At 54.6% G+C, this 115343-nt stretch carries 99 protein-coding genes and 1 pseudogene (2 of these 100 cut by a window edge); 49 read left to right on the top strand and 51 right to left on the bottom strand.

The window, feature by feature from the left end; translation table 11 throughout:
• Together ACT3RR_RS10565 and ACT3RR_RS10560 are read left to right on the top strand one after the other, a co-directional pair.
• A protein-coding gene (locus ACT3RR_RS10565) for an ABC transporter substrate-binding protein (RefSeq protein ID WP_496200270.1) crosses the window boundary here: on the top strand, positions 1-236 show its 3' end. The gene continues 880 nt to the left of window position 1, outside the view; the window shows 236 of its 1116 coding nt (coding positions 881-1116); the start codon falls outside the window, past its left edge; its stop codon occupies positions 234-236.
• 23 nt (positions 237-259) lie between these two features.
• Entirely contained in the window at positions 260-586 is a 327-nt protein-coding gene (locus ACT3RR_RS10560; RefSeq protein WP_496200269.1) for a hypothetical protein, read from the top strand.
• A 1-nt stretch (position 587) separates the two neighbouring features.
• Here the strand turns inward: ACT3RR_RS10560 and ACT3RR_RS10555 are convergent, their stop codons facing one another.
• Both ACT3RR_RS10555 and ACT3RR_RS10550 read right to left on the bottom strand, forming a co-directional pair.
• Positions 588-2660: a TonB-dependent siderophore receptor gene (locus tag ACT3RR_RS10555; protein ID WP_496200366.1), complete on the bottom strand. Its 2073-nt coding sequence runs from the start codon at positions 2658-2660 to the stop codon at positions 588-590.
• A gap of 582 nt (positions 2661-3242) precedes the next feature.
• Positions 3243-3626, bottom strand: a complete 384-nt coding sequence (locus ACT3RR_RS10550; protein WP_353502023.1) for a YebF family protein — start codon at positions 3624-3626, stop codon at positions 3243-3245.
• A 293-nt stretch (positions 3627-3919) separates the two neighbouring features.
• Here ACT3RR_RS10550 and ACT3RR_RS10545 point away from each other — a divergent pair, with 293 nt between their 5' ends.
• From ACT3RR_RS10545 to ACT3RR_RS10525, 5 genes are all read left to right on the top strand, one after another.
• Positions 3920-4798: an NAD(P)-dependent oxidoreductase gene (locus ACT3RR_RS10545; RefSeq protein WP_496200365.1), complete on the top strand. Its 879-nt coding sequence runs from the start codon at positions 3920-3922 to the stop codon at positions 4796-4798.
• 294 nt (positions 4799-5092) lie between these two features.
• Positions 5093-6106, top strand: coding sequence for an isopenicillin N synthase family dioxygenase (locus tag ACT3RR_RS10540; RefSeq protein ID WP_496200268.1), 1014 nt, complete (start codon positions 5093-5095; stop codon positions 6104-6106).
• A 61-nt stretch (positions 6107-6167) separates the two neighbouring features.
• Positions 6168-6998 (top strand): MetQ/NlpA family ABC transporter substrate-binding protein, encoded by an 831-nt coding sequence (locus ACT3RR_RS10535; RefSeq protein WP_353502025.1) that lies wholly within the window; start codon positions 6168-6170, stop codon positions 6996-6998.
• Entirely contained in the window at positions 6995-7984 is a 990-nt protein-coding gene (locus ACT3RR_RS10530; RefSeq protein ID WP_485900469.1) for a methionine ABC transporter ATP-binding protein, read from the top strand. Before ACT3RR_RS10535 ends, ACT3RR_RS10530 begins: the two co-directional genes overlap by 4 nt.
• Before the next feature lie 8 nt (positions 7985-7992).
• Complete coding sequence (locus ACT3RR_RS10525; RefSeq protein WP_496200364.1) at positions 7993-8652, top strand: methionine ABC transporter permease; 660 nt, start codon at positions 7993-7995, stop codon at positions 8650-8652.
• Here ACT3RR_RS10525 and ACT3RR_RS10520 read toward each other — a convergent pair.
• The 3 genes from ACT3RR_RS10520 to ACT3RR_RS10510 all read right to left on the bottom strand — a co-directional run bounded on the left by ACT3RR_RS10520 (position 8649) and on the right by ACT3RR_RS10510 (position 11999).
• The gene (locus ACT3RR_RS10520) at positions 8649-9698 is read right to left on the bottom strand and encodes an HlyD family secretion protein (RefSeq protein WP_396130709.1); all 1050 of its coding nucleotides are present in this window, start codon (positions 9696-9698) and stop codon (positions 8649-8651) included. The two genes, ACT3RR_RS10525 and ACT3RR_RS10520, sit on opposite strands and share 4 nt — an antisense overlap.
• A 5-nt stretch (positions 9699-9703) precedes the next feature.
• Positions 9704-11341 (bottom strand): MFS transporter, encoded by a 1638-nt coding sequence (locus ACT3RR_RS10515; protein ID WP_485900471.1) that lies wholly within the window; start codon positions 11339-11341, stop codon positions 9704-9706.
• 202 nt (positions 11342-11543) lie between these two features.
• Positions 11544-11999, bottom strand: a complete 456-nt coding sequence (locus ACT3RR_RS10510) for a MarR family winged helix-turn-helix transcriptional regulator (protein WP_353502028.1) — start codon at positions 11997-11999, stop codon at positions 11544-11546.
• Between the two features lie 151 nt (positions 12000-12150).
• On the opposite strand from ACT3RR_RS10510, the gene ACT3RR_RS10505 reads away from it, so the two are divergent.
• Entirely contained in the window at positions 12151-12807 is a 657-nt protein-coding gene (locus tag ACT3RR_RS10505; protein WP_353502029.1) for an SDR family oxidoreductase, read from the top strand.
• Between the two features lie 135 nt (positions 12808-12942).
• Here the strand turns inward: ACT3RR_RS10505 and ACT3RR_RS10500 are convergent, their stop codons facing one another.
• Both ACT3RR_RS10500 and ACT3RR_RS10495 read right to left on the bottom strand, forming a co-directional pair.
• The gene (locus tag ACT3RR_RS10500; protein WP_496200267.1) at positions 12943-13149 is read right to left on the bottom strand and encodes a hypothetical protein; all 207 of its coding nucleotides are present in this window, start codon (positions 13147-13149) and stop codon (positions 12943-12945) included.
• Between the two features lie 239 nt (positions 13150-13388).
• A complete protein-coding gene (locus ACT3RR_RS10495; RefSeq protein ID WP_496200266.1) occupies positions 13389-14009 on the bottom strand; it encodes a hypothetical protein in 621 nt (206 codons plus the stop codon).
• Positions 14010-14225: 216 nt separating this feature from the next.
• Here ACT3RR_RS10495 and ACT3RR_RS10490 point away from each other — a divergent pair, with 216 nt between their 5' ends.
• On the top strand, positions 14226-14921 hold the full coding sequence (locus tag ACT3RR_RS10490) for a GntR family transcriptional regulator (protein ID WP_353502032.1): 696 nt from the start codon (positions 14226-14228) through the stop codon (positions 14919-14921).
• A gap of 93 nt (positions 14922-15014) precedes the next feature.
• On the opposite strand, the gene ACT3RR_RS10485 is transcribed toward ACT3RR_RS10490, so the two are convergent.
• Positions 15015-15908 (bottom strand): LysR substrate-binding domain-containing protein, encoded by an 894-nt coding sequence (locus ACT3RR_RS10485; RefSeq protein WP_496200265.1) that lies wholly within the window; start codon positions 15906-15908, stop codon positions 15015-15017.
• A 159-nt stretch (positions 15909-16067) separates the two neighbouring features.
• Between ACT3RR_RS10485 and ACT3RR_RS10480 the strand changes: the two genes are divergently transcribed.
• Both ACT3RR_RS10480 and ACT3RR_RS10475 read left to right on the top strand, forming a co-directional pair.
• The gene (locus ACT3RR_RS10480) at positions 16068-16913 is read left to right on the top strand and encodes an SDR family NAD(P)-dependent oxidoreductase (protein WP_496200264.1); all 846 of its coding nucleotides are present in this window, start codon (positions 16068-16070) and stop codon (positions 16911-16913) included.
• Between the two features lies 1 nt (position 16914).
• The gene (locus ACT3RR_RS10475) at positions 16915-17820 is read left to right on the top strand and encodes an SMP-30/gluconolactonase/LRE family protein (protein ID WP_496200263.1); all 906 of its coding nucleotides are present in this window, start codon (positions 16915-16917) and stop codon (positions 17818-17820) included.
• Between the two features lie 56 nt (positions 17821-17876).
• Here ACT3RR_RS10475 and ACT3RR_RS10470 read toward each other — a convergent pair whose 3' ends face one another.
• From ACT3RR_RS10470 to ACT3RR_RS10450, 5 genes are all read right to left on the bottom strand, one after another.
• Entirely contained in the window at positions 17877-18965 is a 1089-nt protein-coding gene (locus ACT3RR_RS10470) for an ABC transporter ATP-binding protein (protein WP_496200262.1), read from the bottom strand.
• 3 nt (positions 18966-18968) lie between these two features.
• A complete protein-coding gene (locus ACT3RR_RS10465) occupies positions 18969-19934 on the bottom strand; it encodes a carbohydrate kinase family protein (protein WP_496200363.1) in 966 nt (321 codons plus the stop codon).
• Positions 19935-19963: 29 nt separating this feature from the next.
• Positions 19964-20803, bottom strand: coding sequence for a carbohydrate ABC transporter permease (locus tag ACT3RR_RS10460; RefSeq protein ID WP_496200261.1), 840 nt, complete (start codon positions 20801-20803; stop codon positions 19964-19966).
• Positions 20800-21702, bottom strand: a complete 903-nt coding sequence (locus tag ACT3RR_RS10455) for a carbohydrate ABC transporter permease (protein ID WP_353502039.1) — start codon at positions 21700-21702, stop codon at positions 20800-20802. The genes ACT3RR_RS10460 and ACT3RR_RS10455 overlap by 4 nt, the downstream gene beginning before the upstream one ends.
• A 74-nt stretch (positions 21703-21776) precedes the next feature.
• Positions 21777-23021 carry an extracellular solute-binding protein gene (locus tag ACT3RR_RS10450; protein WP_154147722.1) on the bottom strand — a complete coding sequence of 415 codons (1245 nt, stop codon included), beginning with the start codon at positions 23019-23021 and terminating at the stop codon, positions 21777-21779.
• A 352-nt stretch (positions 23022-23373) separates the two neighbouring features.
• On the opposite strand from ACT3RR_RS10450, the gene ACT3RR_RS10445 reads away from it, so the two are divergent.
• Positions 23374-24546 (top strand): ROK family transcriptional regulator, encoded by a 1173-nt coding sequence (locus ACT3RR_RS10445; RefSeq protein ID WP_496200260.1) that lies wholly within the window; start codon positions 23374-23376, stop codon positions 24544-24546.
• Positions 24547-24970: 424 nt separating this feature from the next.
• Here the strand turns inward: ACT3RR_RS10445 and ACT3RR_RS10440 are convergent, their stop codons facing one another.
• The 9 genes and pseudogenes from ACT3RR_RS10440 to bcsE form a co-directional block, all read right to left on the bottom strand.
• Positions 24971-25276, bottom strand: coding sequence for a helix-turn-helix domain-containing protein (locus ACT3RR_RS10440; protein ID WP_353502042.1), 306 nt, complete (start codon positions 25274-25276; stop codon positions 24971-24973).
• A 1-nt stretch (position 25277) separates the two neighbouring features.
• Positions 25278-25433: pseudogene (locus ACT3RR_RS10435) on the bottom strand (type II toxin-antitoxin system RelE/ParE family toxin); the annotation flags it as partial.
• Between the two features lie 12 nt (positions 25434-25445).
• The gene (locus ACT3RR_RS10430) at positions 25446-25601 is read right to left on the bottom strand and encodes a hypothetical protein (protein WP_353502043.1); all 156 of its coding nucleotides are present in this window, start codon (positions 25599-25601) and stop codon (positions 25446-25448) included.
• Between the two features lie 230 nt (positions 25602-25831).
• Entirely contained in the window at positions 25832-27487 is a 1656-nt protein-coding gene (locus ACT3RR_RS10425) for an ABC transporter permease (protein ID WP_496200259.1), read from the bottom strand.
• A gap of 72 nt (positions 27488-27559) precedes the next feature.
• On the bottom strand, positions 27560-28534 hold the full coding sequence (locus ACT3RR_RS10420) for an ABC transporter substrate-binding protein (RefSeq protein ID WP_353503970.1): 975 nt from the start codon (positions 28532-28534) through the stop codon (positions 27560-27562).
• A gap of 20 nt (positions 28535-28554) precedes the next feature.
• Complete coding sequence (locus tag ACT3RR_RS10415) at positions 28555-29304, bottom strand: ABC transporter ATP-binding protein (RefSeq protein ID WP_353502045.1); 750 nt, start codon at positions 29302-29304, stop codon at positions 28555-28557.
• Between the two features lie 801 nt (positions 29305-30105).
• Positions 30106-31764, bottom strand: a complete 1659-nt coding sequence (bcsG, locus tag ACT3RR_RS10410) for a cellulose biosynthesis protein BcsG (protein WP_496200258.1) — start codon at positions 31762-31764, stop codon at positions 30106-30108.
• Entirely contained in the window at positions 31761-31985 is a 225-nt protein-coding gene (gene bcsF / locus ACT3RR_RS10405) for a cellulose biosynthesis protein BcsF (protein ID WP_485900493.1), read from the bottom strand. The genes bcsG and bcsF overlap by 4 nt, the downstream gene beginning before the upstream one ends.
• A 2-nt stretch (positions 31986-31987) precedes the next feature.
• A complete protein-coding gene (gene bcsE, locus ACT3RR_RS10400) occupies positions 31988-33592 on the bottom strand; it encodes a cellulose biosynthesis protein BcsE (RefSeq protein ID WP_353502048.1) in 1605 nt (534 codons plus the stop codon).
• A gap of 260 nt (positions 33593-33852) precedes the next feature.
• On the opposite strand from bcsE, the gene bcsR reads away from it, so the two are divergent.
• The 5 genes from bcsR to ACT3RR_RS10375 are packed head-to-tail and all read left to right on the top strand — an operon-like array spanning position 33853 to position 43035.
• On the top strand, positions 33853-34071 hold the full coding sequence (gene bcsR, locus ACT3RR_RS10395) for a cellulose biosynthesis protein BcsR (protein ID WP_353502049.1): 219 nt from the start codon (positions 33853-33855) through the stop codon (positions 34069-34071).
• A gap of 4 nt (positions 34072-34075) precedes the next feature.
• On the top strand, positions 34076-34792 hold the full coding sequence (bcsQ, locus tag ACT3RR_RS10390; RefSeq protein ID WP_353502050.1) for a cellulose biosynthesis protein BcsQ: 717 nt from the start codon (positions 34076-34078) through the stop codon (positions 34790-34792).
• Positions 34792-37407: a UDP-forming cellulose synthase catalytic subunit gene (gene bcsA, locus ACT3RR_RS10385; RefSeq protein WP_496200257.1), complete on the top strand. Its 2616-nt coding sequence runs from the start codon at positions 34792-34794 to the stop codon at positions 37405-37407. The genes bcsQ and bcsA overlap by 1 nt, the downstream gene beginning before the upstream one ends.
• The gene (gene bcsB / locus ACT3RR_RS10380) at positions 37404-39710 is read left to right on the top strand and encodes a cellulose biosynthesis cyclic di-GMP-binding regulatory protein BcsB (protein WP_496200256.1); all 2307 of its coding nucleotides are present in this window, start codon (positions 37404-37406) and stop codon (positions 39708-39710) included. The genes bcsA and bcsB overlap by 4 nt, the downstream gene beginning before the upstream one ends.
• Positions 39658-43035, top strand: a complete 3378-nt coding sequence (locus ACT3RR_RS10375) for a cellulose synthase subunit BcsC-related outer membrane protein (protein ID WP_496200255.1) — start codon at positions 39658-39660, stop codon at positions 43033-43035. Before bcsB ends, ACT3RR_RS10375 begins: the two co-directional genes overlap by 53 nt.
• A 39-nt stretch (positions 43036-43074) precedes the next feature.
• On the opposite strand, the gene ACT3RR_RS10370 is transcribed toward ACT3RR_RS10375, so the two are convergent.
• Positions 43075-44049 (bottom strand): GlxA family transcriptional regulator, encoded by a 975-nt coding sequence (locus ACT3RR_RS10370; protein ID WP_496200254.1) that lies wholly within the window; start codon positions 44047-44049, stop codon positions 43075-43077.
• 143 nt (positions 44050-44192) lie between these two features.
• On the opposite strand from ACT3RR_RS10370, the gene ACT3RR_RS10365 reads away from it, so the two are divergent.
• Positions 44193-44834, top strand: coding sequence for an HD domain-containing protein (locus ACT3RR_RS10365; RefSeq protein ID WP_496200253.1), 642 nt, complete (start codon positions 44193-44195; stop codon positions 44832-44834).
• A 47-nt stretch (positions 44835-44881) separates the two neighbouring features.
• Here the strand turns inward: ACT3RR_RS10365 and ACT3RR_RS10360 are convergent, their stop codons facing one another.
• Positions 44882-45886 carry a nitrilase family protein gene (locus ACT3RR_RS10360; protein ID WP_485900506.1) on the bottom strand — a complete coding sequence of 335 codons (1005 nt, stop codon included), beginning with the start codon at positions 45884-45886 and terminating at the stop codon, positions 44882-44884.
• 108 nt (positions 45887-45994) lie between these two features.
• On the opposite strand from ACT3RR_RS10360, the gene ACT3RR_RS10355 reads away from it, so the two are divergent.
• Complete coding sequence (locus ACT3RR_RS10355) at positions 45995-46867, top strand: LysR family transcriptional regulator (RefSeq protein WP_496200252.1); 873 nt, start codon at positions 45995-45997, stop codon at positions 46865-46867.
• A 3-nt stretch (positions 46868-46870) separates the two neighbouring features.
• On the opposite strand, the gene yqfB is transcribed toward ACT3RR_RS10355, so the two are convergent.
• Entirely contained in the window at positions 46871-47179 is a 309-nt protein-coding gene (yqfB, locus tag ACT3RR_RS10350) for a N(4)-acetylcytidine aminohydrolase (RefSeq protein ID WP_353502057.1), read from the bottom strand.
• A 141-nt stretch (positions 47180-47320) separates the two neighbouring features.
• Positions 47321-48157 (bottom strand): oxidoreductase, encoded by an 837-nt coding sequence (locus ACT3RR_RS10345; RefSeq protein ID WP_496200251.1) that lies wholly within the window; start codon positions 48155-48157, stop codon positions 47321-47323.
• A gap of 181 nt (positions 48158-48338) precedes the next feature.
• Between ACT3RR_RS10345 and ACT3RR_RS10340 the strand changes: the two genes are divergently transcribed.
• From ACT3RR_RS10340 to ACT3RR_RS10330, 3 genes are all read left to right on the top strand, one after another.
• Entirely contained in the window at positions 48339-49292 is a 954-nt protein-coding gene (locus tag ACT3RR_RS10340; protein ID WP_353502059.1) for an AraC family transcriptional regulator, read from the top strand.
• A 16-nt stretch (positions 49293-49308) separates the two neighbouring features.
• Positions 49309-49689 (top strand): nuclear transport factor 2 family protein, encoded by a 381-nt coding sequence (locus tag ACT3RR_RS10335; RefSeq protein ID WP_496200250.1) that lies wholly within the window; start codon positions 49309-49311, stop codon positions 49687-49689.
• A gap of 600 nt (positions 49690-50289) precedes the next feature.
• Positions 50290-53649, top strand: a complete 3360-nt coding sequence (locus ACT3RR_RS10330; RefSeq protein ID WP_496200249.1) for an autotransporter domain-containing protein — start codon at positions 50290-50292, stop codon at positions 53647-53649.
• 456 nt (positions 53650-54105) lie between these two features.
• On the opposite strand, the gene ACT3RR_RS10325 is transcribed toward ACT3RR_RS10330, so the two are convergent.
• Positions 54106-54633, bottom strand: coding sequence for a hypothetical protein (locus ACT3RR_RS10325; RefSeq protein WP_485900519.1), 528 nt, complete (start codon positions 54631-54633; stop codon positions 54106-54108).
• Between the two features lie 285 nt (positions 54634-54918).
• Here ACT3RR_RS10325 and ACT3RR_RS10320 point away from each other — a divergent pair, with 285 nt between their 5' ends.
• Positions 54919-55716 carry an SDR family NAD(P)-dependent oxidoreductase gene (locus ACT3RR_RS10320; RefSeq protein ID WP_496200248.1) on the top strand — a complete coding sequence of 266 codons (798 nt, stop codon included), beginning with the start codon at positions 54919-54921 and terminating at the stop codon, positions 55714-55716.
• Positions 55717-55735: 19 nt separating this feature from the next.
• Here the strand turns inward: ACT3RR_RS10320 and ACT3RR_RS10315 are convergent, their stop codons facing one another.
• Complete coding sequence (locus tag ACT3RR_RS10315) at positions 55736-56722, bottom strand: GlxA family transcriptional regulator (RefSeq protein ID WP_496200247.1); 987 nt, start codon at positions 56720-56722, stop codon at positions 55736-55738.
• Positions 56723-56793: 71 nt separating this feature from the next.
• Positions 56794-57138 (bottom strand): antibiotic biosynthesis monooxygenase family protein, encoded by a 345-nt coding sequence (locus ACT3RR_RS10310; RefSeq protein ID WP_485900525.1) that lies wholly within the window; start codon positions 57136-57138, stop codon positions 56794-56796.
• 76 nt (positions 57139-57214) lie between these two features.
• Between ACT3RR_RS10310 and ACT3RR_RS10305 the strand changes: the two genes are divergently transcribed.
• From ACT3RR_RS10305 to ydfG, 3 genes are all read left to right on the top strand, one after another.
• The gene (locus tag ACT3RR_RS10305; protein WP_496200246.1) at positions 57215-57901 is read left to right on the top strand and encodes an ArsR/SmtB family transcription factor; all 687 of its coding nucleotides are present in this window, start codon (positions 57215-57217) and stop codon (positions 57899-57901) included.
• A gap of 128 nt (positions 57902-58029) precedes the next feature.
• The gene (locus tag ACT3RR_RS10300; protein ID WP_496200245.1) at positions 58030-59466 is read left to right on the top strand and encodes an MFS transporter; all 1437 of its coding nucleotides are present in this window, start codon (positions 58030-58032) and stop codon (positions 59464-59466) included.
• 93 nt (positions 59467-59559) lie between these two features.
• Complete coding sequence (gene ydfG, locus ACT3RR_RS10295; RefSeq protein WP_034790494.1) at positions 59560-60309, top strand: bifunctional NADP-dependent 3-hydroxy acid dehydrogenase/3-hydroxypropionate dehydrogenase YdfG; 750 nt, start codon at positions 59560-59562, stop codon at positions 60307-60309.
• Positions 60310-60379: 70 nt separating this feature from the next.
• Here ydfG and ACT3RR_RS10290 read toward each other — a convergent pair whose 3' ends face one another.
• Positions 60380-60706: a YnfA family protein gene (locus tag ACT3RR_RS10290; RefSeq protein ID WP_396130684.1), complete on the bottom strand. Its 327-nt coding sequence runs from the start codon at positions 60704-60706 to the stop codon at positions 60380-60382.
• 129 nt (positions 60707-60835) lie between these two features.
• Between ACT3RR_RS10290 and ACT3RR_RS10285 the strand changes: the two genes are divergently transcribed.
• Together ACT3RR_RS10285 and ACT3RR_RS10280 are read left to right on the top strand one after the other, a co-directional pair.
• A complete protein-coding gene (locus ACT3RR_RS10285; protein WP_496200244.1) occupies positions 60836-61207 on the top strand; it encodes a DUF1283 family protein in 372 nt (123 codons plus the stop codon).
• A 105-nt stretch (positions 61208-61312) separates the two neighbouring features.
• Positions 61313-61603 (top strand): DUF1161 domain-containing protein, encoded by a 291-nt coding sequence (locus tag ACT3RR_RS10280; RefSeq protein ID WP_034790501.1) that lies wholly within the window; start codon positions 61313-61315, stop codon positions 61601-61603.
• 144 nt (positions 61604-61747) lie between these two features.
• Here ACT3RR_RS10280 and cbl read toward each other — a convergent pair whose 3' ends face one another.
• Positions 61748-62707 (bottom strand): HTH-type transcriptional regulator Cbl, encoded by a 960-nt coding sequence (cbl, locus tag ACT3RR_RS10275; RefSeq protein ID WP_396130682.1) that lies wholly within the window; start codon positions 62705-62707, stop codon positions 61748-61750.
• Positions 62708-62880: 173 nt separating this feature from the next.
• Positions 62881-63825: a 2-hydroxyacid dehydrogenase gene (locus ACT3RR_RS10270; protein WP_496200243.1), complete on the bottom strand. Its 945-nt coding sequence runs from the start codon at positions 63823-63825 to the stop codon at positions 62881-62883.
• Positions 63826-64072: 247 nt separating this feature from the next.
• Between ACT3RR_RS10270 and glgX the strand changes: the two genes are divergently transcribed.
• Positions 64073-66361 (top strand): glycogen debranching protein GlgX, encoded by a 2289-nt coding sequence (glgX, locus tag ACT3RR_RS10265; protein ID WP_496200242.1) that lies wholly within the window; start codon positions 64073-64075, stop codon positions 66359-66361.
• Between the two features lie 29 nt (positions 66362-66390).
• On the opposite strand, the gene ACT3RR_RS10260 is transcribed toward glgX, so the two are convergent.
• The gene (locus tag ACT3RR_RS10260) at positions 66391-67038 is read right to left on the bottom strand and encodes an FMN-dependent NADH-azoreductase (protein WP_496200241.1); all 648 of its coding nucleotides are present in this window, start codon (positions 67036-67038) and stop codon (positions 66391-66393) included.
• Between the two features lie 106 nt (positions 67039-67144).
• On the opposite strand from ACT3RR_RS10260, the gene ACT3RR_RS10255 reads away from it, so the two are divergent.
• Entirely contained in the window at positions 67145-68044 is a 900-nt protein-coding gene (locus ACT3RR_RS10255) for a LysR substrate-binding domain-containing protein (protein ID WP_353502075.1), read from the top strand.
• 24 nt (positions 68045-68068) lie between these two features.
• Here the strand turns inward: ACT3RR_RS10255 and apbE are convergent, their stop codons facing one another.
• The gene (apbE, locus tag ACT3RR_RS10250) at positions 68069-69133 is read right to left on the bottom strand and encodes an FAD:protein FMN transferase ApbE (RefSeq protein WP_496200240.1); all 1065 of its coding nucleotides are present in this window, start codon (positions 69131-69133) and stop codon (positions 68069-68071) included.
• An 86-nt stretch (positions 69134-69219) separates the two neighbouring features.
• Positions 69220-69789, bottom strand: a complete 570-nt coding sequence (smrA, locus tag ACT3RR_RS10245; protein ID WP_496200239.1) for a DNA endonuclease SmrA — start codon at positions 69787-69789, stop codon at positions 69220-69222.
• A gap of 228 nt (positions 69790-70017) precedes the next feature.
• Between smrA and ACT3RR_RS10240 the strand changes: the two genes are divergently transcribed.
• Positions 70018-70815: a mannosyl-3-phosphoglycerate phosphatase-related protein gene (locus ACT3RR_RS10240; protein WP_496200238.1), complete on the top strand. Its 798-nt coding sequence runs from the start codon at positions 70018-70020 to the stop codon at positions 70813-70815.
• Positions 70816-70848: 33 nt separating this feature from the next.
• Complete coding sequence (locus tag ACT3RR_RS10235) at positions 70849-72069, top strand: glycosyltransferase family protein (RefSeq protein ID WP_353502079.1); 1221 nt, start codon at positions 70849-70851, stop codon at positions 72067-72069.
• A 70-nt stretch (positions 72070-72139) separates the two neighbouring features.
• Here the strand turns inward: ACT3RR_RS10235 and ACT3RR_RS10230 are convergent, their stop codons facing one another.
• Positions 72140-73168, bottom strand: coding sequence for a TerC/Alx family metal homeostasis membrane protein (locus tag ACT3RR_RS10230; RefSeq protein WP_353502080.1), 1029 nt, complete (start codon positions 73166-73168; stop codon positions 72140-72142).
• Between the two features lie 163 nt (positions 73169-73331).
• Here ACT3RR_RS10230 and ogt point away from each other — a divergent pair, with 163 nt between their 5' ends.
• The 3 genes from ogt to uspE all read left to right on the top strand — a co-directional run bounded on the left by ogt (position 73332) and on the right by uspE (position 76000).
• A complete protein-coding gene (gene ogt / locus ACT3RR_RS10225) occupies positions 73332-73916 on the top strand; it encodes a methylated-DNA--[protein]-cysteine S-methyltransferase (RefSeq protein WP_485900542.1) in 585 nt (194 codons plus the stop codon).
• 199 nt (positions 73917-74115) lie between these two features.
• Positions 74116-74871, top strand: coding sequence for a fumarate/nitrate reduction transcriptional regulator Fnr (fnr, locus tag ACT3RR_RS10220; RefSeq protein ID WP_353502081.1), 756 nt, complete (start codon positions 74116-74118; stop codon positions 74869-74871).
• Between the two features lie 169 nt (positions 74872-75040).
• On the top strand, positions 75041-76000 hold the full coding sequence (gene uspE, locus ACT3RR_RS10215; RefSeq protein ID WP_353502082.1) for a universal stress protein UspE: 960 nt from the start codon (positions 75041-75043) through the stop codon (positions 75998-76000).
• An 82-nt stretch (positions 76001-76082) separates the two neighbouring features.
• On the opposite strand, the gene pntB is transcribed toward uspE, so the two are convergent.
• Both pntB and pntA read right to left on the bottom strand, forming a co-directional pair.
• Positions 76083-77474 carry a Re/Si-specific NAD(P)(+) transhydrogenase subunit beta gene (gene pntB, locus ACT3RR_RS10210; protein WP_496200237.1) on the bottom strand — a complete coding sequence of 464 codons (1392 nt, stop codon included), beginning with the start codon at positions 77472-77474 and terminating at the stop codon, positions 76083-76085.
• A gap of 10 nt (positions 77475-77484) precedes the next feature.
• Positions 77485-79014 carry a Re/Si-specific NAD(P)(+) transhydrogenase subunit alpha gene (gene pntA / locus ACT3RR_RS10205; RefSeq protein WP_496200236.1) on the bottom strand — a complete coding sequence of 510 codons (1530 nt, stop codon included), beginning with the start codon at positions 79012-79014 and terminating at the stop codon, positions 77485-77487.
• Between the two features lie 535 nt (positions 79015-79549).
• Here pntA and ydgH point away from each other — a divergent pair.
• Entirely contained in the window at positions 79550-80515 is a 966-nt protein-coding gene (gene ydgH / locus ACT3RR_RS10200; protein ID WP_353502085.1) for a DUF1471 family protein YdgH, read from the top strand.
• 107 nt (positions 80516-80622) lie between these two features.
• Here ydgH and ACT3RR_RS10195 read toward each other — a convergent pair whose 3' ends face one another.
• Positions 80623-81042, bottom strand: coding sequence for a hypothetical protein (locus ACT3RR_RS10195; RefSeq protein WP_353502086.1), 420 nt, complete (start codon positions 81040-81042; stop codon positions 80623-80625).
• Positions 81043-81368: 326 nt separating this feature from the next.
• Here ACT3RR_RS10195 and rstA point away from each other — a divergent pair, with 326 nt between their 5' ends.
• The 5 genes from rstA (at position 81369) to ACT3RR_RS10170 (ending at position 87005) form a co-directional block, all read left to right on the top strand.
• On the top strand, positions 81369-82103 hold the full coding sequence (gene rstA / locus ACT3RR_RS10190; RefSeq protein WP_486030876.1) for a two-component system response regulator RstA: 735 nt from the start codon (positions 81369-81371) through the stop codon (positions 82101-82103).
• On the top strand, positions 82100-83407 hold the full coding sequence (rstB, locus tag ACT3RR_RS10185; protein WP_396130670.1) for a two-component system sensor histidine kinase RstB: 1308 nt from the start codon (positions 82100-82102) through the stop codon (positions 83405-83407). Before rstA ends, rstB begins: the two co-directional genes overlap by 4 nt.
• 24 nt (positions 83408-83431) lie before the next feature.
• Positions 83432-84913 carry a carboxypeptidase M32 gene (locus ACT3RR_RS10180; RefSeq protein ID WP_496200235.1) on the top strand — a complete coding sequence of 494 codons (1482 nt, stop codon included), beginning with the start codon at positions 83432-83434 and terminating at the stop codon, positions 84911-84913.
• Between the two features lie 490 nt (positions 84914-85403).
• The gene (gene asr / locus ACT3RR_RS10175; protein ID WP_034790559.1) at positions 85404-85835 is read left to right on the top strand and encodes an acid resistance repetitive basic protein Asr; all 432 of its coding nucleotides are present in this window, start codon (positions 85404-85406) and stop codon (positions 85833-85835) included.
• A 300-nt stretch (positions 85836-86135) separates the two neighbouring features.
• On the top strand, positions 86136-87005 hold the full coding sequence (locus ACT3RR_RS10170; protein ID WP_486030872.1) for a trypsin-like serine peptidase: 870 nt from the start codon (positions 86136-86138) through the stop codon (positions 87003-87005).
• Between the two features lie 73 nt (positions 87006-87078).
• On the opposite strand, the gene ACT3RR_RS10165 is transcribed toward ACT3RR_RS10170, so the two are convergent.
• Positions 87079-87411 (bottom strand): gamma-glutamylcyclotransferase family protein, encoded by a 333-nt coding sequence (locus ACT3RR_RS10165; protein ID WP_034790563.1) that lies wholly within the window; start codon positions 87409-87411, stop codon positions 87079-87081.
• 13 nt (positions 87412-87424) lie between these two features.
• Complete coding sequence (gene hrpA, locus ACT3RR_RS10160; protein ID WP_496200234.1) at positions 87425-91321, bottom strand: ATP-dependent RNA helicase HrpA; 3897 nt, start codon at positions 91319-91321, stop codon at positions 87425-87427.
• 296 nt (positions 91322-91617) lie between these two features.
• On the opposite strand from hrpA, the gene ACT3RR_RS10155 reads away from it, so the two are divergent.
• The gene (locus tag ACT3RR_RS10155; RefSeq protein WP_485900554.1) at positions 91618-92235 is read left to right on the top strand and encodes an FMN-dependent NADH-azoreductase; all 618 of its coding nucleotides are present in this window, start codon (positions 91618-91620) and stop codon (positions 92233-92235) included.
• A 127-nt stretch (positions 92236-92362) separates the two neighbouring features.
• Here the strand turns inward: ACT3RR_RS10155 and ACT3RR_RS10150 are convergent, their stop codons facing one another.
• Genes ACT3RR_RS10150 through ACT3RR_RS10140 form a run of 3 tightly spaced genes read right to left on the bottom strand, consistent with a single transcriptional unit; the run spans position 92363 to position 95667 of the window.
• Positions 92363-92704 (bottom strand): YdbL family protein, encoded by a 342-nt coding sequence (locus tag ACT3RR_RS10150; protein ID WP_496200362.1) that lies wholly within the window; start codon positions 92702-92704, stop codon positions 92363-92365.
• Between the two features lie 57 nt (positions 92705-92761).
• Positions 92762-92971, bottom strand: coding sequence for a YnbE family lipoprotein (locus tag ACT3RR_RS10145; RefSeq protein WP_396130667.1), 210 nt, complete (start codon positions 92969-92971; stop codon positions 92762-92764).
• Positions 92968-95667 (bottom strand): YdbH family protein, encoded by a 2700-nt coding sequence (locus ACT3RR_RS10140; protein ID WP_496200233.1) that lies wholly within the window; start codon positions 95665-95667, stop codon positions 92968-92970. Before ACT3RR_RS10140 ends, ACT3RR_RS10145 begins: the two co-directional genes overlap by 4 nt.
• Positions 95668-95740: 73 nt before the next feature.
• Between ACT3RR_RS10140 and ACT3RR_RS10135 the strand changes: the two genes are divergently transcribed.
• Entirely contained in the window at positions 95741-96727 is a 987-nt protein-coding gene (locus ACT3RR_RS10135) for a 2-hydroxyacid dehydrogenase (protein WP_396130665.1), read from the top strand.
• A 690-nt stretch (positions 96728-97417) separates the two neighbouring features.
• Here the strand turns inward: ACT3RR_RS10135 and ACT3RR_RS10130 are convergent.
• Entirely contained in the window at positions 97418-97702 is a 285-nt protein-coding gene (locus ACT3RR_RS10130; protein ID WP_185690033.1) for a putative hemolysin, read from the bottom strand.
• A gap of 236 nt (positions 97703-97938) precedes the next feature.
• On the opposite strand from ACT3RR_RS10130, the gene ACT3RR_RS10125 reads away from it, so the two are divergent.
• Together ACT3RR_RS10125 and nifJ are read left to right on the top strand one after the other, a co-directional pair.
• Positions 97939-98598 carry an MgtC/SapB family protein gene (locus ACT3RR_RS10125; protein ID WP_496200232.1) on the top strand — a complete coding sequence of 220 codons (660 nt, stop codon included), beginning with the start codon at positions 97939-97941 and terminating at the stop codon, positions 98596-98598.
• A 235-nt stretch (positions 98599-98833) separates the two neighbouring features.
• On the top strand, positions 98834-102367 hold the full coding sequence (gene nifJ, locus ACT3RR_RS10120; RefSeq protein WP_496200231.1) for a pyruvate:ferredoxin (flavodoxin) oxidoreductase: 3534 nt from the start codon (positions 98834-98836) through the stop codon (positions 102365-102367).
• Positions 102368-102778: 411 nt separating this feature from the next.
• On the opposite strand, the gene ACT3RR_RS10115 is transcribed toward nifJ, so the two are convergent.
• The 4 genes from ACT3RR_RS10115 to ACT3RR_RS10100 form a co-directional block, all read right to left on the bottom strand.
• Complete coding sequence (locus tag ACT3RR_RS10115; protein WP_496200230.1) at positions 102779-103480, bottom strand: FadR/GntR family transcriptional regulator; 702 nt, start codon at positions 103478-103480, stop codon at positions 102779-102781.
• Between the two features lie 100 nt (positions 103481-103580).
• On the bottom strand, positions 103581-104357 hold the full coding sequence (locus tag ACT3RR_RS10110; protein ID WP_485900567.1) for an SDR family NAD(P)-dependent oxidoreductase: 777 nt from the start codon (positions 104355-104357) through the stop codon (positions 103581-103583).
• Between the two features lie 45 nt (positions 104358-104402).
• Complete coding sequence (locus ACT3RR_RS10105) at positions 104403-106517, bottom strand: heparinase II/III domain-containing protein (protein WP_496200229.1); 2115 nt, start codon at positions 106515-106517, stop codon at positions 104403-104405.
• Between the two features lie 3 nt (positions 106518-106520).
• The gene (locus ACT3RR_RS10100; protein ID WP_496200228.1) at positions 106521-107861 is read right to left on the bottom strand and encodes an alginate lyase family protein; all 1341 of its coding nucleotides are present in this window, start codon (positions 107859-107861) and stop codon (positions 106521-106523) included.
• A gap of 283 nt (positions 107862-108144) precedes the next feature.
• On the opposite strand from ACT3RR_RS10100, the gene ACT3RR_RS10095 reads away from it, so the two are divergent.
• The 4 genes from ACT3RR_RS10095 to ACT3RR_RS10080 all read left to right on the top strand — a co-directional run bounded on the left by ACT3RR_RS10095 (position 108145) and on the right by ACT3RR_RS10080 (position 114568).
• Positions 108145-109929, top strand: a complete 1785-nt coding sequence (locus tag ACT3RR_RS10095; protein ID WP_496200227.1) for a sodium:solute symporter family transporter — start codon at positions 108145-108147, stop codon at positions 109927-109929.
• A 217-nt stretch (positions 109930-110146) separates the two neighbouring features.
• Positions 110147-110377: a hypothetical protein gene (locus ACT3RR_RS10090; protein WP_353502103.1), complete on the top strand. Its 231-nt coding sequence runs from the start codon at positions 110147-110149 to the stop codon at positions 110375-110377.
• A gap of 310 nt (positions 110378-110687) precedes the next feature.
• Positions 110688-112838, top strand: coding sequence for a replication endonuclease (locus ACT3RR_RS10085; RefSeq protein ID WP_496200226.1), 2151 nt, complete (start codon positions 110688-110690; stop codon positions 112836-112838).
• Between the two features lie 272 nt (positions 112839-113110).
• Positions 113111-114568 carry a hypothetical protein gene (locus ACT3RR_RS10080; protein WP_496200225.1) on the top strand — a complete coding sequence of 486 codons (1458 nt, stop codon included), beginning with the start codon at positions 113111-113113 and terminating at the stop codon, positions 114566-114568.
• A gap of 163 nt (positions 114569-114731) precedes the next feature.
• On the opposite strand, the gene ACT3RR_RS10075 is transcribed toward ACT3RR_RS10080, so the two are convergent.
• Positions 114732-115232: a hypothetical protein gene (locus ACT3RR_RS10075; RefSeq protein ID WP_496200224.1), complete on the bottom strand. Its 501-nt coding sequence runs from the start codon at positions 115230-115232 to the stop codon at positions 114732-114734.
• A gap of 92 nt (positions 115233-115324) precedes the next feature.
• On the bottom strand, positions 115325-115343 hold the end of the coding sequence (locus ACT3RR_RS10070) for an ogr/Delta-like zinc finger family protein (protein WP_496200223.1). Its footprint extends 248 nt past the window's final position; 19 of the gene's 267 nt are visible here — the last part of the coding sequence; its start codon lies off the right edge, out of view; it ends in the stop codon at positions 115325-115327.

The raw sequence follows: 115343 nt of genomic DNA, 5'->3' as shown, positions 1-115343 counted from the left end.
ACCAGCAGCCGCTGCTTGCCAATTTACAAGCAGTCAAAAATGGCCGCGCTTACAGCGTCTGGCATAATTTCTACCTTAGCCCTTATCATATGGTCGATGTGGAAGTGTTCGCCAAAACGCTCTATCCGCAACTGTTTGCTGACATAGACCCACAAAAAACCGTCAAAGCGATCTATGATCAGTTCTTGCCGATCCCGTTTAGCGGCACTTACTGGAGCCAGCTTCCGGCTAAGTAGAAGTTAATTTACAAGGAGTTACTATGAAGTCTTTATCATTGGTGCTGTTGACTGGCGCACTTTTACTCTCAACTCAGGCTTTGGCCTCAAGCTCGGATGCCTGGGCGCAGCATGACGCCGATGTCAAAGCCGCCTGCATCAAAGCCAGCGGGTTGAAGAATGTGAAACCCTTGGGAGATATCGTGCTTTTTGAGGACAACGTCGGTTCGGCGCTGTTGTTGGAAGGAACTATTCCGAGCAAAAACAATAAGGTGCAGCGTGAGCGAAAACTTTGCCTTTACGAGCGCACTGGCGAACATAAAGTGCATATCACCAACGCTGACACCTTAATTGCGACTAAAAAGAAATAACTTAGAAATCGACCACGGCGGACAGCACCAGGTTACGCGGTTCGCCCTCGATAACCCGTAAATTCCCCGCGCTGGACGTGTAATATTCCTTATTAAACAGGTTATTAACGTTCAGCTTAAGTTGAGTATGTTTACCCAACAGCGGGGTATCCCAAGCGACAAACGCATCCGCCACGGTATAAGACGGCATGGTGAAGCTGTTTTCCGGGTCACCCGCGCGGCTACCCACGTAGCGCGCACCACCGCCCACGCGAACATCCCCTTGTAACGGCACCCAGCGCAGGGTGTGACTCAAATACAGGCCGCCCATTTGCGTCGGCGCGTTAACCAGACGATTGCCGACGTTCGCCGAGTTGATATCTTCGGTGATCTCCGTTTTGTCATAGCTGTAGTTGGCGCTCAAGTTCCAGTCTTTTGCCACTTCGCCATTCACTTCCAGCTCCACGCCGCTAGAACGCGCTTTCGGAATGCTACGCGTCACGCCGTTGATAAACACTGACATATCTTTTTCATCAATACGGTACAGCGCCAGCGTAGCGTCAACCCGAGGTGACACCTGCCATTTGGTGCCGACTTCATAGGTCGTGCCAGTTTCCGGCTGAGCGACATTGCCGTCATCGTCGGTGTCGGTCGACGGAGTGAAGGAGCGGCTGTAGCTGCCGTAGAAGGATAAATCGTCGGTCAGCTTATACACCAGCCCCAGCTGCGGCAGGAATTTGTTATCGCTGTTATCCAGCGTTTCGGTCGGATTGATAAAGCCGCTGGAGGCTTTCTGGTTGTAATGCTGATAGCGCCCGCCGAGCACGCCGATCCACTGGTCTGTCAGATGGATACTGTCTTTGACGTAGACCGATTTGTTAAACAAAGTGTTGCGCAGGTTGCTCTGCGCGTCGCTGTAGGTGCTGGCGTTGGTGATAGGTTCAACGCCATACGCCGGGTCGTACATGTTCAGCGGATTATTGCCTTTGCCGCGATAGGAGTACTGTTTGTAGGTTTCGTCCTTCTCGTAATCCACCCCGAACAGCACGTCATGGGTCATGCCGAAAATTTCCGGGGTGCCAATCCAGTCCCACGCGGTGTAATCCGTTTGATGGTTGAAGCCCCGGTTGGCGTCGGCGCGGCGCGACACAATGCCGGTATCCACATTGACGGCGGTGGCGCGAACTTCGTTACTGTCGTAGCGGCGCTGCATCCAGCCGTAGGTTAGGCGCGTTTTCCAGTCGGAATTCAGCTCATATTCCCACGTAGTGTTCAGCCGTTTGTTGGTGCCCCAGGCGTGGTTAGCGAGTTCATCCAGACGGCGCTCATAGGGGATATCCAGCGGCTTGCCGTTAATAAAGGCGGTGCCACGGTCATAAGGGATATCATATTTGTACTGCTGATAGCTGATATTGAAACTGGCTTTTTCGCCATACCAGCTTAGGGAAGGGGCCAGCAGGCTATGCTGGTCTTTGCCGAAGTTTCGCCAGTAGTCTTCCGACTGGCGCTCGGCAATCATGCGGAAAGCAAAGCCGTTGCCCAACGGGCCAGTGACATCAATCCCGCCCGTTCCTCCCCCAAATCCACCGGTGCTGCCGCTGAGGCGAGTGTTCCAGTCATATTGTGGCTTTTTGCTCACCACGTTAATGATCCCGCCGGGATTCTGGATGCCATAGAGCAGGGAGGCTGAGCCTTTCAGCACTTCGACATGGTCCGTGGTAGCGTTAAATCCCAGCCCCTGATTGCTGCGCAGGCCGTCGAGGAAGATTGAACCGTCGCTGTTGGTACCAAATCCACGTTTAACAAACCCGTCTTCAATTCCCCCCAACGTGTTGCCCTGCGCCACGCCGCTGACGAATTTCATCGCCTCGTCCAGCGAAGTGATTTGGTAATCATTAATCATCGACGGCGTGACGACGCTTACCGATTGCGGGATGTCGTTAATCGGCGTTTTGCTTTTGCCAGCAACAGAAGCCTCGCTGGTACTGTAGTTCGTGGAGTAGGCCGGGTTATCGGCGGTGACGGTAAGGGTATCCTCTTTTGGCGCAGCGCTGTCAGTCGCCGCCAGCAGTGGAGAGCAGTGCAATACAGCCAGCGCTAGTACGGATTTTTTAAACCCGCTTGTAGCGAAGTGGTTCTTTTTATGAGTAGACACGTGATTTTCCCTGAAATGCAAATGATAACGGTTTGCATTCTAATTAACATTTGTGTGATGTGCATCAGGAAAATGTTGTGAAGAGGCGTGTTGACGGGGGGCTTGGGGTTGCGACCCTTAAGGTCAAAACCGTGCGCTGCCGCCACACCGGCCTTAAGGTCAAAACCGTGGGCTCGCCGCCCACACTGGCCCAAAGGGTTTTGAACGAAACCCTTTGGAATCCTGCGTTTTTTTGCTGTTGGAAGATCGAGGCTGCGCAGGGGTGGAATGGACGTGTTTCAGTGGCCGCGGTGATCGTCGCGAAGTGCCTAAGCGGCGACATTCCTTATTGATAAGGAGGGCGGTGGAGAACAGGAGTAGCTGAAACACGTCCGCCCAACCAGCGAAGCGCGCAGTGAAAGAGCCTGGGGGTCCAGGGGGCGGTGGCGATAAGCCGCCCCCTGGTCGGTGTGGGCCGACGCCCACGGTTTTGAATTTAAAGATTTATAGATTTAAACGCGGGATTGGGCTGCAAGCCCAAACTCAATCTACGCTCTCGTACTTAATGTAATGATTCGTGCAGTTAAAATGCCCCACATACTTCAGCTCGCCGCTCGCGCCTTTAGCCGTGAAGGGAACCCGATAAGTGCCTTTCTCATCCTTCACATTATCGCTGACAAACGACAGAACAGGTACGGCGGTGCCGATATAGTCTTTATCGTTGCCCCAGTTCGGGATGCGGTTTTGCATAAAATCGCGGGTTACGCTGTCAATGGCGTTCTGCGCGGTGATGTCTTTACAGGCTTCTGGCGTGGTGCGCTGCATCCACATTGGGTACAGGTATACCGTGCCGAGCATCACCACCATGATAATAAACACGGCTGAAATCATGCCGATTAACACCACTTTGCTTTTATTTCCTACCACGTTCTCTCCTGAGCAGTCTGTGCATAGATATCATGCGATTTATAGACTACGTTGATAATCCGATGTAAATCATAACGTCACAACCGGGCATGTTACGATAGAACGCCCAGTGCTGGGACCCTTTTTTGTTGCCAAGATTGTCTCGCCGGGCAGGGAATAACCTCACCCAAGACGTTATTTGACGCATTCCGTTACAGAACCTGTGAGCTTTGGGCTACGGGTCAGTGCTAGCATTTTTTTCATTGCGATCACCACCAGCGTGATCCCGTTTCACATTATCAGGAGAAAGAATGATGAGTCAGAAACCCTCTGTAGCCGTACTGGGGCTGGGCGCGATGGGCCACGCGTTTGCGGCTAACCTGCTGAAAAATGGCTTTGAAACTCACGTTTGGAACCGTACCGCCTCGCGCGGCGAAGCGCTGGTGAAGGCCGGGGCCAAGCAGGGCAAAACCGTGCGCGAAACCGTCGAGGGTGTGGATGTAGTTATCGCCATGCTGGCCGATGGCCCAACCACCCAGTCAGTGTTTTCTGGTGATGACGGCCTGCTGGCAGGCTTGAAGCAGGGCGGCATTATTGCCCAAATGGGTACCATTGGCGTGGAGGCGAATGAAGCTCTGATGGCGCTGGTTAAACAGCAGCGCCCTGACACGGTGTTCTTCGATGCGCCGGTATCTGGCACCAAAACCCCGGCGGAAAACGCGCAAATCGTGGTGCTTGCCAGTGGCGACCGCGAAGCAGGCCCAGCGATTGAACCCGTGTTTGCGGCAATTTCTAAAGGGGTGAAATGGCTGGGCGAAGCGGGGCGCGCCTCCAAAATGAAACTGGTGGTTAACGCCTGGCTTATCTCCATGATGGAAGGCATCGCCGAGAGCGCCCAGCTGGCCGACGAGTTTGGTTTTACCACCGATGACCTGTGGAACGTGCTGGAAGGCGGCCCGCTGGCGGCACCTTATATTAAAATGAAAATGGACATGTTCAAAAGCGGTGATTATACCCCGCAGATGCATCTCACTTGGGCATTAAAAGATATTCATCTGGCGCTGAAAGCCGGTGAAAAATTGCAATTGCCGCTGATGAAAAGCATTAGTCAAACATGGCAAAACGCGGTGGATGCCGGATATGGCGAGCAAGACCTCAGCGTGGTTTACCGTTATTTAGGCGATAAGAAATAATATTGATTAATTATTGAGTTATAAAACTCGCCGCCCCCTCGACTTAAATAGAAGAGGGGGCATTCCCCTTTAGCAATTAAATGCAAAACCTCTCCCGCCGTCTGGCTTAAGTTAAATTTTTCATACCGCTAAAAATAAAATACCACGTAGATTCAGAGAGATAACCACCATTCACTTTCGGTTGGGTGGTGATTTATCATGCAATAAATTCAGGTCATAACTTAGACTTTTTAAATATTAGAGCCAGCAACATCGCCGGTGTTAGCGTTATTACAACCCGCTATATCGGAGAGAATGATGAGCACTATTCCATTAATTGATTTTTCCCAATTCGACGAATCTGGGGGATCTCGCGAAAAATTCCTCGCTCAGTTGCGCCACGCCGCGCGCGATATTGGCTTCTTTTATTTAAAAGGCCACTGCATCGATAAACAGTTATTAAGCGACGTCCAGCAAGCTGCGCGCGACTTCTTTGCCCTGCCGGAAGAGCAAAAACTGGCCGTCGGCATGATCAACTCCCCGCATTTTCGCGGCTATAACCGTGCGGCGTCGGAGATCACTCGCGGCCAGCCTGACTGGCGTGAACAGTTTGACTTGGGGGCCGAACGTCCCGCGCTGAGCATAGATGCCAAGACGCCGGGTTGGGCCAGATTGCAGGGGCCGAATCAGTGGCCGGCATCCTTGCCGGAGCTGCGTCCGCTGCTGCTGCGCTGGCAAAAAGAGATGACCCAGATGTCGCTGCGTCTGCTGCGCGCCTTCGCGCTAGCGCTGCACCTGCCGGAGAAAACCTTCGATCCGCTGTACGGTGAGAAGCCTAACGAACATATCAAACTGATCCGTTATCCGGGCCATACCGAAGGCCAAAGCGGACAGGGCGTCGGCGCGCACAAAGACTCCGGCTTCCTCAGCTTTCTGCTGCAAGACCACCAGCGCGGACTTCAGGTGGAAGTGGAAGAAGGCCAGTGGGTAGATGCCTTGCCGATTGAAGATACGCTGGTTGTAAATATTGGCGAACTGCTGGAGCTGGCCACCAACGGCTACCTGCGCGCGACGGTGCACCGCGTGGTTTCTCCGCCGTCTGGGCAAGATCGCCTGTCATTAGCCTTCTTCCTCGGCGCGCAGCTCGACGCCGTGGTGCCGTTGTTCCCACTGCCGGCTGACTTAGCCAAGGATGCGCGCGGCCCGGCCAGCGATCCGCTGAATCCGCTGTTTCGTGACGTCGGTTTCAACTATCTCAAGGGGCGTCTGCGTTCGCATCCTGACGTGGCGAAGCGTTTTTATGCTGACATTTTGGCGGCCACTGCCTGATTTTTGCTTTCAAACGGATCGAAATTTTCTACACACCATCAATAACAATAAGGGTCACAACATGCTCAAAACTCTGGTTATTAAAACATTGGTCACACGTATTTCTGCGGCAGCATTATTGGTCGCGTCAGTTTCTGCCTTTGCCGCTGAGCCACTGCGCGTGGCGGCGGACCCGATTCCGCACGCTGAAATCCTGGCATATGTGAAAAAAATCGATCCGAGTCTGGATCTGAAAATCATCGAAATCACCAACGGGGTGAACTCCAACGAGCTGCTGGCCCACGGCGATGTCGATGCCAACTATTTCCAGCACGTGCCTTATTTGCATTCGCAAGAGCAGGCGCTGGGAGTGAAGTTTGCCGTGGCCGCCACCGTGCACATTGAGCCGTTGGGGATTTATTCCAGCAAATACAAGAGCTTCAAGGATGTGCCGGACAACGCTAAGGTCGCCGTGCCGAATAACGTGACTAACCTCAGCCGCGCGCTCTATTTACTGCGCGATCAGGGTCTGATCACTCTGAAACCGGGCTTTAACGATCCGGCGAAAGATCAGGCCACGCCAAAAGACATCGCCGATAACCCGAAGCACCTAAAAATCCTCGAAATCGAGTCACCGCAAATCCCGCGCTCGCTGGATGATGTCGACCTGGCGGTGATTAACGGTAACTACGCCCTTGAAGCGGGCCTCAGCCCGGCGAAAGATGCGCTGGGGCTGGAGAAAGCCCAAGGCAACCCTTACGCCAACATTCTGGTGACCACCGAGAAACTGGCTTCTGACCCGCGTATCAAGCAGTTGGCGAAAGATCTCGAATCGCCAGAGGTGGCGAAGTTTATCGCTGATAAGTACAACGGTTCAGTGATCCCAGTGGCGGCGGCAGGCGATAAATCATGATAGTCGCCGAACATCTGACCAAACAGTACCCCGGACAGGGCGTCGCCGCGCTACAGGACGTCTCCCTGACCATCAACGACGGGGCAGTGTTCGGCATTATTGGCCGCAGCGGCGCGGGGAAAAGCACCCTGATCCGTTGCCTGAATTTACTTGAGCGGCCCGATTCGGGCCGTATTCTTGTGGATGGCCATGACCTGACTACCCTGAATGACGCCGATCTGCGCCGCCAGCGCCAGCGTATTGGCATGATTTTCCAGAACTTCAATCTGCTGCACGCCCGTAACGTCAGCGACAACGTGGCGGTGCCGCTGCAAATCGCCGGCGTGGGTCGCGCTGAACGCAAAAAGCGCGTGGCGGAATTGCTCGATTTAGTCGGACTTAGCGACAAAGCGCAGGCTTTCCCGTCACAGCTCTCCGGCGGTCAGAAGCAGCGCGTGGGCATCGCCCGCGCCTTGGCGGCACGGCCAAACTATTTGTTGTCCGATGAAGCAACCAGCGCATTGGACCCGGAAACCACGGACTCCATCCTCGCGCTGCTGCGCAGCATCAATAAGCAGCTCGGGCTGACCATTGTGATGATCACCCACGAGCTGAATGTGGTGAAATCCATCTGCGACCACGCCGCGCTGCTTTCAGGAGGAAAAGTGCTGGAGTCGGGTGCCATTTCTCAACTGCTGGCTGACCCGCAATCGCTACTCGGCAAGGCGCTGATGCCGGACTGCGGGCTGCCCGAAGCCGCGCCAAATCCGCTGTTGCCGGTCGCCGAACTCACTTTCTATGACACCCTGCTGGCGTCGCCGGTGCTCAGCTCGCTGGCCCAGCAGCACGGCGTTGGTGTGACCCTGTTTGGCGGCGGCGTGGAGTCGATCGCCGGGCAGAGAGTCGGGCGTTTGCGCGTCGGCTTCCAGCCACCCAGTGGCGGGGTGGATTTGAGTGAAGTGATGCTGTTCCTCAACCAACGTGGAGTAAAAGCCGAATGGGTGTAAGAAACAGCATGGCGTGGGATGAGCTCTACGATCTGGTGCTCAACGCCACCGGAGAAACGCTGTATATGGTGGCGCTGGCGACCATTTTTACCCTGCTGGTTGGCCTGCCGCTGGGCGTGCTGCTGTTTATCACCCGCCGCCAGGGGTTGACGCCGTCGCCAAAACTCAGCGCGGTGCTGGGCACCATCGTCAATATTGGCCGTTCGCTGCCGTTTGTGGTGCTGCTGATTGCCCTTATCCCGCTAACGCGCTGGGTGGTGGGCACGACGCTGGGCAGTACGGCGGCGGTAGTGCCTATTACTCTTGGCGCTATTCCGTTCTTTGCGCGCATTGTCGAAAATGCCTTGGATGAAGTGGATAAAGGCCGGATTGAAGCCATTCAGGCGATGGGCGGCGGGCTGCGTTATGTGATTTTCACCGTGCTATTGCCCGAGGCGCTCCCCGCGCTGCTGGCGGGGGTGACGCTGACTATCGTGATGCTGATTGGTTTCTCATCTATGGCCGGAGTGATCGGCGGCGGCGGGCTAGGGGACTTAGCCATTCGCTACGGCTACCAGCGTTTTAACAATCAGGTGATGGTCGCCACCATCGTCATATTGGTGCTGATGGTACAAATCATCCAAATGCTCGGCGACCGGATCGTGCGCTCGCTGGCTCACCGCCGCTAATCGCGCGCCTGCACCGCAGTATCAATATTCACCACCGTCGACATGCCCGGCCGCAGCTGATTGCCGCCGGGCTGGTTGTCATCAATCGCCACTCTGACGGTAATTCGCTGGGAGATTTTGGTGAAATTACCGGTGGCGTTATCGGCCTTCAATACGCTGAATTCAGAACCTGTCGCCGGAGCAATATAGGCAATATGGCCTTTGAATTGCCGATCCTTTAAGGCATCGACGGTAAAACTCACCGGCATGCCGACCCGCATCTCCGCCAGCTGGCGCTCCTTGAAATTAGCATTGACCCACACATGCTCCGGGGTGACGGAGGTCAACAGGCTGCCTGCCGAGACATACTGGCCGACCCGCGCGCTGACTTCACCCAGCTGGCCGTCAGTGGGGGCCACAATCTGCGTGTGTTGTAAGTTGATACGCGCCACCGCCACTTTAGCCTGAGCCGACTTTAATGCGGCCTGCAACGAGGCTTTACCGGCATCAATCAATCCCAGCTCCTGGCGAGCAATGTTCACCGAGGCCTTGGCCTTCGCCACGTCGGCCTGCGCCTTGAGCAGCGCGGCCTGCACTTCGTCCCCGGTGGTTTTAGACACCACGCCGCTGGTGAGCAGCGGGGCATTGCGCCGAGAATCTTGCGCCGCTTTGTTGGCGGCGGCCTGCGCACTTTGTAACTCAGCCTGCGCCAGTTGCAGGCTGGCCTCCGCCGAGCCGCGATTTTGCCCAAAGTTATCCAGCGCCACCTGCTGCTGGGCCTCGGCAGCTTCGGCCTGTAACAGCTCCTGCCGATAGGTGCTGTCGTCAATGCTGAACAGCACTTGCCCCTGTTTCACCGCCATAAAATCCTGCACCTTTGCCGCCGTGATATAGCCTGAAACCTGCGGGCTGATAAGGGTCACGTTGCCGCGCACATAGGCGTTATCAGTGGTTTCCACCTTTGAGGTGAAGGGGAAAAGCTGCCAGCTGTAGAGCACGACAAAAACGCCAACGATGCCCAGACACAGCACAACCAAAATCGACGGATAGCGGAAAATATTCTTCATGGATTTTACGAGTTCTCTTTAGAGTAAAAACTGGCCACCCAGCGATGCAGCAACAGCACGGCGAAGCAGCCCAGCGCCATATAAAACACCACCATAAACACATCGTTGTAGGCCAAAATCCCGGCCTGCTGGGTAGCACTTTGGCTAAGGCGCGCAAGGCTCTGGGCCTGTAACTGGACATCATCGCCAAGGGCGGCTTTCAGCGCCTGGCGGTAGTGCGCCACGCGTTCGGCAATCAGCGGATTTTGCAGCTGGATGCTGTCGGTCATCACGCTGGAATGGAATTTCTCGCGCAGGATCTGGATAGTGCCGAGAAAGGCGCTGCCTAGTTGAGCACCAATGTTCTGCGTGCTGAGGAACACCAGAATAAAGCTGATGATCTGGCTCTGGCCGAACTGTAAGGCGCGAACAAATCCCAGCCACAGGGCGGTCGGCAGGAAAATCGCTCCCGCGAAGGCAATCATGCCCTGACTGAGATAGAACTGTTCGGGATGGGTATCAATGGTCGAGTGGGCGTCCATCCATGCACCGCCGGCGATCAGCAACATGGCAAACAGGTGGATGTAAACAATGCGCTCGGACTTATGAATGATGCTGATAAACACCAGTCCGGCAAAAGTCATCACCAGCACCACCCAAAATAGAGTGATCAGCTGGTCATTTTGCAGGCCAACCAGCGTCAGAAAGCCCACCATGCCGGTGGTTTGTTCACTCAGTAGCATACGGACAAACAGCATTGAGCCGGTAAACATCAGCATTTCCGGGGTCATCAGCCAGCGTAAATCGATAATGGGATTTTTACGTTTTAACTCCACCATAAAGGCCAGCGTTAAGGTCACGATGCCGACCACGAGCACTTCGCCCAGCCAGGGTTTTTCAAACCACCAGTAGTAACGCCCCATGGTCAGCACCACTGAAATACAGGCAATGGCGATACCAATCAGCGGGTAACTCAGCCAGTCGATACGCTCGAAAACCTTGACTCGCGGCGGGTGGGTCAACGGCAAAACCCAGATGATGGCCAGACAGATCAGCGCCAGCCCTGACTCCAAAAATGCCAGTTGATGCCAGTGCCCGAGGTCCAGTAAATAGGGGGAGATAATGCGCGAAATCGGCAAGGCGATTTGGCTCCCCGCCAGCCCCAGGCACAAACCGGCAGTCAGTTTTTTGGCCGGTGGAAAGATTTCAAACATATAGAAAATCGCCAGCGGGCCGAGAGAAGCCATGGCAAAGCCCATCACGGCGCGAACCGCCACGGCAGTTTGAAAATCATGGGTGAAAACCTGCGCCAGAGAGACGGCGGCGAAAAACAGCAGGCCATATTCCCCGAAGCGGCGAATACCAAACTGGGTGCGAACCTTGTACAGCAGCAGCGTCCCGCTAATGCTGGTCGCGGTATAGGCGGCAACCAGCCAGTAACTTTCCGTGGCGGTAATTCCCAACGAGCCTTGAATGCCCGGCAGATTGGAGGCGACCAGATTAATGCCCAGCCCCTGCGTCATGCCGATAATAAAAGAGGCCATGGCATACACCATGATGCGCCAGCGCGGGTATTGGCTAAGCCATTGGCTCACCTGTTCAGCGAAAGGATGGTGGGGCGAGGCTGGGGCATTTTGCGGGGTTGGGGAAGAAACGGCTGTCATGATGCTGGGCTAAACCTCTTAACTTCTGCCTCAGTCGAGTGATTACCCGGCTAATATGTATCAAGCTACATGTTTAAAATAATGTAAACAGAAGTCACAGATGTGTCTAGCTGAATTATTCAATTTGTGGATATTTACAAGTGTGAATAGCTGAAATATGAATGGTTCAAACTGTCAGATAACCGCAAGCTGTCAAAGCTGACTACATAGCCGCCAGCTTGGCGCTAATGCTGGCCATCACTTTGCGCGCCACGGACACCTCTTCCTCGGGGATCTCCTGCATCACGTTCATGATGATTTCATCAGTCATAACGCGGACTTCATTGGCGAGGGCGGTGCCCGCTTCGGTCAGCACCACGTCTTTTGAGCGGCGATCCAGCTCGCCCGGACTGCGCTGTAGATAGCCTAGGGCCTGCAGGCTGTCGATCAGGCGAATGGCCGTGGGATGCTCGACGTCCAGCAGGGTGGTTAACTCAGATTGCGGCAGTCGCCCCTGTGCGGCCTCGAGATGCAGCAACACCTGACCACGCGCCAGCGTCAGCCCAATCGTCTTAAACCGCGCGTCACAGTAAGTGCGCAATTGGCGGCCGACGTGCATGGTTTCAGGTAAAAAACGCAGTGCTGGGGAGCGAGATTCAGGGCTGTTTGAGCGGGTCACGGGAGCTTCTCGGCAAAAGGTCATGGGATAACAATGTGCATGAGAATAGCACGAAAGGCCCCTCGGCGTGGAGCCAGCCCGCAGTGAAAAGTCTATGTGCTACAGTTAATGTTCCATGTGAAACATGACGCAAACCACCAAGGGAGTATTTATGACCAAGGTCGCAATAGTCGGAGCACACGGTCAAATTGGCCAGCTACTTATCAAACATCTGGTCGCACAAGGGCTGGGCGCTATAGGTATCGTTCGCAAAGAAGAGCAGGTTCCCACCATGAAGAAGCTGGGTGCCGAAGCCGTGCTGTTAGATATTGAAAACGCCACCGCCGATCAGCTGGCAACTTGCCTACAGGGCGCAGATGTTGACGCGGTGGTCTTCGCGGCAGGCGCAGGCGGGGGCTCTTCCGCCGAGCGTAAGCGCACCGTAGATTTCGCCGGGTCGGTACTGCTGGCCGAGGCGGCCAATCTGGCAGGCGTTCGCCGCTATGTGCAAATCTCAGCGATTGGCGTCGATAACCCAATCAAGCCAGACACCGATCCGGTTTGGAAAGCTTATATAGAAGCCAAACGCGACGCGGATATCGAGCTGAAAAAAACCGGCCTCGACTGGACTATTATTCGTCCTGGCCCGCTGACTGACGATCCGGCCACTGGGCTGGTCACACTCTCCCCAGACGCCGGGCGCGGTGAAGTGACCCGCGAAGACGTGGCATTGGTGGTCGCCGCCGTCTTACAGGCACCAAGTTCAATCGGCAAACAGTGGGAGTTACGCGGCGGTGAAACGCCAATTAGGGATGCGGTGAGTCAGTAATTTTTGGTTAACGCCTTCTCCTCTCTGAGGAGAAGGTTGGAATGAGGAGTGGTTTAACTCTTTGTATTATGGAACAAACCTCACCCCAGCCCTCTCCTTAAAAAGGAGAGGGAGCATACTTCATTGGCTTAAGGTCTAATTTTTATCATTCCCTATGTTTATTTTAAAATAAGAGATGACAAAGCCCACAACTAAAGAAAGAGAAATAAGCCATAAAAAGTAATAATTGTTATTGTCAATGCTGGTAGTTAAATAGTTAACAACGCAAGGGATTGAAAAAATATAAAAGGCATCACCGAATGCTTTTTTAAAAAAATCTTTGCCGAAACGGTTATTAGCCATATCAAGAACCCCCTCATTAATTCAACCGTATTAACCCCTTGCCAATAAATTAGCAGCACCTAGCTCATGCTAAAATGATAACCATTATCATTTGTTATTCAGTGATGCTTAATGATTAACAAAGCGTTTGAAGTGAATTGGCGAGTAAACGGTTTTTCGCTCCTCCCCCTGTTAAGGGGGAGGCTGGGAGGGGGTATTACAGCAAACTCAGTGGCTTATGTGAGAAATAGCCCACTGTTCTAGGCGTTGGCGCTTAAGGTTTTCAACGGTTCCTGACGGCGGAAGAAGGCGATGGCCGCGCCGAGACACAGCACGTAACCCATAAACTCTGTTCCTTCCTCGACGATGTTTTTCACCGTGCGGACATAGTCATCCTGCATCACCGCTCGCCACACTTCATTCATGCCGAACAGCCGTGAGAACACCAGAATCAGCACCAGACCGCAGACAATATAGTGACAGGCCGGATGGGCGAGAAACGCCGACAGCCCGCGGACGCTGGTCTTTGGCGTAATGGCCGCCCAAATCATACAGTACACGGCGAGCAGACTGGCGAAATAGACCCAGGCCCCTAAGTGGATCAGGTCAAACAGCGCGTCCAGTTCGCGAATAAACATACAGCCGAAGAATCCGCCAATAAGCACCATTCCGCCGCGCAGCGCGGGGTGGCGTTTAGCCTGTAAGAAGAACAGGGCGGAAGTACTCAGCAGCGCCGCTTCCTGCAAGATTTCCGTGGCGGAAATTTCGCCCAGTTGATTCTTGAAAATTGCCACGTCGAGATAGATCACCCCGACCACCAGAAAAGCCCCTGCACTGAGCAGTAAAAAGTTGACGACATGCCGTAAAATGACTTGGTTCATTTATAGTTTTCCCGTTTCTGTTCAATGAATCTTCTCCTCGCTACGGGCGCGACGAAAAGTCTGAAAAGGATACGGATGAGAACTATTATCTGCTGGGCAAACCGTGCTGCAATGATAAACTGAGGTGACAATATGTGCCTTTTTACGGCGAGTATTGGGTTTTCACCCGCACCATGCGATCACAGTCAGTCATAGAACACGAGGCATCCGGTTTTAATGAGCAATCAACCTACTACCGCAAAACAGCTGGAAGTCCAGCGTATTGTCGACGTCCTTTCGAAAGCCATTGCTCAACACCGATTGCGCCCCGGCGCTCGCCTGATAGAAGCGCAGATCGTCGAGGCACTGAATGCCAACCGTAACCACGTCCAGGTGGCGCTACAGCGTCTGGCGATGCAGCGTATAGTCACGATTGAACCCAATCGTGGCGCCATGGTGGCCCAGCCGACCGCCAAAGAGGCGCGAGAAGTGTTCACCGCCCGCCGCGCCATTGAACGCGCCATTGTCGAAACCATTACCCCTGACTTGATGCGCCGCCATCGCCACCGCATCGCCAGCCACTTAAAGGGCGAGCGCGAAGCGACTAACTCTAGCGATCGCCGCGCCATCGTGCGCGAACTCAGCGAATTCCACCTGATGCTAGGCGAGATTTGTGGCAATGAAGTGCTGAGCGAAATCCTCAATAATCTGATGGTGCGCAGCTCGCTGATTGTCGCGCTCTACCAGCGTAACGACGTGCCTTCCTGCCAGTCAGACGAGCATCAGGCGATTATCACCGCGCTGGAAGCGGGGGATAACGAACAGGCCGCCGCCGTGATGATTGAGCATCTGGATGAGCTGGAGCAGCAGCTGGCGCTGGAAGAGAGTTCGTCGAGTGAGGTGAATTTGCGCCAGGCTCTGGCCGATCTTTGAACTAAGGACAAAGCCAGAATTAACTTTAGCTATCCTTATCATGGATAGCTAATTTGATAAAATAAAACAGAAATATAATAAATTCCGAATGAGTTAAGGCGTATCGAGCAAAGCCAGAAAATTCGCTAGCGTCGCAGCAACCGGCTGAGTGTCGGCCTGTAGCATAAACAGCGGGACTTCGGCCTGCGGCGTAGGTTCACTGAGTGGCAAGAACCGCACTTTATCATTCAAGGTAATCCCCCTTACCGATTCAGGTACCAGCGCCAACCCAAATCCGCAGGAAACCAGCGCAATCAGGGTGCTGATTTGTGCGGCATGCTGCACAATGCGCGGGTAAAAACCGGCGCTTTGACACAACTGAATCAGCTGCTGGTAGTAGCCTTCGCCGAGCTGCGGCGGGGTGAAGACAAAGGCTTCCTCGGCCAGCGCGGCGAGATCAATCTCCCGCTGCGTCGCCAATGGATGCTCGGCAGGCAGGGCGACGACAATCTTTTCGCTCAGAAAGGGCGTCAGCAGGCCGTGGCGCAACTGCACGGCGGGCTGGCGGATAAAGGCTAAGTCACTCTCGCCCTGTTGCACTGCCTGAATTTGCATCGTCGACGGCATCTCTTTAATCACCAGCTCAACCTGCGGATAGTCTTGCCTGAACTGCCGCAGGGCGTTGAGCAACTGGGGGTAGGCCGCGAGAGACACCGAGCTAATGGTCAGCTTTCCCGCCAGCCCCTGAGCCACATTGCGCACGTGGTTCACCTGCGCGTCGAGGGATTGCAGCAGGCCGCGCGCGCTGTGCAAAAAGGCCGTTCCCGCCGGGGTCAGCGCCACACCGCCGCGATCGCGAATCAACAGCCTGACGCCCAGCTTCTCCTCCAACTGCCGCACGGCCACGCTCAACGGCGGCTGCGACATATGCAGCAACTCAGCGGCGCGGTGGAAGTTCAGAGTTTCCGCCACCGTGACGAACTGCTTCAACACTCGGGTTTCAATCATTTTTACTCTCGGACAGCACATTGCGCAGATACATCATGAGTAAGTGTAACCCATCACTTGATATTAATTTTGTATCAATGTCGCGGGCCATCGGTATTCAACTTTTGTTCACCAACTCGCTAGGCTTGGGTTTCAACACTTAACTCAGGGAGTATCAGGATGGATTTCACCAACAGAGTGGCCGTGATCACCGGCGGGGCGCGCGGATTAGGGCTGGCTTACGCCACGGCACTGGCAGAACGCGGGGCGCGGGTGGTGTTAGGGGACGCGGGGGCCGACAATTCGGGCCAGGGCAGCGACGAAAGTGTGGTACAACAGGCGGCGCAGGCTCTTCAGCGGCGGGGCTATCAGGCGCGGGCGCATCAGGGGGACTATGCGCAGGAGGCGGCTTGTAAATCGCTGATTGAGAGGGCGGTCAGTGAGTTTGGCAGCGTCGATATCCTTATCCATAACGCCGGATGGGTGGACTATCAGCCCATTGAGCAGACGGACGGCGCATTCCTACAGCGCGCACTGGGCATCAATGTTTATGCGCCGCTGTGGTTGTGCAAATACGGCTGGCCGCACCTGAAAAAATCCGCCTGTCCTCGCGTGGTGCTCACCACCTCGGACAGGGCGATGTTCGCCGACTATGCGCAGGTCGGGCTGGCGGGCTATGCGGCAGGCAAAATGGCACAGATTGGCATCATGAACGCGCTGGCGTTGGAGGGCAAACCGCAGGGCATTCTCATCAACGCGGTGTCTCCGGTAGCAAAAACGCGCATGTGGGGCGTGCAGGGCGCGCCGACAGATCTCACCCCCGAGTCCGTGGTGCCGGGCGTGCTCTATCTGGCGTCGGCTGAGTGTCGCGACAGCGGATATATCCTGCGCGCCAGCAACGGCCAGTTCACCGCCACGCGTTTTCTCGAGAATAAAGGGGTGGATTACCCGCGGGATTTGGCGCGCATCGCCGTGAATAACGCCGAAGACTTTGCCGAACGTTGGCCGCAGATAAGGGAGCAGTAAAATGGACGTTACCCAGTCAGCTCGCCATTTTGCCGGGGTTCAGGCCACTCTGGGGGAAAGCCCGGTATGGGATGCCGCACGGCAAACGCTGTTTTATATCGACATTACCGCCGGTTCGATTTTCGCCATTCAGCCGGGCGATGCGCCGCAAGAGTTTTATCGCTCAGCCCGGCGAGTGGGGGCACTGGCGCTGACAAGGGCCGGAAACCTGATTTTCACCGAAGATGCCCAAGTCGCCATGCTCGAACTTCCCGCCAGACGGGTGGTGGTACGCAGCGCCGAGGCCAGCGTCAACCCGTCTTATCGCTATAATGACGGGGCCTGTAGCCCAGAAGGGCAATTCATTACCGGACTGATGGATGAACAGCACTCCGCCCGTTCTGGCAGTTTGCACAGCTACGGGGCTGAAGGGGAAAAGTGCGATTTGCTTACTGGAATGGGACTTCCCAACGGCATTGCCTGGTCGGCCGATGGCGGCACAATCTACTTTGTTGATTCCGTCGCGCAGGCGATTTATCAGGCCCCGTGGCCGCTATCCAAAGGCCAGCCGCTACAATCGCGCGTATTTGCCCAAACGCCCGCTGAACTTGGCAGACCCGATGGTATCGCCCTCGACGTAGACGGCAATCTGTGGGTTTGCCAGTTCAACGGCGGCTGCCTGCTTTATTACAGCGCCAGCGGCCAACTGCTGCGCAAAGTCGAGCTGCCGGTTCCACGCCCGACCAGCTGCTGTTTCGGCGGCGAAGACCTCAAAACGCTGTTTATCACCAGCGCCCGATTTGGCATGAGCCAAGAGGAGCTGCGGCGTTACCCGCTGGCTGGCGATATTTTTCAGCTCAAAGTGGACAGCCCCGGGCTTACGCCACATTGCTTCGACGACGGCCTTTGGCTCAAGGCCGCACCTTAATCCCTTACCTCATCCCAACCTTCTCCTCTTAGGGGAGAAGCCGCTAGAACCTTAAATCATTCACTTTCCAGCCGTATCCCAGACTTGGCATCAAACAGATGAATGTTCGCGCTATTCGCTTCTAACCAAACTGGCTTACCGGCGGTGGCGGTTGCGCGGCCCGCGCACTGGACGTGCATCGGGAAGCCGCTCCAGGTGACGTGCAGCAGGCTGCTCTCGCCGGTGACTTCTAACAGGCGCAGCTCGGCCGGGGTTTGCAGGCTGCTTTCGACAATTTTCACATCATGCGGCCGCAGACCTACCGTCACCGGCTGGCCTTCGGAATGACGAGCCTGGGCCCACCACTTCTCGGGAAGAGGGAACCACAGCTGGCCGCAGGCCACGCCCGGCGTGCCACTCATATTCATAAAAGAACCGGCCAGAAGATTCATCGGCGGAGAACCGATAAACCGCGCCACAAAGGTGTTGACGGGCTGATCGTAAATCGACAGCGGCGAGCCTTGCTGCACGATATAGCCATCTTTCATCACCACGATATTGTCAGCCAGCGTCATGGCTTCCACCTGATCGTGAGTCACATACACCGTGGTGGTGCGGAATTGCTGATGCACGGATTTGATTTCGGCGCGCAGCTCCATTCGCAGCTGGGCGTCGAGGTTGGATAACGGCTCGTCGAACAGAAATACCTTCGGATTGCGCACCAGCGCGCGGCCCATGGCGACGCGCTGGCGCTGGCCGCCGGAGAGATCTTTCGGCAGACGCTGCAACAGGTGATCAATCCCCAGTACCTTGGCGGCCTGCGCCACTTTGGCCTGCTGCTCGGCCTTCGGCACCTTTTTCACCTGCATGTGAAACGCCATATTCTCCGCGACGGTTAAATGCGGATAGAGCGCGTAAGACTGAAACACCATGGCGATATCGCGGTCGGCGGGATCGAAATTGTTGATCTTCACCTTATCCAGCAAAATATCGCCGTCGGACAGCGACTCAAGTCCTGCCAACAGGCGCAAAAGGGTGGATTTACCACAGCCGGACGGCCCGACCAGTACAGTGAAACTGCCATCTTTGATGGTCAGGTCCAGCGGCTTTAACACCTGCTGCTTGCCATAGTTTTTGGCAACTTTTACTAATTCAACCAATGCCATCGATTATTTCTCCACCGAATTTTTTTCTGCCGAAACTGAAAGTAAAACCTGCCAATCTGGATACTGACGCGGGTTACTGCTGATGGCGCTTCCCGCCACGCGCACGCCCCATTGCAGCGCCTGCTGCGGCTCTTGGCCATACACCAGCGCCGACAAGAATCCGGCGTTGAAGCTGTCGCCCGCGCCGATGGTGTCAACCACCTGCACCGGATCCGCCGCCTGATGCAGCTGCCCATGGGCCGACCATAGCCGCGCGCCGTCAGGGCCACATTTGGCGACCACAAAGGCGTTTTCCGCCATCTGCGACAGCAGGTAGGCTGCGGCGTCATCCAAGGTATTGCGGGCAGACATGCCCAGTGTTTCTACTTCGTTGAGCAGCAGCGCGTCGCAATAGCCCAGCCACGGAGTGATTTGCTGGCGCAGGGCGTCGCTCCAGTCCTGCGGCGGCCAGCCGCTATCCACTACCACCTGATAACCGCGCTGCTTGAGGGCCGACAGCAGTTGCGGATACTGCTCGAACAGCCGGGTGCAGAGGAAGGTGCCGCACAGCAACACCCAGTCGCCGGGTTGGGCCTGAGAAGGCAGTTGCAGCAGCACGTCGTCGAGATTCAACCGGACAATGTGCCCCTGATTGCTAAAGAAGGTGCGTTCGTGGTCGGGGTGGGTTACGCCAAAAGTCAGCGAAGTTTCACAGTCCACGGTCGGCCAGTGCGGCGCGCTTTGCGGGAACAGGCTGGCCAGCCAGTCGGTGAACTGGTCATTGCCCTGATTAGCCACCAGACGGTGCGGGGTCCCCAGCGCCGCCAGCGCTAATGCACAGTTTCCCGCCGAGCCGCCGGGGCGAATCGAGCTGGTTTCCAGCATGGTTTCAGTGCCTTTTTGCGGCCACTGGTGCAGGGTGCTCATGATCAAATCAACGTTCAGATTACCCACCACGTACAGGGTGGACTGGGTTTCTGGCTTATTCATGTTGTCGAGGTTTCCCATCATGCTGACATTCATCCCTTGCTGCCGCCGCTGGTTAAGCCGCTAACCAGCGTTTTTTGCAGCCACAGAGCAATAAACAGAGGCGGAATAGCCGCCAGAATACCGACGGCGGCGATCAGGCCATCGTCGGTGGCGCGCCCGGCGGTGAAACCGGCAATAGTCACGGGGAGCGTTTGGGCATCAATGTTGTTGGTAAACAGCAGCGCGTAGAAGAACTCATCCCACGCCAGCAGCCAGCCAAACATCGCCGACGCGCCCAGCGCGGGCTTGGCCAGAGGCAACGTGATACGCAGCAGCACCTGCCAATAGCGCAAACCGTCGAGGCGCGAGGCCTGTTCGATATCCACCGGCAGGGCGTCAAACTGGTTTTTCAGCATCCACGTCAGGAAGGGCAAAATCATCGAGCAATAAACCAGCACCAGCCCCAAATGGGTGTTGAGCAGGGTGAGCTTTTGCAAAATGAAGTACAGCGGCAACACGAAAGCCACCGGCGGCACCATGTAAATCGCCAGACTGCCGAACAGCCAGCCGTTGCGCCCCGGATAGCGCGAGAAGCTGTACGCCGCCGGGATTGCCAGCAGCAGCGAAATAATGGTCGCGCCGCAGGCAACCAGCAGGCTGTTGCCGAGCGCGTGCAGGAACAGCGCCCCCGGCTGCCCGGCTTGCAGGGTCAGCAGGCTGACGTAGCGGCTAAAATTCCAGTGGCGCGGCAGCCATTCCAGCGGAATGCGGGTGAGATCTTCCGCCGAACTGACGCTCATCAAGAACATCCACAGCAGCGGAGCCAGAATCGACACGGCCAGCAGCAGGGCGAAGGTGTAACGCAGAACCAGACGAATTTTCGATTTCATTCCACGCTCCCTGAACGGCGCTGGCGTAATAACATCAGCATGTAAATCAAGATTAAAATCCCGCAAATCAGGGTCATCAGAATGGCGTAAGCCGCGCCGCTGCCGGCTCTCAGGTAACTAAACGACTCTTGATAGACGAAGAAACTCACCGTTTTGGTGCTGTCGAGCGGGCCGCCGCGGGTCATCACGTAGATGATGTCGAACACTTTAAAGGCGTCGATGGTGCGCAGAACCAGCGCCACCGCCAGCGGAGCCGCAATCGCCGGAAAGGTGATTTTGCAAAAGCGTCGCCATGGCGAAGCACCGTCCAACCGCGCCGCTTCGAACAGGTCTTCGGGAATGGTTTGCAGCGCTGCCAGCGTCAGCAAGGTGATCAGCGGGTAGTTCTTCCAAATATCGGCGAACATCACCGCGTTCAGGGCTGAACTGGTGTCGCCCAGCCAGCTACGGTAGCTATCCAGCACGCCGAGTTGGGTCAGCAGGGCGTTGATGCTGCCGTAATCCGGGTTGAAGTTGAGTCGCCACATGGTGGCGTTAACGATGGTCGGCAGCGCCCAAGGCAGGATAACCAGCACCCGCAGGGCACTGCGCCCCCAAAACTGTTGGTTGAGCAGCAGAGCAACCAGCACGCCGATAATGCCTTCGAACAGCACCGACACCAGCGTGAAATAGAGGGTACGCCACAGCGCGGCGCGGAAATCCGGGTCGGTTAGGGCATAAATAAAGTTGTCGCTGCCCACCCAGTTGGGGGCCGTGCCGTCGCCAATCAGCCCGGCGTCGGTGAAGCTCAGCCAAAGCGTGCGGGCCAGCGGCCAGGCCGTGAGTAGGAACATCATCAGCAGCATAGGCGCCAGAAGCAGCCAGGCCTGACGCCGCTCTCTTTGCGGTAAAGTAAGCATGTTCTAAGTTCCGTGGTGTTGATTTGCCCCGCATATCGCTATGTGGGGCATTGGTTTCGCTAATAAAGTGGAACTTAACGCAGACGGTCTGCGGCTTCGGTCGCCGTGGTCATGCCATCTTTGGCGCTCACTTTGCCTTGCAGCACGCCTTGCAGGTTCTGCTGCAAGATGTTGGACAGGCGAGAGTAATCAGGGGTGACCGGGCGAGAAAGCATCACGTTGAGTGAGGTCTTCGCGGCGGCGATCAGCGCTTCCTGATCTTTCTGCACGGCCGGGTCATCATAAGACGATTTCCAGATTGGCAGGCTCAGCTTGGCGTATTTGTCCTGTACCGGCTGGGAGGTCATATAGGTGATGTACTGCCATGCCTGATCCGGATGCGTACTGGCCTTGGCGATGCCTAAACCCATGGATCCGTTGACGCCAGACGCCTGACCCGCCACCGTACCCGGCGCCGGAATAACCCCAACCTGGCCCGCCACTTTGCTCTGTTTCGGGTCATTCGCCATGTTGTACATATAGGTCCAGTTCAGCGCGAAGGCCGCGTCACCGTTGGAGAAGGACTTACGCACGTCTTCTTCCAGATACTCGCGGGAGTTCGGGTTTGTCAGACCTTTATCCAGCGTCTCTTTCATGAAGTCGACGGCTTTCAGCGCGCCCGAATTGTTGAAATTCAGCTTGCCGTCTTTATAGAAGTCACCTTTAAACGCCGAGACCAGCGTGGTGTAGTCACACAGCAAGGCTTCTGACTGCGACCAGCTCCACACCAGTGGGAACTTGACGATGCCTTTCTCTTTCAGAATTTCAGACTGCTTCTCCACTTCGGCCCAGGTGGTTGGCGGGGTAGTGATCCCGGCCTTCGCCAGCATGGCTTTGTTGTAATAGAGATATTTAGTGTCGAGGATCCACGGCATGCCCCAGCGTTTGTCTTTGTAGGTCACGGTGGAGATAGCGCCGTCGAAGATTTTGCTGCTTTCGTCAGCGCTGATGCGTGAGGTCACATCTTGCAGCAGGCCGTATTTGTTGAATTCGGCAGGCCAGATGGCGTCGAACAGCACCACGTCATAGCCATTGGCCCCGGCACCGCGCGCGGCGACGATTTTGTCATGCAGGGCTTCGTAAGGGACGAATTCGAGATTGACCTTGATATCAGGATGCTGCTTGGTGAAGTCGGCGGTCATGGCGCGAATGTCAGCTTCGCTATAGGCCGCCTGAGTCATAAACAGGGCGCTGAGCTGGGTTTCAGCCAGCGCATTTGCGGAATAACTGAACGCTAAAGCGGATAGGGCGCAAAGGGTGGCGGCAGGGGTTAATCGCATATCTTCATCTCCAATAACTCGGTAATGGGTGGGTGGATAATTAAATCAATTTGATTGCTTTAATGGGCGAAAAAAAAGTTCCGCCCCTTGCCCCTTTTGGGGCAGCATCCATGCCGAATTTCCATCGCTGCTACACGTGGTTTTAAAGATGACCGTGAAGATAATGCCGTATTTGAATTATCATCACGCAAAATTATAATAAAAACTTAACATGCTCATAACACTGAAAGCTGTGATAGCGGCGTCATTCTCAACACTTAGATCAGAGCAGGGTGATTAATAAAATCAATTTGATTGCTCAATTATCTATCAGCATACTGGTTTCAAGCTTTCCCTTGGTGCATAGGCAGTTATGACAACTTCTGGTACTAACCTTGAGCATGCTCGTGCTCACAATCGCCGCGTAGTTATCGAGGCGATTCGCCTTAATGGTGAACTCACTCGCGCCGAAATTGCCCGTATGACGGCCTTAACGCCGCAAACCGTCTCCAACATTGCCACCGAGCTTGAGCAAGCTGGCGTGCTCTCATCCCATCTGCCGCGTAAAGTGGGAGGAAGAGGGCAACCGGCCACGCCGTTGACGCTCAATCCAGACAGCGCCTACTCCATCGGCATCCATCTTGATCACCAGTCATTGCTCATCGTGCTGGTTGATCTCACCGGCACCGTGCGTTTTCGCCACTGGCTGGCGGTGCAAAAACCGCAGCCGGAACCGACGCTGGCCCTGATAGAGCAGATACTGCAAGAAATGCGCCAACAGGTGAAAATCGACTGGAGAAAAATGCTGGGCATCGGCATCGTGATGCCGGGCCCTTTTGGCGTCGAAGGTATCTCTTCCGAAGGGCCAACCACTTTGCACGGCTGGGATAACGTCGACGTCGAGGCGCGGCTGAGCAGCAGCACCGGCTGGCCGGTCACGCTGGAAAACGATGCCACCGTAGCGGCAATCGGCGAGCGTTTTCACGGCGTCGCTAAGCAACTCACCTCCTTCATTTACCTCTATATCGGCACCGGGCTGGGTGCCGGCATCTTTATGGACGGGCGAATTTACACCGGCCATGCACACAATGCGGGCGAGGTCGGTCACATGGTGGTGCAACCCGGTGGACGAGAATGCTATTGCGGCAACAAGGGCTGTCTCGAGCGTTATCTTTCTCTACAAGCCGCCTATGAAGCCTGCGGGCTGGATCCGATGTCCGCCAAGCCCGAAGATCTGCTCAATGTAGATGACGACGCCTTCGAACGTTGGCTTGATACCACCGTCGAGCCTGCCTGTCAGGCCATTAACATCATGGAATGCGTGTTCGACGCCGAATGCGTGATCATCGGCGGCATGGTGCCACAGCCCTTGCTCGAAAAGCTGATGAAACGCCTGACGCCGCTCTATAGCTCAGTAAGAAGCCGCTATCCGCGCGGCATGCGGCTAAGAATGGGGATGTCCGGCACCGACACCGCCGCGTTGGGTGCGGCGGCTTTGCCGATATTTGATGAGTTTAATCCGCAATATGAGGTGTTGTTGAAGTAGAGCGACTTCTGGGCGCTTTCTTTTCAATTTCATCTTAAGGTCAAAACCTTGCGTTGCCACGCAAACTGGCCTTTAAGGTCAAGGTCGTGCGCTGACGCCACACCGGCCTTAAGGTCAAAACCTTGCGCTGCCACGCAAACTGGCCCAAAGGGTTTTAAACGAAACCCTTTGGAATCCTGCGTTTTTTGTTGCTGGTAGATCGAGGCTTCGCAGGGTCGGAATGGACATATTCCAGCGGCCACGATGATCGCCGCGAAGTGCCGCCGCTTAGGCGGTTCCCTCGCTGCGGGATTCCAACCCGCGAAAAAAGACTCGCGGTTTTCCACCTCTTGCTCGGCGTCACTTCTGAATGCGCCCTACTGGCATTTCAACCGTGCCTTTTCAGGGGAGTGCTGTTCTGCATCAGTGGGTTAATGACAAAAACTCACTTTTCACTGAAAGGCTGAAAGACAAACATGCCGCCGACGGCTTGGGCGTAGCGGGCCACGGTTTCTAAGTTGGGGGAGACCACGCCGTTTTCCATGCGGCTGATGTTTTGCTTTTTCATCCCGGTTTTTTCCGCAATGTCTTCTTGGGTGAGGTTGAGCGCCTGCCGGGCCTGTTTGAGCTGTGCCAGCATCGCTTGGCGAATTTCAATGGCGTCGAAGGCCGCGCGAACCTGCGGATTTTTTAGTGCTTCATCCATGACCTGCTGAAGTGGCAACAGATCGTTCTCGTTTTTAATCGCCATGCTATGACCTCCGTTTTATCGCCTTCATTCGCTGAACGGCTAATTTCAATGATTGCCGTGGTGTCTTTTGTGTTTTCTTGTGCAGCACATGCACCACGTTAATCTGACGTCTTTCCATGAAAAAATAGAAAGCGCGACCTTGCCCATCAAGGCTGGTGACCCGAAGCTCTCAAATGCCTTCTCCTACATACCTCACCTGCGGCTCCTGCAAGAAAGGCCCAAACTCTGTCAGTTGCGTAAAACCAAAAAGCATTGCGGCAACCATTGAAGGGGGTAACTGCTCCAACTCTTTTTGAGCACTGCGGGTTAAAGCGACTTGATACATTCCGCCATCCTTGGAGTAATCAATTATGATGTTTTTAACCAATAAGTAAAGTCACCATTTATGATTACTTTCCTTTATTGGAATGAATGTCGCATTAGGAGTGTAAACAGCATGTATGGCTGCAAAACACTCCTTTTGAGCATTCTAAAGTGTCAGGATTTTGGCGCGAGTGCTTAAAGTGAAGGTGCCGAGACAACTCGCAAAAATGGCGGGGATATAGCTATTACAGGTCACGCCAACTTGCGATTCTGCAATTTCACCGCGATCAGCATCAGCGTGACGCCTATCAGCACGGCAATCGACGCCATCGCCATGCCGTCGCCAACCGAACCTTGCTCAAACTGCCGCCAGACAAATACCGACACGGTTTGTACACCTGCGGGAGCCAGCAGCAGCGAAGTGACCAGCTCGCGCGACGCCACCGCGAACACCATCATCATGGCGGCCAGCAGGCTTGGGCGAACCAGCGGCAGTAGGATCCGCCACAGCGCCTGACCCGCGCTGGCGCCGTGCACCCGGGCCGCGGCGTCGAGATTGCCACCAATCTGCTTTAGGGCGGCGCTGGCGTAGCGCACCGGATAAGGCAGCAGCAGACAGCAGTAGGCCAGCAGCAAAATCGCCCAGCTGTTGTAAGGCGTGACCGGCCAGAAGGTCCGGTTCCACGCCAGTATTAGCCCGACGCCCACCACAATGCCCGGCAGCGCGGCGGGGAGCAGAGATAACCCGTCAATTGCCGCCGAGCCGCGAGTCTTGCGCACCACAACCAGCCACGACGCCAACAGGCCGACGGCCCCGGTGATCAGCGCCGTGCCCAAGGCCAAGCCGAGGCTAGTGCTGAGCGCGCCCAGCGCATCGCCGTCAATTTCAAACAGCGCCGCATAGTGGCGAAGTGAGAGGTTTTGCCACGAAATGCCGCCGGACAGCGTGTTTGAGAATGCCGTCAGTGCCATAGAGCACAGCGGCATTACCACCGTGACCAAGCCAACCAGCGAGAACAGGGCTAACACCGGCCATTTCGCCGCGCCCAGAGGTTTCGCCACCACGTCCGCCGGTTTGCCGGTCAGGGTTTCCACATTGCGCCCGGCCAGCACCGCGCGCTGCACGCAGTAGGCGCAAAGCGCCAGAGACACCAGCACCAAAGACAGCACGGCGGCACCGGGCATGTCCACTGGCCAGTCGGCCAGCTTCTGCTCAATGCCGGTAGTCAGCAGGTTCACGCCGCTGCGTGCGCCCAACGCGCCGGGCACGCCATACTCTTCAATCGTCAGGGTGAAGGCCAGCAGCAGGCTGGAGGCCATGGCGGGTAGAGCTAAAGGCAGGGTGACGCGGAAAAATGCCCGCCACGGCCCCGCGCCGTGAATGCGCGCGACGTCGGCCAGTCTGCTGCCACTGGCGGCCATGCTGCGCGACACTGCGAAGTAGACCACTGGGAAGATGTTGAGGGTCATCACCGCAATCATTCCCGGCACTGAGAACAAAAACGCATTGAGACGCACGGCCAGAAGCTGTTCCAGATAGCCATTGGTTTGCAACGCCAGCATCCACGATAGGGCGGCGATGTAAGGCGGCACCATGAAGGGGATCAGAAACACTAAGTCCCACAGCGCCGCGCCGGGCAAGGCGAATAACCCGCGCAGCGCGCCGAGAGGAATGCCAATAATGGCGCTGCACAGCGCCACGCCAAGCCCGACTTTCAGCGTGCTAATGACCATTTCCCGCAGCTGGGCATCACTAAAAAGTCGGCCAAAAGGGGCAAAAGCGTCGCTAAAAGCACCGCCGTCGAGATGTGGAAAGATAGCCTGCAATACGACAAAACTAACCGGCAGCCCCACCAAAAGCAGCAGCGCAGCGCCGGTGAGCGCGGGTAACAAGAGCGTCTTATTCATCAGAAGAGTGTCTGTTGGTGTAAACAGGGAAGATAACGTCAGGGCCGGCTTGCGGCCCTGAACATGGATGACTCAGCGTTGACCAAACAGAGCGGCAAATCGGTCAAGAACCTCTTTGCGCGATGCCGAGGCTTGAGCCTCTTCTGGCAGCAGTTTCAAAGACTTAAACAGAGGGCGCTTGGCGTCGATATCGGTGCGCGCTGGCATCAGCCAGGCTTCGGCAACCAGCTTCTGGCCTTCTTCCGAAAGGGCGTAATCGATAAAGGCTTTGGCCTCTTTTTGCTCTTTGCTCGACTTAAGGATCATCATCGGGCGCGGCGCGATCACCGTGCCGGTAGATGGGAAAATCACTTTAATCGCCTCACCGTCCTGCACGCTGCTGTAGGACACATAATCCACCGCGCCGAATACCGCGGCTTTCGCCCCTTGCAGCACTGGCGTCAGGGCCTGCGCATTAGGCCCGGCAATCACCATGCCGTTGGCTTTTAGCTGGTCAAAAAGCTTCCATGCCTGCTCGTGCTGGGCATTTTGTAACCCGATCAGCAAATCGAGCGAAGCCCCGGACAGCGCCGGGTCAGGCGTGGTGACTTTATCTTTAAATTCAGGCTTGGCGAGATCAGCCCACTCTTTTGGCTCCGGCGTGCCGCTTTTGGTATTCCAGACAATCCCCAACGCCGAAATGCCCTGAGCCACGTAATAAGGCGTTTTGAACTGCGCCGGAACCTGCGCCGCGTTAGGGCTTTGGTAAGGCAGCAGCCAGTCGCGTTTTTGCAGGTCTTCGGCGGTATCCCACGAGGCGGAAATCAGAATGTCCGCGCGCGGATTGGCTTGTTCGGCGTCAAGGCGTGCCATCACTTTGCCGGTGGTGGCCTGAAATACGTCGACTTTGACGCCAGTCTGCTTTTCATAACCTGCGGCCAATTTTTTAGCCAGAGAGCCTGGCCCGGCGGTGTAGAGCGTCAGGGCATTTGCGCTGCCCGCCATTGCGAGAGAAAGAGTCATTGCAGTGATCAAACCTGTTTTCGATATAAAAGGAGTGCGTTTCATCATCAGTTATCCATCAGAGGTTAAAGAGCAAAAGGAACAACGCGGGAAGGTTCAATATGGTCAAGTCGCGCGATCTGGCCGTGCTCCATGCGAGCCACGCAGTGCGCCAAAGCTTGGGCTTCTTGCGGGTCATGGGTGACGTAAACCGCCGTAGTGCCCAGCTGACGCAGGAGCACCGCCATCTCTTCACACAGGGTTTCGCGCAGGTGACGGTCGAGGTTGGAGAGAGGTTCGTCGAACAGCAGGATTTGCGGCTCGGCGACAATCGCCCGCGCCAGCGCCACGCGCTGCTGCTGCCCGCCAGAAAGCTCAGCAGGGCGGCGTGCGGCGAAATCCGCTAACCCCACGCGCTCGAGGGTTGCCATCACGCGCTGCTTTTGCTCCGCTCCGCGCACGCCGCGCATCTGCAAGGGAAACGCGACGTTCTGCATCACGCTCATGTGCGGCCAAAGCGCGTAATCCTGAAACGCCATGCCCAACGAGCGTTTTTCCGGCGGCAAGCTAAAGCGACCGGCAGCCACGCGAGTGGCACCAAAGTGGATCTCACCCGATGACGGATGCAGCAGTCCGGCTAACAGTTTCAGCAGCGTACTTTTCCCGCAGCCCGAAGGGCCGAGCAGGGCGATGATGGTACCTTTCGGCACCTCGAGATTGACGTGATTGAGTACCCGATTTGCCCCAAATTGGTAACAAACCTGATGAACAGCGATTGCGGGCAAGGAAGACGCGCAGGGGCGCGATCCCAGAGCCGCAAGGTCTGGAGTGGTCATGGGAACTATCCTCTTTGGGATTTAATGTATCGCTGGAGCTTAAAGGGGATTGATGACGGATTTATGACTGTTGGGGGAAACAGTCGGCGTCGCTTTTTAGCCTTGGGCAGCGGCCCAAACGCGCTTTTAAATTCAAATTCAACTTCAAGGTCGTGGGCGTCGGCCCACACCGTTTTAAGGTCAAGGTCGTGCGCTGCCGCCACACAGGCCTCAAGGGGCGCCTATCGCCGCGCCCCTCAAGACTCCCAGGCTCTTTACTGCGCGCTTCGCTCGTGAGGCGGACGTGTTTCAGGGACTTCCGTTATCCACCGCAAAATGTCGCCGCTTAGGCGGTGCCTTCGCCACGGGATTCGAGCCTTTGGTCTCGAACCTCTCGCTCAGCGCCATTTTTGACTGCGGTTTTGAGGCATTTCGACCGTGCCGTTTCAGTGAAGTTCTATTCGGCTCCTCCCCCTGACAAGAGGGAGGAGCAAGGCAATAACAAACAGAAAACCTGAAAAGGCACGGTGTAAAAGCCAGTAGGTCGCGTTCAGAAGTGACGCCGAGCAAGAGGTGGAAAACCGCGAGTCTTTTTTCGCGGGTTCTAATCCCGCAGCGAGGGAACCGCCTAAGCGGCGGCACTTCGCGGCGATCATTTTGGCGGCTGGAACACGTCCATTCCGACCCTGCGCAGCCTCGATCTCACAAAAGAAAAAACGCAGGGTTCCAAGGGAGGCGCGTTTACGCCTCCCTTGGTCGGTGTGGGCCGACGCCCACGACCTTGACCTTGACCTTAAAGCAGCTCAAAGGGCTGCCCCTTACTCACTGTGGATAGGGAACCCAGCTCCCGCCATTCAACCGGATGTAGAACTTCCCTTGATACTCCATGACCACGGCGTTCTCGTTTTCTGACACCCTTGGGGTTTCAGGCAGGTTGCCGCTGAGGGTTGGCCAGTCGACGGTGGGAGAGGTGAACAGCTTGCCGTCCACGGCGCGGGAGACCAGCTCGGAGAGGGCCAGATAGCTACTGGGTTGATCGATTTTCAGCGGCGTGGCTGGGTGCGGGGACTGCATACCGAAGAACTTCACGCCGACGGGAATGTGGGTGATGCTCGGGCTTGGGATATCGCGCAGGCCGGAGATCTGCATCTTATCTCCTGCTAAGGCCGCACCGTGCTCGGGTACCACCACCAGCATCACTTTACGGCCAGACTTCTCCAGCTGATCCATAAAAGTATTCAGTTGAGCGAACAGCGTCTCGGCGCGGGTGCGGTAATCCGCCGGTTTATTGGTGCCAACGTAACGGTTGCCGTCGTGTAGCGGCACGAGGTTGAAGAAAGTCGCGGTGCGATTACTACCGGCTTTCTGCTGATTCTCCAGCCAGCGGGTGAATAACTGACCGTCGTTGTAGATTGGCGAACCGTCGAAAGAGGTCAGATTATGGCCCAGCCCGGCTTGCGACATCAGTGGTGCCTGCAACCCAGCATCTTTGCGTAAGTCTTTAATATAGTTGCCAAACTCACCGGTGTGATCCATCGCCAACTGGGAACCAAAACCCAGGCGCGCGAGATCGTCAAACAGGTAACATTTCTGGCCAGAGGTTTGATACAAATCGTGGTGCGACGTCTGGCCACAGCTGGCGCGCAGCAGGCGAATCGAGGCCGGGTCGCTGTAGGAGGTGGCGGAGTTAAAATTGCTGAACACCATGTCGAAGCGCGACCAGAGCGGAGAATTCGCCAGATTGGCGGCATCCAGATCCGACCACGCCAGCGAACAAATGTTGATCACTAACAGATCAAACGGCTGGGCGTCGGCGGGCAGAGCTTCAGGGAATAGCGTCTGACGAGTGCGCTCGCGCTGATAGAACTGCTCTAAATAGGCATTCAGATTTTCATTAGTTGGCGGCCCGCTGACGGTATTGGGCAGGGATTCGCCACTGCGCGGTTGAGCCACCGGCTGGCTGACTGGGGTGGAAATGTTCGCCACGGCTTTCGCTTCGGGCGATGACCAGCCCGGTAGCACCAACAGGCTGACATTCAGCCAGACCAGTACCGCCACGGTTAGCGTAGTGATGCGGATCCACTGCGCCACAAACAGATAAGCCACCAGCAGCACGAAGGCTACGCCAACCCACTGCCAGTTAATAAAGCGGTCGGTCAACTCGAGCAGGTAGTCGAGGCTAAATCCGCTGACGTCGCCGCCCTGACTGACGATGGTGCGCCAGCCCGGTAGCCAGGTGTCGTGATAAAACAGCCCTAAACCAAAAGGCAGGGCCAGCCAGTGTCGCCAGCGATGCAGGCGCAGAGACGGCAGGGGGAACAGCAGGCAGGCGGCAAAAATCAGGTTGCCGATGGCGTCGAAATTGAGATAACCCTGCCACAGCAGAATAAATTTCAGCAGAAAATAGTAATTCCATGCCCCAAGACCACGCCAGGATTGCCACAGGGGAAGGCGAGATGTGTTTAATTTGTTGTTATTCATGATGATCTATTCGATGAGTCTGGCGCTGAATCAGCCGCGGCGAAGGCTTGCTCCGCGCGGCGGGCCTCTTTGGCGGTGATCGGTTTAAGGTAGCGAGGGGACAAAAAGCGCGCCTCGAAGCTCAGTTTCCACCGTGTCAAACGGCGGCCGATGAACATTCCAAAGGGGATAAAAATTATCGCCGCCAGAATGAATATTTCGATAATGTCGCTGATATTCATGGTTATTGCTGATCCTTAGCGCGATGAGGCGTGGCGCTTAAAAGCAAATTGATTGGCTGCGGGTGCGTCGGTTCAGGCGCGTTGGCGGCGTCACGCGGCGGCACGGTCATCTGCTGCGGCTCGGCGACAGGGTCCGGCAGAGCAGGTTTGGCGGCCAAACGGCGAATTTCCGACTGAATATCATCAGCTTGATGCCAAACCGTGCGGCTGGCGAACACTTCATCCACCGGCAGGCTGAACAGCGAACGCAGCACTTGCTCTACATCGCCGGCCTGGCAGTTGGAGAGAAACAGCAGCAGATGACGCTCGGTCAGTGACAAAATATCGCCGTCGCGGCGCAAATGACACAGCGACATCGACTGCGCCGGATTGATGCCCGTCACCGGGCGCAGGGAAATCAGCACGCCCGGTGCGTCGGTCTGCTGCTCGGCGTGGCTCCAGATGGACTGCATCACTTTGCAGAAGGCCGGCAGCGGCAGGTAGCCTTTGTGATGGGTCGGCAGGCGGCCTTGCAGCAGTTGCTCAATATCGTCCGACACCTGACGGGTGAAGCTCAGAGGCTGAATATCCTCCAGCAGGGTGAGGAAGCTGGAAAGACGCGCCGCCTGTGGCACCACCAAATTGGCACCGCAGGCCTGCAATAGGCGCTGGTCGGCGTAGCGCAGAGCAGCGCCCAGTTCGCGCACTACAATTTTCAATCCGCCGCCGCGCTGGGTGCGCAGCAGGTGGATTTGCCGGGCGAGGGTTTCAACCTGCTCATTGCTATTAAGGGCGAAAATCAGCGTAGCCGAGCGAGCACGCATACCACTTTCGGCCAGTGCCGCGTTGTCTTCAAACAGCTGCCAGTTGCCGGAGAGAGGCGGCGCGCCTTCCAGCACGCCGCGCTCGGCCAAAAAGGCCCACTGATCGTCACTGAGCGCGGCCGGGCCAGCGTCGGCGGCGGCTTTGGGCATTACCGACCAGCCAAGCGGGCGCTTTTGTAGCGCGTAAGTGGTATTGGCCTCCGCGGTCACTTGGTTATGCCACCAGGAAATAACCCACTGCGCTGGCTCAATATCACTGCGCAAATGGCAAAGACCATATAAAGCACGATGATAAGTATGGAGTTTTAATTTAAGGTTCTGCTCAGATTTGCCATGGGCAATAATAAGTAGCGCAATCTTCTTAGATTTCGCTAGCGCGCTGATTTCATGCAGCCAATGGGCAAACTCTTGCTCGCTGAACCCCTGCCAAACGCCGTTGGGAAACAATAAAACCACCAGTTTATTTTGTTCACCAATCACACGATTGAGATCACGCGACAGAGATTTGAACGCCTTTTTATCCGTCGGCATCGCATATTGCTTGACCGAGGGGGCGGACGAAATAAGGCGCGAAATGAGCACGTGGTCCGGGGAAAGAGGGCGTTGCTTGTTACTCGTAATGAGATTTTCTTGAGGATAAATAATCGTCGTTATTATTTTAATTTCTTGTGCATCAAGCACCTGACCCGCCAGCTCGTAAGCCGCATTTTGGCTATCTGCGTTGACCCAGTAAAGCCCGCTGGACTGCATTTCAGCCAATTCATTCCAGAATTGCTTGGTGCCAAAAGAAAGGGAAAGAGCCATTATTTGTATAGCCTAAATAAGTTTGCCGGAATAAGTCTGACTGACTTGCTGGCATAAGGTGTAACATCATTTTAATTGAAAGTATGCTTTGGAGACAATTAGAAATATGATTATAATAACCGAAATTTCTTAATCTAAATATTTCGGGCATTGCCCCATCCCATATCCAGTAAAGAACATCCTAATACCACAACTTATTTTTAGTCGGCGGTGTTGTTTTTATATCTCAGGAAATGTGAGGGAAGCGGAGTGAAAAAGAGATGCGACCTGATAGCCCAGTAGTCAATAGCGAAAAAGATAATGAAAACGATGATTTACTGGCGTTAAGTCACCTTTTTGCCTTACCTGAATTACATTATATCGATATAGCCCGTAAAGAAAAAATTCCGCAGGTATTAAAACGCTGGCCACTGCTGGCTGAATTATCTCCGAAAGCGGATTTTCATCCCGACCACGAATTAACTCACAACCAAGGGTGATCTCATGCCTGTTATTGCCCTTCAGGGGATCCGGGGAGGAACCGGCGTCACCTCAGTCACTGCGTCTTTAGCCTGGGCGCTGTCTCAGGCCGGTGAGAAGGTGTTGGCTATCGATTTTTCGCCCGCTAATCTCTTACGTTTACACTTTAATATGCCTTACGACTCGCCGCGTGGCTGGGCCACGGCGGTGCGCGCAGGCGAGGGCTGGGAGCAGGGCGCGATGCGCTATCATTCCCATCTCGATTTCTTGCCTTTCGGCCAACTGCCTGCCATCGAGCAAACGCAGGTTTACTGCGACTGGCAAGATAACCTGACAAAAATTGACAATACTGGCGTCTATGATTGGGTGCTGCTCGACACGCCCGTTGACCAACCGGCGCTGGCGGCGCAGGCACTCTCTATTGCCGACCACGCTTTCACCTTGCTGCACGCCGACAGCCAGTCGCACGTTCGTTTGCATCAGCAGCCGATGCCCGCCAATAGCCATTATCTGGTGAATCAGTTCATGCCTGGCAGCCAGTTGCAGCAAGACATTCTGCTGCTATGGCAACAGAGCCTGCCGCGCCTGCTGCCGCTGATCCTGCACCGTGACGAAGCCATGGCGGAGTCTCTGGCTGCTAAGCGTCCGGTGGGCGAAATGGCCCCACTGAGCAAAAGCTGCCAAGAGATGCAGGCTCTCGCCAGCTGGTGTCAAATCCACCTGCGCGCGGGGCAGAAGTAATGAGTCGCCTGCTTCGCGCCTTGCTGGTGCCTCCGGTCGCCAGCGCCTTACAACAGCGTTATCGCAATTATCGCCAGCAGGGCGCGTCGCATGTCGCCAGTCTGCTGATGGTGATGTGCGTCACGCTGGGCTGGCTGTTGCTGCGCTTTGAGTCTCCAGCGTGGCAGCGCGTGCGTCAGCGCCGCGCCCAGTGGTTCCCCCATATTTCTGCCCAACGCCCGCGCCCGGCGGACCCCATCCGCTACCTGCTGCAAACCTGCTGGCTACTGCTGTTTATTCCGGCAGGCGGCCTGCGCGGGCGGGTAAAAGTCAGTGACTGGCCGCAGCGTTTACGCGCCAAGATGCACAACTGGCTGGACGCGATGCCCGCGCGCATCACCCATAGCCCCTTGTCAGAGAAGGTGATGCATCCGATGCGTGGCCTGAGCAAGCTGGCAAGAAGGGCGCTGATCGTCATCGGTTCGCTGGTCGCCACCGTGCTGGTGATGTTCTGCATCTCGCAGCCCTTCGGCTATCTGGCGCAGTTCATATTTGTGGTGCTGCTGTGGAGCCTCGCCATGCTGGTGCGCCGCATTCCGGGGCGCTTCCCGACGCTGATGCTGATCGTCCTCTCGCTGACCGTCTCCTGTCGCTATCTGTGGTGGCGCTACACCTCAACCCTCAACTGGGATGACCCGGTGAGCCTGATTTGCGGCCTGCTGCTGTTAGCGGCGGAAACCTACTCATGGGTGGTACTGGTGCTGGGCTACTTCCAGACCATTTGGCCGCTGAACCGCAAACCGGTGCCAATGCCCACGGACATCGCCGTCTGGCCGCAGGTGGATCTGCTGATCCCCACGTATAATGAACCTCTTAGCGTGGTGAAACCGGCGATGTACGCCGCGCTGGGGCTGGACTGGCCGAAAGAAAAGCTGACCATTTGGCTGCTCGACGACGGCAATCGCCCCGAGTTTGCTGATTTCGCCAAGGAAATCGGCGTGCAATATATTGCGCGGCCGACCCACGAACACGCCAAGGCGGGCAACATCAACAATGCCTTGAAGCAGTGTAAAGGGGAGTTGGTGGCGATTTTCGACTGCGACCACGTGCCGACGCGCTCCTTCTTGCAGCTCACCGTCGGCTGGTTCTTCAAAGACAGCAAGCTCGGCATGTTGCAGACCCCGCATCACTTCTTCTCGCCGGATCCGTTCGAACGCAATCTGGGCCGAGTGCGCCGCACGCCAAACGAGGGCGAGCTGTTCTATGGCTTAGTGCAGGACGGCAACGACCTGTGGGACGCCAGCTTCTTCTGCGGCTCTTGCGCCGTGCTGCGCCGCAGCGTGCTGGATGAAATCGGCGGTATTGCGGTGGAAACCGTCACCGAAGACGCCCACACCTCACTGCGCATGCACCGCCACGGCCACACCTCTGCCTATATTCGCATTCCACAAGCAGCCGGATTGGCGACTGAAAGTCTGTCAGCCCACGTCAACCAGCGTATTCGCTGGGCGCGCGGCATGGTGCAGATTTTCCGCCTCGACAACCCGCTGTGGGGCAAAGGGCTGAAGCTGGCGCAGCGTCTGTGCTACGCCAATGCCATGTTGCACTTCTTGGCGGGCATCCCGCGCCTGATCTTCCTGACGGCGCCTTTGGCTTTTCTGCTGCTTAATGCCTACATCATCTATGCCCCGGCGCTGGCTATCGCGCTGTACGTGCTGCCGCACATGGTTCATGCCAGCCTGGCGACCTCGCGGGTGCAGGGGAAATATCGCCACTCTTTCTGGAGTGAAATCTATGAAACCGTGCTGGCGTGGTATATCGCCCGGCCAACCACGGTGGCGCTGTTTAACCCGCGCGCCGGGAGCTTTAACGTCACGGCGAAAGGGGGGATGCACGACAAATCCTACGTCGACTGGAAAATCACCCGGCCTTATCAGTTTCTGATGTTGCTCAATCTGCTGGGCTTTGGCGTGGGGATCTGGCGTCTGTTCCACACGCATTCCGACGAGTTTTATACCGTGCTGATAAGCCTCGCGTGGGTGACCTACAACATGATTATTCTGGGCGGCGCCATCGCCGTGGCCTTTGAAGCCAAGCAGGTCAGGCAGGCGCACCGCGTGGAAGTCTCCATGCCCGCCGCGCTGGCCCGCGAAGATGGCCATATCTATGTCGCCACCATGCAGGACTTCTCGGACAGCGGCGCAGGTATCGCCACGGCCGGTGCCGCGCACTTCAGCAAAGGTGACAATGTCACTTTATTATTGCCTCGCGGCCAGCAGGAATATGCTTTCCCGTGCCGCATAAGCCGAGTATTTGGTGAAAACATTGGCGTGCAGCTGTTGCCAATGACCACCGCGCAGCACGTCGATTTTATTCAATGTACCTTCGCCCGCGCCGACAGCTGGGTAGTACGCAGCGACAGCTTCCCTGAGGACAAGCCTCTGGAAAGCCTGCGCGAAGTGCTAGGGCTGGGCATTCGTGGCTATCTGCGCATGCTGGATATTGCGCCTTACCGCTTCCGGCCGCTGGTCGCGCGCGGCAACACTTTTGGCCGCTGGGCGGTCTCCTTCCTGCCTCGCAATCCGTCGCTGTCCGTGCAGCCTGATGAATCAACCTTAACGATGATAAAAAAATGAAACTACTTCCTTTACTCACTTTGATGACTGCGGCATGGGGTGCGGCAGCTCCGGCGTTGCATGCCGAAACCGCGCCGCTGGATTCGCCGCAGGCCACCGCCATTCCGCTGGTTGCTCCGGCGGCGGTGCCGATGATTATTCCCGGCGCGCCGGTGCGTGAGGTAAATCTGCCGTTTCAGGCGATGGTGCCTGAGCCGGGCGCCATGACCCTGCGCGGCTTCAAGCCCTCGGGCGTGATTGAGTTTGGGGTGCGTAGTGATGAAGTAGTGACCCAGTCCACCCTGAATCTGCAATACACGCCGTCGCCGTCGCTGATCCCGGTGCAGTCGCACCTGAAGGTGTTTCTCAATGACCAACTGATGGGCGTGCAAACCATCGAGAAAGACCAGCTCGGCAAGCCGAATCAGTTAAAGATGGCTATCGACCCGCGCTATATTTCCGACTTCAACCGCATCCGGCTGGAGTTTGTCGGCCATTATCAGAATGTCTGTGAAAACCCGGCCAACAGCACGCTGTGGCTGGAAGTGGGCAAGGGCAGCTCGCTGTCGCTGACCGTGCAGAAGCTGCCGTTGAGCAACGACTTGGCCCACTTCCCGGTGCCATTCTTTGATGCCCGCGATAGCCGCCCGCTGACGTTGCCGATGGTGTTCTCCGCCGCCCCGGACGCCGGTGAGCAGCAGGCCGCCGCCATTTTGGCCTCGTGGTTTGGGGTTAAAGCCCAGTGGCGCGGCCAGACCTTCCCGGTGCTCTATAACCAACTGCCGGACAGCCACGCCGTGGTATTCGCCACCAATGACCATCGCCCGGACTTCCTGCGCGACCTGCCGCCGGTGAAAGGGCCGACGGTGCAGATGGTCAGCCAGCCGGACAATCCTTACGTCAAAATGCTGCTGGTGCTGGGGCGTGACGATAAAGATCTGGTGACCGCCGCTAAGGGCATTGCGCAGGGGAATCTGCTGTTCCGTGGGTCAAATGTCAGCGTGGATAATGTCGAACAGATCAACCCGCGCCAGCCTTACGACGCGCCAAACTGGGTGCGCACCGACCGCCCGATGCACTTTGGCGAACTGAAGCAGTACGCCGAACAGTTACAGGGTAACGGCATTGAACCCAACCCTATCACCCTGAATATGAACCTGCCGCCGGACCTGTTCCTGATCAACAGCAACGGCATCGATATGCGGCTGAAGTACCGTTACACCTCGCCGCAGGTGAAGAATACTTCGCGCCTGAGCATCAGCCTGAACAATCAGTTCCTGCAAGATTTCACTCTGGTGCCGGGCAGCGAGCAGGGTTCGCAACTGCTGCACTTGACCATGCTGCAGGGGCTGCTGGATGACCACAAAGACCTGATGATCCCTGCTTTAAAACTGGGTGCGGTGAACCAGCTACGTTTTGATTTTGACTACAGTTCGCTGCTGGCGGGCACCGCCGAAGGGCGCTGTGAGACTTACACTACGGTGCAAAACCACGTGGTGATTGATGACAGCTCCACCATCGACTTCTCCGGTTATCGCCACTATATGTCGATGCCGGACCTGCGCGCCTTTACCAACGCCGGTTTCCCGTTCAGCCGTCTTGCAGACCTGTCACAGACGCTGGTGCTGGTGAAAGCTCAGCCACAGCCGGTGCAGCTCACCACCATGCTGGATCAGCTGGGCAACATAGGCTCCCTTACCGGCTATCCGGCAACCGGCGTGGCGGTCAGCAATGACTGGTCGCAGGCCAAAAATGCCGATGCCGATATTCTGATGATTGGCGCGCTGCCGGAGGATTTGCGCGACGCCTCAATCCGTGATGATAAGAAGGCGAACCTGCTGCTCGACGCCACCCGCGCCGCCGTTAATATGCCCAACCGTCAGGTAGCTTTGCCGGAGAACACCGCGCCAGCCAGCGATGCCACGCCGGATGCCGATGTGCAGGTCAGCGCCCAAGGGCCGATTTCCGCCATTGTCGGCCTACAGTCGCCTTACCACGCTCAGCGCAGTGTCGTGGCGCTGCTGGCCGACAGCCCGCAAGGCTTCGCATTGCTCAATCATTCACTGCAGGACAGCAAACAGAAGGCGCTGGTGTATGGCTCGGTGGCGATTTTCCGCGATTCTGGCGTTAACAGCCTGAAAGTGGGCGATGTCTACTATGTCGGCCACCTGCCTTGGTGGGAGCGCGTGTGGAACAAGTTAGCGACGCACCCGGTGCTGCTGGCCTTTATGGCGGTGGTGGCGGTGGTGCTGATCGCCGTCTTGCTGTGGAATGGGCTACGCGCGCTGGGCCGTCGCCGTCTCTCATCCGACGATCAGGATTAATCCCGTGAGGCAGATTTCTCGAGGAGTGCCTTTGTCACTGAGCGCCCTGGCGCTGGCGCTGGAGCTTTGTTTGACTCCCACGGCGCTGTTTGCCGCCGAGCAAGTGGCCCCTGAAGAGTGGCTGCTGGAGCAGGTGCGCATTGGCGAAGCCAGCCATCGCGATGATTTGGTGCGCCAGTCTTTGTATCGGCTGGAGCTGATGGCCCCGGAAAATCCGCAGGTGTTATCTGCCCGTATGCGTCTCGCGCTGCGGGAAGATAATCAAGCGCTGGCCCAGCAGCAGTTGGATAAAATTCAGCAGGTTGCGCCCAACTCGGCGATTTACCGTCAGGCGAAGCTAAGTCTGGAACTGACCTCGCCGGACAAGCAGGCTTTAGTGCAACAGGCGCGCCTGTTCGCCGTGGCTGGCCGTCTGCCAGAGGCCAAGGCGCTGTACGATCAGGCCTTGCAAGGGCAGCCGCCGCCGCGTGAACTGGCGCTGGAGTATTGGCAGCTGGTTGCCCGCATGCCGGGGCAAAGCGCAATGGCCGAACGCCAATTGCAGGCGCTCAATCAGCATTACCCCGGTGATGTGAATGTGCTTCTACAGCTGGCGAAAATGGCCTTTGCCCAGCAGCAAAATGTCCGCGCCATTGCGCTGGTCACCGAGCTTTCCAATTCCGATGAAGGCCGCGAACAGGCGGCGGCCCTGTGGTTAACCGAGATAAAATCCCAGCCGGTGAGCAATCAGTCGGTCGCGGAATTGCAGCATTTTGGCCAAGTGTTCCCCAGTGGCGACTCGGCGATTGAGGCCCAGCAGGAACTACAGCGCCAGCAGGCCTTATTGGCCGATCCTCACTATCAGGCGCGGGTCAGTGGGCTGCAAAAAGTGGCCAGAGGGGCCTCGACCGCCGCCATCGCGCCTCTGAAAGAAGCCCTGCAACAAACCCCCAATGACGCCGACGTGCTGGGCGCGCTGGGTCAGGCCTATTCCCGCGCGGGCAACCGCCAGCAGGCACTGTCGTACTACCGGCAGGCCAAAAAAGCCGACCTCAACGCCGCTTATGGCAATAAGTGGGACAGCCTGATTAAAGCCGACAGTTACTGGCTGGAAATCGAGCAGGGCGATAAGGCGCTGAAGGCCCAAAATGTCAATCAGGCCAGCCAGCACTATCAGCGAGCAAGGCAGATCGACAGCCGCGACCCGTGGGCTTGGGTTGGGCTGGGGGATATCGCCGTGGCGCGCCATGACGATACGCAGGCGGAGCAGGCGTATCTCAGCGCCCTGCGCATTGAGAGCAATAACAGCAGCGCCCAGCGCGGGCTGGCGAATATCTATCAGCGCCAGTCGCCGCAAAAGGCGCTGGATTACATCCAGACGCTCCCCGCGGCGCAGCGCGCCAAGCTCGAGGATATGCAGCGCGGTATTGAAAATAGCCAACTGGCTGACGAGGCCGATCGCCTGGCCAACCAAAAACAGTGGGCCGCGGCGGCGCAGAGCTATCAGCAGTTGCTCAAACTGGATCCGGATAACGTTTGGGCCACTTATCACTATGCCAATGCGCTGCGTGAGACGGGGCGCAACGCCGAGGCCGACGCGGCTTTCACGCCTCTGATCGCCAAGCATCCGGACGATCCGCAGCAGGTCTACGCCTACGCGCTGTATCTTTCCGGCACAGATCGCGACGCCGCCGCCGTGCAGCACCTCAACTCAGTGCCGCAGGCGCGCTGGGACAGCAATATGCGCGAACTGGCGCAGCGCATCACCCTCGACAAGACCTTGAGTGAGATTGACCAGCTGATTGCCCGCGGCGAAAAACCGCAGGCGCGGGAGAAACTGGCCGCCAGCCAGCTGCCGGTGAGCACGTTGAGCCTCAACCAGCAGCGCCGCGTGGCGATGGCCTGGCATGATGTGGGAGAGACGGCGCAGGCCGCTCGTCTGCTTCAGCCAGTGAAAACCGCGGCCCGCGATTTGCCCATCGGCCAAGACAAGGCGCTGATTTACCGCGATTCGGCGCGCCTTGAGCAGCAGACAGGCCAGCCTGAGGCGGCGCGTGAAGATTACCAGCAGGCGATGCTCGCCAGCGGCATGACCACCCAAATGCCTGCCGACAATGACAGTTACACCCGGCTGACGCGCAATCAGGCCGGGGATGAGTGGCTCAATCGCAGTATTCGTGCCGATGCCCATGACCTTTACCGCCAGCAGGACGTCAATTTCACTCTCGATCAGGATATGTCCACCAACAGCGGCACGCCGGGCAAATCCGACCTTAAAGCCAGCACCACCATGCTACAGGCCGATATGCCTTGGTATCAGGGGCGCGCCTTCGTGCGTTCCGACATTGTGCGCATGGATAACGGCTCCTTTGAGAATGTCACCAACGATGAAGGCCAGTATGACGGGTACAGCACCTTGTTTGGCACCTGTAGCAGTCAGGTGAAATGTGACAGCGATTATGGTCAGCGGGCCAGCGGCGTGAGTCTCGGCGCGGGCTATAAAGACCAAACCTGGGAGGGCGATCTGGGCACCACGCCGCTCGGCTTCCCGGTGGTGGATTGGGTTGGCGGGCTGGCCTACAGCAGTGACTGGCAGGATATTGGCTGGACGGCGATGGCGTCGCGCCGGCCAATCTCCAGCTCCATGCTCTCCTACGCCGGGGCGAAAGATCCGCATACCGGCATCAAATGGGGCGGCGTGCGTGCCACGGGTGTCAGTCTCGGCGTCAGTTACGATCAAGGCAAAGCGCACGGGCTGTGGGGCGACATCAGCGCTCATCAGCTGACCGGCAAAAACGTCGCCGACAACAGCCGCGAACGCCTGATGGGTGGCTACTACTATAAAGTCATCAATGAGGATAACCGCCGCGCCACAGTGGGACTGAACTCCATGCTGTGGCACTACCAGAAAGACCTCAGCGGCTACACGCTGGGACAGGGCGGCTATTACAGTCCGCAGCAGTATTTCTCGCTGGCGGTGCCGGTGAACTATCGCCAGCGGACGGACAACTGGTCATGGGAAGTGGGCGGGTCGGTCTCTTGGTCGCGCTCCTCCACCAAAGACCAGAAGCGCTATCCGCTGCCGGGACTGATCCCTGACGGATTGGTGGACAAAGACGCGATAGAACAGGGCAGCAGCAGCTCCGGTTTTGGTTACACGGCGCAGGCGTTGGTTGAAAGACGCGTCAGCTCGCACTGGACGGTCGGCGCGGCGATTGATATTCAGCAGGCCAAGGACTACACCCCGAGCCACTATCTGCTCTATGTCCGCTACTCGCTGGCAGGCTGGCAGGGCGATCTGGATATGCCACCGCGCCCGCTGGTGCCTTACGCCGACTTTAAGTAACGGCTTCAATCACTTCCTCTCCTTAACGGGGAGAGGAAGTTAAGCTTTCACCTCGCCATTAGCATAAAACCTCTTATACTGTGACGGTGTCACTTTAAGGTGGCGCAGAAATGCCCGACGCAAAATATCAACGCTGGAAAAGCCACACTCATCGGCGATTTGCTTAATCGCCAGCTCGTCGTTTTCCAACAAGGTTCTGGCTTGGGAAATGCGCTGTTGCTCCAGCCATTCTGCCGGAGTCTGGCCAATTTCCTGATTGAATAGCCGAGTCAGGTGCCTGACGCTAACCCCCATATGCTGCGCCATGGTCTGTACATTGTGCGGCGATGCCAGAGAACTCAGCACCCAGCGCTGCACATCCTGTAACGCAGAACGGCCGCTGACCGAGGCTTTACCGTGGCGGCTAAACTGCAACTGGCCGCCGGGGCGCTTGAAGAACATCACCAGTTGGGCAGCCACCTGCATGGCAATCTCCCGGCCAACGTCTTCCTCGACCATATTCAACGCCAAATCTAAGCCTGAAGTGACACCCGCCGCCGTGCGCAGCGGGCCGTCACAGAGGAAGATGGCATCGGCATCAACCTGCACCTGCGGGTAGTCACGCGCCAGCTGGTCAGCCACCGCCCAGTGAGTGGTGATGCGCCGGTTATCCAGGAGGCCGCTGGCGGCTAACAGCAGCGCGCCGCTGCACACTGAACCATAACGGCTGCTTTGCAGGGCTAAACGGCGAATCGAGGCGAGCACCGAGTCATCGGAGACAAAGGTGTCGAGCACCGGCGCTCCGGCCAGTAAAAAGGTATCGATAGGCTGGGTTGGCTCATCAGAAAGCTTTAAGTCTGGCAACAGCCGCGCGCCGGAAGAGGAGACGATCGGCTGGTCATCCAGCGCCATCACGCGAAGCTTATACAGCTCGCGGCCCAGTTGGGCATTGGCTTCGGCAAAGACGTCGAGTGGTCCTGAGACGTCGAGCAGCTGCACCCCCGGCACCGCCAAAATAATCACCTGTTTTACCATCTGAGCACTTTCCTCTGTTTTCCTGTCGCGTAACAACGCAATGTCGCTTTTAGTCGTACTGCGACGTTTGAAGACATTTATCATCCCCCTTATTCTCTGCTCATGCAACTCACTGCATCACTGCTTACCAACGAGGAACAATCATGAGTCTAAACATTAACGGTATTCGCATTCCCGACAGCAAGATGGCCCGCGAGGCGACAGAACTGGTGCGCGACACCGAGTCATCATTGCTGTTTAACCACTCCAGCCGCGTGTACTACTGGGCAGCATTAGCCGGGCAACAGCGCAATCTGACCGTCGACCAGGAGCTGCTGTATATCGGCTGTATGTTCCACGACATGGGCCTGACCCATGAACACTGTAGCTGCGACAAACGCTTCGAAGTGGATGGCGCCAACACCGCCCGTGAATTTATGCAGCAGTACGGCGTTTCGGCTCAGGATATCGACAAGGTGTGGACCGCCATCGCGCTGCACACCACGCCGGGCATCCCGGAGTTTATGGACCCAGTGATTGCGCTGGTCACCGCCGGGGTAGAGATGGACGTGCTCGGCATTAACTACGGCGGCTATGAGGATAAAGTTCGCGAAGACGTGGTGGCGGCTTTCCCACGCACCGCGCAATTTAAAGAAGACATTATTCAGGCATTTTACGACGGCATTAAACACAAGCCGGATACCACTTTCGGTAACGTGAAAGCCGACGTCATTGCTGATAAAGAGCCAGATTTTATGAAAGGTAATTTCTGCCAGGTTATCCGCGCTTCACGTTGGAAGGCGTAATTAAGAGGGATTGACCCGCGCCGCAGGCTGTGACGCGGGGTTTTGGCTTAATCCTGTTTGATATTGTGGCTGGCCACGGCGGTTTCTTCTGCGGAGAAACGCGCGCTGATGGCGTCACGCTCGTAGCCCTGCGGCTCAGCCAGAATCTGATACAACGCTGGGCGACGGCCGTAAATCCAACGCCGCCCGGTACTCAGAGGGATAAGCGTCAGATCCAGCTCGGCTGTAACCATGGTATCCGCCGCCGCCCAAGTTTCATTGATGATCCGCCCATAGGGGTCGAGGATCATCGCGTTGCCCGTTCGCACCTCATCGTCATCAGCCCCCACGCCATTGCTAAACAGAATAAACAATCCATTGTCGTGCGCCCGTGAAGGCAACCAGCGCATCAGCCATTCACGGCCATTCGGGCCTAGGAAGGCGGCGGTAATTTCCTCTTTCTTTTCATGCCGCTGTTGCCATAAATCCAGTGGAATGGGCTTCATGCCGTGCGGGCTGCGGGAGTTCGTTCCTCCCGTTTGGTGCGGCGCAAGCAGAATGTCAGCGCCCAACAGGGTAGTCGCCCGGACGTTTTCCACCAGATTGTTATCCCAGCAGATCAATATGCCGACCTTCACGCCCCAAGGGGTATCAAACACGGTATAAGCATCGCCGCTGCTGATGGCCTGATGCTCGAAGGCGTGGAGTTTACGATGAGTGTGGAAGCTGCCGTCCGGCATGCAGGCCGCATAAGCATTGAACAGACGCCCGTCGTCGGCCAGCTCGATTAACCCCACGCCAATCAGCATATTGTGGCGCATGGCCAGCGAGCGAATTAGCGCCAGAGAAGGGCTGTCGGACAGCGGCTCAGCCAGCTGCCGCACCTCATCCGCGCTGAGTTTCGGCACGTGCCAATAGCCGGTAATGCACATCTCCGGGAAGGCGAGGATCTGGATGCCCTGCAGCGCGGCTTGTTCTATGTACTTTTCAATCACCATCAAATTGTATTTCTTGTCGCCCGCCTGGTGCTGAAACTGCACCACGGCGCTTTTAATCAGATTGCTACCAGTCATGTCATTCTCCCGTTCACTTCGGTTCACTGGCTGGTATTACAGCAACTTCACTGATAACTTTATAATGAAGTATTTTCTAATATTGATTACCAAATGGAATGCAAAACCATGAATATCAAGCTGCTGAAAGCCTTTGCGATGCTGGCTGAGAAGGGCAATTACGCCGAAGCAGCCTCAGCGCTGTCAATGACCCAACCCGCGCTGACCAAACAGATCAATCTGCTCGAGGCGGAGCTTAACGTGCGGCTGTTTAGCCGTGGCAGGCAAGGGACGCAGCTTACGCCCGGCGGCGCGCGGCTGCTGCCCGAAGCGCAGAAAGTCTTGAAGCAGTCCGCCCTGTTTATGCAGCACGCCGGGCTGGTGGCTCAGGGAATGGAGGGCAAAATCGCCATAGGATTTGGCTTATCGAGCTTTGTCTATGCACCGCAAAGCGTGGCTAAGTTTGGCAAATGTTTTCCGGCCATCAATATCACTTTGCAGGATCTGCCTTCAAGCCAGCAGATACAGATGTTGCAGCAGGGCGAATTGCAGATTGGTTTCGTGCGCGTTCCGCCACCCAGCCCGCTGGCGTATTTGCCGCTGTTTGAGGACCGTCTGGTGCTGATCACCCCGGAGAGCCATTTCCTGTCAGTAGAAGAGTGGCTGGCAAAACATCCGCTGCTGCGGTTGCAGTCCGGGCGCGGGCAGGGGCTGAATCGGCAGATTGATCTGTTTATGCATGAGCAGCATTATCAGGCGAGGAGTGAACAATATGCTGCTGATATTCATACGCTTTTAGCTATGGTGCTCGCCGGGCTGGGCGTGGCTTTGCTGCCACAAAGCATTGTGCATATTGCGCCGTCGGACCTGAATATAGTGCCACTCAAAGGGCGCAGCTTAAGCTGGCAGACGGGGATTGCCTGGGACCCAAGAATAGAGGATAGGGCGCGGGATAAATTCATTGAAATGGTGCGGCAGGAGGACCCCGCCGCAGGCAAATAGGCTTTATTTAAGCAGGCGGAACTCAATCATAAACAGCTCATTTAGCCCCGGATAAATCTCTGAAATCACCTGTTTGAGCTGCTCTAAAGTCATGTTTTCCTGATCCGCGTGGCGCTGGTTTAACTCTGAAAACAGCACCGGCGTCACCGCAATCACTTCAATGTTGCAGAAAAACACCCCATCTTCGTAGCGCGAAACCCGGACTTTATCACCCGCTGAGAACTGGGCGTCGCTGGCTTCGCGCAGGGTAATAGTTTTGCGCTCGGCCAGAATGTCGGTTTCGAATCGCGAGAAGAAAGTGATGTTTTTCATTGCTGTTCCTATTATTTGGCCGGAAAATTATTGCCTGATCATCTGAGTGGCGAAAAGTCCCACATAGGTGTCGCCAGCCGTTTTACACCCATTGTATGAAGCGCCGGGAGAATGTAAACGACTGGCGATCATTAAGCGCGGCTATTGGCTGTCAGTTGAGCAAGTCAGGCTTTCCCATTGATCAATTTCCTCACTCCAGCTGGCCAGTTTTTGCCGTACCAGTTGCAGGGCATCGCTGCCCAACAACAGGTGAGCGGGTGGATTGTCACTGGCAATCAGCGTCAACATGGCGCGAGCGGCCTTCTGCGGATCGCCAAGCTGCTTGCCACTTTTGGCCTCGCGCGCCTGACGAATTGGGTCGAACAGGGCGTCGTAATCAGTGAGCGAGCGCGGGCTGCGAACCATCGAGCGGCCCGCCCAGTCAGTGCGGAATGAACCCGGCTCAACCGCCGTGACGAGAATGTTGAAGGGTGCCAGCTCTTTGCTCAGCACTTCAGAAATGCCCTCTAAAGCAAATTTGCTGCCGCAGTAGTAGGCAATCCCCGGCATGGTGATGAAGCCGCCCATGGAGGTGATATTCAAAATATGGCCCCGGCGGCGTTGGCGCATAAAGGGCACCACGGCCTTGGTGACGGCCACCGCGCCGAACACGTTGACGTCAAACTGGCGGCGCATCTCTTCCAACGGCGACTCTTCGAACACGCCTTCATGGCCGTAGCCCGCATTATTCACCAGCACGTCAATTGGCCCGACGTTGTCTTCAATTTCAACAATGGTTTCGTCAATATAGGCAAAGTCGGTGACATCTAAAATGCGCGCAGTGGCGTGAGTCGGGTGCAGCGCGGTAAATTCTTCAGCGGCCCTGGCGTTGCGCACTGTGCCTATCACGCGATGGCCGTCAGACAGCGCCTCTTGCGCCAGAGCGCGACCAAAGCCACTGCTTACGCCGGTGATCAAAATGTTTTTAGTATCAGACATGGTTATTTCTCCAAAAGCATTGATAAAGCCAATACGGCTTTTCACAGAGCTTAGAGTAGCGCCAATCTATCATCAGCAAGAGACCTGAAACTCGGAGTTTATTGCCTAAAACTATGAGCGCTGTTTTTATCATCATCACAACTTGCTACACTGCATCAGAGTAATCCATGAGGTGATTGGCATGAACGGCGTAAACGTTGGGCAGGTTGGGGCAGTGCAGCAGGAGATGGTGAAACTGCTGGAAAAGCTGGCGCCGGTTGAAGGCTATAACCTGTCGCGGGTGCCGGATGTGCGGTTTTTGCGCTCCAATCGGCCATTAAAACGCATGCCGGTGCTATATGACCCGGGCATTGTGATTGTCTGTCAGGGGACAAAACGCGGCTATTTTGGTGACCGGGTGTACGTTTATGACGCACAGCATTTTCTCGCCGTGGCGCTGCCGGTGCCTTTTACTATGGAAACCGACGCCAGCGCTGAACAGCCGCTGTTAGCCATTTATATGCATCTCGATTTTTCTGTCGCCGCTGAACTGATCATGAAGATTGACCCAAACTCTGCTCAAGAGTCACCAAGGCCGCAAAGCATGGTTTCGACACCCATGGGCGATGCCATGCAGCACTCCGTTTTGCGTTTTCTTCAGGTGATGAGTGAACCACGGGATGCCGAAATCCTAGGCCCGGCGCTGGTTCGCGAGATCTACTACCGCGTATTAACCAGCGAGCAGGGCGCGGGGATCCGCACCGCGTTACAGCTGCAAGGCCAGTTTGGCCGTATCTATAACGTGATTCGCCACATTCATAGCGCGTATAGCGAAAACTTAGATATCAATCAGTTAGCCCAAATGGCCAATATGAGTCCGGCGACTTTCCACAGCCACTTCAAGCTGATCACTGAGACATCGCCAATGCAATATCTGAAGTCTTTGCGGCTGCACCAAGCCAGACTGTTGATGGTCAGAAAGGAGATCACGGCGCTAACGGCGTCGCTGCAAGTCGGTTATGAAAGTGCTTCGCAGTTTAGCCGTGAATTTAAACGCTTATTTGGCCGCACGCCGGTCGAAGAAGTGAAACGTATGAAAGAGAACTTCGCCGTGCCGCCTGAGCATCAGGCCACCGAGTTTATTTCTTCCCACTGAGATGGCTGACGAGCACATGACAAATGACGCAGATTTAATGCAGCACATCATCGAGCTAGAAACGCGTTTGCATCAACCCAGTTTACGCCGCGATAATCAAACACTCGAGCATTTGCTACATAGTGAGTTTGCAGAGATTGGCCGTTCGGGGCAGCTGTACAGCAGGAAGGATGTTGTCGAGGCGTTATTGGCTGAAACCCATCAATCGAAGATAGCAGCCGAAAACTTTGCGCTGGGCAAAATCAGCGAAGGCGTGGTCATTCTGACTTATCAAAGTTTCGAGTTAACGCCAGACAACGTGATAGTGCGGCGCACATTGCGCAGTTCAATTTGGCAATGGTCAGAGCCTTACGGCTGGCAGATGAGATTTCATCAAGGGACAGTAAGAAAGGAGTGAATGTAAGAAAAATAGGTTTAGATAAAAAAAGACTAATTCTTTTTTTACTACGCCACTTCCAACGTATTCCGCTTAAGCTACCTCAAAGTTTAATATACAAGAATATTCCGACACGGCTTAAATTAATGTGGGTTCTATTTTTAGTATTTATTTCAATTTTTTCTTCGCAAACGAAATTAGCTAAAAGCCTCATATGTGAGATGCGCTTGTCAGCGGTGGGTAAAGATCCTAAACGCACCAGAGCATATAAAACAGGCAAATCATACATAATAATAATACCAGCGAAAAAATCATCACTAAAACGCATTCATAACGCAGGGTTATAATTTAAAAACAGGCTTAGCCCTACTTAATTTGTCATAAAGCAAAACTTCACGTTGACTTAGTTCTGTTATCAGATAAATTCACACTCCTGGTAAATTTCTTTTTACCGCAAATGAACTTATTCAGTGATTCGATTTTCTGCAAAACACTCTCAAATGTTTAGGAGCGCAGAATTGAAATCAATAACATTCACAGGGTGAATGTTAAAAATCTGAGTTATTCATCATCCTATTATTACTAAGATTAATTGTCTGTCATAAAGAAAGGATTTCTTATATGAAAATGCAAATGAAAGCATTGTCCGTGTGTATTACTCTCGCCTTAGGTATTCCCCAAAGTTATGCCGCCGGGGCCACATGTCCTAAAGACATCTCAAAACTCAGCAAAGCTGAAAAAAGTGCGCTGCCAGCAGACTGTCAGAAAACCGGTTTCACCGATCAGCAACTATGGATCACTGGAGGTGCGATTGCCGGTGTTGCAGCAGTAGTAGGTATTGCAATGGCTGCGGGTGGCGGTGGCGGCGGTAATTCGGAGGGTGGTAAACCCGTTCCGCCAAGCGACGGCGGTGATAAACCCGTTCCGCCAAGCGACGGCGGTGATAAACCCGTTCCACCAAGCGACGGCGGTGATAAACCCGTTCCGCCAAGCGACGGCGGTGATAAACCCGTTCCGCCAAGCGACGGCGGTGATAAACCCGTTCCGCCAAGCGATGGCGATGATACACCCGTTCCGCCAAGCGACGGCGGTGATACACCCGTTCCGCCAAGCGACGGCGGTGATACACCCGTTCCGCCAAGCGACGGCGGTGATAAACCCGTTCCGCCAAGCGACGGCGGTGATACACCCGTTCCGCCAAGCGATGGTGGTGATACACCCGTTCCGCCAGTCGATCCGGTAGCGCAAACCACGACTTATCCGAACGGCTTATCCGTCACCATGATTAAAGGGGCCAGCACCGCCACGCTGACCTTAAATGGTGTATCGATGGAAGCCACCAAACAGTCCGACGGAACGTGGTTGATCACCGACCCGGCGACCGGGAAAACCTATGTTGCCCAGACGCTCGATCGGACCACCGGCGAGATAAAAGGCTACAGCATTGTTGATCGTAAATTATGGACGCTGGATGGCACTACGCCAATCGGTATTAAGAAGTGGACATCGAATTACAATCTGCTGAACCCTAAGGGTACATCGCTGGCGCTAACTGATGGACAATTTCTAAATTACAATGCGTCAGCCTCAGAACCTCTGGTTATTGAAAATGCGGGCACGCTGACGGGTTTCTACAGTACTCGGCAAGAATCCCCGGTTCCGAAATGGGGTATGTCGCAAATAAAGGTTGGAGAAAATGCTCTATTCTTAAATACGGGCACGATGAAATTCACAAGAGATACGGCATTACCTTCCAATAATGCGATTTCTCAAATTCTCATTACCGATAAAGGTACACTGTTCAATGCCAAAGGCGCTGAAATTAAATTTGGCGATCTGACTCAGGGTGACCAATATTCATCCCTTTTGGGCGGAAGTATAGGTATGCTTGATAATTCGACCATGGTGAATCACGGTCAGATTAATGCGACAGGCGGGATAAAAAATCCTTCTCCAAATGACATTCAGAAGAGATACGAAAGTGTCTTTACCTTTGGAGGAAACGGCACTTCCAATTCTATTTATTGGGAAAATGCCGCGGACGGCGTGATCACTGCCAACCACGGCTACAACGTTATTACAGATGATACGAGGTGGAGTTGGGTTGATGGTTCCAATGGTGGGTATTTGTCAAATGCAGCAACTCAAGGCGGGGTAACGATTAATGCGGTTAATAACGGGCTAATAGATTTTACAGTGCCATTGACTAGTAGTTATGCGTCATCAGATCCCTATCATCTATTTGCCGCGATTTCATTGGGTATGGCAAGTAAGTTTAGATCAAAAAATTCAAATATCAGCACATTCATTAATAACGGCACGATCACTGTCAAAGGGGATGATGCTACCGCATTATACGGTGAAGGAAACACCACCTTAGTCAATAACGGCACCATTAATTTAGGGTCAAAGGAGAATTCCATTGCTGATAACGGGACGGGATTAACCGCCTTTAAAGCCGTGGGGGAAAAGGTTACCGCCTATAATCAGGGCACGGTGAACATTAACGCCAACCAGTCTTACGTCTTTGACCGTAACGGCACCACGACGGCACACCTGGTCAATACCGGCACGGTGAACGTCCGCGATGGCGTAACCGAATGGGGCCTGGTGAGAGGGGAAAATGCCAGCGTTGTGGATACCACATCGGTGTACCGCAGCACGATCAAAAACTACACCGTGGGCACCAAGGCAAACGGCACTGCCGGTACCATGAACGTGTCTCATGCGAACCTAAAAAACGTTTCCGTGGATACCACATTCACCGAAGGAACGGATGCGAAAACCAAAACTTTCGATAACGTCTTCACCGGCAAGGACATTCAGGGCACGCAGAACGTTAAGTCAACCAGTGCAGTATGGAATGCCCGCGCGCAAACCGATACTAACGGTAACGTCGACGTGACCATGACCAAAAGAAGCTATCAGGACGTAGTGAAAGACAGCGCCGGGCTGCAAAACATGGCGAGCAAGCTGGAAAACAACTACACCAATAACGCCTTATACAACAGCCTCAATCTGAAAACGTCTGCTGACGTAGAAAGTGCGATGCGTCAGCTATCCGGCGCGAACGCCACTTCCGCGTTTAAAGAGGCCCGCGTGCTAAGCCAGCGTTTTAATATGCTGGCGGATAACGCGATTGTGATGCCTTCCGGATTCGGCTTCAATCTGGTGGACAAAAACGATAAGCGTGCGGAGCTGGGCAACGACACCCGCTACGATATGATGGCCTTAAGTCAGAGTTTTGACCTGAGCGCCAGCCAGAAAATGCAGATGCAGTACGGTATCGCGCGCCTGGACGGGAACGGCGTGAACGGCAAGCAGAAAGCAGGTGACAACGGGATCACCGGCGGGTACAGCCAGTTCTTCGGGCTGAATCACAGCGTGGATATGGGCCGCGGCCTGACGCTGACCAACGCCCTGCGTTATGATGTGCACCAGTTGGAAAGCAACCGCAGCATCCGTTACTCCGGCGCTAACCAGACGGCGAAATCAGACAATAGCCAGCAATATATGGAATGGCGCAGCGGTTTCAGCAAAGGTTTTGACGTTGCCGAAGGCCTGAGCCTGACGCCAAGTGCGGGCCTCAAACTGCGCCACACGGCGAACAACGGCTACAGCGAGCGCGGGGCGGGTGACTTCAACCTGACCATGGATGACAGTAACGAAACGGCGGTGGACGCGCTGGTTGGTTTGAAACTGAAATTCGTCACCTCTAACGGCTGGTCTGTCAATGCCTTAGCCGAAGGCGGACCGAACGTCAGTTACAATCAGTCCGCGCAGACTGCTTCGTTGCAGGGTGCCGGTAACTCGCGCTTTATGGTCGACAACGATCAGAAAGGTGGCGGTATTAACGGCGTGGTTTCCACGGGTGTTAGTTACGGCGGTGAGGCGGGTCGTCTGGCATTCGATGCCTACCAGTGGAAAGAAGACAGCGTGAGCGACAAAGGTATTCTGATGAATTACCAATACAATTTCTAACGGATCACTGCTGATATGTTTTTTCTTTTCTGATGCCACGTCGCGTTATGACATGCCATTAGTTTAAGAAATACTTGAAGGATCCGCTGTTATTGAAAAGGGCTCATAATCTTTTATGAGCTCTTTTTTTATGCGTCGACACGTTCCAATAGGTCAGAGCCTTATGACTGGCAAATTAGATTTCATCAAGGAACAGCAATGAAGGAGTGAATGTAAGCGAGACAGGTGAAATGGCGCAAAACCGCAGATCCGCGAGCAGCACAATGACAGCGCCAAAGCCCCAGATTCTACGTACCCTTATCTAGGTGCGCATAATGTATATTATGTTAAATTGAATATCATGGCGTACCAGCCTGACTGGCTTACCTCATCCCCTGTTGTTTCCCATGGCTTAGCTCTATGATTCGGTCCTTTTTATTTAGCATAAAAATTGCGACCTTTCGGCCGCAATTCTCTTTAACTCTTAACCGGCGGCGTTGGCGGAACTGGCAGAATAATTTCTGAAGCGATCTTCCACTCTTTGTTAACTTTCAACCAGTTATGAATCAACAGGAAAGGTTTCGGCTTACCGTCTTGCCCAGCGTAGGACACGGTAATGGTCACCGGCGCGTAGCTTTGGGCCACATCTTTGGTTAATCCCACCACTTTTAACTTACTCAGATCCGGGGTCAAAACTACCGGGCCGGAGTGCGCGATGTCTGACAATTTCTGATCGATAGCCGCATTTCCCCACACTGCCGACCAATTGCCCTCCACTGCCGGATTGGCGCTTTTCGCTACCAACATGGCTGACGACGATTGCCAGAACATATTGTGAATCCCCGTAATATCGTGCTTGTTCGCCAAATCCGCCAAATGAATAAAATCATTCCTGATGGTTTCTCGGGTTTGTGCTGATAAGGGATCCTGATCCGCAGCCACTGCCTTTGGCAAGCTGGCCAATGTCGAAAGCGTCACAACCAGCCCGACGACTACATTTTTCATCGCTTCATATCCTGCTATTAAGTAAAAGACACGCGGTGTAGCCAAAACCCACGACACTTCTCAGTTCATAGAGACATTGGCCTTAATTCATTAATGACCGATCATCTTGAAATAATCAAGGCAACGCTGTGCCAAAATTGTAACTGTCTGCCTACTCTGCCCATGCAGAATTCGCCAGAACGCGTCATTTCACCATGGCATAAAAAGAGGGTTTCATGTCATTTGTTAAAGTGGTTTAAAGATTAATACTGGGTTTCCTTACTGAGACACTATTGGACTTTAAAAATGACAACATCTATTGCTCGCCCTGTTGCTCTGATCACCGGCGCTTCTACTGGCATCGGCGCTATCTATGCAGACCGTTTAGCACGCCGTGGCTATGACCTAATTCTGGTGGCGCGTAACCAGTCTCGCTTAGAGAAAGTGGCTGATATTATTAAGGAAAGCACGGGCGCTGGCGTTACCGCGGTGGCCGCGGATCTCGGTCAGCCTGAGCAATTACGTCAGGTGGAAGCCCTGTTACGCCGTGAAGATAGCCCGATAAGTTTGCTGGTCAACAACGCGGGGTTTGGCTCAGTGTTCCCACTTTTGAATGCCAATGTCGATGAAATGGAACAGATGATCGACCTGAACGTTACCGCCCTGACCCGCCTGACCTACGCCGCCGTACCGGGATTTGTGGCACGCGGCAACGGCGCCATCATCAATATCTCATCCATCGTGGCGATCAGTACCAATGTGCTGAACGATGTCTATAACGCCAGCAAAGCTTATGTACTGAACTTCACTCAGTCGCTGCATCACCAGTTGGCGGATAAAGGCATTAAAGTCCAAGTGGTTCTTCCAGGCGCGACGGCCACCGAATTTTGGGACGTGGCCGGAACTCACGCCTCCAACTTGCCGCAAGACTGGGTAATGAGTGCCGAAGCGATGGTGGACGCGTCGTTGCGCGGTTTTGATCAGGGCGAAGTTGTCACCATCCCGCCGTTGCAGGACGGTGACAAATGGCTGGCTTATGATGCAGCGCGCGTTGAGCTTTCCGGGTTGTTTGCTAATAAAACCCCAGGCCCGCGCTATTTATAACCGCTTGAAAATTCAGGTGTTACTCGACTGTGGGTGCCTGTTCCACATAAGGCTGGCGGGAACGGATCTCCCGCAATAACGCCTGCGGCGGCTGCCCGAGCGTGCGTAAAAAGGCGCGCCGCATGCGTTCTTCATCACCAAATCCCGTTTTTAAAGCAATCTGCGCAATAGAAGAATGCCCAGCTTCAATCATCGATTTTGCGGCTTCAAGGCGTAATTTTTCTACCGCTTTGGCTGGTGAATGGCCGGTCTGATGCTGAAATGCGCGGCTGAAATGTCTTGGGCTCCAGTGAACCTGCTCGGCGAGTTGCTCAACGTTTAAGGGTTCACACAAATTCTCTTTGGCGAATTCCAATGCTTTGCGAACGCGATCGGAATCTGGCTCCATTTCGGCCACGGTTGAAAACTGCGACTGGCCGCCAATCCGGCGATGATAAACCACCAGTTTTCGCGCCACGCTTTTGACCAGTTCCGCGCCTAAATCCTGCTTCACCATGGCGAGGGCCAAGTCGATGCAGGCCGTCATACCCGCAGAGGTCCAGATTTGGCCTTCATTAATATAGATTTTGTCCTGATCGACGCGCACTTTGGGGAATCTTTGTTGCAGCGCGGCGGCCTGTCCCCAGTGCGTGGTGGCGATGTGGCCGTCTAAAAGCCCCGCCTCCGCCAAGATAAATGCGCCGCTACAGATGCTGGAAACGCGCCGCGTTTGCAACGCAACATGTTGAATTTGGCTGATTAATAGCGGGCCGACGTGTGGAATATCCGTACTGCCGCCGACCATAACGGTGTCGAACTCGAGCTGCTCAATCGGCTGGCTATCAATTTTGACCCCAGCCGAACTGCTGATCAGGCCACCCTGACTCGAGACAATGTCGAACTGATAATATGGCTCTTCATGGCCGCGCATGGCCATTTCCAGATTGGTAATTTCAAAAACAGAGAGAGCCGCCAGATCCAACATTTGAAATCCGGGGAAAATTACCAGTCCGATACGCAGCGCCATGATGTCCTCTTTTGAGGGAAGTAATATTTAATAGACTTTGCCATGGACGCCGTATTCAGGTCAATCAGCCTTTAACCATGACAGCATCGACTATCAGCCGGAGCCTGATCGCGCTCCTTCAGGCCATAATCTCGCACGACCTCGGCTACGCGCAGCCGGTAATCCGCCAGAATATTCTCCCGTCCTTTGGTCTGCGCCAGCCGGTGCGGCTCGAGGTTTCGCCACTGCTTTACCGCCTCTTCATCGCGCCAAAAAGAGAGAGAAAGCAGCTTGTTGGGATCGGCAAGGCTTTGGAAACGCTCGATGGAAATGAAGCCGTCGATTTCTTCAAGCAAGGGCTTCAGCGCGGCAGCCATCGCCAGATAACTTTCACGCTGGCCATCTACGGGTTGTAGTTCAAAAATGACAGCAATCATGGGCATTCTCCTGATGTGTTTACAGGTTGCGAGTTTACGACTGGCGCGAACGCCATACTTCGCTTAACCTCGAAGTATGGATAACATTGATATTGAAGAACGGCTGGCAGCCCTCGCGGCGGCCATGGCCGACAAAACCCGAACCCGCATGCTGTGCCTGTTAATGGACGGTCGGGCTTACACTGCCACGGAAATGAGCGCGGCGGTGGATGTCGCGGCATCCACAACCAGCGCACATCTGGCAAAACTGATGGAGCAGAACCTGATTAGCTGCGTCAAACAGGGGCGTTATCGCTACTTTCGACTGACCGGTTTAGAGGTCGCCCAGCTGCTGGAATCGCTGATGGCGATGGTCGGCGTCGAACGCCCGGTGGTGAAAAGCTCGACTCCTGGCGCATTGCAATTTGCCCGCACCTGTTATGACCACATGGCCGGTGACGTGGCGGTGAGGCTGCATGACGGCCTGTTCCGCGCGGGCTGGTTGAGTGGCGATCAGCTCTACCAGCTAAGCGAGGAAGGTCGTGAAAAGCTGACCGCCGTGGGCGTGGATTGCTCCCAGCCCGCTTCACGTCGCCATTTTGCCTGTAGCTGCCTTGACTGGAGCGAGCGCAAAGCTCACCTTGGCGGTGCTTTAGGCGCGGCAATATTGGCTACTTTTGAACGAAAAGAGTGGGTGTTACGCCACCTCGACAGCCGCCAGTTGTCGTTCACCGCTAAGGGGAAAATCGCCTTAGCTCGCCATTTTTCACTTCATCTGGATTAAGTCGATTGCCCGCTCGATCCTGCTGCTTTTTATTACATTTCAGTAACATTCCCTGTGACAGCCTCCTTGCGAAAAGGTAGTCTGAACGTAAATGAGTGTCATCGTCAGTCGCCTTTTCGGAGTGGTTCATGTCGTTCAAATTCAGCCTCCCTGCTGGCTCCGCCTTGCCTTTATTGGTGGCGGGCGCATTCTTCATGGAGAACCTAGACGCTACGGTGATTGTCACCGCGCTGCCGCAAATGGCGCAGGCGTTTGGCGTACACCCGATCGATATGAATATCGGCGTTTCGGCCTATATTCTGACTACCACGGTGTTTATTCCGGCCAGCGGCTGGATTGCCAATCGCTTCGGCACGCGTAAAGTTTTCTCGATGGCCATCGTGCTTTTTGCACTGGCGTCGATCCTCTGCTCGGTCAGTACCAGCCTCGCCACCTTTACCGCAGCCCGCATGTTGCAAGGCTTTTCCGGCGCATTGATGGTGCCGGTTGGGCGTCTGGTGGTGCTGAGAAATACCTCCAAGTCTGATTTGATCCGCGCCATCGCCACTATCACCTGGCCGGGGCTGGTTGCGCCGATTATCGGCCCGCCGCTGGGTGGTTTTATTACCACTTTTGCCTCCTGGCACTGGATTTTCATCATTAACGTGCCGCTCTCTCTGGTGGCGCTTTATTTCAGCCAGAAGCTGGTTCCCGCGCTGCCCGGTGAAAAAGGGGTGCCATTCGACTGGCTGGGATTTGTGCTGACCGGCGCGGCCTGTCTGGGCCTGATGTTTGGTCTGGATCTGTTTAATCAGCAAGGGGTGAGCTGGTTGCCAATCACCTGCGTGGCGGCAAGCATCCTGCTGGGAGCCTTAACGGTGCTGCACTCCATCCGCGCACCTTTCCCACTGCTGCCGATGGTGGCGATGAAGATAAAAAGTTACGCCGTCACTATTTATGGCGGTTCGCTGTTCCGTATCGCCATCGGCGCCCTGCCTTTTCTGCTGCCTTTGATGTTCCAGCTGGGCTATGGCATGAGTGCTTTTGATGCCGGTCTGCTGGTGCTGGCGGTGTTTGCCGGAAATCTGGCGATGAAGCCTTTTACCTCGGCCATTCTGCATCGCTTTAAGTTTCGCTCGGTCATGTTGGTCAACGGGGTGCTTAACAGCCTGACTATTTTTGCCTGCGCGCTGCTGACTCCTGAGGTGCCGACCTCACTGACATTATTGCTACTCTTCGCCAGCGGCATGACGCGTTCAATGCAGTTCACCGCGTTGAATACCCTAACATTTTCTCAGGTGCCGAGTGAGCAAATGGGCGGCGCGAACACCCTGGCAAACACTGTGCAGCAGCTTTCCACCGGGTTGGGCATTACCATTGGCGCCCTTTCACTGCGCGTGGCGGAGCATTTCCAGACCGACGCCGGAAGTTCGGTGCACCTCGAGCAGTTCCACGTGGCCTTCATTATTATCGGGCTGTTTTCGCTGGTCGGCACCTTGAATAACCTGTCCCTTAGCCCGACCGCCGGGGATGAAATCCGCCGTAAAAAAGCCCCGTCGGCCCCTGCTGCCTCGGGCGGAAAATAATGGGTTAAGCACACTGCCGATTTGCCTTCATTTATGCTAATACTGTGTGCAGCTTCACATTTTAATGCGTGATAACTATTGAGGATTCTTGGGATGATTATTTTTGTAACAGGCGCAACCGCTGGTTTTGGCGCTGAAATTGCCCGTAAATTTGTTAAAGCAGGTCATCAGGTTATCGCCTCTGGACGCCGAAAAGAGCGTCTGGCCGATTTGAAATCTGAGCTGGGCGATGCGCTGTACGTGGTGCAGCTAGATGTGACCAATCGCGCATCGGTTGGCGAAGCGATCGCCGCGCTGCCTGCCGAATGGCGCAATATCGACGTGCTGGTCAACAACGCGGGCTTGGCCCTGGGTCTGGAAAAAGCGGACAAAGCCGATCTGGATGACTGGGAAAACATGATTGATACCAACGCCAAAGGCTTGGTGTACATGACCCGTGCCGTTCTGCCGGGCATGGTTGAGCGCAACGTGGGCCACATCATTAACATCGGCTCAACGGCCGGTAACTGGCCATATGCCGGCGGCAACGTTTATGGCGCGACCAAGGCTTTCGTTCGCCAGTTCAGCTACAACCTGCGTTCCGACCTGCACGGCACTCACGTTCGCGTGACCAATATTGAGCCGGGCCTGTGCGGCGGCACTGAGTTCTCCAATGTGCGCTTCAAAGGCGATGACGAAAAGGTCAGCAAAACCTATGACAACACCAACCCACTGACCGCGGCCGACGTGGCTGAGTCCGTCTTCTGGGTGTCAACGTTGCCAGCTCACGTCAACATCAATAGCATTGAAATGATGCCAGTCAGCCAGTCTTTGGCGGGCTTGCAGGTGCATCGCGAAGAGTAATTTTGCAAGCTGGAAAGCAAAAAAGCGCCGCTGGGCGCTTTTTTTTTATGGCTGAATCATGAGATAAGGCTTAACTCGCTTTCCAGCCAGAGACGATGATCAGCATTCCAGCCAGAGCCACGCAGGCTCCCAGCCAGTCGGTATGACTTAATTTCACGCCATCGACAAAACGTAACCACAAAAGCGCGGTCATAATATAGACTCCGCCGTAGGCCGCATAAACACGGCCACTGGCTGCCGGATGCAGGGTAAGCAACCAGGCAAACGCCGCGAGGCTCAGCGCCGCGGGAAACAGCAGCCAAACGCTTCCTCCCTTTCTCAACCACAGATAAGGCAAGAAGCAGCCGATGATTTCAGCCAGCGCGGTGACAAAAAACAGTATGGTAGTTTTGAGCATGGCGGAAGTTTACAGTCCATAGTTCAATCAGGAATAAACCACTCGTCCGTCAAAGAGTGACGTTCGTGGTCGCAATGGTATAATTTATTTATTCGCCTGAGCGATGTGTAAACCTATAAGGAAGAGCTAATGAATACAATGTTTATGACCCAAATGACCCGCCGGTTGTTACCGGTTGCCCTGTTGGTCATAGCGGCAAGTTGGCAGGTTTCTGCACAGGCCGCAAATACCAACTGTTCCGGCGGTACCTGCGTGTTCAGCGGTACCGGTAATGACGCGGTGAATAACGAAGCCGCGCGCCAGAGCAAAGAGCAGTGGAATGACACCGAGCAGCTGCGCCATTCAATCAACCAGCGGGCGACCAAGAGCTTCAATAAGTTCGACAAAGCCGTGGATGCGCGCGATGCCTGCGAAGCCAGCCAAAACCTGAATGCCTACTGGGAACCTAACACTGAGCGCTGTCTTGACCGCCGCACCGGCCGCGCCCTGTTAGCACCGTAACGCAGAGTTAACAGCCAACGAGCGTAAAGGCCCCCCTTTGCGCTCAGGCTGCTAAACTTAAGTAGAAGACCTTCTTTTACTTAATAATCATAAAAGGATTAGATGATGAAAAAAACCATGTTAGCCGGACTGGCCATTCTCGCCCTCGCACCCTTAGCAGCTCAAGCATCATGCGACAGCGTGAAAGCCGATATCACCCAAAAAATCGTTGCTAACGGCTTGCCTGAAGCCAATTTCAAGTTAGATATCGTGCCAAATGATCAAGCCGATCAGGCTGGCGGTCAGGTAGTGGGTCACTGCGAAAACGACACGCAGAAAATCGTCTACACCAAGACTTCCGATCGCATCGATGACAGTGCCAAGACTGGGACGAGTCAGGATGCACCAGCACAGTAATTTGCGCTTTTAAAAGCTGGTCAAGTTCAAGGTCGTGGGCTCGCCGCCCACACTGGCCCAAAGGGTTTTAAACGAAACCCTTTGGAATCCTGCGTTTTTTGCTGCTGTAAGATCGAGGCTCCGCAGGGTCAGGGATGCAGCCCCTCAGATCTGATAATCAATAACCACTTCTTCCTCTTGTGGCTGTGCGAAAGCCTTCTCTTTAATCTCATTAACTGACAGCCGTGGGTTGCACAGCTCGATAAATCGCCAAACATAGTTACGTTGTAACTGCGCCCTTTTCAACCCTAGCCAGACGGTGTTGGCTTCGAACAGGTGTTCGGCGTTGATGAGCGTCAGGCCGCTGTCACGCTCTGCTTCAAAGGCTTTGTCGGCGACGATACCCACGCCCAGACCTAACTCGACGTAAGTTTTAATCACGTCGGAGTCCTGCGCGCTCAGCACGATGTCCGGGCTGAGGCCCGCGCGGTTAAAGGCTTCGTCAATGCGCGAACGGCCTGTGATGCCCTGACGATAAGTGATTAACGGTTGCTCGCTCAGGTGTTGCAAGGTTAACGGTTGCTGGTTAATTAGCGGATGATCGTTAGGCACTACCACCGAGTGATGCCAACGGTAATAAGGGAAAGCGGCGACGGCCGGATCGTTGATCAGCCTTTCGCTGGCGATACCAATGTCCGCCTGGCCGCCTAACAGCATGGCCAGCACTTCCTGCGGCGAACCCTGTTGCAGCTCGAGGCGCACGCCCGGATAAATAGCGCGGAACGCCTTGATCACCTTCGGCAAGCTATAGCGCGCCTGAGTGTGGGTGGTGGCGATAGTCAGAACCCCGGCGTCTTCCTTAGAAAACACATCGGCCAGACGGCGAATATTTTGCGCCTCATTCAGAATTCGCTCGGCGACGGCCAGCAGCTCTTTACCCGGCTCGGTCAATCCCAGCAGACGCTTGCCGCGACGGATGAATATCTCCACGCCCAGCTCATCTTCCAGCTCACGGATATGGCGGCTCACGCCCGACTGAGAAGTAAACAGGATGTTGGAAACTTCCGTCAGGTTGTAGTTGCATCTCGCCGACTCGCGAATGATTTTTAGCTGTTGGAAATTCACCGTTTTCTGCCTCTTGAAGTTCGTAAATGTGCGTAAATCTTTTGTGCGTAGCACTATTGTTACGGCCTGTTGCTGCGCAGGACAAATACGAAAAAACGGTTACTTATTCTTTTTCCGACTAAAGAAACGAAAAACGCCGGAAACCGGCGTTAAGAGATGGCGACTGATCTCAGTCAGGCACGGACGGGAGTCAGCACCGGCGCGCCGCCAAAATGGGCCAGCAGGTTGTCGATCACCAACGTCATCATGTTGTTCATCGCCTCGGGAGAGCGCCCGCCGATGTGCGGAGTGATCACCAGGTTGGTCAGTGGGATGATCTCCTCCGGGACTTTTGGCTCGCCGTCAATGACGTCCAGCGCTGCGCCAGCGATGTCACCCTGCGACAGGCTGGCAACCAAGGCTTGGGTGTCGACCACGCTGCCGCGGGAGATGTTGATTAAGAAGCCCTTCTCGCCCAAGGCGCGCAATACTGACGCATCTACCAGTTTGGCGGTGCCCTGACCGCCCGGCGTCGCGACGACTAAATAATCGGCCCACTCTGCCAAGGCGTGCAGGCTGTCAAAATAGCGCCACAGGCTGTCAGTGAGTGGATTGCGATTATGGTAGCCGACCGCCATGTCGAAGCCACCGGCGCAGCGGCGTGCAATTTGTTCGCCGATATTGCCTAGCCCGAGAATGCCGAGTTTTTTGCCAAACATGCCGCCGACGTCAGTACCGGCGCGGGTCCAGTCGCTGCGGCGCACCTTGGCGTCCATCTGCGGGATTTGGCGCGTGATCGCCAGCATCAGCGCCAGCGTATGGTCTGCCACCGACGAGCTATTAGTGCCGGGACCGTGAGTCACCACAATGCCGCGCTGCTTGGCGGCGGCCACGTCAACTAACTCATAGCCCACGCCCTGCGCACAGATAATGGCCAGATTCGGCAGCTTATCCATCTCTTCGCCCGTCAGCCCGATAGTGCCAATGGTCAATACGGCGCGGATGCTCTCGGCCACGGCAGGGTCGAGATTCACCCGGCTTTCCGGGGTTATGGCGTAATGCAGCTGGAAGCCTGCGGCTGTAAAACGTTCTGGATAACCGGCTTCGAGGGGGACATGACTTAGCAGCGGGACATTCATGATAGCTCCTGATTAAACAACGAATATTGGCTTAAAGAGGTTTTGATTATGGTTTTGACTATCGGCGAATGGCACAGCCTTGTACAGCCAATAAGCGCATTATCAGAGGCTTAAAAGGTAAAAAATTGCATCAAGGTCTACACTCAATCGAGGCTTCGTGCACACGGCTTTATCTGCCGCTGATGTTCTTCGCTCAATGTTCCTTCAGGTTTTATTCTGATTTCCCTGTTCAGGAGTGACGTTAAGAATGGCAAAAAAAGCATCCCCTAAATCCACAACTTCCGCCGAAACCCCAGCCGCCAAGCCCTCCACCGCGCCTCACAAGCAAGTGAATGTCGCCGTGGATGAGGGTGGCGTCAGAATCATTCATCCCTACAGCGATGGTGAAATCGTCAAAGGCTTCGACTCGGGGCACCAAACGCGGGTCCGGGAAGGTTTACCCGTGCCTTTGGGTGCCACTTGGGACGGTTTAGGCGTCAACTTCGCCCTGTTCTCTGCTAATGCCACCAAAGTCGAACTCTGCCTGTTCAACGATGAAGGCGAGCAATATGATGTGATTGAACTGCCGGAATACACCGACGAGGTGTGGCACGGTTATCTGCCCGACGCCCGCCCCGGCCTGCTGTATGCCTACCGGGTGCACGGGCCTTATGACCCGCATAACGGTCACCGTTTCAACCCGGCCAAATTGCTGCTCGACCCTTATGCCAAGCAGATTGTCGGCGAACTGAAATGGGACGATGCGCTGTTTGCCTATGACATGCAGAGCGACAAAAAGGACCTGCACCTCGACAATCGCGACAGCGCCGAATTTTTGCCGAAGTGCCGCGTGATTGACCCGGCCTTCTCCTGGGCCAGATCGCGCAAGAACCATATTCCGTGGGAAGAGACGTTGATTTATGAAACGCACGTGCGCGGCTACACCATGCGTCATCCGGCGGTGCCAGAACATCTGCGTGGTACCTTCTCAGGCCTGAGCACCCCGCAAATCGTGGATTACATTAAGTCGCTGGGCGTGACTTCGGTAGAGCTGATGCCGATCCACGCCTTTACCGACGATCGCCACTTGCAGGAGAAAGGGCTGCACAACTTCTGGGGCTACAACACCCTGAGTTTCTTCGCGCCGCACCCGCAATACATGGCGACCCACACGGTGAACGAATTCAAACAGATGATCGCCACCCTGCACGCGGCGGGCATTGAAGTGATCCTCGACGTGGTTTACAACCACACGGCGGAAGGCAATGAGCTTGGCCCGACCCTCTCCTTCAAAGGGATTGATAACGCCAGCTACTACCGCCTGATGCCGGACAATAAGCGTTATTACATCAATGACACCGGCACCGGCAACACCCTGAATCTGAGCCATCCGCGCGTGCTGCAAATGGTGACTGACTCCCTGCGCTACTGGGCGACCGAGATGCAGGTTGACGGTTTCCGCTTCGACCTGGCAACTATTCTGGGGCGTGAAAGTTATGGTTTTGATGAAGGCTGCGGCTTCCTCGACACCTGTCGTCAGGACCCGGTGCTCAGCCAGTGCAAACTGATAGCAGAGCCTTGGGACTGCGGCCCCGGCGGCTATCAGGTAGGCGGCTTCCCTCCCGGCTGGACCGAGTGGAATGACCGTTTCCGCGACTCCGTGCGCAAGTTCTGGCGTGGCGACGAAAGCCAGCTGGCGCAGTTCGCCACCCGGCTCTCTGGTTCTGCCGACCTATTTAACCATCGCGGCCGTAAGCCTTACGCCTCGGTGAACTTTATTACCGCCCACGACGGTTTCACCCTCAACGATTTAGTCTCTTATGAGAACAAACACAATGAGGCCAATGGTGAAGATGGTCAGGACGGCAGCGATAACAATATTTCCGCCAACTACGGGGTTGAAGGACCGACTGACGATCCGGCGATTAATGAGCTAAGGCTGCGGCAAATGCGCAATATGCTGGCGACGCTGCTGTTCTCACAGGGCACGCCGATGCTGCTGGCGGGCGATGAATTCGCCCGCTCGCAAAACGGCAACAACAACGCCTACTGTCAGGATACCGACATCGCCTGGGTAAACTGGAACATCGAGGATAAAGGCAAGTCGATGATCCTCTTTACCTATCGCCTGATTGCCCTGAGAAAGCGTTTCCCCATTCTGCACCGTGGGCGTTTCCTGACGGGTGCCGTGCATGAAAAGCTGAATGTGAAGGATGTGAGCTGGTTCCAGCCACGCGGCGAGGAGATGACCGACGAGGCTTGGGCCGATCCTCACGCCAAAAGCATCGCCATGCTGCTCGATGGCCGCGCACAGCCTACCGGGTTACTGCGCTACGGCTCGCTAAGTACCGTGCTGCTGTTGTTTAACGCCTCACATGAAGAGGTGGTGTTCACCTTACCGTCGGTGGCTCACGGCGAGAGCTGGCGGCACATTTTTGACACCTTCCAGCCGGATGATGTCAATGAGCACAACTTTGATTTTGGCCGGGAATACATCTGCCCGTCGCGCACCGTGGCGCTGTTCGAGCTAATAAGCGCCGGTAAGCACTCGGCGTAAAACGTTACGTCACAACATCAGGGCGCGATTCAGACGATTCGCGCCCTATTTTTTGCCTGCCATTCGCCACTGATAGCTTCGCGCAGCGACTGACGCGCCCTCTCCAGCGCGGTTTCCCGGCCAATGGCGCTCATGCTGACGCCTTCGGCGGTGATCACGCTGACGTCATTCATACCCATCAGCGCCAGAATAGAAACTAAATAAGGTTCCTGAAAATCGTGCAGCCGCCCGGCTTCTGAGGAGTAAATCCCGCCACGCGATGAAGCAATAAACACTTTTTTATCCGTGACTAGGCCCTTAACCCCGCCGTGTGTATAGGTGAAAGTGATGCCCTTTTGCGAAATCTGATCGATCCAGGCTTTGAGGTTGCTGGAAATAGAATGGTTGTACATCGGCGCGCCAATCACAATGACGTCGCTGGCCATCACCTCTTCGATGGATTGATAAATGCCGTCGATTTCCTGTTGCAGCTCAGGGGTGATCGCCGTCTCTTTGGCGTCATGGAAAATGGTCATGGCTGCTGCTGATAAGTGCGGCGGCGGCGTGGTACCTACATCGCGATAACGCACGGCGGCGTCCGGGTTGATCTTCAGCAGTTCAGCGACAATCCACGCCGATAACTCGCGGGTGACGGAGGTTTCAACAAAGGGGCTGGAATCAATATGTAAGATTTTCATGCTGCGGCCTTAATTCGGGAGGGTGAATGGGCGCAGTCTAGTCGTTGTCGTAAAGTTGATAAATGCACATAATGGCAACATATCGTTGTGAAATAAGGACGACACCGTGCAAGACGATCTGAATGACATGGCTTACTTCGCCGCCGTGGTGCAGCATCAGGGGTTCACCGCCGCGGGGCGGGTGATCGGCGTGTCGAAATCGGTACTGAGTCGACGCATTGAGGCGCTGGAGGCTCGTCTGGGCGTGCGGCTGTTAAATCGCACCTCGCGGCACTTTTCCGTGACGGACGTCGGCCTGCGTTATGCCCAAGAGTGTCGAAAAATGCTCGAGCAGGCTCAGGCCGCCCGGCAGGTGATTGACCAATCGCGGCAGTTCCCGCAAGGCTTTTTGCGCGTCACTGCCCCGGTGATGATGGCAGAAATCGTCCTCGCGCCGATTATTAGCCAATTTCTCAAGCTTTATCCGCAAGTGACCTGTGAAGTGCTGGCGATGAATCGCACCGTGGATCTGCTGGAGGAGAACATTGATGTGGCGATTCTCTCGCACAATGCGCCGCTGGAGAGCTCCTCGCTCTACCGTCGCGCTCTGGGGCAATTGAAAAATCTGTTGGTCGCCAGCCCTGAATTTATCGCCCAATGCTCCGTTGCGCCGAGTATCGACACCCTTGAGCAGTTGCCGGTGCTGACTCGCCATGCCACCACGCCGCGCAGCGAATGGCAGCTCCATCACGCCGAATTGGGCAGCCGAAGCGTGCAGGTGCAGTCCCGTTTGCGCAGCAATAATCTGCTGGTCATCAAGCAGGCCGCCATTGAGGGGCTGGGGATTGCGCTGATTTCAGAACACGTCTGCGCGGACGCGCTGGCAGAGGGAAAACTCGAGGTGGTGATGCAAGAGTGGCACACCGCGCCGTCGTATATTTCGGCGCTGTATGCCAATAAGAAAGGGCAATCCTCCGCCCTGCGCGCCTTTCTCGACTATTTAAGTCAGGCGATGGGGCGAGAGTGATTGTTGCAGTCCCACTACCTTAGCTTACTCAGGATCGCGCAAATACGCCTTAAACTGCGGGGTCATGTGCACCTCAAAGCCGTCCGGGGTTTTGGTGATCAGGTACACCGCCAGATGCTCTTTCTCTGCCAATGCCATGGCTTTTTTGGTGCCGAGCACCATCAGCCCGGTGTCCCAACCATCGGCCTCCAGCGCGGTAGAAGCAATCACCGTGGCGGAAACCAGCTTGTGGGTGATCGGATGGCCGGTCGCCGGGTCAATGATGTGCGACAGGCGCTTGCCGTCCAGCTCATAATAGTTGCGATAACTGCCCGACGTGCTGATGCCCATGCCCTGTAGATCCACAATGGCCTGCACTTCATTATCTTTATCCGTCGGCTTCTGAATCGCCACCTGCCAAGGATTGCCCTTCGGGTTGTGCCCGCGAGACACCACGGCGCCGCCGACGGACACCAGATAGTTGCTAATGCCGTTAGCTTCCATCAAACGCGCCAAATGGTCGGTGGCGTAGCCTTCGCCCACGGTGGACAGGTCGACATACATGTTCGGCATATCTTTTTGCAGATACTGACCGTCACTCTGCTGGATCACTTTCAGATGCTGTAAACCAATCTCCTGACGCGCGGCGGCAATTTGCTCATCGGTCGGCGTTTTGGTTGGCTGTTTTTGAGGGCCAAAGCCCCACAAATTGACCAACGGGCCGACGGTGATATCCATTTCGCCACCGGTTTTCTGCCCGATACGCAGCGAGGTCACAATGGCGTCGGCCATGCCCACGCTGATGGGCTGCGGCGCAGTACCCAGATATTGGTTAAAGCGTGAAAGCACCGAGTCTTCTTTGTAGGTCGACATCTCGTGGTCATCTTCCGCCAGCTGCGCCTCAATCTGCTTACGCAGCTCGGGTTCGCGGCTCTTATCCACGCCTTGCAGGCTAACCCGGTAGAAAGTCCCCATGGTTTTGCCGTCGATGACCAGCGCATCTTTCGACGAATTAGTGACGTTGTCACAGGATGAGAGCAGGCTTGCCCCGGCAATAACCCCCGCCAGGCTTAATGCCAGCGAGATTGAGGAACGCTTAAATTGGAACATGTAGTTGGCTCGCTAAAAAAACAAACCGCCTGCGGAGCAAGCGGTAAAAGTGTTGGGACAGTACGACATGTCACTTAAACAAGGAATTAACGACTGCGTTTCGCATGGCGTTCCCAGTTCTCTTGTTTGGCCTGGGCGGTTTTCTTCAGCGCGACATAACAGGCCCCGGCCCCGCCGTCTCGCTGTAGCGCGACGCTGAACGCCTGCACTTCATCGAGCTGCTTCAGCCATTTGGCGACATAACTTCTGACAATGTTGGCGTGGCTGTCATCGTCACGACCACGGCCATGGATAATCAGCAGCGTGCGTAAACTGTGGGTTTGTGACTCGCAGAAGAAGTTAAACAGCTCCTGACGACAGGTTTCGACCGGCTTTCTGAGCAGATTCAAACTGGCTTCTAACGGATATTTCCCCGCCCGCAGTTTATCCAACACGCCCTGCTGCACGCCGCTCTGTTTGTACTCCAACGGCTCATCAAAAGGCAGAATATCAAGAAAGCCGGTGGTGAAGGTGTTCTCTGGCCGCTCAGGTTCGGTTTCCACGCTATTCTTTGCCGCCGGATGCCCGCCGCTTTTGAGGTAAACCACGCGTTTATCGCTTGCCAGTGGCCTGACATCGGCCATTTCCTGACTAAAGAGTTGATCATCATCTTTCATCTAAACGCCCTCCCGTTACGCCTCTAGTTTACCTATTTTTGCCCGCAGAAACAGACCCGCGCCAGGCCAACAACAGGTCGATTGGGGCTGCTGAAACCTTTCTCCCCTGACCTCGCGTCTCGGGCCCTCGCCCAGTGAATCTGAATTTTCCGTATATACTGAATGATTAGGGGGCGAAATAATCATTCGTGATTGTATTCGTTTCCTTAATGAAATTGAGGAGAAATAATGCCGTACCTTGATGATTCCTTGGTAGTTTTTACCGACCTTGATGGCTCATTACTCGACCACGACAGCTACTCTTGGCAACCGGCGCAGGGCTGGCTGGACAAATTAGCTCAGCACGGGGTGCCAGTCATTATCACCACCAGTAAGACCTCGGCTGAAGTCTCCTCCTTGCAGCGTGATTTGCAGCTCGGTCACTTACCTTTTATCGCTGAGAACGGGGCCTATATTCATCTCCCCGCCAGTGAGGGGCCGCAGCATCAGGTGATTGGTGCGGATTATCAGCGAGTGCGTGAAATTTTAGTCCAACTTCGCCAAAGGTACGATTTTGAGTTTCGCGGCTTTGGCGATGTCAGCCCGCAGCAAGTCGCAGACTGGACCGGACTGTCTCTCGACGATGCGAAGCTGGCTATGCAGCGCCAAGGCTCGGAGCCTTTAATGTGGTTTGGCAGTCAGCCGGATTTCGCCCATTTGGAAAAACTGCTGGCGGAGGAAGGCCTGGCGCTAACCCGCGGCGGTCGTTTCTGGCATGTCATGGGCCGCGAGGCGGGCAAAGGACAGGCGGTCAAGTGGCTGACTGAGCACTATCAGCAGCAGCGAAGTAAGCCGCTGGTGAGTCTGGGTCTGGGAGACGGCCCGAATGATATTTCCATGCTTGAAGCCGTTGATTTCGCGGTGGTTATCCGTGGAAAGCATGACCAAAAAATGCCGCTAAACAAGGCCGATAACAATATTTATCGCACCACTTTGTATGGTCCGGAAGGCTGGAAACAAGGGCTGGATCACTTTTTATCCCTTTGATTTTAATACTTTACTCATTTACGGGAGTGTTCTATGAGCGATTTTTATCAGGATGGCATCATTACCAATTTCCACAATCTGACTCGTCGCAAGACTGAAGAGCTGGAGTATGACCTGCAGGTCTTCTCCGGTCGTCGCTCAATGGGGCTTATTTTACCTTCGCTGTTCTCCGAGCTGGAAGGTCCGGCGCTGACCAAGATTGTTGATGAACTGACCCAAGTTCCCTATCTGGATGAGATTGTCATCGGCCTTGACCGCGCTGACCGCGAGCAATTTTTGTTTGCCCGTGAATTCTTCTCGCGCCTGCCGCAGCGACATCGCATTTTGTGGAATGACGGCCCGCGCCTAAAAGCGCTGGATGAAGAGTTGCAACAGAAAGGCCTGTCGCCAATGGAGCCGGGCAAAGGCCGCAACGTCTGGTTCTGCGTCGGTTATACCCTCGCCTCGCGCCGTACCTCGGTGGTCGGGCTGCACGATTGTGACATTGTCACTTATAATCGCGATATGCTGGCGCGCCTGATGTATCCGGTCGCCAACCCGAACTTCAACTATGACTTCTGCAAAGGCTATTATGCCCGCGTGGCGGATGGCAAATTTAACGGTCGCGTCGGCCGCCTGCTGGTCTTCCCGCTGCTCAAATCGCTGCAAAAGGTCTACGGCAACTCCGATTTCCTCGACTATCTGCGCACCTTCCGCTATCCGCTTTCTGGCGAGTTCGCTATGCGCACCCACGTGCTGAATGACCTGCGCATTCCGAGCGACTGGGGACTGGAGATTGGCGTGCTGTCAGAGATGCATCGCAATACCGCCACCAAGCGTATCTGTCAGGTGGATATCGCCGACAACTATGACCACAAACATCAGCCGATGTCGGAAGAAGATGCCAGCAACGGCTTGCAGCGTATGAGTATTGATATCACCAAGGCGCTGTATCGCAAGATGGCGGTGCTGGGGGTGAATATCACCAGCGAGTCCTTCCGTATTCTGAAAGCGACCTACTATCGCAACGCGCTGGATATGATTGACGGCTTTGAAAATGACGCACGGATGAACGGACTGTCCTTCGACCGCCATAACGAAGAGTCGGCCGTAGAGCTGTTCTCCAAAGCGATCATGGAGGCCGGTCAGGCCTTTGTGGATACGCCGAGTGAGAAACCCTTTATTCCGAGCTGGAGCCGCGTCCAGTCGGCCTTCCCGGATATGCTCGATCGGCTGCATGACGCGGTTGAGTTAGATAATGAAGGTGATGTGTAAACCAAAAAGTCAGGGCGCCATAGCAGGCGCCCTTTTCAAAAGAATTTAACAAAAGAAAGTAACGGGACGCTTAGGCGTCCTGTTGTTTTTTACCGGGGAACAGGAAGCTGGCGACGATGCCCAGCGCCAACACGCCCAGCACCACGTACAGGCTGGTCATGGCGCTGATATTGTAGCCATGGTGCCACAGATGGTCGCTGGAGTTCAGCGCCAGTTTCACCGCCACGAAGAACAGCAGTGAAATTACCGATTTTTCCAGATGCACCAGATACTTACGCAGCGCTTCCAGCACGAAATACATGGTACGCAGGCCCAGCACGGCAAACATCATGGCCGAGTAGACAATCAGCGGCTCGCGGCTAACGGCAATTACCGCCGGCACGCTGTCAAAGGCGAACATTACGTCTGAGATTTCTACCACCGCAATACATAGCAGCAGCGGCGTGGCGTAACGCACCCCCTGCTTCACTTTAAAACTAAAATCTTTGTTCTCGGGCTTGGCCAGATCGGCTTCCACTTCCTGACTGGTGACCAAAAATTTTGGCCCAATCAACTTCGGATACACCGGGAAGAAACGACGCACCAGGCGGTTGGCGATGTGGTCGGAGTAGTCATCAGACTCTTCGTCGTCATTGCCCGCGCGCATCATCAAAATCGCGGTCCAGAGAATCACAATGGCGAAAACCATTTCAACCCAAGGTCCTAGCGCCAGCAGGCTGGTGCCAATCACCACGAAAATGCCACGGAAGACGATGGCGCCAATCACGCCCCAGTAAAGAATGCGATGGCGGTAGCCGTCCGGCACTTTGAACCAGGCAAAAATCGCCATGATAACGAACAGATTGTCGACCGACAGCACCTGCTCTAAGGCATAGCCGGTGAGGAACAGGCTGGCGACCTCTTTACCGTGGTGATAATAGAGAAAACCGGCGAAAGAGAGTGAAACGGCGATCCAAAAGGTGGTCCACAGAGAGGCACTTTTCAGCCCGATAGGCTTGTGACTGCGATGAGCCAGAATATCAATAAGCAGCGCCGCGACGGCGACGACAACAAAAACGGCGGTGGTTTCCGGCGGGAATCCCAAAGAGACTGACTGCATTGCACTTCCTGATAAGTAAACAAAAGCTAAACGATTGTTGCATTGTAAGCGGTTGTGCTGATGTTGGGTATTGAAAGTCGAAAAATGCTATGGGTCATGCAATAATTCGCGACGCGTCTTGGTCTTTGTTGAAGAAACTGTCGGAAAACTGTCGGAGAAACCTATGTTGACGTTAAAGAGTGAGACTATCGCCACCCCGCTTGGTGAACTTGAGATCATCACCGATACCCAAGGCCAGCTGCGCGCTCTGGAGTGGGCGGATTTTCACTCGCGTTTGCTGCAACTGTTAGTACGCCATTATGGGCCTGACCATTCGTTAAATCCTTCCACAGCCTCAACCGCAAAATCTGCCGCTAAACCAGGTTTTTCCCTCCATCAAGATAATGTCGCGCAAAATATTCGCCAGCCAATCGAAGACTATTTCGCCGGAGACTTAGCCGCCATTGACACCCTGCCCGTTGCAACGGCCGGAACTGAATTCCAACGCACGGTGTGGAAGATGCTGCGCACAATTCCGTGCGGGCAAATTATGACTTATGGGCAGATGGCCGCACAGCTCGGCAACCCAGGCGCGTCAAGGGCCGTCGGGCTGGCAAATGGCTCCAATCCCATCAGCGTCGTGGTGCCTTGTCATCGGGTGATTGGCAGCAACGGAACGCTGACCGGCTATGCCGGTGGGGTGGAAAGAAAAAAATGGTTATTGGTGCATGAAGGTTATTTATTTGATCAACAAAATTCACTTTTTTAATACATTTAATCTAATTTAGATCTTATTGATTCTCGATTGACTTATTTTTTAGCAGTCGAGATCAAATAATAAGAAAAAAATCCCTTTAAAAATCGGGTATTTTAATAATTTAGCCCTTTTGGCCTATATTCCCCACTTATCAATTCTGGCAAAAGATGTTAAAATTGACCCATATCAATATTGCCAGAGTGAATCTATTATGATCCCGGAAAAACGTATTATTCGTCGTATCCAATCTGGTGGTTGTGCAATCCACTGCCAAGACTGCAGCATTAGTCAACTCTGCATTCCTTTCACGCTCAATGAGCACGAGTTGGATCAACTCGATAATATTATCGAAAGGAAGAAACCGATCCAGAAAGGCCAGGCGCTGTTCAAAGCAGGCGATGAGTTGAAATCCCTGTATGCCATCCGTTCCGGGACCATTAAGAGCTACACCATTACAGAACAAGGCGATGAGCAAATTACCGGCTTCCACCTCGCGGGTGATTTGGTTGGTTTTGACGCTATTGGTGGTTTAGAGCATCCGAGCTTCGCTCAGGCTTTAGAAACGTCCATGGTCTGTGAAATTCCTTTCGAAACCCTCGACGACCTGTCTGGCAAAATGCCTAATTTGCGTCAGCAAATGATGCGTTTAATGAGCGGCGAAATTAAGGGTGACCAGGATATGATCCTGCTGCTCTCGAAGAAAAATGCTGAAGAGCGTTTAGCGGCATTTATTTACAACCTTTCTCGTCGTTTTGCTGAACGTGGTTTTTCTCAGCGCGAATTCCGCCTGACCATGACTCGTGGCGATATTGGTAATTACCTTGGTTTAACGGTTGAAACTATCAGTCGTTTATTAGGCCGTTTCCAGAAATCGGAAATGCTTAGCGTGAAAGGTAAATATATCACTATTGAAAATCACGCGATGCTTTCCCAGCTGGCAGGTCACTCGGTACCCGTCACCGCGTAGCTCATAAGCTACTCATAAATAAGTCCTCTCTCCGATCGGATCAGCAAAGACAATAATTTGTTGATCCGACTCAATTTCTGCTCTGTCCGATTGCTTAATCTTGGTTTACTCTGTACTTAATACACTGAGCTATAACGCTGTTCAATCACAGGTGTTAAGGAGTTTCCTCATGGCTAAGTATCAGAACCTTCTGGTCGCAATTGACCCAAATCAGGATGACCAACCCGCCCTGCGACGCGCGGTTTATTTGGTCCAACGAAACGGCGGGCGAATTAAAGCCTTCCTGTCGATTTATGACTTCTCCTATGAAATGACCACCATGCTCTCCCCCGATGAGCGTTTAGCCATGCGTCAGAGCGTGATTAACGAACGGGCGGCGTGGATCGCAGAACAGGCTCGCTACTATGTGGAAGCCGGTATCCCGATTGAAATCAAAGTGGTGTGGCATAACAAACCTTTCGAAGCCATTATTCAGGAAGTGATTGCCGGTGAGCACGACCTGCTGCTCAAGATGGCACATCAGCATGACCGTCTGGAGTCCGTAATTTTCACCCCGACGGACTGGAATCTGCTGCGAAAATGCCCTTGCCCGGTATGGATGGTGAAAGACCAGCCTTGGCCAGAAAGTGGCAAAGCGCTGGTGGCGGTCAACCTGTCCAGCGAAGAGCCTTACCACGACCCGCTCAACATCAAATTGGTAAAAGAAACCATCGAGCTGGCGGACCACGTGAACCACACCGAAGTGCATCTGGTGGGCGCTTATCCGGTCACGCCAATTAATATCGCCATTGAGCTGCCTGATTTTGATCCGAGCGTTTACAACGACGCGATTCGCGGTCAGCACCTGATTGCGATGAAAGCTCTGCGGCAGAAATTCCAACTGGATGAGAAGTTCACCCACGTTGAAAAAGGCCTGCCGGAAGAAGTGATCCCAGATCTCGCTGAGCATCTACAAGCCGGCGTGGTGGTTATCGGCACTATCGGCCGCACCGGCCTGTCCGCCGCGTTTTTGGGGAATACCACCGAACAGGTGATCGACCATCTGAAATGCGATTTGCTGGCGATTAAGCCAGATGATTTTGAATGCCCTATTACTTCTGAAGATGTTGAAGAGCACGACGACGAATAACGGATTTTATTCACCGGGAAACGCCAAAGAAAAAGCCAGTTCATTACGAACTGGCTTTTTTGCTTTTACTGCGGGGAAACCGTCAAAGTGCGCGAAGAATATTCTCTACGCTCTCTTTCGCATCGCCAAACAGCATTTGGGTGTTGTCTTTGAAGAACAGCGGGTTCTGAACGCCAGCGTAGCCGGTATTCATTGAGCGTTTGAACACGATTACGTTCTGCGCTTTCCACACTTCCAGCACCGGCATACCGGCAATCGGGCTGCGCGGATCTTCCTGAGCCGCCGGGTTTACCGTGTCATTGGCACCAATGACCAGCACCACGTCGGTGTCGGTAAAGTCGTCGTTGATTTCGTCCATTTCCAGCACGATGTCATACGGCACTTTTGCCTCGGCCAGCAGCACGTTCATATGGCCCGGCAGACGCCCTGCCACCGGATGAATGCCAAAGCGAACTTTGATACCCAGGGCGCGCAGTTTGGCGGTGATATCCTGAACCGGATACTGCGCCTGCGCCACCGCCATGCCGTAGCCCGGCGTGATGATCACCGAGCTGGCGCTTTTCAGCATTTCCGCCACGTCTTCCGCACTGGTTTCGCGGTACTCGCCCATCTCTTCGGCATCGCCGGTAGAAGAGCCATCCGTACCAAAGCCGCCCGCGATCACGCTAATAAACGAACGGTTCATCGCTTTACACATGATAAATGACAGGATTGCACCGGAAGAACCCACCAAGGCACCCGTGACGATCAAAAGGTCATTGCTCAGCATAAAGCCGGCCGCCGCCGCTGCCCAACCTGAATAGGAGTTGAGCATGGAGACGACCACCGGCATGTCCGCGCCACCGATGGAAGAAACCAAATGCCAGCCGAACGCCAAGGCAATCAGCGTCATGATCAGCAGTGAGAACACCTGCAAACCGACGCTATCGGTGCGAACAAAAGTGACCATCAGCAGGAATGAAATCACCAATGCGGCCAGATTCAGCTTGTGGCGATGCGGCAAGGCGAGTGGCTTGGAAGAGATAATCCCGCGCAGTTTGCCGAACGCGACGATGGAGCCGGTAAAGGTTACGGCCCCGATAAAGATACCTAAGAACACTTCGGTGAGATGGATGTTTTCCATTACCGAGTCCATGGCAACCGCGCCGTGGTCAAGGTAGCTGTTGAAGCCAACCAGCACCGCAGCAAGACCCACAAAGCTGTGAAGAATGGCAACTAGCTCCGGCATTTCGGTCATTTCGACTTTACGCGCCAGATAGATACCAATGCCCCCGCCAATCACCATCGCGACGATTATCCAGCCAACGTTGCCGGAATCAGGCCCAAGAATGGTGGCAATCAGCGCGATCGCCATACCGGTGATGCCGTAGATATTGCCCTGTTTTGACGTTTCGTGTTTTGACAATCCAGCCAGGCTGAATATAAACAGAATAGCGGCAACGATATAGGCTGCTGTAACTAATCCCCCAGACATATGCTACCCCTTAATTCTTACGAAACATCTTCAGCATGCGCTGAGTGACGGTGAATCCGCCAAAAATATTGATACTGGCAATCAGAACCGCAACAAACGACAGGAAGCTAACCCAGCCCCCGTGACCAATTTGCAGCAGCGCGCCAACGACAATAATCCCTGAAATGGCATTGGTGACTGACATCAACGGCGTGTGCAGCGCGTGGCTAACGTTCCATACCACGTAATAACCCACCACGCAGGCCAGAGCGAACACGGTGAAGTGAGACAAGAACTCCTTCGGCGCCACGTTCGCCAGCCAGCCGAACAGGATGATCGCCACGGCCATGATGATGTATTTGGTGTAAGGCGACGCGGGCTTGGACTCGACTTTCTCCTGAGGCGCAGCCTGTTTGGCGGCCTGAGGCTGGGCGGAAACCTGAATCGGCGGTGCCGGCCAGGTGACTTCACCGGCTTTCACCACGGTCACGCCGCGCACCACGGTGTCTTCAAAATCGATCTCGATTTCACCGTTTTTCTCTTTGCACAGCAGCTTCAGCAGGTTCACCAGGTTGGTGCCATACAGCTGGGAGGATTGAGTCGGTAAGCGGCTCGGTAAGTCGGTGTAGCCGATGATTTTGACACCGTTTGGCGTGGTAGTGATGGTGTCTGCGACCGTCAGCTCGCAGTTACCGCCGGTTTGCGCGGCAAGGTCAACGATGACGCTGCCCGGTTTCATTGACGCCACCATGTCGGCGGTGATCAATTTAGGTGCCGGACGGCCTGGGATCAGCGCGGTGGTGACGATGATATCCACTCCCGCCGCCTGCGCCGCGAACAGGGCCATTTCAGCTTTAATGAAGGCATCGGACATCACTTTGGCATAGCCGTCGCCGCTGCCCGCCTCTTCTTCGAAGTCCAGCTCGAGGAACTCCGCGCCCATACTCTGCACTTGCTCTTTCACTTCAGGACGGGTGTCGAAAGCGCGGACAATCGCGCCAAGGCTGCCCGCCGCGCCAATCGCCGCGAGGCCGGCGACGCCCGCACCGATAATCATCACTTTGGCAGGAGGCACTTTGCCTGCGGCGGTGATCTGCCCGGTGAAGAAACGGCCGAATTCGTGAGCGGCTTCAACAATCGCGCGGTAACCGGCGATATTGGCCATGGAACTCAGGGCATCCATGGATTGCGCGCGGGAAATTCTCGGTACGGAGTCCATAGCCAGCGCGGTCACATTGCGCTCGGCCAGCTTCTGGATTAACTCGGCGTTTTGCGCAGGCCAGATAAAGCTGACCAGCGTTGAGCCGGGCTGCAGTTGGGTAATTTCATCGCCTTCAGGGGCATTAACCTTCAACACGATGTCGCTGTGCCAGACGTCAGCCGAACTGACAATTTGTGCCCCGGCCTGTATGTAGGCCGCGTCGTCAAAGCTTGCCAATTTTCCGGCGTCTTGTTCAATGGCAACCGTAAAGCCGAGCTTTAGCAGCTGTTCCACCGTTTTCGGCGTTGCTGCGACTCGGGCCTCATTGGTCAACCGCTCTCTTGGTACACCAATACGCATAGTTATTCCCTTCACCCTTTTTATTGATGATTAACACGCCGACAGCGCTTTTTTATTGCTGAACCTGTCGAATTGTTACCGTACCGAAGTTAATTTTTCCGACTGTTTATAACCTACTGAATTTGTGATTAATAATCTACGTATCGCAGTAATAGCCAGAGAATGAATGATTAATTCATGATGATGGGCAAGAAATTTGCCGCTAAGCGCTAAAAAATAGGGAGCCAATTAACGTTTTCGCAGCAGAACTGCCGCCGTTTGCCGAAAAGAAGAACATTCGGCTCCACGTCTAATCAGCCTTAAGGTTAGCAAAAGGTGAATAATTAACATTTATTTCACCTCTTGGAATATACCTAAAACTTATATAAGTTATGGGCTGAAAAAAAAGTGATGCAGGTAGCGGTTAGCAACATCATTAATGACATAAATTACTGAGACACTCGGTATTGTTACATGCAATAATCGGCCGCTAACCTGTTACACATCAAGAATTCAGCACGTTTCAACATTACTGCGCAAGGTGAAAGGATTTTTTATGAAGCTGACCAAAACGATCATCGCATCGGCTCTGTGTTTATCTTTAACGGCTATTTCCGCCTTGTCAGCAGCACAGGCAGCCCAGGAAATCGCTCCAGAAAAAGCAGCCGCCATCAAACCCTTTGATCGCATCGTAATTTCCGGTCGTTTCAACACGCTGGGGGATGCGGCTGACGCCGTTTCTCGCCGTGCTGATGCACTGGGTGCAGATTATTTTTATATTCAAGACACAAACAGCTCAGGTAACAGCGGTAACTGGCGCGTCGTCGCGGACATCTATAAAAAAGATGCGGCCGAAGTCAGTAAGAAAACCACTTACCGTGAAATTAATGGCGTAAAAGAATTACCGAAAGAAGAGGCTTACCTGCTTGAGCCTTATGACACCGTGACCGTCAGCGGCTTCTACCGTAGCCAGCCAGACGTGAATGATGCCATCACCAAAGCCGCGAAAGAGAAAGGTGCTTACTCCTTCTTCATCGTGCGTCAGGTTGATGCCAACAGCGGTGGCAACCAGTACATTACGGCTTTCATCTACAAGAAAGATGCTGCAAAACGCGTCGTGCAGGATCCAGACGCTATCCCAGCTGATTCCGAAGCAGGTAAAGCCGCGCTGGCAGCTGGCGGTGCCGCGGCTAAGAAAGTGGAAATCCCAGGCGTTGCTTCTTCTGGTAGCCCAAGCCGTTCCGTGGGTCGCTTCTTCGAAACTCAATCTTCTACCGGGCAGCGTTATACCGTAACGGCAACCAACGGCGCGAAGATTCAGGAAGTGAACAACGTGACTGCAGCACAGATGGCTCCGTTTGATTCCATCACTTTCACCGGCCACTTCAATAGCATCACCGACGTCTCTCAAGAAGTGGCGAACCGTGCTGCAGCCAAAGGCGCGAAGTTCTATCACATCACTCGCCAGTGGCAGAACAAGAGTGGTGGTAACCTGACGGTTAGCGCTGACTTGTTCAAATAATAACCGCGTTAGAAATAACAAAAGGCAGCCTGCGGGCTGCCTTTTTGCTAACGCTCTTTTACTCAAGATCTTTATATTGTTACGGCCAACATCAACCTAAACGACGTTTAATGCTGATGCACAGGCTGCAGAATTTCCACGCGCAAATGGTCATTACTTTGCACTAGCTGCAAGCTATGTTTGCATTCGCTTTTTATGGTATTCAACTGCTCATCGTTAAGCGCATAGGGCAAATTAATATCCACGCTATAAAGCCCCTGCTGTTCCGCCAATTCAATTAAACGCACAATATTGGTTTCATCGCTTACCTGCGTCGAAACCACTTGTAGCGCTAAACTTCTCAGGCGCTCCTGCTTAGATTTTTCTTGTGAGGTGCGGGATCGAAGTACCATGCCGAAGAAAGGCAGCACTCCATAAATCGCGTCGATAAAGCTCCACTGCTTTTTGCATGATGCAGAAAGGTATTCCATGTAATCGAAGGAAGCTTTTTCACTGCGCACATCGGGTATCAGGCGATTATCGCTCATCCCCTATTCCTCTCCTGGCCAGTGTTAGGACGGTTAAACGCACGAAGAATGAATCAGTTAATATAATGCAGCGTAATATATTTCGTTAAGTATATTCGCCTCTATAATGGCATATTTCACGAAGCATGCGCTAGTCGGTTGAGCGGGCAAAACGCAATACTGTGTCGCATAATGTGAATGTTAAAATATTGTCAGTTTTTCTACGTTTGTCTCTACAAAAGGGTCGCAAACTCTGAAAAACTGTCACTTCCTATTACGCATGTCTTGTAGCCATAGCCTGTGTCTGCGGCTATGCTGACCATCGGATAATAATAAACAGCAATCCAATGAATAAAATCGTTTTTGTAGAAGATGATCCAGAAGTCGGTAACCTGATTGCGGCCTATTTAGGCAAACACGACATTGAAGTGTTAGTCGAACCCCGTGGTGACACCGCGCAGGATCGCATCGCGCGTGAAAAGCCCGATTTAGTCTTGCTAGATATCATGCTGCCCGGCAAAGATGGCATGACCCTCTGCCGCGACCTGCGCCCTACTTACAGCGGCCCCATCGTGCTGCTGACCTCCCTTGACAGCGACATGAACCACATTCTGTCGCTGGAAATGGGCGCTAACGATTACATCCTCAAAACCACGCCGCCTGCCGTATTACTGGCTCGCCTGCGCCTGCACTTGCGCCAGCATGCGCCGCAATCGGCGGGTGAAGAAAAACCGGCCAGCAAACCCTTGCAGGGTGGCAATGCGCTGCACTTCGGCCAACTCTGTATTGATCCTGTGAACCGCGAAGTGACGCTGGTCGATGAAGTGATTGTTCTCTCCACGTCTGACTTTGACTTGTTATGGGAATTGGCAACTCACGCCGGTCGCATTATGGACCGCGAGGCCCTGCTGCTAAACCTGCGCGGCGTCAGCTATGATGGCTTAGATCGCAGCATCGACGTGGCGATTTCTCGGTTACGCCGCAAGCTCTACGACAACGCCCTCGAGCCGTTCCGCATCAAAACCATTCGTAATAAAGGTTACCTTTTCGCCCCTAATGCCTGGGAGACAGGACAGGAATGAGAAAGCTTTTCATCCAGTTTTTCCTGCTGTTGCTGGTCTGTTTCCTGGTGATGACCATGCTGGTCGGTCTGGTTTATAAAGTCACCGCCGAGCGAACCGGGCGCCAGTCTCTCAACGACTTGATGAAAAGCTCGCTGTACTTAATGCGCAGCGAACTGCGCGAAATCCCCATTAAGGATTGGAATAAGACCATCAACACGCTGGATCTTAACCTCTCTTTTAAGCTGCACATTGAGCCTTTGGGCAAACGGGTTCTTAGCCCTGAACTGGATAAGCGCCTGAAAGATGGTGAAATTATCGCGCTCGATGACGAATATACCTTTATTCAACGCGTGCCGCGCAGTCACTACGTCTTGGTAGTCGGCCCTATTCCCTATCTGTTCTACATGCACGAGATGCGTATTCTGGATCTGGTGGTCATGATGCTGATTGGCCTGTCGCTCGCCCTGCCGGTCTTCTTGTGGATGAGCCCACACTGGAAGGATTTGCTTAAGCTTGAGAAGTCGGCCCAAAGGCTGGGCAATGGCTATCTGGACGAGCGAACCAATTTTGATTCCACCTCCAGTTTGAATCGTTTAGGCATTGCCTTTAACCAGATGGCGGACAACATCAACACGCTGATCGCCAGTAAGAAGCAGCTGATTGACGGCATCGCCCACGAATTGCGTACCCCACTGGTGCGTCTGCGCTACCGTCTGGCGATCAGTGAAAACCTGCCAGAAGCCGAGCAGCAGGCCATTAACCGCGATATCGGCCAGCTCGAATCTCTCATCGACGAACTGCTGACCTACGCGCGTCTGGACCGACCGCAGGTTGCGCTTAATCTTGAGAAAGTAAATCTGGCAGACTGGCTGGCGGATAAGGTTGATGACTTCCGCCTGATCAACGCCGAGCGCGGCATCACCCTGTCGGTGCCAGAAGGCGTAGATTTCGGCGGGGTTGATTTACGTTTAATGGAGCGCGTGCTGGATAACCTGGTGAACAACGCCCTGCGCTATGCTAACGACAAAATCCACATCAGCCTGTGGCTGGACGGCGAGAACGCCAGTTTGCAGGTGGAAGATGACGGACCGGGCATCCCGGAGGAAGAGCGCATTCGCGTTTTCGAGCCGTTTGTGCGCCTGGACCCAAGTCGCGACCGCGCTACCGGCGGCTGTGGCTTAGGGCTGGCCATTGTTCACTCGATTGCCGTGGCGTACCAAGGCCGCGTCAGCGTGGAGTCCAGCCCATCATTCGGCGGGGCTTGCATACGTTTCAGCTGGCCTGCCAAAACCGTTTTTAATCTCAATACAGAACCACGCTAAAAATAATTTCGAAGGAAGTAAATAATGACAACAGCTTATTCACAACTGCGCAGTACCTTCGCCCGCCTGTCCCGCTTTAACCATCTTTCCGCCATCGCTGGCTGGGATATGGCCGCAATGATGCCGCCCGCCGGTAGCAAAGCGCGCTCTGAAGCATTGGCTGAGCTGAGCGTTTTGTCTCACCAGATTTTGACCGCAAAACAGGTTGGCGACTGGCTGGAACAGGCCGAAAGCGAAGACCTGAACGATCTCGAGCGTGCCGACCTGCGCGAGATGCGTCGTAAATATCAGCAATCCGCCGTGCTGCCTGAAAGCCTGGTTGAAGAGAAATCCTTGGCGGGCGCACGCTGCGAACACGCTTGGCGCGTGCAGCGCAAAGGCAATGACTGGGAAGGTTTTGCAGAGAACCTTCGTGAAGTCGTTCGCCTGAGCCGTCAGGAAGCGAAGTTGCGCTCAGAAGCGACGGGCGTCGGCCTGTATGACTCCCTGCTCGACATGTACGAGCCGGGAATGACTTCCGCCAAACTGGACGTGCTGTTCGGCGACCTGAAAACCTGGCTGCCAAATCTGCTGAAAACCGTGGTTGAGAAGCAGAAATCAGAAACGCGTATCACGCCAGTTGGTCCGTTTGATATTGAGAAACAGCGTCAGCTGGGCCTGCAAGTGATGGCACGCCTGGGCTTCAACTTTGACGCCGGTCGTCTGGACGTCAGCGCTCACCCGTTCTGCGGCGGTGTGCCAGAGGACGTACGCATCACCACGCGCTACAACGAACACGAATTCCTCAGCGCCATGATGGGCGTCATCCATGAGACTGGTCACGCGCGCTACGAGCAGAACCTGCCGAAAGAGTGGCTAGGCCAGCCGGTATCCAACGCGCGCTCAATGGGCGTGCACGAGTCGCAAAGCCTGCTGTTTGAAATGCAATTGGGTTGTAGCGAGCCGTTCCTGAAATCTATCTATCCGCTGGTTATCGAGCAGTTCGGTCAGCGCGAAGGCTTAGACGAGAGCAACTTCATCAAGCTTAACCAGCGCGTTGAGGCAGGCCTTATCCGCGTTGATGCCGACGAAGTGAGCTATCCGGCGCACGTGATCCTGCGTTATGAAATCGAAAAAGCGCTGATTGAAGGTGAGATCGAAGTCGAAGACATCCCTGCTCTTTGGAACAGCAAGATGAAGGAATATCTGGGCATCGACACCGTGGGCAACTACCGCGACGGCTGTATGCAGGATATTCACTGGACCGACGGCGGCTTCGGCTACTTCCCAACCTATACTTTGGGCGCCATGTACGCAGCACAGCTGTTCCAGTGCGCCAACCACGCGATCCCAACTCTGCAAGATGATATCGCCCGTGGCGACCTGACCGCCCTGTTCCAGTGGTTGCAGCAGAACATCTGGCAGCACGGCAGTCGTTTCACTACCGACCAGCTGATTCAGAATGCCACCGGCGAGACGTTGAATCCGGCGTATTTCCGCAAACATTTGGAAAGCCGTTACTTGTAAGTTTTGCCTCAAAGAGCAGTTTGGAGTTGCCTTTTGCTCCTCCCCCTGACAAGGGGGAGGCTGGGAGGGGGTATTGCAGCAAACTCAGTGGCTTATGTGAGAAATACCCCACCCCAACCCTCCCCTAATTAGGGGAGGGAGCAGTTCGGATTCCGATAACTCTCGCTATCCCCATTCAAAAACCACCCTCCCTGCTAAGAATCCTCTCAACAAATCTTCCAGATCCCATGATTTCTCAAGGATTTGCGGTGCCACAGAGTGTTCAAGTACATAAATAACATTGTATGTTGTAACTAAATACAGGTTTCTCTACGTACAGAAGTTGACAAAACCGAAGTAACCCATTGATTTTATTGCCGTATGGAGCTTGTACAAAGCGTTACACGCCGACACCAATCACTCACTTACAAAGCAGACTGCCGCGCCTACTATTCTCCTACCGGCCCCGCAGTGGGGTGGACATATAAACGAACATTCTGAGGAATTTAAGATGAAAAAAGTATTAGCTCTGGTTGTTGCCGCTGCAATGGGTCTGTCTTCTGTAGCTTTCGCTGCTGACACTACTGCTGCACCAGCTCCTGCTGCTGCTCCAGCTGCAACTACCGCTGCTCCAGCGGCTGCTGCTCCAGCTGCAAAAGCACCAACTAAGCATGCTGTAAAGCATAAGAAAGCACACAAGAAAGCTGCTCAGAAAGCGCAAGCTGCTAAGAAACACAAAAAAGCTAAGAAAGCTGCCCCAGCACAGAAAGCCCAGGCTGCTAAAAAACACGTGAAACATGCTAAGAAAGCCGCTCCAGCACAGAAAGCTCAGGCTGCTAAAAAGCACGTAAAACACGCTAAGAAAGCTGCTCCAGCGCAGAAAGCTCAGGCTGCTAAAAAACACGTGAAACACGCTAAGAAAGCTGCTCCAGCTGCTAAATAAGTAAGACTTTTGGTGAGTGATTCCACTCCCTTAGAGTAAGACTGAATATTAACACCCGGTTCGCCGGGTGTTTTTTTCTCCAGTTTTCAGATTGAGGTATTGATGGAAGATGCTGCGCCGATACCTGTTCGAAATCACCCTTAGCGCACTGATACTGTGCGGTTTAATTACCCTGTTCTTCTACTTGTGATATCACCTGAACAAAATCCCTCCGGTGATCACACCGCCAGTTGCAAGCGTCTATAATCACTCCATAATATACGATTCAAGGGATTTCCCTGCTTTCAAGGTCAGAATGTTATGCGCATCGCGTTACCTTTAGTTTTGAGCCTTTTTTGTTGCACCATTTCCTCTGTTCATGCGGACGTTCCTGAACCCGATTCAGATTCCGATGCGCCAACCATAAGTTTGAAAGAAAAGACTGCCCTGTTCTTTGGTCACGATCATCGCACCGCCGTCGCCAATACCAGCGACTGGCCGTGGCAAGCCATCGGACAGATTGAAACCGAAAGTGGCAATCTGTGTACGGCAACGCTGATATCCAAGCATCTGGTGTTAACCGCCGGGCACTGCGTGCTGGCTCCTCCGGGCAAGATTGATAAAGTCGTGGCACTGCGTTTTATTTCTCACAAGCAAAAATGGCGTTATCAGGTCACGGCGTTAGAAACGCTGGTTGACCCAAAGTTAGGCAAAAAGCTGAAAGCCGATGGCGAAGGTTGGATTGTGCCCTCTAAAGCCGCCGCGTTTGACTTTGCGCTGGTTCGCCTGACGGATGAGAATATCGCCCTGCCGATCACCCCGCTGCCGCTGTGGGAAGGCACCCGTGACCAGCTTACCGCCGCGCTGAAACAGAATGGTCGTAAAATAACGCAGGCGGGTTATCCGGAAGATCATCTGGATGATTTGTACAGCCATCAAAACTGCCTGATCACCGGCTGGGCGCAGCCTGGCGTGCTGTCGCACCGATGTGACACCCTGCCTGGCGACAGTGGCTCGCCGTTGTTATTAAAAACCGGCGATAAATGGGCGCTGATTGGTATTCAAAGCTCGGCCCCGGCGGCGCAAGACCGCTATTTAGCGGACAACCGCGCACTGGCCGTTCCGGCAATTCGCGACGCACTGAACAAGCTCTCATCAGGTGCCGTGAGCGCCATGCCAGCTGCGCAATAATTGCCGGAAAAGGTGCAAAAAAAAACCTAAGTCACACAAGTGGCTTAGGTTTTTTTATTGACGCTGCGGCGAGTTAGGCGTCAGCTTTCAACATATAAATGCAGGAAGTTACCGTACTGCCGTCGGTGGTGGTCACTTCGACCGGCACGCGCTCGTAGCCCTCGCCTTCGAAATCATCCAGAATCTGCCAGTTTTCAGCGAGCTTTTCAGAGCTGAAGACAAAGCCATTGACCCGGTTGCCGCTGTCATCAAGCACAATCCCCGGAAAGCCCATTTCAGCCCCCCAGCCTTTGTGCAGCAGGGTTCCCCCTACGTGCCCTTCTTGCCAACTGCCGCCAATCCCCTCGAGTACGTGGGCGTTTGGGCGACCTGGGCCTAAAGTGCCATAAACGAATAACGTGGCCATCTTCACTCCTTACTCAACCGGTGACTAACTGTTCCATGGTTTGCAAAATACGCTTGTCGGAAATCGGGTACGGCGTGCCCAGCTGCTGGGCGAAATAGCTCACGCGCAGCTCCTCAATCATCCAGCGCACCTCTTTGACTTCCTCGCTCTGCTGGCGAGCCGGTGGCAATTTGTTTAGCCACTGCTGCCACAGCCTCTCGACGTGCTCGACCTTCAACATCTGAGCGCGATCGCGATGAGGATCCATCGCCAGCTTGTCCATACGTTTTTCAATCGCGTTGAGATAGCGTAGCGTATCTGGCAGGCGTTTCCAGCCGTTCTGCGTAACAAATCCACGGTAGATCAACCCTGACATTTGGCTCTTAATATCAGAGAGCGCCAGCGCCATGGTCATATCAATACGGCCTTTAAGGCGTTTGTTGATATTGAATACCGCCGTCAGGATCTGCTCCACCTGCACGGCAATCTGCACCACGGCGTCATTGAGATGAGCGCGAACATGCTCGTGAAGTCGGGCAAACTCCTCCTCTTTCCACACCAGACCGCCACTTTCGGCGATCAATTTATCAATGCCGCAGGAGATACAGTCGTCGATCAGGTCCAGCACTTTGCCATAAGGGTTGAAGTACAGACCCAGCTTGGCTTTGTTCGGCAACTTTTCGTGCAAGTATTTGATTGGCGATGGAATATTAAGCAGCAGCAAACGGCGCACACCCGCCCACATCGCCTGCTGTTGCTCCAGCTCGCTGTCAAACAGGCGGATCGCGATGCTGTCTTTGGTATCGACCAGCGCCGGATAAGCCTTAACTTCGTAACCACCGCGCTTTTGTTCATAGCGCTCGGGCAGCGTGCCAAAGCTCCAGACGTGCAAATCGCTCTGTTCGATGCCGTCATCGGCCACGGCAGACAGCGTCTGCTGCACCTGCTCTTTCAAACCTGCTTTCAGCGCCGTCAGGTCTTTGCCTTCGCGCAGGGTTTTGTTTTTGTCATCCAAAATACGGAAAGTCATTTTGAGATGGTCTGGAACCTGCTCCAACTGCCAGTCGTCGCGTGACACCGTCACGCCACTCATTTTGCGCAGTTCGCGCTCCATGGCATCCAGCAAAGGCTGTTCGAAAGGCTTGAGGCGGCCTAGCAGCGCGTCGGCGTAGTTCGGCGCGGGCACGAAGTTGCGGCGAATCGGCTTCGGCAGTGATTTAATCAGCGCCATAATTAGCTCGCGGCGAATGCCGGGGATCTGCCAGTCGAAGCCCTGCTCGTCAATCTGATTGAGCAGCGGCAGCGGAATGTGCACCGTCACGCCGTCGGCGTCGGTCCCCGGCTCAAACTGATAGGTCACGCGCAGCTTGATATTGCCCTGATGCCAGAAGTTCGGGTAGTCGTGGGCGCTGATGTTGCCCGCGCCCTCTTTGATCAACATGCTCTTTTCGAAGTTTAGGCTATCGGCGGGCTGGGTCTTCCACCAGCTATCAAAGTGGCGAGACGACACCACCTCCTGACCAATGCGCTGCTCGTAGAACAGAAACAGCGTCTCGTCGTCGACCAAAATATCGCGGCGGCGGGACTTGTGCTCCAGCTCTTCCACTTCGCCACGCAGTTTGAGGTTGGCGCGGAAGAACGCGTGCCGCGTCTGCCAGTCACCTTCCACCAGCGCATGGCGAATAAACAGCTCGCGGGATAGTACTGGGTCAATGCTGCCGTAGTTCACTTTGCGGGCTGCGACGATAGGCAGGCCGAACAGGGTGACTTTCTCAGACGCGATCACCGCGCCCTGCGCTTTCTCCCAGTGCGGCTCGCTGAAGCTGCTCTTCACCAGATGCTTGGCCAGCGGCTCAATCCATTCTGGCTCGATGCGCGCGGCGATACGGCCCCACAGGCGGCTGGTTTCCACCAGCTCGGCGACCATCACCCATTTCGGCGGCTTTTTGAATAGACCGGAACCGGGGAAGACGGCAAACCGGGCATTGCGCGCGCCGGTATATTCTTGTTTATCCGCGTCTTTCATGCCGATATGCGACAGCAGCCCGGTCAGCAAGGCGCAGTGAACGCTGCGATAATCGGCAGGTTCGCTGTTCACCGGCAGGCCCAGCTCTTTCACCACTTGGCGCAGCTGGGTATAGATATCCTGCCATTCGCGCACTCGCAGGTAGTTGAGGTAGTCGCTGCGGCACATTTTGCGGAACTGGGCCGAAGACAGCTCTTTTTGCTGCTCTTTCAGGTAGTCCCACAGATTCACAAAGGCCAGGAAGTCGGAGTCTTTGTCGGCAAAGCGGCGGTGTTTCTCATCCGACGCCTGTTTTTTGTCCATCGGCCGTTCGCGCGGGTCCTGAATCGACAGCGCGGCGGTTATGATCATCACTTCGCGCATACAGCTGTCTTTGCGCGCTTCAAGCACCATGCGGGCCAGACGCGGATCCACCGGCAGTTGGGCGAGCTGGCGACCGGACTGCGTCAGGGTATAACGCCCGTCTTGCGCGTTATTGATAGCCCCCAGCTCTTCCAGCAGGCGCACGCCGTCCTGAATGTTGCGTTTATCCGGCGCTTCTACAAAAGGAAACGCGGCAATGTCGCCCAGCCCCAGAGAGGTCATTTGCAGAATGACCGAGGCAAGGTTAGTACGCAGAATCTCCGGATCGGTAAACTCCGGGCGCGACAGGAAGTCTTGCTCGGAATAGAGACGAATACAGATACCTTCGGAGACGCGTCCGCAGCGGCCTTTACGCTGATTCGCCGAAGCCTGTGAAATCGGCTCAATCGGCAAGCGCTGCACCTTAGTTCGGAAGCTGTAGCGACTAATGCGCGCCGTACCCGGGTCGATAACGTATTTAATCCCCGGCACGGTCAGCGAGGTTTCCGCCACGTTGGTGGCCAGCACGATGCGGCGACCGGCATGAGACTGGAACACGCGGTTCTGCTCGCTATTGGAAAGGCGGGCATATAAAGGCAAGATTTCGGTATGCGGCAGATCCAGCTTATTCAGCGCGTCGGCGGTATCGCGGATCTCCCGCTCGCCGCTCATAAAGATCAGAATATCACCGGCACTTTCGCGGCCCAGCTCGTCTACGGCATCAAAAATCGCCTGAAGCTGGTCGCGGTCGGTGTCTTCCGCGTCATCCACCACCGGCCGATAGCGCACGTCCACCGGATAAGTGCGGCCCGACACTTCGATAATCGGCGCATGATTAAAATGCTTCGAGAAGCGCTGAGGGTCGATGGTCGCCGAGGTAATAATGACTTTTAAGTCCGGGCGCTTCGGCAGCAACTGGCGCAGATAGCCAAGAATAAAGTCGATATTCAGGCTGCGTTCATGGGCTTCATCGATGATCAGCGTGTCGTACTGCATCAGCTTGCGATCCTGTTGGATCTCCGCCAGCAAGATACCGTCCGTCATCAGCTTAACCAGCGTGTTATCCCCCACCTGGTCGTTGAAACGCACTTTATAGCCGACGGTGCCGCCCAGCGAGGTTTCCAGCTCGTCGGCAATACGGTTCGCCACGGTTCTGGCGGCCAGACGCCTTGGCTGAGTATGCCCAATCACGCCTTTAATGCCGCGCCCCAGCTCCATACAGATTTTCGGGATCTGCGTGGTTTTACCGGAACCTGTTTCCCCCGCCACAATCACCACCTGATGGTCGCGAATGGCTTTGAAGATGTCGTCTTTCTTTTGGCTAACCGGCAGATTGTCCGGATAGCTGATTTTAGGTCTTGAGGCTTCGCGGGCGCTGACTTTTTGCAGGCTCTGGGCGATAGCGTTTTCAATCTCTTGGGTAATACCTTCGACCGCTTTCGGGTCGTCCTGCGCTTTATTCAATAGCGCCTTAGCGCCGTGCAAACGTCGTTGCAGGCGTTGGCGGTCACGAAGCATCAGCCCGTCTAACTGCGCTGACAGTGCCGCGAGCGGAGATTTCACGTTCGGCATTCCTTGTTGCTCGTCAGGCGACTCGAGGATAAACCGCGATATCGGCTGAATTTGAAAGGTTTAGTGTTGAAGTAGCAGCGGATGAACCTATGCCTGGTTAGCAATATGTTACCACAAGCTATTGAAGATGCTGAAAGCGGGCTGAATTTAGCGCCAAACAGAAGTCGTTCAGTAATATTGAACATAGCACTCGAAATATTACGCTATCACTGAATAACTTTTGTGAATAAAGTAACTTTCATTCCAGGGCGCCCGCCCTTGCAACGCACTCAGTTAAGGATTTACTCATGAGCAAAGTACTGGTTCTGAAATCAAGCATTCTGGCGAACTTCTCTCAGTCAAACCAACTGTCAGACTACTTCGTAGCGCAATATCAGGCTGCTCACAGCGGTTCACACGTTACCGTTCGTGACCTGGCTGCTGACCCAATCCCGGTTCTGGATGGTGAATTGGTAGGTGCTCTGCGCCCTTCCGACGCACCATTGACTCCACGTCAGGAAGAAGCGCTGGCGCTGTCAAATACGCTGATTGAAGAGCTGCAGGCCAATGACGTGATTGTTATCGCGGCACCTATGTATAACTTCAACATTCCGACTCAGTTGAAAAACTACTTTGACCTGGTAGCCCGTGCTGGCGTGACGTTCAAATACACTGAGAAAGGCCCAGAAGGTCTGATTAAAGGTAAGAAAGTTATCGTTCTGACCAGCCGTGGTGGCATCCATAAAGACACTGGCAGCGATCTGGTTGCGCCTTACCTGTCACTGTTCCTCGGTTTCCTGGGAATGAGCGACGTAGAATTCATCTTCGCTGAAGGTATTGCTTACGGTCCAGAAGTGGCGACCAAGGCACAGGCCGCTGCGAAAGAAGCTATCGATGCTGCTATCAAGCAAGTCGCCGCAGCTTAAGACTTAAGATTGCCAAGTATTATCACAATCTGGAAGGGTCAATTCCCCTCAGAATCGGTTGTTAAACCCCTCTCCTGATGATGTTGTGATAACACCATTGCGCGCTGAAAAGCGCGCTTTTTTTTGCCTATTTTTGCAGCCACTGACCATTAATCCCGCGCACATACTCCCCGGCTCCGGCGCGAGCCACCAGCTTCTGCCCCGCAAGTTTCGCCACGTCGCCGGTGGTCACCTGATTGTTTTGCGCCACTTGCTTATATTGCTCTTCGCGGCCCTGATTAATGCGTTTCACCAGTGACAGGGTTTCCGCATCTTGCTTGACCGGCGCCAGATAGCCCGACAGGGTTTCGCCCACCCGACCTTGCTGCTTGGCCTCTTCCAGCGTCAGGGCAAAGGCCGTGCTGCTAAACAGTAGGGTTGAAACCAGCACCAGCAGCGCAGATTTCTTCACCGTGGCGGTTTTAAACATTTTGAAGGTTAACGCACGCATATCCACTCTCCACACCGGCTTGCCAGCCGCGCCAATTTAGAACAGGTCACTCTGGTTTTTCAGCAGATTTTCGACATCTTTATCGACCTTGATGTGGATCTCATGCTCAATCTTGACGTTCATATTGATGGTGATCGGCTCTTTCGGTGCAGAGAGTTCAATGCGCGGCACGCAGCCGTTAAGCATCACGACGGCCAGAGCGGTCGCCGTGCAGAGCGTGGTTCGGTAAGCGATAGCCAGCTTCATGGTAAAGTCCTCAAATTCTTATCCTTAGAGGGTGCATCCGGTTGCTGAGACAGGGAGTTCGCCGGCAGCGAGATCTCCTGTTGCAACCATTCTTGCAAGTTGTCGCCAAAGCGCAAACTGCGCCACAGCTGATAAATGTTTTCCTGATGGGTGTAATTAAGGTTCACTTCTCTGTCCTGCTTACCCGAGGTATTGGCTCCGGTAACGTGAGATTTCATGGTCAGCTCGCCGAGGTTATCCAGATTGACCTTGGCAATCATTTCGCGGATCTCCATATAACGGATCCACTCAATCACCAGCCGGTTAGCCAGATTGCCAGCCGCCATGGCATCGGCAAACTGTGGGTCGAGGCGCAGCGTCAGCCAGCCATCATTTTGTATCCAGCCGTCGCGCACAATCCAGTGCGGGTCATTAACATAAAGTGGCAGCTCGCCGTTGATATTACCGGACATCGCCAACTGTTTGGGTTTCAGCGCGGTGAACAGTTCGCTGAGACTGATTTTTTGCAGTTTAAGCACCGCCGCGTCGTGTTGCGGCATGCGCAGCGCCGACATGCTGATGTGGCCGCGCAGGGTATCCACGCCGAGATTACTCAGGGTCAGCGGCGTGCTCTCCGACCAGGGATACGTCCCTTGCAGGTCGGCAGTAATGTTCTCCAGCTTAACGAGGTTATTCACTTCGCGGATCCGCAGCATTACCGGCTGTTTCACACCCAGCGTCCAAATCTGATTTTGCAGCCGATAAGAGAGGCTGAAGTCCATCCCACTGACGTCGCCGTCCGGCAACCACATGCCGCCGTCCTTCACCACCCAGTGACCGCCGCCGATAAATCCCTGCCCGCGCGCCATGGAGAAAGCCGCCTGCGCATAGAAAGTGCCCTCGCGCAGACGAATATTCAACTCCGGAGTCAGCAGCGACTGGAATACCGCCAGCTGCTGTTTCGGCCACCAGGCTTCACCGCGCAGACGTTCGCCATCCCAACGACCGTTGAGCTTGATCGGCCCTATCGGGTCGGCGTCCAGCGTGCCTTTCATGATGAAGCTCTGCGGGTCGCTACCACTGAGGTGCAGCATTAGCTCGCTGGGTGGCAGGTAGCCGCCGTTATCCAGCGCAATCTTCTTCGCCACCAGCTTGATGTCGCCCATAAACTGTGGCGGCAAATCCGGGAATTGTTTTTTGAAGCGTTCTGGTACCGGGCGACGCCAAGTCAGCGGTTTATCCAGCGTCAGGCGCGGCGCGTCCACATTAATCAAGCCGTAATGCAGCTTGTTAAAGCCGGTCGAGAGCGACGTCAGGGTGATTAAATTGTTATCCCAATTACCTTTACCAGCCATATCCCAACGTCCGGCCAGCGGCGGCAATTTGCCATTGCCCCAGTATTTGAAATTCCACAGTCCCTGATCCGGCCAAAACTTCTCGGCCTTACCGTCAAGGTGCAGGTCGAAGCTCCCCCAGTAGGTATCCCGAGCTTTAACAATCGCCTGTAGCGGTCCGCTCACCCCTTCGGCAGAAACCTTCACCCCCGCCAGCGGCCAGCGGGCGTCCTGTAACAGTAGCTCAGGAGTAGGTTTGCCCCACGCGCGCAGCAGAGCGCCGCTGCGCAGCGCCAGCGTCGGATTAAGCACCGAGCCGCTCAGCGTACCCGGCAGCGAGGCACTCAGTGAGGTAGCCACCAGGTTAGCTTGGCCAGTGAGCTGGAAAGCCAAATCGCTGTCCAGCAGCCCAACCTTGCCCGGCCCCATGGTCAGCACCACGTTGGCTTTACCATTATGCCCCTGAGTCAGCACGTTGAGCCGCGCCGCGAGCTGGGTCTGGTCGAAGGTATCCGCCCAATCGCTCAGCGTCAGGTTGATGCCACCGGCGAGCGGCTGCGCGGCATAGGGCCAGTGCCACTGCCCCTGGGTTATCTGTAAATTCTTACCGTGCAGAGTCCACGGCAGGGTCGCCAGAGGCTGCTGGCTGCCCTTTTCGGCAATCGTCAGCACGCCTGAGGTTTGCTGCCATTGCAGTAAAATATCTAGCGGATTCGGCACCTGCGCGGTTTGCATTTCGGCGCGCAGTTCGCCGGTTTGCGGCAACTGGTCCAGCGTAGCGGGCAGCGTCAATTTGCCGCTCAGCGCAATGGGCTGTTGGCTGCCCGGCGGGGTCAGGCGCAGGGAGTTAATGGCGAGTTGTTGATTGTCGAGCGTGGCGTCCAGATTGAGATCTTCGCCCTGTAGCGTCAGGTGCTGGGTCGCGCCCTGATTGTCGATACGCAGTTCACCGGCGTAACGCTGCCACGGCGTCACCACCAGACGGTGAATGATCACATTGCCCGCAGGCAGGCTCTGTTGGATATCAGCTAATGAAAGAGGTGAGCTATCGGCGCTTTTCGGCAGGTTGCTCAGACACAGGGTATCGACATTCAGGCTATCGGCCTCCAGCGCCCAGCGGCCACTGGCATGGCTCAGACGCGCATTGGTGGCCTGCGCCAGTTCGCATTCTCCCGCCATATAGCGCATTCCCGGCAGCTCGAGAGTACCATTAGACCAGCTAGGTGACGCGGAAAGGCGTAGACTGGTCCCTGCCGGTAGCCAATGTTGGGCAACCTGAGGCAACCAGCGAGGCACGGTTTTCCATAACACCCCGGCCAAAAACAGCAAGGTAAGCACGGTTCCCAGACACACCAGTGCAAAATATCTCAGTCCTTTCCTCATGATATGCCTTGTTTTTCACGAAACCGCTATAAGATACCATAATTAGCATAACAACTTATCGTGGAGAAATAGGATGAAACTCGCCGTTTACAGCACGAAGAATTACGATCGTAAATACCTCGAGTTGGTGAATCAGCATTATGGATATGAGCTGGAGTTTTTCGACTTCCTGCTGACCCCGCAGACGGCGAAAACCGCCATCGGCGCCGATGCCGTCTGTATCTTCGTCAATGACGATGGCAGCCGCGAAGTGTTGCAAGAGCTGAAATCGCTGGGCATTAAGACGCTGGCCCTGCGCTGTGCCGGTTTCAATAACGTGGATTTAGACGCCGCCAAAGAGCTGGGTATTTCGGTGGTGCGCGTTCCGGCTTATTCACCGGAAGCTGTGGCCGAGCACGCCGTGGGCATGATGATGTGTCTTAACCGCCACATTCACCGTGCCTATCAGCGCACCCGCGAGGCGAACTTCTCTCTGGAAGGGTTGATTGGTTTTAATATGCATCAGCGCACGGCGGGGATCATCGGCACGGGTAAAATCGGCGTCGCCGCGATGCGGATTCTGAAAGGTTTCGGCATGCATATTCTGGCTTATGACCCCTATCCAAGCCCATTGGCCCTTGAACTGGGTGCCGAGTATGTGGATCTCGATACGCTGTACGCTCAGTCGGACGTTATCTCCCTGCACTGCCCGTTAACGCCGGAAAACCACCACATGCTGAACGCCACGTCATTCGCCAAGATGAAAGACGGCGTGATGATTGTGAACACCAGCCGAGGCGCGCTGCTGGACGCCACTGCCGCCATTGACGCATTGAAGAAGCAGAAAATCGGCGCGCTGGGGATGGACGTGTATGAGAACGAGCGGGATCTGTTCTTCGAAGACAACTCCAACGAAGTGGTGCTGGACGACGTGTTCCGCCGCCTCTCATCCTGTCACAATGTGTTGTTCACCGGGCACCAAGCCTTCCTGACCAGCGACGCGCTGACCAGTATTTCAGAGACAACATTGTTGAATGTGGATCAGCTGGCGAAAGGGCAGCCATGTCCGAATTTGTTGTAGTTTTGGAAACTAGAGGAAACTTTTAGGTCAGACTGTGGGCGTCGGCCTAAGGTCAAAACCGTGGGCTCGCCGCCCACACTGGCCCAAAGGGTTTTAAACGAAACCCTTTGGAATCCTGCGTTTTTTGCTGCTGGTAGATCGAGGCTTCGCAGGGTTGGAATGAACGTGTTCCAGCGGCCACTGTGTTCGTCGCGAAGTGCCGCCGCTTAGGCGGTTCCCTCAGTTCGGGTTTCGAGCCATAGGTCTCGAACCACTCCCTCGGCGTCACTTCTGAACGCGACTTACTGGCATTTACTTCGAGCCGTTTCATTCACAAAAAATCTGAAAATCACTGAAAAGGTACGGTTGAGATGCCTCAAAACCGCAGTCAAAAATGGCGCTGAGCGAACGGTTCGAGACCCAAGGCTCGAAGCCTGAAGCGAAGGCACCGCCTAAGCGGCGACATTTTGCGGTGGATAACGGAAGTACCTGAAACACGGCCATTCAGCCAGCGACAGCGCGGAGTAAATAGCCGGGGATTCTCAAGGGGCGCGGCGATAGGCGCCCCTTGAGGCCGGTGTGGCGGCAGCGCACGGTTTTGACCTTAGCCAGTGTGGGCGGCAGCGCACGATTTTGACCTTAAAGGGCCAGTGTGGGCGGCGAGCCCACGGTCTTGAATTTGAATTTAAAAGCGCTCAAAGGCAGCCCGCCTTACCCCGCCGTACATCTCCCTGCCATTAACGCGCTTTCCGAACACTGGCGGCCATTCGACATTGAACACATGCCTACGCGGCTGCCGTCTAACTGAGGTGCCATTCGCAACTGACCACCGGCCATGGAACATGCGGCGAAGGCCGGGCTGTCCATATTGACGCTGTGGTTAGAAAGGTTAACGCTGTTACCCTTCTGGGGAACCTCGTTGGAATCATCGTGGCTGCTACAGGCGGCCAACACCAGAACGGCTCCGGCCAATAATACGCGTAAGGCAGTGATCATCAGTCCTGCTCCTGAAGAATAACGGGGTGTCGGGGAATTAAGTGGAAATCATCATAGCCGAGCCATTCCGCCAGCGTCGAGTGTTAGCAAGAATTAATATCAACTTTTTCCTAAAAATAAACGATTAGATACACTTTATTTCGTTCCGTTATTTCTTTGGCTCATAAACTTAGGGCTCATTCACCGTTTTTAAGTATCAACTACTTAAAATAAGCACAACAGGGAGGCATTTTATAATGGTGACAGATTTTTTAATTCGTATTGCGCTGGCGGGCGTTTTGGGCGGGCTAATTGGTATTGAGCGCCAGCTGCGGGCGAAAGAAGCCGGTCTGCGAACGCACGTATTAGTGGGTATCGGCAGCGCGATGTTTATGATTGTGTCGAAATACGGTTTCGCCGATTTACTCAACCTCACCCACGTCAGTTTTGACCCTAGCCGCGTTGCAGCGCAGGTGGTGAGCGGCATGGGGTTCTTGGGTGCCGGGACCATCATCATCCAGAAACAGGTGGTCAAAGGCTTAACCACCGCTGCCGGATTATGGGTTACTGCCGCGATTGGTTTAGTTATTGGTAGCGGACTTTATGAGATTGGTATTTACGGCGCCTTCCTGACCTTAATTGTACTGGAAATGTTCCGCCAAATTAGTAATAGGCTGATCGGCCATCACCATCTGATTGAAATACGCCTCACGCCGCAAAGCGTGCCTTCGGTATTAATAGCATTGCAGAAAATGCGTATTCGTCCGGGCCATATTAAAGTCAATCAGCGCGACGATGGTGATGAAAGTAAGTGCGAATTAGTGATGGACGTGGTGTTAAAACCGAAACAAAGCGTTGATAAATTGTATGAAGCCATCATGACCGTTCAGGGTATTAAACGTATTGATATCAATTAACCTCTTACTGCGCTGACGCGTATTTTCTCAAGCTGCGAGGGGAATTGACCCTCGCAGAAGTAATAGAATTCCTACGACTTCCCCTCTTCCAGTAACCCTATCATTTCACTCAACTATTAACCCTGCACACAATCAGGATAAATCGATCGATGCCCCGCGTGTAAACTTTTTCATATTCGAACCGGTTCGGCATCGCTGTTTCCGGCAAGCATTAGGAAATGAAAAAGGGGTTTTCATGATCACCACTGACGGTAATAACGCAGTTGCTTCCGTGGCCTATCGCACCAATGAAGTAATTGCTATCTACCCTATTACGCCAAGTTCGACCATGGCCGAAATCGCCGGCGCGTGGTCCGGTGAAGGTAAGAAAAATCTCTGGGGCGATGTCCCAACCGTGATGGAAATGCAGTCAGAGGCCGGGGCGATTTCTACCGTCCACGGTGCGCTGCAAACCGGCGCACTCTCCACCTCTTTCACCTCATCGCAGGGTTTGCTGCTGATGATCCCCACCCTCTACAAGCTGGCCGGTGAATTAACGCCGTTCGTGCTGCACGTCGCCGCCCGCACCGTGGCGACCCACGCCCTGTCTATTTTTGGCGATCACTCCGACGTGATGGCCGTTCGCCAGACAGGCTGCGCGCTGCTTAGCGCCGCCAGCGTGCAGGAAGCGCAGGACTTCGCGCTGATTTCTCAAGTTGCCAGCCTCAACAGCCGCGTGCCCTTTATTCATTTCTTCGACGGCTTCCGCACCTCCCATGAAATCAATAAAATCGCCCCGCTGAGTGATGACACCCTGCAACAGATGCTGCTGCAGGCCCAGATTGACGCCCACCGCGCTCGCGCCTTAACGCCGGACCGCCCGGTTATCCGCGGCACCTCGGCCAACCCGGACACCTATTTCCAGTCGCGCGAAGCCACCAACCCGTATTACGACGCTACCTGCCAGCACGTCATTGACGCCATGGAGGCCTTCTCCGCCCTCACCGGCCGCGCCTATAAGCCTTTCGAGTATGTCGGCCACCCGGAGGCGGAGCGCGTGATTGTGCTGATGGGTTCCGGGATCGGGACGTGCGAAGAGGTGATCGAAACGCTGATTGAGCGCGGCGAAAAGGTCGGCGTGCTGAAAGTGCGCCTCTATCGCCCATTCAGCGCCAAGCATATGTTGGACGTGCTGCCGCAGAGCGTCAAAACGCTTGCCGTCATGGATCGCACCAAAGAGCCGGGTTCCCTTGCCGAGCCGCTGTACCTCGACGTCATGACCGCGCTGGCCGAAGCCTACAGCCGCGGGGAACGCGACAGCTTGCCGAAAGTGATTGGCGGCCGCTACGGCCTCTCTTCCAAAGAGTTTGGCCCAGACTGCGTGCTGTCGATTTTCGACGAACTGGCCCTCAGCCAGCCGCGCCCGCGCTTTACCGTGGGGATCTATGACGACGTGACCGGCCTGTCGCTGCCGGTGAATGACGAGCAACTGCCGCAGCACGCCACGCTGGAAGCCCTGTTCTACGGGCTGGGCAGTGACGGCTCGGTTTCGGCCACCAAGAACAACATCAAAATCATTGGCAATAGCACGCCGCTGTTTGCGCAGGGCTATTTTGTCTATGACTCCAAGAAGGCCGGTGGCCTGACGGTGTCTCACCTGCGCGTTAGCCCGCAGCCGATTAAATCGGCCTACTTGGTCAGCCACGCGCACTTCGTTGCCTGCCACCAGTGGCAGTTTATCGACCTGTACCAGATGGCCGAGCGCCTGCGCCCCGGCGGCATTTTCCTGCTCAACACCCCTTTCTCGCCGCAAGAAGTGTGGGAACGCCTGCCGCTGGAAGTGCAGTCTTCGCTGCATAAGAACAATGCCCGTTTCTACATTATCAACGCCGCAAAAATTGCCCGCGAATGCCAGCTAGGCGCGCGCATCAATACCGTGATGCAGATGGCCTTCTTCCACCTGACTCAAATTCTGCCGGGCGATCAGGCCCTGAAAGAGCTGCAGGGGGCGATTGCCCGCAGCTACAGCAGCAAAGGCGAAGAGCTGGTGATGCGCAACTGGCAGGCGCTGGGCGCGACTCTTGAACAGCTCATTGAGGTGCCGTTGCAGGCCATTCCACAGCAGCCGCGCAAGCGTCCGCCGATTGTGTCTGACGCCGCGCCTGATTTCGTCAAAACCGTCACCGCCGCGATGCTCGCCGGTCTGGGGGACGCCCTGCCAGTTTCCGCCTTCCCGCCGGACGGCACTTGGCCGACCGGCACCACACAATGGGAAAAGCGCAATATTGCCGAAGAAGTGCCCATCTGGCAGCCAGATTTGTGTACCCAGTGCAACCACTGCGTCGCCGCCTGCCCGCACTCGGCGATTCGGGCCAAAGTGGTGCAACCCGAAGCCATGGAAGGCGCGCCGTCCGCCCTGCAATCTCTGGATGTGAAATCTCGCGATATGCGCGGCCAGAAATACGTGCTGCAAGTGGCCCCGGAAGACTGCACCGGCTGTAATTTGTGTGTGGAAGTCTGCCCGGCGAAAGATCGCCAGAATCCAGAAATCAAAGCCATCAACATGGCGGATCGCATTGAGCATTTAGAAGAGGAGAAGGCCAATTACGACTTCTTCCTTAAACTGCCGGAAATCGAGGCCAGCCAGCTTGAGCGTATCGACATTCGCACTTCGCAGCTGATCACCCCGCTGTTTGAGTACTCCGGTGCCTGCTCCGGCTGTGGCGAAACGCCTTACATTAAGCTGTTAACCCAGCTGTATGGCGACCGCCTGCTGATTGCCAACGCCACCGGCTGTTCATCTATTTACGGCGGCAACCTGCCTTCCACGCCTTACACCACTAACGCCGAAGGGCGCGGGCCGGCGTGGGCCAACTCGCTGTTTGAAGATAACGCCGAGTTCGGTCTGGGCTTCCGTCTGACGGTAGACCAGCACCGCCGCCGCGTCACGCGCCTGATTGACTCGCTTTCCGAGCATATTCCCGCCGAGCTGTTGGGCGGCCTGCGCGATGAAACCTCAACGCCAGAAGTGAAGCGCCAGCACGTCACCGAGCTGCGTAAGATTTTGGCCGAGATTGATTCTCCAGACGCCCGCCAGTTAGCCACCGACGCCGATTATCTGGTGGATAAATCCATCTGGCTGATTGGCGGCGACGGCTGGGCCTATGATATTGGTTTCGGCGGCTTGGACCACGTGCTGAGCCTGACGGAGAACGTCAATGTGCTGGTGCTCGACACCCAGTGTTATTCCAACACCGGCGGCCAGCAGTCGAAAGCCACCCCGCTGGGCGCCGTCACCAAATTTGCCGAACAGGGCAAGCGCAAGTCGCGCAAAGATTTGGGTGTCAGCATGATGATGTATGGCCATGTCTACGTGGCCCAGATTTCCCTTGGCGCGCAGCTGAACCAGACGGTGAAAGCCATTCAGGAAGCCGAAGCCTATCCCGGCCCGTCGCTGATCATCGCCTACAGCCCATGCGAGGAGCACGGCTACGATCTGGCCCTGAGTCACGACCAGATGAAGCAGCTCACCGCCACCGGTTTCTGGCCGCTGTATCGCTTCGACCCGCGCCGTGTAGAGGAAGGTAAAGCCGCGCTGGCGCTGGATTCCCGCCCGCCAAACAGCAACCTGACGGAGACGCTGAACAACGAACAGCGCTTCAGAAGGCTCAACGCCCAGCAGCCGGAAGTCGCCACTCAGCTGTATGCGGCGGCAGAGAAGGAGTTACAGGAGAAATATGAGTTCTTGGAGCTGCTGGCGGGTAAGAGAACGAATGGGGAGTCGGAGTAAAGTTAAAGACGTTGTTTGCTCCTCCCCCTTGCCAGGGGGAGGAGCAAAACCAAACCCACTGAAAAGGCACGGCTGAGAAGCCAGTAGGCCGCGTTCAGAAATGACGCCGAGCAAGAGGTGAAAAACCGCGTGTCTCTTTACGCGGGTTGGAATCCCGCAGCGAGGGGACCGCCTTAGCGGCGGCTTTTCGCGGCGATAACCTCAGCCTCTGAAACATGTCCATTCCAACCCTGCGAAGCCTCGATCTCCCAGCAACAAAAAACGCAGGATTCCAAAGGGTTTCGTTTAAAACCCTTTGGGCCAGTGTGGGCGGCGAGCCCACGGTTTTGAATTTAAAGACCTACGTGTGGGCGGCGAGCCCCCGACCTTGACGTTGAATTTAAAAGCGGGCTTGGGCTGCCAGCCCAAAAATCACCCCCCAAGTCGATGTTTATGCCCTTTCATCAGACTCAGCGATGCCGAATAAGCTGCGCCCTCATCCCCGGCCATAATGGCCTCATAAATCAGTTTATGCTCTTGCAAACACATGCCGCCTTCCTTTGAGGAATACTCAAAGAACCATTTAAAAATGGTGGTCAGCACGTTGCCGAAAGGCACGTAAAAACAGTTGCCGGAGGAGATAAAAATCATGCGGTGAAACTGGGTGTCTATTTCCACCCACTGCGCCTGGTCAAACTGCTCGGCGACCTGACACATCTGCCGGTAAATGCGCGACAGCTCGATGCGCTGCTCCTTGCTGGCGTTGACCGCCGCCAGCGCGGTGGCGTGCGGCTCAATAGCTTTGCGAAACTCAAGAAACTGCTGATAAATCTCTTCGGTGGCTTCCATCCCCTGCATCCACTCCAGTAGCTGCGGGTCTAGCATGTTCCACTGGGCGCGATCTTTCACTCGGGTACCTACTTTCGGCCGTGATTCCAACAGTCCCTTTGAGGTCAGCAGCTTCAAGGCTTCGCGCAGCGCGGTGCGGCTGACACCAAACTGCTCGCCCAACTCGATTTCGCTCGGCAAAATGGCGCCAGAGGCCAGCTCGCCGGAGAGAATTTTTCGGGCGATGTCGCGAGCGATGTGGGTGTTCAAACCACGGGTTAACCCGGCGGCTGTTTCAAACTGCATCGTCATGCTATTCCCTTTTATTGGTGCAGATGGCCGTCATGATAGTTCAGGAAGCGGAGCGACGCATGTCCTCGTCGCCCCGAATGTGCTCAATCACCGGTTACGGCGCCATTTGGCCGCCGTTGACATCAAGGATCTGCCCGGTGATGTAGCCGCTACAGGCGTGAGAGGCGAAGAACAGATAGCTCGGTGCCAGCTCCTCGCTGGTGCCAAAACGCCCCATGGCAATGCCGCTGGAAATCTTATCGCGCACTTCCTGAGTTTTATCCGCATGGAAAACCGTGTCGATGGTGCCCGGCGACACCACGTTGAAGCGAATATTGTCCTTGGTGAACTCCTTCACCCAGTGGCGGTTCATATTGTGCAGCCACGCCTTGGACGCCGCGTAAATCGAGGCTCCCGGCCCGCCGCCTTCGCGCCCGGCAATAGAACCGGTGCTGATAACCGAGGTGGTTTCGCCGGTCTGCTTGGCCGCGCTGCGCAAGTGCGGAACGGCGAACTTGGTAACCATGAGCGCCGAGCGGGCATTGAGATCCATCACCTGCTGGTAGAACTCATCGTCAATCTCTTGTAGAGGTTTGCGCCCCACCAGCCCGCCGGCGTTATTGATGAGCACGTCCAGCCCGCCGAAGCGCTCCACGAAGACTGCCACCAGCTGCTGGCACTGGGCGGTGTCGGTCAGGTCGGCGGCGAAATACGCCACTTCGCCCCCCAGCGCCGCCACCTCTTGGGCCAAGCTTTGCAGGCTCGGGTCATCGCGATGCCCGTTCAGCCCCACTTTCGCGCCAGCGCGGGCAAAAGCCTGCGCCGTCGCCAAACCAATGCCTTTGGTGGAACCGGTGATTAGCACGCGTTTGTCTTTCAAGTCATTGAACATAAAAGCTCCTCGGTAAGTTGCTAGGGTACAGGCTCGGAAAATAGGTCAGCCTTGCCACGTGGCGCTAAACGCCGCGCCATGCGCAGGCCGATCCTGATTATTAATGGAAACGCGCAGGCGGCGGCCATCCACACAGTGGATCAGCAACTCGCTGCCGGTGGCGTCTTGGGAGAGCACTTCTACCCGGCTCACCTTGCCCCGCGCGTCGCGCGAGGTTTCAGTGGCTTCGTCAAAATAGCCGTGGCTCTCAATCACGCTGGCAAATATTGCGTCGTCCCCCTGCTGGCGCAGCAGCAGCGCGGGCTCATTGCGCAGGTTGAAATGCGGATCGCCCGCGCCGGTTCGTGCCACGATAAGCTCGCCGCCGAGGGCTAATGCGCTAATAAGCGAGGTGTAGCCGTGGCCGTCGAGCCAGCTATAAAGGATAGAGTGCTGAGGAGTGACCTCCGCCCGCGCGCAGTCCCACAGGTGTTGATAGCCGTGTTCCGCACCCAGCGGCCTGAGCTGCTCCGCCACCCGCAGCGGGCTGTCGCTGCGCACAAACTGCCCGAGATGATGCAGGCAGTAGTCATACTGGTGCAGCTGCTGGCTGCTGATGCGCAGCACGTCCACCAGCAGCGGGTTTTCGAATTCGGCCAAATTGAGCATCAGCACCGTGCGCTGGAGGGTGACGCCGGGGTAGTAGTCGCGCAATCGCGCACTCATTCCCTGTCCGGCGGGATGCTCGCTGACAAAGAAGTGGCGCTCGCCGTGACGCTTTTCCGCCTCGGCGCTTTGGCCAAGGTTCTGACTCTGATGATCCACCACCAGCGTGTTGTGCGCCACGGTCTGCTTGCAGTAACTGTTATTTTCCGCGATGTAGCGCCCGCCGAATTTGGGTTCGACATTCACCCAGCGGCCAAAACCGTAATCCCGCAAAGTCTCGCGGCCGTGGCTAAACAGGCTCAGGTGCAGCCCGTCAAAGTGGCCGTGGTTCAGCGCCGAGTGCAGGCGCGGAATGCTGCCGTGCTGGCCGTACCACAGCAGCGCCATGGTCAGCTGGCCGTTTCGCGGCTGGCGAAGGATAGCCACTTCCCCTTGCTGGCCCTGCGGCCCGTCGGTAAGGGTCAAACTGCCCCAGTTCATCGGCTGGGCGGGCGTCTGCTGGGCCGCGTTGGAGAGAGCTAACCCAGCGGCGCTCACCCACAGGGAATCCTGCCAGTGGGCGGCGGCGATCCACTGCGGGTTGCCGTCGTAGCGATAGAAACAGACGCTGGCCGCCACCACCGCGCCGTCATCGCGCAGACTGATGGTTTTCGAGGAATCATTCAGCGCCGGTAAAGTGCCGTCGGGGAAAGCCACCTGCATCAGGGCTTCGCAGGTTTTGCGCACCACCTGATTGCGAAATTGATAAATGGCTAATTCCGGCTGGCGATGGTGAATCGCCTCGGCCAGCAGCAACAGCGGGCGCAGCGCAAATCGCTGATAGTACGGCCCTTCAATGTAGTAGCCGTCCGGTGAGAACAGCTGCGACAACTGGGCAAAGAAGCCGCCGCTCTCGCTATCCCCCTTTAGCCCGTACAGAGCTTTATCCACCAGCGACGGGTCGCCCAGCACGTAGCCGCAAATCCCCGCCGCCGCCACCGACCAGATGCCGTGGTTATGCACGATATCGAAATCCTTGGCGTGCAGCGTCAGCGCGTCGTCCACCATCACGCGAAACAGCTGGCTTTCAATCTTCTGGCACTCGGCGGCGCTCAGGCTGGGCTGAATACAGTGGTACCCCTCGACGGCGTAAAGCAGCCACATATTCTCATTGAGGGTTTGATGAAACAGCCGCCCCGGCGCATTGCTGTCTTTACTTACCGCACTGCCCAAACCGGGATAAATCTCGGCGTAGCCGTTGAGCAGTTGCAGAGCGAAATCGCGATAATCCTGCCGCTGGAAAATCAGCGACATCCGCCCCGCCAGATTGATGAAACGGTAATTCTGTTTGTGCTGCGCATGTTCTGGGCCGCCCGCCTCACCTTGGCCGGGGATCGCCACGGGCTGCGCCATAAATTCATCCAACTCGGCTATTTGCCTGCGCAGCACGCGGCCCATCAAGCTCTCCGCCGTTAGCTCTTCGCGTAACTGCTCGGCGTCGTCCGGGGTGATAAACAGCGGCTGCCAGTGATTCATGTTTTATCCTTCTGAAGACTTTAAGGCGGGCGTCGGCGCAACAAAGCCCTTGGCCCAGGTCGGCAGCGTCAATAGCCAGATTTCGCGCTGCGCTTCAAGGATCGCACCACGAGACACATCCTCGTGATAGCCCGATTTCTGCGACTTGGCGGCAGCGGGCAAGGTGAAGCTGGCGCTGCGGATCTGCTGCTGGTAGCGCGGCTGGCCGGTGGCGTTGTCCGCCCAGGAGAGCAAAGTCACCGGGCGCACGCTGATCCGGTCGAGGGATTTGTAAGGCCACGGCTGGCCGTCGTCGGTATATTTCGCCATGAAATCCAGCGACTTGAGAATGCCGCCGCCCCTCGGTGTCTGGTAATGCCACAGGTCAATGCCCTCTTTCTGCGCCAGCACCGCCATCAGGCTAATGGCCTGCATATCAAAATAGCTGTAATGGAAAGAGCGCGTGCGGACCAGTTCGGCGGGCTGGGTACCGTCAGGCATCAGTTGCACGTCGAGCTTACTCTTCATCAGCTTGATCATCTTTTTCACCACCTCGGGCTGGTCGAGATACCAGGCGATGCCCGCCACCTGCGTGGCATACCAGTTGCCGTGGTTGTTCTTGGTACGGCTCTCTTTGAGCGCCAGCTTGTTGGTTTGCAGCCAGTCGAGATATTCGGACATCCAGTGGCGCATCGCCTCCTGGTCTGGCTTTTTCCACGCTGCGTTGCCGTCAAGCAGCACCAGCGAGTCGACAATTCGAGTCGAGAAGTAGCGCCCGTCGAGCACGCCCGCGTTACGACCCGCCGCAATCCCCGGCACGCCTTGGGCAAAATTCAGGTTCGGGTTCATGCGGGTTTCTGGGTTGATGAACCACGTCCTTAGCAGACTGGCGGCCTTATCGGCATATTTCTGCTCGCCGGAGAAGTACCACGCCAGCGTCAGGTTCTGCACTCGCGCGGTAAAGTCGGCCAGGCGCACGCCGTCGCTCTGGTCATTTTTACTGGCCGGATTCACCTTGCCGTCTTTGCGCACCCACGGCAGGCCGTCCGGCTTGCTGCTGTCCGCCCACCAGTAGGCGCTCAGGCTGAGATAGTCATGCTTGGAGCCGCTCGGCGGCGTCATACCTTTGTCCGTCACGCTGAGGTTCGGCTTCTCCAGCGCCTTGTCAGCCGCCGCGAGCAGTTGGCGGTAAGCCTCTTGGGTCTGCTGCGCCGCCTGATGTTGCGCCAGCTGCTGTTTCACCACGGCCAACTGCGCGGGTTGTAAAAATGCCGGTTCAGCCGCTAATAGCGATCCGCTAAACCCAAGGCTAATAGCCACCGCCAGTCGGGCAGATGGCCGAAAAATGGAGCTGAATAATGTCATGTCCTTCCCTTGTTCGCGCTGGTCTACCTTTCTTTTAGTAATACAAATAAAGCAGACTATTTTCGAATTTGCCACGTTTCGTTCCGCCTTTTCACTTCATTAATGCGATAAAAGGCTGACAAAGTGACGCTCTTCACAACTTAGCAACAAATACCGCCTTTCTTATTTGTCCGACTTTTAATTTCAAATCCCTCTCCTACTATTGCTCACTGAGCATGCGCAAAAGATAACCAAAAGCAGCTTCTCGACAAACACTCACCCAACACCGAAGAGATTAACGACGATGGATATTAACGTTCTAGTGATGATCGGTTACTTCGTGTTAATGATTGCGATCAGTTACGCGTTCAAGAAGATGGCCTCCGGCTCGTCCAGCCACTACTTTCGCGGCGGCGGCCGTATGCTGTGGTGGATGGTCGGCGCGACGGCCTTCATGATTCAGTTTAGCGCCTGGACCTTCACCGGCGCCGCCGGGCAGGCCTATCGCTACGGGTTCAACGTGGTCAGCGTGTTCGCCGGTAACGTGTTTGGTTATCTGGTGGCATGGTGGTGGTTCGCCACCCGTTTTCGCCAACTGCGCGTCGATACCGCCACCGAAGCGATCAATCATCGCTTCGGCAAAGGCAATGAGCAGTTCTTCACTTGGATGATCATCCCGCTAAGTATCCTAAGCGCCGGGGTGTGGCTAAACAGCCTGGCAGTGTTTGCCAGCGCGGTGTTCCACCATGATGTCACCCTGACGCTGTGGGTTACCGGGCTGGTGGTGCTGGTGATCTCCCTGCTGAGCGGGGCGTGGGGCGTGGTCGCCAGTGACTTTGTGCAGACGCTGGTGGTGGCGATTATTTCTATTGCCTGCGCCGTGGTGGCCTTGATCAAGGTGGGCGGGCCGGTGAATTTAGTTACCGAGTTCCCCTCGGGGTTCTTCACCGGGCCGGACGTCGGCCCGCACTACATCACGCTGCTGGTGGCCTGCTTCCTGTTCTTCTTCATTAAAAACGTGCAAAGCATTAATAACCTGCAAGATTCCTACCGATTTCTTAATGCCAAAGACAGTTTTAATGCCAAAAAAGCCGCGCTGTTTGCGCTGGTGCTGATGTTTATCGGCACGCTGATTTGGTTTATTCCGCCGTGGGCCGTGGCGGTGCTTTACCCCGACGCCGCCACGGCTCACCCAGAATTGGGCAAAAACGCCACTGACGCGGTGTATTTAATTTTCGCCGAGCGCGCCATGCCGCTGGGCACGGTCGGGCTGCTAATGGCGGGGCTGTTCGCCGCGACGATGTCTTCAATGGACTGCGCGCTGAATCGCAATTCGGGAATTTTCGTGCGCAGCTTCTGGACGCCTATCGTCAACCGCCACAGCGAGCGCAGCGATAAATACCAGCTGCGCGTGGGCCAGGCGGCCTGCGTGGTCAACGGCGTGTTGGTCATTCTGGTGGCGCAATACATGCACACCATGCACACCGTTAGCCTGTTTGATTTGATGATGAAAGTCGGCACGCTGATGCAGGCGCCGATCGTCGTGCCGCTGTTTCTTGGGGTATTTATTCGCAAAACCCCTGACTGGGCGGGCTGGGCCACGGTGCTGTTCGGCCTGCTCGTGTCTTACGTGGTGGCGAACGTGTTTACCGCGCCAGATCTGGTGAAACTGCTCGGGTTAACTTTCACCAACCGCGAGATGCTGGATATCGCCATCATGTGGAATATCTTCTCCCATCTGGTGTTCACCGGCGGCTTCTTCTGCCTGACCACCCTGTTCTATCGGGAGCAAACCAGCGAACGCTCGGCCATTCGCGACGCCTTCTTCCGCGACATGCAGCGTCCGGTGTATGCCGATGATGAGCAAGACGAGTTTGACCGCCTACAACGAGACAAGATTGGTAAGATTTCCATGTACATGGGGGCTGGGCTGCTGCTGATGGTGCTGGTGCCTAACCCGCTGTGGGGCCGGGGCTTATTCCTCTTATGCGCCCTGAGCATTTTGATTTTTGGCTGGGTGTTGCATCGCAGTGCAGAACGCGGCGCGGCGCTGGCGGCCAGACAGCGACTTTCGGCGTCGCAAAGGTGATCTGAGTACAAATTTGCAGCCAGAGGATTATGCCATAAAGACATACATTTAATATGGTTTTCATGTCAATACAGACAAATGACATACGGCGTTAAATAAATACTTCAGTGGTATTTAACCGATCACTTATTTAGATTTCCTCACCGGGGCAACTACATGAACGCTGATGGCGCTGCCCTAACCTTATTAGCCCATCAGCCTTATCAAGGAAAAGATAATGAAACAACTGACAACTCAAGAAATGGAATCAGTACAAGGCGGATTCCTGTTTGATGCTTTGAAAGGTGCACTGACCGCGGGTAGCGATAAACCAGGTTATGATGTTGGACACGACGCTGGCAAAATGGTTAACGACGTAATCAACTGCACCCAGAACCTGACCTACAACGTGGCTCAGACCACGACTTCTATGGTGAAAGGTTTCTTCAGTGGCCTGTTTGGTCGCTAAGCCTTATCAGTAGAAGCAAGTAGTGCAATAAAGCCTCTGTAAAAACAGAGGCTTTTGCTTTTATGCCGCTTTAATGTGTTGCAGCACCGGATAGGTAAAGAACAGCAGTTGGCACAGGTTCAGCCCAACGTGGAACAGTACCGCTATCGAGCGCAGCAACTACGAACGTGAACAAGCGACATGGTCAGAGTCACCGGCTGGTGTAGAAGAACGTTTCCAGAAAGAACCGTTTTTCATCCGATCACCGTATCAGAATAAAATTACATGGCTTCGCGCCAATCGCGGGACTAAGCACACCAATGCATTTTTGATGGGTACCATTAAGCATGCATTGTTGCGCCTTGATGCCGTTCGCAAATACCACGGCGTAAGCACCGGCCATGACTCTGAGTTCATCGCCTATTACCGCCCGTCATACTGTCATTTGGCCGAGTTCACCAAGCCGAGAGTCAAAACGCTGGCGAACGAAGTCGCCGGCCGTCTGAACGAAATGTTTACCACGGCCATTGAGGAACGCGGAGGCGATGCAGCCGCATTGCCAGATGAAGAACTGCTGTTTATTTATCGTCACATGGCCGTTGAGGTTCACGCGCTGCGCGTGCGTCCACCGCACTGGAAAAAGCTTAAGCCTCTGTTTGCCCCTGACGAACTGCCACCGGAACCGCTCGACCGTGCCGTCTTTGTGTCGGCATTGTCCCGCCTGATTAATGCTGATTGGTGGGAGCATCAGTTATGGCGGCTGCGCTGTGACTGGCGCGAAAACCAACTCCGCGCGATCGGCAGCATCCACAAACGTGCGACGCCGTACATTAGCCGCGACGCGCTGGCCGACTGGCTGGAACAGCTCCGAAAGAACCGCGAGTTTTTCAAGTCGCACGAACTGGACGACGGCGAAGGCAACCGTATGTCGCTCGAATCCATGGTCGATGCCAGCATCAGCAACCCAAGCATTCGCCGCCATGAACTCATGGCCCGCATGAAAGGCATTGAGTTTGTCGCCCAGTCACGCGGCGACGTTGGCGTTTTCTATACCATCACCTGCCCGTCGAAATACCACGCCACGAACGCCAGCGGCCACGGCAACCCAAAGTGGAACCACAGCGATATAAAACAGGCCCAAAAATACCTTACTAACCTTTGGGCGCGTATTGGCTCGAAGCTAAACCGCGAAGGCTTGCGCGTTTATGGGTTCCGCGTTGCCGAACCGCATCATGACGAAACGCCCCACTGGCACCTGTTGTTATTCATGCAGCCAGAAGAACGCCAAGCGATCACCTCAATTATGCGCGGCTATGCCATTAAAGAAGACCGAGCAGAACTGGGCAAGCGCACCAGCGCACGCTTCACGGCCAAACGCTTAGACCCGAAGAAGGGCAGCGCCACGGCCTACATCGCGAAATACATTTCGAAGAACATCGACGGCTACGCGCTGGACGGTGAAAAAGACCACGACACCGGCAAGCCGCTAAAAGAAACCGCCCGTCTGGCAATGGCGTGGGCATCCCGTCATCGCATCCGTCAGTACCAGCCGATTGGCACACCACCGGTGACGGTCTGGCGTGAGCTGCGCAAGCTGAATAACCAGCTGGTCGGCAACCTGATTAAAGCCGAAAGTTATAAGCGCGGGCAAAAGCTGTTACCCGATACTGCGATGGATGCGGTGATGTCGGCAGCCGACGCCGGTTGTTTTGCTACCTACATCATGCGCCAGGGCGGCGTCCTAATCCCCCGCGACAGCTACGTCGTGCGTCTGGCCTATGAAGACGGCGAGAAGCCCAACGCCTACGGCGAGATCACCGAGAAGATTTTTGGCATTTTCTCGCCGCGACTGGGCGAGGATTCCCGCGTCTGCACGCGGTTAAAAACATGGACGATTGTCGCCAAACAAAAGACGCAGCCCGCCGCAGAACAGCACGAAGCCAGGGAGGTTTTGACCTTACCGGACGGCCCCGCCGTCCCTTGGAGTTCGAGTTCTGTCAATAACTCTACGGGAGAGGAAAATTTAAACACTATTACGGGAGTTGAAGACAGAAATGTCGATGATATTGCCCTAGATTTTGACCAGTTAACCGACAAAGACCGCCGCGCACTGGTGCGAAGACTGAGAAGCGAACCGGCAGCACCTAAAAAGCATGAAAATCCGTTCCCGGAAGGCAATCCGATGCATGAGGCATGGGCGAACGCTGAGGCACGAGCTCAGGAAATGGCGCGAGTGCGTGAGTCAAAAATATCTAATGCCAAGGATAAAGCGGCGAAAATTCTCGACTCAGCTTATACGGCGGGAATTTACATTGATGAGCTTACAGCAATGTCTTTAGCACTGGGTGGCGAAGTCATGTTCAAAAATCGCCGTTATATTGCCCTGAAAAATGGGGATTTGTCTGCACTGGGGTGGAGCATAAAAGACAGAACAACAACTTTGAGGCGATTTATTTCTATTCTTAGCATGTCAACGACATAACATCTTTAGCAAGCGCGACCTACTATGTTTACAGAACGTGCCTAAATTATCCATTGGTTGCACTTTTTTATGTTAGCTATGCCTACACTCTTCATCTGCATGAGTTGAGAAGACATGTTAACGTAAAGGCAGTTTGATTTTTTAAGATAACTTTAGGATAGTTATATTTTTGTATCATGACAGCGTCAAATTAATCATTGCTATATGCTTCATGCCGAACAAAGCGAACCACCTTCAAATAACCAATAAAATCACTAACTGGGGCTATTGAAATGGAATCAAAAGATACAGTGTTTTCACAAATAAACAAGCACAAGGATGAATTCACCTTTCTTTTAAAAGAAGCTTTAAAGGAAGGGTTAGAAAAAGTTTCTGCCGCAGTATCTGAAAAAAAATTCATTGGAAGCTATTATCAATGGCCTTCAGTTTCATTTAGGAGTAATGGACTACCAATGTTATCATCATCTAACCTACAAGGAGAAAAAGACTATAGAAATCTCTTCGGGGCAAATTCTGAGATAAAAAGCCTAGACCTACCGTCATTTAAAAAATTCACTAAATTCATCCAATCTAATCCACATCTTGAATCTCGGTTAATTATCCCAGAATGGATGGGCATGAGAGACAGTGAACTAGAGAATTTAAAATATATATTTATCCACTCATTAATAATAGAGGTGATTGATAGATATATACATGAAAATAATTGCTTCGATTACCATGAAGATCTAGCGGATAGTATAATTATAAAAAGACAAAATTTCTTTTTTTGGGAAAAACTACCTATCGACATAGTCATTCCAATTCTTTTCGTAGGCTTTCCTTTTGAATCATTCACGCTTTCGAACGGATTTGAAATCAGACGACTAACAGAGAAAGAACATCTGGCACGTTATAGCGTAAAAGCCTATAACATCAGCGTTCATGAATTAGTCCTCTCGTCTGCTACTCATGCGTTAGTTTTAAAAGGGTGGGTAGTGGATAACGCACCATGCATTATGAATTTCAACACACTTGAAGATATAAGAGTTTACCCAACCACCCTCATTAATAATTTCTTTGCTGCTATCCGGTTAGTTAAAGATACAAATACTGGATATGCACAGGTTTTGTCTTTATCCGAGCATTGGGCAAATAATTACAAAGCTAACTTACCTTGTATTAATGGCACTACCACTCGCTCCTACCATGCTAGTTTGGAAAATTTTTACTGGAATATAGATCCTCTACCATTTGTAACAGATACGGAAATTAATGATATTTACGAAATTTTCAATTTACTCTGTAACTCAGAGGAAAACTCGATTCACTTATCAATTTCCAGACTCAATCAGTGTCTTATGAGAGATAGTGAGGAAGATTCTATGTTAGATGCGACTATAGCCTTGGAAGCTTTACTTTCAGATGATAGTCATCAAGAAATGACTTATAAATTAGCAATGAGAGTTGGAGCATTGGTTACTTTAGACAAAAATTTTAAGAAGTCATCCCAGCAAGCTTTTAATGATATTAAAAACATTTATGCATATCGTTCAGCCATTGTGCATGGGAGTAAAAAACTAGATAAAAAAAGAATAATCAAGCTTGACGACAATAAAGAGACCACAACCCACTCCCTTGCAGTAAACTATCTAAGATTTGTTTTGAGAGTTTTATTAAAAAACCCCAAATACAGAAACCCTAAAATCATCGACTCTGAACTCTTGCTTCGGGTGGTGAGTGAGGGCTGAATTAAATAAATTTAAAGATCTTAAAGCATTTTTTCACAACCATTCTACACTAAATCACTAGTTGCCCTGAAAATACAGGGCAAAAAAAGCTCAGAAATCGGTACGGCACGAAATTAAAAAAACATTACCATCAACCATAACTGTAGTTCGCTTGGAGTGCATATCACAATTTTTTTGAATGGTAATAATGGATGCGAGCTGCAAAATAAGTTTTCGCTATTGCGACAAAAAAACTCATCAAATCAACATCATTATTTAAATCTATTGATGTGCCATCATGATAATCACTTCTTAACTTCATATAAAAATCCTTGAATTTGGACTTATCCTTATCGCTGAGTTTATAGTTTAAATTGTGACTTATCTTATTTCTAATACTGTTGAAATCTTTTATCCTTACATATATGTCATTGTATGGCGGAATTGCCGGTTCGTTTTGTATAAGCGATATTTTTTGTGAGAAGGTTAATCTTGCCTCATCCCAGCTTAGAGTTTCATATCTCAACTTCAAGTAATCATCGACATATCTTTCAAGACTTAAATGAGCAGTAAGGAATGCACCGATAAACTCTAAATCAACATTCTCAACTCGCTCCCATATATTTACTGACTCGTCCTTTTTGCCGTTATAGACTGCTGTTTGTGCCAAATATTTCCAGTTCATGCCTCCTCCTTTTAATAGTTTATTGATTTAACAATCAAACTTAAATTTAAATAGTAGATTATATAGAAAAACCGCCTAAGCGGTTTTTAAAATTATATAGCCTGCCCATTT

Source organism: Ewingella sp. AOP8-B2-18 (assembly GCF_052376015.1).
Classification (GTDB): Bacteria; Pseudomonadota; Gammaproteobacteria; order Enterobacterales; family Enterobacteriaceae; genus Ewingella; species Ewingella allii.
This window is presented reverse-complemented; position numbering and strand designations above follow the sequence as displayed.

Coding starts and splice junctions, on each gene's coding strand:
- ACT3RR_RS10560 (WP_496200269.1), top strand. CDS start 260: ATGAAGTCTTTATCATTGGTGCTGTTGACTGGCGCACTTTTACTCTCA.
- ACT3RR_RS10545 (WP_496200365.1), top strand. CDS start 3,920: ATGAGTCAGAAACCCTCTGTAGCCGTACTGGGGCTGGGCGCGATGGGC.
- ACT3RR_RS10540 (WP_496200268.1), top strand. CDS start 5,093: ATGATGAGCACTATTCCATTAATTGATTTTTCCCAATTCGACGAATCT.
- ACT3RR_RS10535 (WP_353502025.1), top strand. CDS start 6,168: ATGCTCAAAACTCTGGTTATTAAAACATTGGTCACACGTATTTCTGCG.
- ACT3RR_RS10530 (WP_485900469.1), top strand. CDS start 6,995: ATGATAGTCGCCGAACATCTGACCAAACAGTACCCCGGACAGGGCGTC.
- ACT3RR_RS10525 (WP_496200364.1), top strand. CDS start 7,993: ATGGCGTGGGATGAGCTCTACGATCTGGTGCTCAACGCCACCGGAGAA.
- ACT3RR_RS10520 (WP_396130709.1), bottom strand. CDS start 9,698: ATGAAGAATATTTTCCGCTATCCGTCGATTTTGGTTGTGCTGTGTCTG.
- ACT3RR_RS10515 (WP_485900471.1), bottom strand. CDS start 11,341: ATGACAGCCGTTTCTTCCCCAACCCCGCAAAATGCCCCAGCCTCGCCC.
- ACT3RR_RS10505 (WP_353502029.1), top strand. CDS start 12,151: ATGACCAAGGTCGCAATAGTCGGAGCACACGGTCAAATTGGCCAGCTA.
- ACT3RR_RS10500 (WP_496200267.1), bottom strand. CDS start 13,149: ATGGCTAATAACCGTTTCGGCAAAGATTTTTTTAAAAAAGCATTCGGT.
- ACT3RR_RS10495 (WP_496200266.1), bottom strand. CDS start 14,009: ATGAACCAAGTCATTTTACGGCATGTCGTCAACTTTTTACTGCTCAGT.
- ACT3RR_RS10490 (WP_353502032.1), top strand. CDS start 14,226: ATGAGCAATCAACCTACTACCGCAAAACAGCTGGAAGTCCAGCGTATT.
- ACT3RR_RS10485 (WP_496200265.1), bottom strand. CDS start 15,908: ATGATTGAAACCCGAGTGTTGAAGCAGTTCGTCACGGTGGCGGAAACT.
- ACT3RR_RS10480 (WP_496200264.1), top strand. CDS start 16,068: ATGGATTTCACCAACAGAGTGGCCGTGATCACCGGCGGGGCGCGCGGA.
- ACT3RR_RS10475 (WP_496200263.1), top strand. CDS start 16,915: ATGGACGTTACCCAGTCAGCTCGCCATTTTGCCGGGGTTCAGGCCACT.
- ACT3RR_RS10470 (WP_496200262.1), bottom strand. CDS start 18,965: ATGGCATTGGTTGAATTAGTAAAAGTTGCCAAAAACTATGGCAAGCAG.
- ACT3RR_RS10465 (WP_496200363.1), bottom strand. CDS start 19,934: ATGAATAAGCCAGAAACCCAGTCCACCCTGTACGTGGTGGGTAATCTG.
- ACT3RR_RS10460 (WP_496200261.1), bottom strand. CDS start 20,803: ATGAAATCGAAAATTCGTCTGGTTCTGCGTTACACCTTCGCCCTGCTG.
- ACT3RR_RS10455 (WP_353502039.1), bottom strand. CDS start 21,702: ATGCTTACTTTACCGCAAAGAGAGCGGCGTCAGGCCTGGCTGCTTCTG.
- ACT3RR_RS10450 (WP_154147722.1), bottom strand. CDS start 23,021: ATGCGATTAACCCCTGCCGCCACCCTTTGCGCCCTATCCGCTTTAGCG.
- ACT3RR_RS10445 (WP_496200260.1), top strand. CDS start 23,374: ATGACAACTTCTGGTACTAACCTTGAGCATGCTCGTGCTCACAATCGC.
- ACT3RR_RS10440 (WP_353502042.1), bottom strand. CDS start 25,276: ATGGCGATTAAAAACGAGAACGATCTGTTGCCACTTCAGCAGGTCATG.
- ACT3RR_RS10430 (WP_353502043.1), bottom strand. CDS start 25,601: ATGTATCAAGTCGCTTTAACCCGCAGTGCTCAAAAAGAGTTGGAGCAG.
- ACT3RR_RS10425 (WP_496200259.1), bottom strand. CDS start 27,487: ATGAATAAGACGCTCTTGTTACCCGCGCTCACCGGCGCTGCGCTGCTG.
- ACT3RR_RS10420 (WP_353503970.1), bottom strand. CDS start 28,534: ATGAAACGCACTCCTTTTATATCGAAAACAGGTTTGATCACTGCAATG.
- ACT3RR_RS10415 (WP_353502045.1), bottom strand. CDS start 29,304: ATGACCACTCCAGACCTTGCGGCTCTGGGATCGCGCCCCTGCGCGTCT.
- bcsG (WP_496200258.1), bottom strand. CDS start 31,764: ATGAATAACAACAAATTAAACACATCTCGCCTTCCCCTGTGGCAATCC.
- bcsF (WP_485900493.1), bottom strand. CDS start 31,985: ATGAATATCAGCGACATTATCGAAATATTCATTCTGGCGGCGATAATT.
- bcsE (WP_353502048.1), bottom strand. CDS start 33,592: ATGGCTCTTTCCCTTTCTTTTGGCACCAAGCAATTCTGGAATGAATTG.
- bcsR (WP_353502049.1), top strand. CDS start 33,853: ATGCGACCTGATAGCCCAGTAGTCAATAGCGAAAAAGATAATGAAAAC.
- bcsQ (WP_353502050.1), top strand. CDS start 34,076: ATGCCTGTTATTGCCCTTCAGGGGATCCGGGGAGGAACCGGCGTCACC.
- bcsA (WP_496200257.1), top strand. CDS start 34,792: ATGAGTCGCCTGCTTCGCGCCTTGCTGGTGCCTCCGGTCGCCAGCGCC.
- bcsB (WP_496200256.1), top strand. CDS start 37,404: ATGAAACTACTTCCTTTACTCACTTTGATGACTGCGGCATGGGGTGCG.
- ACT3RR_RS10375 (WP_496200255.1), top strand. CDS start 39,658: ATGGGCTACGCGCGCTGGGCCGTCGCCGTCTCTCATCCGACGATCAGG.
- ACT3RR_RS10370 (WP_496200254.1), bottom strand. CDS start 44,049: ATGGTAAAACAGGTGATTATTTTGGCGGTGCCGGGGGTGCAGCTGCTC.
- ACT3RR_RS10365 (WP_496200253.1), top strand. CDS start 44,193: ATGAGTCTAAACATTAACGGTATTCGCATTCCCGACAGCAAGATGGCC.
- ACT3RR_RS10360 (WP_485900506.1), bottom strand. CDS start 45,886: ATGACTGGTAGCAATCTGATTAAAAGCGCCGTGGTGCAGTTTCAGCAC.
- ACT3RR_RS10355 (WP_496200252.1), top strand. CDS start 45,995: ATGAATATCAAGCTGCTGAAAGCCTTTGCGATGCTGGCTGAGAAGGGC.
- yqfB (WP_353502057.1), bottom strand. CDS start 47,179: ATGAAAAACATCACTTTCTTCTCGCGATTCGAAACCGACATTCTGGCC.
- ACT3RR_RS10345 (WP_496200251.1), bottom strand. CDS start 48,157: ATGTCTGATACTAAAAACATTTTGATCACCGGCGTAAGCAGTGGCTTT.
- ACT3RR_RS10340 (WP_353502059.1), top strand. CDS start 48,339: ATGAACGGCGTAAACGTTGGGCAGGTTGGGGCAGTGCAGCAGGAGATG.
- ACT3RR_RS10335 (WP_496200250.1), top strand. CDS start 49,309: ATGACAAATGACGCAGATTTAATGCAGCACATCATCGAGCTAGAAACG.
- ACT3RR_RS10330 (WP_496200249.1), top strand. CDS start 50,290: ATGAAAATGCAAATGAAAGCATTGTCCGTGTGTATTACTCTCGCCTTA.
- ACT3RR_RS10325 (WP_485900519.1), bottom strand. CDS start 54,633: ATGAAAAATGTAGTCGTCGGGCTGGTTGTGACGCTTTCGACATTGGCC.
- ACT3RR_RS10320 (WP_496200248.1), top strand. CDS start 54,919: ATGACAACATCTATTGCTCGCCCTGTTGCTCTGATCACCGGCGCTTCT.
- ACT3RR_RS10315 (WP_496200247.1), bottom strand. CDS start 56,722: ATGGCGCTGCGTATCGGACTGGTAATTTTCCCCGGATTTCAAATGTTG.
- ACT3RR_RS10310 (WP_485900525.1), bottom strand. CDS start 57,138: ATGATTGCTGTCATTTTTGAACTACAACCCGTAGATGGCCAGCGTGAA.
- ACT3RR_RS10305 (WP_496200246.1), top strand. CDS start 57,215: ATGGATAACATTGATATTGAAGAACGGCTGGCAGCCCTCGCGGCGGCC.
- ACT3RR_RS10300 (WP_496200245.1), top strand. CDS start 58,030: ATGTCGTTCAAATTCAGCCTCCCTGCTGGCTCCGCCTTGCCTTTATTG.
- ydfG (WP_034790494.1), top strand. CDS start 59,560: ATGATTATTTTTGTAACAGGCGCAACCGCTGGTTTTGGCGCTGAAATT.
- ACT3RR_RS10290 (WP_396130684.1), bottom strand. CDS start 60,706: ATGCTCAAAACTACCATACTGTTTTTTGTCACCGCGCTGGCTGAAATC.
- ACT3RR_RS10285 (WP_496200244.1), top strand. CDS start 60,836: ATGAATACAATGTTTATGACCCAAATGACCCGCCGGTTGTTACCGGTT.
- ACT3RR_RS10280 (WP_034790501.1), top strand. CDS start 61,313: ATGAAAAAAACCATGTTAGCCGGACTGGCCATTCTCGCCCTCGCACCC.
- ACT3RR_RS10270 (WP_496200243.1), bottom strand. CDS start 63,825: ATGAATGTCCCGCTGCTAAGTCATGTCCCCCTCGAAGCCGGTTATCCA.
- glgX (WP_496200242.1), top strand. CDS start 64,073: ATGGCAAAAAAAGCATCCCCTAAATCCACAACTTCCGCCGAAACCCCA.
- ACT3RR_RS10260 (WP_496200241.1), bottom strand. CDS start 67,038: ATGAAAATCTTACATATTGATTCCAGCCCCTTTGTTGAAACCTCCGTC.
- apbE (WP_496200240.1), bottom strand. CDS start 69,133: ATGTTCCAATTTAAGCGTTCCTCAATCTCGCTGGCATTAAGCCTGGCG.
- smrA (WP_496200239.1), bottom strand. CDS start 69,789: ATGAAAGATGATGATCAACTCTTTAGTCAGGAAATGGCCGATGTCAGG.
- ACT3RR_RS10240 (WP_496200238.1), top strand. CDS start 70,018: ATGCCGTACCTTGATGATTCCTTGGTAGTTTTTACCGACCTTGATGGC.
- ACT3RR_RS10235 (WP_353502079.1), top strand. CDS start 70,849: ATGAGCGATTTTTATCAGGATGGCATCATTACCAATTTCCACAATCTG.
- ACT3RR_RS10230 (WP_353502080.1), bottom strand. CDS start 73,168: ATGCAGTCAGTCTCTTTGGGATTCCCGCCGGAAACCACCGCCGTTTTT.
- ogt (WP_485900542.1), top strand. CDS start 73,332: ATGTTGACGTTAAAGAGTGAGACTATCGCCACCCCGCTTGGTGAACTT.
- fnr (WP_353502081.1), top strand. CDS start 74,116: ATGATCCCGGAAAAACGTATTATTCGTCGTATCCAATCTGGTGGTTGT.
- uspE (WP_353502082.1), top strand. CDS start 75,041: ATGGCTAAGTATCAGAACCTTCTGGTCGCAATTGACCCAAATCAGGAT.
- pntB (WP_496200237.1), bottom strand. CDS start 77,474: ATGTCTGGGGGATTAGTTACAGCAGCCTATATCGTTGCCGCTATTCTG.
- pntA (WP_496200236.1), bottom strand. CDS start 79,014: ATGCGTATTGGTGTACCAAGAGAGCGGTTGACCAATGAGGCCCGAGTC.
- ydgH (WP_353502085.1), top strand. CDS start 79,550: ATGAAGCTGACCAAAACGATCATCGCATCGGCTCTGTGTTTATCTTTA.
- ACT3RR_RS10195 (WP_353502086.1), bottom strand. CDS start 81,042: ATGAGCGATAATCGCCTGATACCCGATGTGCGCAGTGAAAAAGCTTCC.
- rstA (WP_486030876.1), top strand. CDS start 81,369: ATGAATAAAATCGTTTTTGTAGAAGATGATCCAGAAGTCGGTAACCTG.
- rstB (WP_396130670.1), top strand. CDS start 82,100: ATGAGAAAGCTTTTCATCCAGTTTTTCCTGCTGTTGCTGGTCTGTTTC.
- ACT3RR_RS10180 (WP_496200235.1), top strand. CDS start 83,432: ATGACAACAGCTTATTCACAACTGCGCAGTACCTTCGCCCGCCTGTCC.
- asr (WP_034790559.1), top strand. CDS start 85,404: ATGAAAAAAGTATTAGCTCTGGTTGTTGCCGCTGCAATGGGTCTGTCT.
- ACT3RR_RS10170 (WP_486030872.1), top strand. CDS start 86,136: ATGCGCATCGCGTTACCTTTAGTTTTGAGCCTTTTTTGTTGCACCATT.
- ACT3RR_RS10165 (WP_034790563.1), bottom strand. CDS start 87,411: ATGGCCACGTTATTCGTTTATGGCACTTTAGGCCCAGGTCGCCCAAAC.
- ACT3RR_RS10155 (WP_485900554.1), top strand. CDS start 91,618: ATGAGCAAAGTACTGGTTCTGAAATCAAGCATTCTGGCGAACTTCTCT.
- ACT3RR_RS10150 (WP_496200362.1), bottom strand. CDS start 92,704: ATGTTTAAAACCGCCACGGTGAAGAAATCTGCGCTGCTGGTGCTGGTT.
- ACT3RR_RS10145 (WP_396130667.1), bottom strand. CDS start 92,971: ATGAAGCTGGCTATCGCTTACCGAACCACGCTCTGCACGGCGACCGCT.
- ACT3RR_RS10140 (WP_496200233.1), bottom strand. CDS start 95,667: ATGAGGAAAGGACTGAGATATTTTGCACTGGTGTGTCTGGGAACCGTG.
- ACT3RR_RS10135 (WP_396130665.1), top strand. CDS start 95,741: ATGAAACTCGCCGTTTACAGCACGAAGAATTACGATCGTAAATACCTC.
- ACT3RR_RS10130 (WP_185690033.1), bottom strand. CDS start 97,702: ATGATCACTGCCTTACGCGTATTATTGGCCGGAGCCGTTCTGGTGTTG.
- ACT3RR_RS10125 (WP_496200232.1), top strand. CDS start 97,939: ATGGTGACAGATTTTTTAATTCGTATTGCGCTGGCGGGCGTTTTGGGC.
- nifJ (WP_496200231.1), top strand. CDS start 98,834: ATGATCACCACTGACGGTAATAACGCAGTTGCTTCCGTGGCCTATCGC.
- ACT3RR_RS10115 (WP_496200230.1), bottom strand. CDS start 103,480: ATGCAGTTTGAAACAGCCGCCGGGTTAACCCGTGGTTTGAACACCCAC.
- ACT3RR_RS10110 (WP_485900567.1), bottom strand. CDS start 104,357: ATGTTCAATGACTTGAAAGACAAACGCGTGCTAATCACCGGTTCCACC.
- ACT3RR_RS10105 (WP_496200229.1), bottom strand. CDS start 106,517: ATGAATCACTGGCAGCCGCTGTTTATCACCCCGGACGACGCCGAGCAG.
- ACT3RR_RS10100 (WP_496200228.1), bottom strand. CDS start 107,861: ATGACATTATTCAGCTCCATTTTTCGGCCATCTGCCCGACTGGCGGTG.
- ACT3RR_RS10095 (WP_496200227.1), top strand. CDS start 108,145: ATGGATATTAACGTTCTAGTGATGATCGGTTACTTCGTGTTAATGATT.
- ACT3RR_RS10090 (WP_353502103.1), top strand. CDS start 110,147: ATGAAACAACTGACAACTCAAGAAATGGAATCAGTACAAGGCGGATTC.
- ACT3RR_RS10085 (WP_496200226.1), top strand. CDS start 110,688: ATGGGTACCATTAAGCATGCATTGTTGCGCCTTGATGCCGTTCGCAAA.
- ACT3RR_RS10080 (WP_496200225.1), top strand. CDS start 113,111: ATGGAATCAAAAGATACAGTGTTTTCACAAATAAACAAGCACAAGGAT.
- ACT3RR_RS10075 (WP_496200224.1), bottom strand. CDS start 115,232: ATGAACTGGAAATATTTGGCACAAACAGCAGTCTATAACGGCAAAAAG.